104 protein-coding genes and 5 pseudogenes (1 of these 109 running past the window's edge) are annotated in these 112,700 nt (G+C 70.9%); 68 read left to right on the top strand and 41 right to left on the bottom strand.

Going from position 1 to position 112,700, the window contains the following annotated elements; translation table 11 throughout:
* Together ACIPFH_RS10195 and ACIPFH_RS10190 are read right to left on the bottom strand one after the other, a co-directional pair.
* A protein-coding gene (locus ACIPFH_RS10195) for a DUF4389 domain-containing protein (RefSeq protein ID WP_401824783.1) crosses the window boundary here: on the bottom strand, window positions 1-450 show its 5' portion. The gene continues 255 nt to the left of window position 1, outside the view; 450 of the gene's 705 nt are visible here — the first part of the coding sequence; it begins with the start codon at window positions 448-450; its stop codon lies beyond the left edge, outside the window.
* Between the two features lie 144 nt (window positions 451-594).
* A complete protein-coding gene (locus ACIPFH_RS10190) occupies window positions 595-804 on the bottom strand; it encodes a hypothetical protein (RefSeq protein ID WP_401825168.1) in 210 nt (69 codons plus the stop codon).
* Between ACIPFH_RS10190 and ACIPFH_RS10185 the strand changes: the two are divergent.
* Both ACIPFH_RS10185 and ACIPFH_RS10180 read left to right on the top strand, forming a co-directional pair.
* Window positions 730-1,645 (top strand): annotated as a pseudogene (locus tag ACIPFH_RS10185) (enolase C-terminal domain-like protein); the annotation flags it as partial. The gene ACIPFH_RS10190 and the pseudogene ACIPFH_RS10185 sit on opposite strands and share 75 nt — an antisense overlap.
* A gap of 233 nt (window positions 1,646-1,878) precedes the next feature.
* Window positions 1,879-2,331: a DUF5707 domain-containing protein gene (locus ACIPFH_RS10180; RefSeq protein ID WP_401824782.1), complete on the top strand. Its 453-nt coding sequence runs from the start codon at window positions 1,879-1,881 to the stop codon at window positions 2,329-2,331.
* A gap of 273 nt (window positions 2,332-2,604) precedes the next feature.
* On the opposite strand, the gene ACIPFH_RS10175 is transcribed toward ACIPFH_RS10180, so the two are convergent.
* The 3 genes from ACIPFH_RS10175 to ACIPFH_RS10165 all read right to left on the bottom strand — a co-directional run bounded on the left by ACIPFH_RS10175 (window position 2,605) and on the right by ACIPFH_RS10165 (window position 5,788).
* Window positions 2,605-3,717: an AI-2E family transporter gene (locus tag ACIPFH_RS10175; protein ID WP_356249008.1), complete on the bottom strand. Its 1,113-nt coding sequence runs from the start codon at window positions 3,715-3,717 to the stop codon at window positions 2,605-2,607.
* Between the two features lie 196 nt (window positions 3,718-3,913).
* Complete coding sequence (gene msrA, locus ACIPFH_RS10170; protein WP_401824780.1) at window positions 3,914-4,588, bottom strand: peptide-methionine (S)-S-oxide reductase MsrA; 675 nt, start codon at window positions 4,586-4,588, stop codon at window positions 3,914-3,916.
* 81 nt (window positions 4,589-4,669) lie between these two features.
* Window positions 4,670-5,788: a hypothetical protein gene (locus ACIPFH_RS10165; RefSeq protein ID WP_401824778.1), complete on the bottom strand. Its 1,119-nt coding sequence runs from the start codon at window positions 5,786-5,788 to the stop codon at window positions 4,670-4,672.
* A gap of 143 nt (window positions 5,789-5,931) precedes the next feature.
* On the opposite strand from ACIPFH_RS10165, the gene ACIPFH_RS10160 reads away from it, so the two are divergent.
* A complete protein-coding gene (locus ACIPFH_RS10160; RefSeq protein WP_401824776.1) occupies window positions 5,932-7,086 on the top strand; it encodes a cystathionine gamma-synthase in 1,155 nt (384 codons plus the stop codon).
* Between the two features lie 28 nt (window positions 7,087-7,114).
* Here ACIPFH_RS10160 and ACIPFH_RS10155 read toward each other — a convergent pair whose 3' ends face one another.
* From ACIPFH_RS10155 to ACIPFH_RS10145, 3 genes are all read right to left on the bottom strand, one after another.
* Window positions 7,115-7,363 (bottom strand): hypothetical protein, encoded by a 249-nt coding sequence (locus ACIPFH_RS10155; RefSeq protein ID WP_356249000.1) that lies wholly within the window; start codon window positions 7,361-7,363, stop codon window positions 7,115-7,117.
* Complete coding sequence (locus tag ACIPFH_RS10150; protein ID WP_401824775.1) at window positions 7,360-7,872, bottom strand: sigma factor-like helix-turn-helix DNA-binding protein; 513 nt, start codon at window positions 7,870-7,872, stop codon at window positions 7,360-7,362. The genes ACIPFH_RS10155 and ACIPFH_RS10150 overlap by 4 nt, the downstream gene beginning before the upstream one ends.
* Window positions 7,873-8,005: 133 nt before the next feature.
* The gene (locus ACIPFH_RS10145) at window positions 8,006-8,515 is read right to left on the bottom strand and encodes a MarR family transcriptional regulator (protein ID WP_356248996.1); all 510 of its coding nucleotides are present in this window, start codon (window positions 8,513-8,515) and stop codon (window positions 8,006-8,008) included.
* Window positions 8,516-8,678: 163 nt separating this feature from the next.
* On the opposite strand from ACIPFH_RS10145, the gene ilvA reads away from it, so the two are divergent.
* The 3 genes from ilvA (at window position 8,679) to ACIPFH_RS10130 (ending at window position 11,963) form a co-directional block, all read left to right on the top strand.
* Window positions 8,679-9,908 carry a threonine ammonia-lyase gene (ilvA, locus tag ACIPFH_RS10140; protein ID WP_401824773.1) on the top strand — a complete coding sequence of 410 codons (1,230 nt, stop codon included), beginning with the start codon at window positions 8,679-8,681 and terminating at the stop codon, window positions 9,906-9,908.
* Window positions 9,909-10,098: 190 nt separating this feature from the next.
* Complete coding sequence (locus tag ACIPFH_RS10135) at window positions 10,099-11,103, top strand: ATP-binding cassette domain-containing protein (RefSeq protein ID WP_401824772.1); 1,005 nt, start codon at window positions 10,099-10,101, stop codon at window positions 11,101-11,103.
* Complete coding sequence (locus tag ACIPFH_RS10130; protein WP_401824770.1) at window positions 11,100-11,963, top strand: ABC transporter permease; 864 nt, start codon at window positions 11,100-11,102, stop codon at window positions 11,961-11,963. Before ACIPFH_RS10135 ends, ACIPFH_RS10130 begins: the two co-directional genes overlap by 4 nt.
* A 123-nt stretch (window positions 11,964-12,086) precedes the next feature.
* On the opposite strand, the gene greA is transcribed toward ACIPFH_RS10130, so the two are convergent.
* The gene (greA, locus tag ACIPFH_RS10125; protein ID WP_327317513.1) at window positions 12,087-12,587 is read right to left on the bottom strand and encodes a transcription elongation factor GreA; all 501 of its coding nucleotides are present in this window, start codon (window positions 12,585-12,587) and stop codon (window positions 12,087-12,089) included.
* Window positions 12,588-12,779: 192 nt separating this feature from the next.
* On the bottom strand, window positions 12,780-13,181 hold the full coding sequence (locus ACIPFH_RS10120; protein ID WP_401824768.1) for a DUF4307 domain-containing protein: 402 nt from the start codon (window positions 13,179-13,181) through the stop codon (window positions 12,780-12,782).
* A 104-nt stretch (window positions 13,182-13,285) separates the two neighbouring features.
* Here ACIPFH_RS10120 and mca point away from each other — a divergent pair, with 104 nt between their 5' ends.
* The gene (mca, locus tag ACIPFH_RS10115; protein ID WP_356248987.1) at window positions 13,286-14,167 is read left to right on the top strand and encodes a mycothiol conjugate amidase Mca; all 882 of its coding nucleotides are present in this window, start codon (window positions 13,286-13,288) and stop codon (window positions 14,165-14,167) included.
* Window positions 14,160-14,435, top strand: a complete 276-nt coding sequence (locus tag ACIPFH_RS10110) for a hypothetical protein (RefSeq protein ID WP_356248985.1) — start codon at window positions 14,160-14,162, stop codon at window positions 14,433-14,435. The genes mca and ACIPFH_RS10110 overlap by 8 nt, the downstream gene beginning before the upstream one ends.
* A gap of 205 nt (window positions 14,436-14,640) precedes the next feature.
* Here ACIPFH_RS10110 and ACIPFH_RS10105 read toward each other — a convergent pair whose 3' ends face one another.
* Complete coding sequence (locus ACIPFH_RS10105) at window positions 14,641-17,841, bottom strand: tetratricopeptide repeat protein (protein ID WP_401824767.1); 3,201 nt, start codon at window positions 17,839-17,841, stop codon at window positions 14,641-14,643.
* A 175-nt stretch (window positions 17,842-18,016) separates the two neighbouring features.
* Here ACIPFH_RS10105 and ACIPFH_RS10100 point away from each other — a divergent pair, with 175 nt between their 5' ends.
* Window positions 18,017-20,062 carry a thioredoxin domain-containing protein gene (locus ACIPFH_RS10100; protein WP_401824766.1) on the top strand — a complete coding sequence of 682 codons (2,046 nt, stop codon included), beginning with the start codon at window positions 18,017-18,019 and terminating at the stop codon, window positions 20,060-20,062.
* Window positions 20,063-20,100: 38 nt separating this feature from the next.
* On the opposite strand, the gene ACIPFH_RS10095 is transcribed toward ACIPFH_RS10100, so the two are convergent.
* From ACIPFH_RS10095 to ACIPFH_RS10080, 4 genes are all read right to left on the bottom strand, one after another.
* Window positions 20,101-20,826, bottom strand: a complete 726-nt coding sequence (locus ACIPFH_RS10095; RefSeq protein ID WP_401824765.1) for a Mut7-C RNAse domain-containing protein — start codon at window positions 20,824-20,826, stop codon at window positions 20,101-20,103.
* 34 nt (window positions 20,827-20,860) lie between these two features.
* Complete coding sequence (locus tag ACIPFH_RS10090) at window positions 20,861-21,499, bottom strand: TetR/AcrR family transcriptional regulator (RefSeq protein ID WP_401824764.1); 639 nt, start codon at window positions 21,497-21,499, stop codon at window positions 20,861-20,863.
* Window positions 21,496-23,082, bottom strand: coding sequence for a DHA2 family efflux MFS transporter permease subunit (locus ACIPFH_RS10085; protein ID WP_401824762.1), 1,587 nt, complete (start codon window positions 23,080-23,082; stop codon window positions 21,496-21,498). Before ACIPFH_RS10085 ends, ACIPFH_RS10090 begins: the two co-directional genes overlap by 4 nt.
* A 117-nt stretch (window positions 23,083-23,199) precedes the next feature.
* Entirely contained in the window at window positions 23,200-23,913 is a 714-nt protein-coding gene (locus ACIPFH_RS10080; RefSeq protein ID WP_356248973.1) for a hemolysin III family protein, read from the bottom strand.
* Window positions 23,914-24,247: 334 nt separating this feature from the next.
* On the opposite strand from ACIPFH_RS10080, the gene ACIPFH_RS10075 reads away from it, so the two are divergent.
* Window positions 24,248-26,071: a phosphoenolpyruvate carboxykinase (GTP) gene (locus ACIPFH_RS10075; RefSeq protein ID WP_401824760.1), complete on the top strand. Its 1,824-nt coding sequence runs from the start codon at window positions 24,248-24,250 to the stop codon at window positions 26,069-26,071.
* Window positions 26,072-26,766: 695 nt separating this feature from the next.
* On the opposite strand, the gene ACIPFH_RS10070 is transcribed toward ACIPFH_RS10075, so the two are convergent.
* Together ACIPFH_RS10070 and ACIPFH_RS10065 are read right to left on the bottom strand one after the other, a co-directional pair.
* Window positions 26,767-27,207 (bottom strand): hypothetical protein, encoded by a 441-nt coding sequence (locus tag ACIPFH_RS10070; protein ID WP_356248961.1) that lies wholly within the window; start codon window positions 27,205-27,207, stop codon window positions 26,767-26,769.
* Between the two features lie 78 nt (window positions 27,208-27,285).
* Window positions 27,286-28,497, bottom strand: coding sequence for a pyridoxal phosphate-dependent aminotransferase (locus ACIPFH_RS10065; protein ID WP_356248959.1), 1,212 nt, complete (start codon window positions 28,495-28,497; stop codon window positions 27,286-27,288).
* Between the two features lie 125 nt (window positions 28,498-28,622).
* Here ACIPFH_RS10065 and ACIPFH_RS10060 point away from each other — a divergent pair, with 125 nt between their 5' ends.
* Window positions 28,623-29,246, top strand: coding sequence for a hypothetical protein (locus ACIPFH_RS10060; RefSeq protein WP_401824759.1), 624 nt, complete (start codon window positions 28,623-28,625; stop codon window positions 29,244-29,246).
* Window positions 29,247-29,388: 142 nt separating this feature from the next.
* On the top strand, window positions 29,389-30,291 hold the full coding sequence (locus ACIPFH_RS10055) for a serine protease (protein ID WP_401824757.1): 903 nt from the start codon (window positions 29,389-29,391) through the stop codon (window positions 30,289-30,291).
* A 22-nt stretch (window positions 30,292-30,313) separates the two neighbouring features.
* On the opposite strand, the gene ACIPFH_RS10050 is transcribed toward ACIPFH_RS10055, so the two are convergent.
* Entirely contained in the window at window positions 30,314-31,939 is a 1,626-nt protein-coding gene (locus ACIPFH_RS10050) for an amidohydrolase family protein (RefSeq protein ID WP_401824756.1), read from the bottom strand.
* 32 nt (window positions 31,940-31,971) lie between these two features.
* On the bottom strand, window positions 31,972-33,246 hold the full coding sequence (locus ACIPFH_RS10045; RefSeq protein WP_356248951.1) for an amino acid deaminase: 1,275 nt from the start codon (window positions 33,244-33,246) through the stop codon (window positions 31,972-31,974).
* A 173-nt stretch (window positions 33,247-33,419) separates the two neighbouring features.
* Between ACIPFH_RS10045 and ACIPFH_RS10040 the strand changes: the two genes are divergently transcribed.
* From ACIPFH_RS10040 to ACIPFH_RS10020, 5 genes are all read left to right on the top strand, one after another.
* Window positions 33,420-34,463: a sugar kinase gene (locus ACIPFH_RS10040; RefSeq protein ID WP_401824754.1), complete on the top strand. Its 1,044-nt coding sequence runs from the start codon at window positions 33,420-33,422 to the stop codon at window positions 34,461-34,463.
* Window positions 34,460-35,233 carry an IclR family transcriptional regulator gene (locus tag ACIPFH_RS10035; RefSeq protein ID WP_401824752.1) on the top strand — a complete coding sequence of 258 codons (774 nt, stop codon included), beginning with the start codon at window positions 34,460-34,462 and terminating at the stop codon, window positions 35,231-35,233. The genes ACIPFH_RS10040 and ACIPFH_RS10035 overlap by 4 nt, the downstream gene beginning before the upstream one ends.
* Entirely contained in the window at window positions 35,230-35,640 is a 411-nt protein-coding gene (locus tag ACIPFH_RS10030) for a RidA family protein (RefSeq protein WP_401824750.1), read from the top strand. Before ACIPFH_RS10035 ends, ACIPFH_RS10030 begins: the two co-directional genes overlap by 4 nt.
* 276 nt (window positions 35,641-35,916) lie before the next feature.
* Entirely contained in the window at window positions 35,917-37,395 is a 1,479-nt protein-coding gene (locus tag ACIPFH_RS10025) for a GntP family permease (RefSeq protein WP_401824749.1), read from the top strand.
* Window positions 37,396-37,460: 65 nt separating this feature from the next.
* Window positions 37,461-38,114, top strand: coding sequence for a hypothetical protein (locus ACIPFH_RS10020; protein ID WP_401824747.1), 654 nt, complete (start codon window positions 37,461-37,463; stop codon window positions 38,112-38,114).
* On the opposite strand, the gene ACIPFH_RS10015 is transcribed toward ACIPFH_RS10020, so the two are convergent.
* Window positions 38,111-39,481 carry a M14 family metallopeptidase gene (locus ACIPFH_RS10015; protein WP_401824745.1) on the bottom strand — a complete coding sequence of 457 codons (1,371 nt, stop codon included), beginning with the start codon at window positions 39,479-39,481 and terminating at the stop codon, window positions 38,111-38,113. The two genes, ACIPFH_RS10020 and ACIPFH_RS10015, sit on opposite strands and share 4 nt — an antisense overlap.
* Window positions 39,482-39,749: 268 nt before the next feature.
* On the opposite strand from ACIPFH_RS10015, the gene ACIPFH_RS10010 reads away from it, so the two are divergent.
* Window positions 39,750-41,090: an Nramp family divalent metal transporter gene (locus ACIPFH_RS10010; RefSeq protein WP_356256614.1), complete on the top strand. Its 1,341-nt coding sequence runs from the start codon at window positions 39,750-39,752 to the stop codon at window positions 41,088-41,090.
* 122 nt (window positions 41,091-41,212) lie between these two features.
* Window positions 41,213-41,803 (top strand): isochorismatase family protein, encoded by a 591-nt coding sequence (locus tag ACIPFH_RS10005; RefSeq protein ID WP_401824743.1) that lies wholly within the window; start codon window positions 41,213-41,215, stop codon window positions 41,801-41,803.
* 34 nt (window positions 41,804-41,837) lie between these two features.
* Here the strand turns inward: ACIPFH_RS10005 and ACIPFH_RS10000 are convergent, their stop codons facing one another.
* Entirely contained in the window at window positions 41,838-43,091 is a 1,254-nt protein-coding gene (locus tag ACIPFH_RS10000; RefSeq protein WP_401824742.1) for a hypothetical protein, read from the bottom strand.
* 87 nt (window positions 43,092-43,178) lie between these two features.
* Window positions 43,179-43,691, bottom strand: a complete 513-nt coding sequence (locus ACIPFH_RS09995) for a SigE family RNA polymerase sigma factor (RefSeq protein WP_356256623.1) — start codon at window positions 43,689-43,691, stop codon at window positions 43,179-43,181.
* A 121-nt stretch (window positions 43,692-43,812) separates the two neighbouring features.
* On the opposite strand from ACIPFH_RS09995, the gene ACIPFH_RS09990 reads away from it, so the two are divergent.
* On the top strand, window positions 43,813-44,181 hold the full coding sequence (locus ACIPFH_RS09990) for a hypothetical protein (protein ID WP_401824740.1): 369 nt from the start codon (window positions 43,813-43,815) through the stop codon (window positions 44,179-44,181).
* Window positions 44,182-44,365: 184 nt separating this feature from the next.
* Here the strand turns inward: ACIPFH_RS09990 and ACIPFH_RS09985 are convergent, their stop codons facing one another.
* On the bottom strand, window positions 44,366-46,063 hold the full coding sequence (locus ACIPFH_RS09985; protein ID WP_401824738.1) for a chitinase: 1,698 nt from the start codon (window positions 46,061-46,063) through the stop codon (window positions 44,366-44,368).
* Window positions 46,064-46,313: 250 nt separating this feature from the next.
* Between ACIPFH_RS09985 and ACIPFH_RS09980 the strand changes: the two genes are divergently transcribed.
* From ACIPFH_RS09980 to ACIPFH_RS09915, 14 genes and pseudogenes are all read left to right on the top strand, one after another.
* Window positions 46,314-47,186 (top strand): hypothetical protein, encoded by an 873-nt coding sequence (locus tag ACIPFH_RS09980; protein ID WP_401824736.1) that lies wholly within the window; start codon window positions 46,314-46,316, stop codon window positions 47,184-47,186.
* A gap of 65 nt (window positions 47,187-47,251) precedes the next feature.
* Window positions 47,252-47,959 (top strand): Flp pilus assembly protein CpaB, encoded by a 708-nt coding sequence (gene cpaB, locus ACIPFH_RS09975; protein ID WP_356256635.1) that lies wholly within the window; start codon window positions 47,252-47,254, stop codon window positions 47,957-47,959.
* A 13-nt stretch (window positions 47,960-47,972) separates the two neighbouring features.
* Window positions 47,973-49,229, top strand: a complete 1,257-nt coding sequence (locus tag ACIPFH_RS09970; RefSeq protein ID WP_401824734.1) for a CpaE family protein — start codon at window positions 47,973-47,975, stop codon at window positions 49,227-49,229.
* 5 nt (window positions 49,230-49,234) lie between these two features.
* Window positions 49,235-49,615 carry a TadE/TadG family type IV pilus assembly protein gene (locus ACIPFH_RS09965; RefSeq protein ID WP_401824733.1) on the top strand — a complete coding sequence of 127 codons (381 nt, stop codon included), beginning with the start codon at window positions 49,235-49,237 and terminating at the stop codon, window positions 49,613-49,615.
* A gap of 115 nt (window positions 49,616-49,730) precedes the next feature.
* A complete protein-coding gene (locus ACIPFH_RS09960; protein ID WP_356256644.1) occupies window positions 49,731-50,048 on the top strand; it encodes a TadE/TadG family type IV pilus assembly protein in 318 nt (105 codons plus the stop codon).
* Between the two features lie 58 nt (window positions 50,049-50,106).
* A complete protein-coding gene (locus ACIPFH_RS09955) occupies window positions 50,107-51,444 on the top strand; it encodes a CpaF family protein (RefSeq protein ID WP_401824731.1) in 1,338 nt (445 codons plus the stop codon).
* Between the two features lie 5 nt (window positions 51,445-51,449).
* Window positions 51,450-52,394: a type II secretion system F family protein gene (locus tag ACIPFH_RS09950; RefSeq protein WP_401824729.1), complete on the top strand. Its 945-nt coding sequence runs from the start codon at window positions 51,450-51,452 to the stop codon at window positions 52,392-52,394.
* A 19-nt stretch (window positions 52,395-52,413) separates the two neighbouring features.
* Window positions 52,414-53,301 carry a DUF5936 domain-containing protein gene (locus ACIPFH_RS09945; protein ID WP_356256652.1) on the top strand — a complete coding sequence of 296 codons (888 nt, stop codon included), beginning with the start codon at window positions 52,414-52,416 and terminating at the stop codon, window positions 53,299-53,301.
* Between the two features lie 18 nt (window positions 53,302-53,319).
* On the top strand, window positions 53,320-54,951 hold the full coding sequence (locus ACIPFH_RS09940) for a histidine kinase (RefSeq protein ID WP_401825130.1): 1,632 nt from the start codon (window positions 53,320-53,322) through the stop codon (window positions 54,949-54,951).
* A gap of 29 nt (window positions 54,952-54,980) precedes the next feature.
* Window positions 54,981-55,772 carry a response regulator gene (locus ACIPFH_RS09935; protein WP_401824727.1) on the top strand — a complete coding sequence of 264 codons (792 nt, stop codon included), beginning with the start codon at window positions 54,981-54,983 and terminating at the stop codon, window positions 55,770-55,772.
* 108 nt (window positions 55,773-55,880) lie between these two features.
* Window positions 55,881-56,117 carry a Flp family type IVb pilin gene (locus ACIPFH_RS09930; protein ID WP_401824726.1) on the top strand — a complete coding sequence of 79 codons (237 nt, stop codon included), beginning with the start codon at window positions 55,881-55,883 and terminating at the stop codon, window positions 56,115-56,117.
* Window positions 56,118-56,176: 59 nt separating this feature from the next.
* Window positions 56,177-56,278: pseudogene (locus tag ACIPFH_RS09925) on the top strand (pilus assembly protein TadG-related protein); the annotation flags it as partial.
* 592 nt (window positions 56,279-56,870) lie between these two features.
* The gene (locus tag ACIPFH_RS09920) at window positions 56,871-57,452 is read left to right on the top strand and encodes a hypothetical protein (protein ID WP_401824724.1); all 582 of its coding nucleotides are present in this window, start codon (window positions 56,871-56,873) and stop codon (window positions 57,450-57,452) included.
* An 8-nt stretch (window positions 57,453-57,460) separates the two neighbouring features.
* Window positions 57,461-58,078 carry an OmpA family protein gene (locus tag ACIPFH_RS09915; RefSeq protein ID WP_356256667.1) on the top strand — a complete coding sequence of 206 codons (618 nt, stop codon included), beginning with the start codon at window positions 57,461-57,463 and terminating at the stop codon, window positions 58,076-58,078.
* Between the two features lie 52 nt (window positions 58,079-58,130).
* Here the strand turns inward: ACIPFH_RS09915 and ACIPFH_RS09910 are convergent, their stop codons facing one another.
* The gene (locus ACIPFH_RS09910; protein WP_401824722.1) at window positions 58,131-58,739 is read right to left on the bottom strand and encodes a dihydrofolate reductase family protein; all 609 of its coding nucleotides are present in this window, start codon (window positions 58,737-58,739) and stop codon (window positions 58,131-58,133) included.
* A gap of 82 nt (window positions 58,740-58,821) precedes the next feature.
* Between ACIPFH_RS09910 and ACIPFH_RS09905 the strand changes: the two genes are divergently transcribed.
* The 10 genes from ACIPFH_RS09905 (at window position 58,822) to ACIPFH_RS09860 (ending at window position 68,888) form a co-directional block, all read left to right on the top strand.
* The gene (locus tag ACIPFH_RS09905; protein WP_401824720.1) at window positions 58,822-59,211 is read left to right on the top strand and encodes a DUF192 domain-containing protein; all 390 of its coding nucleotides are present in this window, start codon (window positions 58,822-58,824) and stop codon (window positions 59,209-59,211) included.
* 215 nt (window positions 59,212-59,426) lie between these two features.
* Window positions 59,427-60,221, top strand: coding sequence for a class I SAM-dependent methyltransferase (locus ACIPFH_RS09900; protein WP_401824719.1), 795 nt, complete (start codon window positions 59,427-59,429; stop codon window positions 60,219-60,221).
* Between the two features lie 693 nt (window positions 60,222-60,914).
* The gene (locus ACIPFH_RS09895) at window positions 60,915-61,688 is read left to right on the top strand and encodes an isoprenyl transferase (RefSeq protein ID WP_401824717.1); all 774 of its coding nucleotides are present in this window, start codon (window positions 60,915-60,917) and stop codon (window positions 61,686-61,688) included.
* Window positions 61,689-62,024: 336 nt separating this feature from the next.
* Window positions 62,025-63,350 carry a PhoH family protein gene (locus ACIPFH_RS09890; RefSeq protein WP_028806556.1) on the top strand — a complete coding sequence of 442 codons (1,326 nt, stop codon included), beginning with the start codon at window positions 62,025-62,027 and terminating at the stop codon, window positions 63,348-63,350.
* A 421-nt stretch (window positions 63,351-63,771) separates the two neighbouring features.
* The gene (locus ACIPFH_RS09885) at window positions 63,772-64,446 is read left to right on the top strand and encodes a transglycosylase SLT domain-containing protein (RefSeq protein ID WP_356256206.1); all 675 of its coding nucleotides are present in this window, start codon (window positions 63,772-63,774) and stop codon (window positions 64,444-64,446) included.
* A gap of 58 nt (window positions 64,447-64,504) precedes the next feature.
* On the top strand, window positions 64,505-65,227 hold the full coding sequence (locus ACIPFH_RS09880) for a transglycosylase SLT domain-containing protein (RefSeq protein WP_401824715.1): 723 nt from the start codon (window positions 64,505-64,507) through the stop codon (window positions 65,225-65,227).
* A 142-nt stretch (window positions 65,228-65,369) separates the two neighbouring features.
* Window positions 65,370-66,767: an AI-2E family transporter gene (locus ACIPFH_RS09875; RefSeq protein ID WP_401824713.1), complete on the top strand. Its 1,398-nt coding sequence runs from the start codon at window positions 65,370-65,372 to the stop codon at window positions 66,765-66,767.
* A gap of 187 nt (window positions 66,768-66,954) precedes the next feature.
* Window positions 66,955-67,839: a MarR family transcriptional regulator gene (locus ACIPFH_RS09870; RefSeq protein ID WP_401824711.1), complete on the top strand. Its 885-nt coding sequence runs from the start codon at window positions 66,955-66,957 to the stop codon at window positions 67,837-67,839.
* Between the two features lie 166 nt (window positions 67,840-68,005).
* Window positions 68,006-68,455, top strand: a complete 450-nt coding sequence (locus tag ACIPFH_RS09865) for a roadblock/LC7 domain-containing protein (protein ID WP_401824710.1) — start codon at window positions 68,006-68,008, stop codon at window positions 68,453-68,455.
* Between the two features lie 4 nt (window positions 68,456-68,459).
* Window positions 68,460-68,888 carry a hypothetical protein gene (locus tag ACIPFH_RS09860; protein ID WP_142265984.1) on the top strand — a complete coding sequence of 143 codons (429 nt, stop codon included), beginning with the start codon at window positions 68,460-68,462 and terminating at the stop codon, window positions 68,886-68,888.
* A gap of 98 nt (window positions 68,889-68,986) precedes the next feature.
* On the opposite strand, the gene ACIPFH_RS09855 is transcribed toward ACIPFH_RS09860, so the two are convergent.
* The 5 genes from ACIPFH_RS09855 to ACIPFH_RS09835 form a co-directional block, all read right to left on the bottom strand.
* Window positions 68,987-71,332: an ABC transporter permease gene (locus tag ACIPFH_RS09855; protein ID WP_401824708.1), complete on the bottom strand. Its 2,346-nt coding sequence runs from the start codon at window positions 71,330-71,332 to the stop codon at window positions 68,987-68,989.
* Window positions 71,329-72,018: an ABC transporter ATP-binding protein gene (locus ACIPFH_RS09850; RefSeq protein ID WP_356256190.1), complete on the bottom strand. Its 690-nt coding sequence runs from the start codon at window positions 72,016-72,018 to the stop codon at window positions 71,329-71,331. The genes ACIPFH_RS09855 and ACIPFH_RS09850 overlap by 4 nt, the downstream gene beginning before the upstream one ends.
* On the bottom strand, window positions 72,015-72,539 hold the full coding sequence (locus ACIPFH_RS09845) for a PadR family transcriptional regulator (RefSeq protein ID WP_401824706.1): 525 nt from the start codon (window positions 72,537-72,539) through the stop codon (window positions 72,015-72,017). The genes ACIPFH_RS09850 and ACIPFH_RS09845 overlap by 4 nt, the downstream gene beginning before the upstream one ends.
* Window positions 72,540-72,713: 174 nt before the next feature.
* Window positions 72,714-72,971, bottom strand: a complete 258-nt coding sequence (locus tag ACIPFH_RS09840) for a hypothetical protein (protein ID WP_356256185.1) — start codon at window positions 72,969-72,971, stop codon at window positions 72,714-72,716.
* The gene (locus ACIPFH_RS09835; protein ID WP_401824704.1) at window positions 72,968-73,924 is read right to left on the bottom strand and encodes an SPFH domain-containing protein; all 957 of its coding nucleotides are present in this window, start codon (window positions 73,922-73,924) and stop codon (window positions 72,968-72,970) included. The genes ACIPFH_RS09840 and ACIPFH_RS09835 overlap by 4 nt, the downstream gene beginning before the upstream one ends.
* Window positions 73,925-74,203: 279 nt before the next feature.
* On the opposite strand from ACIPFH_RS09835, the gene ACIPFH_RS09830 reads away from it, so the two are divergent.
* Window positions 74,204-76,660 (top strand): transglycosylase domain-containing protein, encoded by a 2,457-nt coding sequence (locus ACIPFH_RS09830; RefSeq protein ID WP_401824702.1) that lies wholly within the window; start codon window positions 74,204-74,206, stop codon window positions 76,658-76,660.
* Between the two features lie 77 nt (window positions 76,661-76,737).
* On the opposite strand, the gene ACIPFH_RS09825 is transcribed toward ACIPFH_RS09830, so the two are convergent.
* The 4 genes from ACIPFH_RS09825 to ACIPFH_RS09810 form a co-directional block, all read right to left on the bottom strand.
* Window positions 76,738-78,888 (bottom strand): SpoIIE family protein phosphatase, encoded by a 2,151-nt coding sequence (locus tag ACIPFH_RS09825; protein WP_401824700.1) that lies wholly within the window; start codon window positions 78,886-78,888, stop codon window positions 76,738-76,740.
* A gap of 313 nt (window positions 78,889-79,201) precedes the next feature.
* The gene (locus tag ACIPFH_RS09820; RefSeq protein WP_401824699.1) at window positions 79,202-79,894 is read right to left on the bottom strand and encodes a DUF402 domain-containing protein; all 693 of its coding nucleotides are present in this window, start codon (window positions 79,892-79,894) and stop codon (window positions 79,202-79,204) included.
* A gap of 84 nt (window positions 79,895-79,978) precedes the next feature.
* On the bottom strand, window positions 79,979-81,364 hold the full coding sequence (locus ACIPFH_RS09815) for a class II fumarate hydratase (protein WP_401824697.1): 1,386 nt from the start codon (window positions 81,362-81,364) through the stop codon (window positions 79,979-79,981).
* A gap of 302 nt (window positions 81,365-81,666) precedes the next feature.
* Complete coding sequence (locus ACIPFH_RS09810) at window positions 81,667-83,334, bottom strand: fumarate hydratase (protein ID WP_401824695.1); 1,668 nt, start codon at window positions 83,332-83,334, stop codon at window positions 81,667-81,669.
* A gap of 222 nt (window positions 83,335-83,556) precedes the next feature.
* On the opposite strand from ACIPFH_RS09810, the gene ACIPFH_RS09805 reads away from it, so the two are divergent.
* Complete coding sequence (locus tag ACIPFH_RS09805) at window positions 83,557-84,243, top strand: DUF1707 domain-containing protein (RefSeq protein WP_401824693.1); 687 nt, start codon at window positions 83,557-83,559, stop codon at window positions 84,241-84,243.
* A 151-nt stretch (window positions 84,244-84,394) separates the two neighbouring features.
* The gene (locus tag ACIPFH_RS09800; RefSeq protein ID WP_356256163.1) at window positions 84,395-84,772 is read left to right on the top strand and encodes a WhiB family transcriptional regulator; all 378 of its coding nucleotides are present in this window, start codon (window positions 84,395-84,397) and stop codon (window positions 84,770-84,772) included.
* 103 nt (window positions 84,773-84,875) lie between these two features.
* Here the strand turns inward: ACIPFH_RS09800 and glpX are convergent, their stop codons facing one another.
* The gene (glpX, locus tag ACIPFH_RS09795; protein WP_356256160.1) at window positions 84,876-85,910 is read right to left on the bottom strand and encodes a class II fructose-bisphosphatase; all 1,035 of its coding nucleotides are present in this window, start codon (window positions 85,908-85,910) and stop codon (window positions 84,876-84,878) included.
* Window positions 85,911-86,036: 126 nt separating this feature from the next.
* Between glpX and ACIPFH_RS09790 the strand changes: the two genes are divergently transcribed.
* Window positions 86,037-86,561, top strand: a complete 525-nt coding sequence (locus ACIPFH_RS09790) for a DUF4245 domain-containing protein (RefSeq protein ID WP_401824691.1) — start codon at window positions 86,037-86,039, stop codon at window positions 86,559-86,561.
* Window positions 86,562-86,710: 149 nt separating this feature from the next.
* Here ACIPFH_RS09790 and ACIPFH_RS09785 read toward each other — a convergent pair whose 3' ends face one another.
* The 3 genes from ACIPFH_RS09785 to xseA form a co-directional block, all read right to left on the bottom strand.
* Entirely contained in the window at window positions 86,711-87,301 is a 591-nt protein-coding gene (locus ACIPFH_RS09785; protein ID WP_401824689.1) for a malonic semialdehyde reductase, read from the bottom strand.
* 227 nt (window positions 87,302-87,528) lie between these two features.
* Window positions 87,529-87,753: an exodeoxyribonuclease VII small subunit gene (locus tag ACIPFH_RS09780; RefSeq protein ID WP_401824687.1), complete on the bottom strand. Its 225-nt coding sequence runs from the start codon at window positions 87,751-87,753 to the stop codon at window positions 87,529-87,531.
* A 67-nt stretch (window positions 87,754-87,820) separates the two neighbouring features.
* Entirely contained in the window at window positions 87,821-89,053 is a 1,233-nt protein-coding gene (gene xseA / locus ACIPFH_RS09775; RefSeq protein WP_359128374.1) for an exodeoxyribonuclease VII large subunit, read from the bottom strand.
* Between the two features lie 288 nt (window positions 89,054-89,341).
* Between xseA and ACIPFH_RS09770 the strand changes: the two genes are divergently transcribed.
* On the top strand, window positions 89,342-90,397 hold the full coding sequence (locus ACIPFH_RS09770) for a 4-hydroxy-3-methylbut-2-enyl diphosphate reductase (RefSeq protein WP_401824686.1): 1,056 nt from the start codon (window positions 89,342-89,344) through the stop codon (window positions 90,395-90,397).
* A 50-nt stretch (window positions 90,398-90,447) separates the two neighbouring features.
* On the top strand, window positions 90,448-91,194 hold the full coding sequence (ppgK, locus tag ACIPFH_RS09765; RefSeq protein WP_401824684.1) for a polyphosphate--glucose phosphotransferase: 747 nt from the start codon (window positions 90,448-90,450) through the stop codon (window positions 91,192-91,194).
* A 25-nt stretch (window positions 91,195-91,219) separates the two neighbouring features.
* On the opposite strand, the gene ACIPFH_RS09760 is transcribed toward ppgK, so the two are convergent.
* Window positions 91,220-91,609: a DUF6542 domain-containing protein gene (locus ACIPFH_RS09760; protein WP_401824683.1), complete on the bottom strand. Its 390-nt coding sequence runs from the start codon at window positions 91,607-91,609 to the stop codon at window positions 91,220-91,222.
* Window positions 91,610-92,045: 436 nt separating this feature from the next.
* Here ACIPFH_RS09760 and ychF point away from each other — a divergent pair, with 436 nt between their 5' ends.
* From ychF to ACIPFH_RS09730, 6 genes and pseudogenes are all read left to right on the top strand, one after another.
* Entirely contained in the window at window positions 92,046-93,134 is a 1,089-nt protein-coding gene (ychF, locus tag ACIPFH_RS09755; RefSeq protein WP_401824681.1) for a redox-regulated ATPase YchF, read from the top strand.
* 513 nt (window positions 93,135-93,647) lie between these two features.
* Window positions 93,648-94,535 carry a helix-turn-helix transcriptional regulator gene (locus tag ACIPFH_RS09750; RefSeq protein WP_401824679.1) on the top strand — a complete coding sequence of 296 codons (888 nt, stop codon included), beginning with the start codon at window positions 93,648-93,650 and terminating at the stop codon, window positions 94,533-94,535.
* Window positions 94,536-94,749: 214 nt separating this feature from the next.
* A pseudogene (locus ACIPFH_RS09745) lies at window positions 94,750-95,052 on the top strand (aldo/keto reductase); the annotation flags it as partial.
* A gap of 22 nt (window positions 95,053-95,074) precedes the next feature.
* A pseudogene (locus ACIPFH_RS09740) lies at window positions 95,075-95,233 on the top strand (carboxymuconolactone decarboxylase family protein); the annotation flags it as partial.
* Window positions 95,234-95,323: 90 nt separating this feature from the next.
* Complete coding sequence (locus ACIPFH_RS09735) at window positions 95,324-96,304, top strand: aldo/keto reductase (protein WP_401824677.1); 981 nt, start codon at window positions 95,324-95,326, stop codon at window positions 96,302-96,304.
* A gap of 86 nt (window positions 96,305-96,390) precedes the next feature.
* Window positions 96,391-97,404, top strand: a complete 1,014-nt coding sequence (locus ACIPFH_RS09730) for a hypothetical protein (protein ID WP_401824675.1) — start codon at window positions 96,391-96,393, stop codon at window positions 97,402-97,404.
* Between the two features lie 67 nt (window positions 97,405-97,471).
* Here ACIPFH_RS09730 and ACIPFH_RS09725 read toward each other — a convergent pair whose 3' ends face one another.
* The 3 genes and pseudogenes from ACIPFH_RS09725 to ACIPFH_RS09715 all read right to left on the bottom strand — a co-directional run.
* Window positions 97,472-97,879 carry a DNA-binding protein gene (locus ACIPFH_RS09725; RefSeq protein WP_401824673.1) on the bottom strand — a complete coding sequence of 136 codons (408 nt, stop codon included), beginning with the start codon at window positions 97,877-97,879 and terminating at the stop codon, window positions 97,472-97,474.
* Window positions 97,876-98,151 (bottom strand): hypothetical protein, encoded by a 276-nt coding sequence (locus ACIPFH_RS09720; RefSeq protein ID WP_401824672.1) that lies wholly within the window; start codon window positions 98,149-98,151, stop codon window positions 97,876-97,878. The genes ACIPFH_RS09725 and ACIPFH_RS09720 overlap by 4 nt, the downstream gene beginning before the upstream one ends.
* 401 nt (window positions 98,152-98,552) lie before the next feature.
* A pseudogene (locus ACIPFH_RS09715) lies at window positions 98,553-98,632 on the bottom strand (type II toxin-antitoxin system RelE/ParE family toxin); the annotation flags it as partial.
* A gap of 73 nt (window positions 98,633-98,705) precedes the next feature.
* On the opposite strand from ACIPFH_RS09715, the gene ACIPFH_RS09710 reads away from it, so the two are divergent.
* From ACIPFH_RS09710 to ACIPFH_RS09655, 12 genes are all read left to right on the top strand, one after another.
* On the top strand, window positions 98,706-98,987 hold the full coding sequence (locus ACIPFH_RS09710; RefSeq protein WP_401824671.1) for a type II toxin-antitoxin system Phd/YefM family antitoxin: 282 nt from the start codon (window positions 98,706-98,708) through the stop codon (window positions 98,985-98,987).
* Window positions 98,984-99,238, top strand: coding sequence for a Txe/YoeB family addiction module toxin (locus ACIPFH_RS09705; protein WP_401824669.1), 255 nt, complete (start codon window positions 98,984-98,986; stop codon window positions 99,236-99,238). The genes ACIPFH_RS09710 and ACIPFH_RS09705 overlap by 4 nt, the downstream gene beginning before the upstream one ends.
* Before the next feature lie 633 nt (window positions 99,239-99,871).
* Window positions 99,872-100,084: a hypothetical protein gene (locus tag ACIPFH_RS09700; RefSeq protein WP_401824668.1), complete on the top strand. Its 213-nt coding sequence runs from the start codon at window positions 99,872-99,874 to the stop codon at window positions 100,082-100,084.
* A gap of 28 nt (window positions 100,085-100,112) precedes the next feature.
* On the top strand, window positions 100,113-100,406 hold the full coding sequence (locus ACIPFH_RS09695) for a hypothetical protein (protein ID WP_356258748.1): 294 nt from the start codon (window positions 100,113-100,115) through the stop codon (window positions 100,404-100,406).
* A gap of 82 nt (window positions 100,407-100,488) precedes the next feature.
* Entirely contained in the window at window positions 100,489-101,577 is a 1,089-nt protein-coding gene (locus ACIPFH_RS09690; RefSeq protein WP_401824666.1) for a ParB/RepB/Spo0J family partition protein, read from the top strand.
* A 72-nt stretch (window positions 101,578-101,649) separates the two neighbouring features.
* A complete protein-coding gene (locus tag ACIPFH_RS09685) occupies window positions 101,650-102,762 on the top strand; it encodes a DUF6421 family protein (protein ID WP_401824665.1) in 1,113 nt (370 codons plus the stop codon).
* A gap of 222 nt (window positions 102,763-102,984) precedes the next feature.
* Window positions 102,985-105,141, top strand: coding sequence for a SidA/IucD/PvdA family monooxygenase (locus ACIPFH_RS09680; protein ID WP_401824663.1), 2,157 nt, complete (start codon window positions 102,985-102,987; stop codon window positions 105,139-105,141).
* Entirely contained in the window at window positions 105,134-105,352 is a 219-nt protein-coding gene (locus ACIPFH_RS09675) for an MbtH family NRPS accessory protein (RefSeq protein WP_356264800.1), read from the top strand. The genes ACIPFH_RS09680 and ACIPFH_RS09675 overlap by 8 nt, the downstream gene beginning before the upstream one ends.
* Window positions 105,345-106,163, top strand: coding sequence for a putative 2OG-Fe(II) oxygenase (locus ACIPFH_RS09670; protein ID WP_401824661.1), 819 nt, complete (start codon window positions 105,345-105,347; stop codon window positions 106,161-106,163). The genes ACIPFH_RS09675 and ACIPFH_RS09670 overlap by 8 nt, the downstream gene beginning before the upstream one ends.
* Before the next feature lie 32 nt (window positions 106,164-106,195).
* Entirely contained in the window at window positions 106,196-107,008 is an 813-nt protein-coding gene (locus ACIPFH_RS09665; protein ID WP_401824659.1) for a phytanoyl-CoA dioxygenase family protein, read from the top strand.
* Complete coding sequence (locus ACIPFH_RS09660) at window positions 107,005-108,108, top strand: zinc-binding dehydrogenase (protein ID WP_401824658.1); 1,104 nt, start codon at window positions 107,005-107,007, stop codon at window positions 108,106-108,108. Before ACIPFH_RS09665 ends, ACIPFH_RS09660 begins: the two co-directional genes overlap by 4 nt.
* A gap of 90 nt (window positions 108,109-108,198) precedes the next feature.
* Window positions 108,199-112,065 (top strand): amino acid adenylation domain-containing protein, encoded by a 3,867-nt coding sequence (locus ACIPFH_RS09655; protein ID WP_401824656.1) that lies wholly within the window; start codon window positions 108,199-108,201, stop codon window positions 112,063-112,065.
* Window positions 112,066-112,700 lie beyond the last annotated feature (635 nt).

The raw sequence follows: 112,700 nt of genomic DNA, 5'->3' as shown, positions 1-112,700 counted from the left end.
CGACTCTCCCCAGCCCCACCCCCAGTCGCCGACGAACATCCCCACGACGATGTACTGCGGAATGGCCAGCAGCCACCACTTCACCAGGACCAGGCCGCGGGACAGGCGCTCGGGGTAGGCGACGTCGAAGTGGGCCGGGTAGTCGGCCACTTCGGCGAGGGTGAACGGCGGGTACCGGTCGGTGCCGAGCGCGGTGTGGGCGTAGTAACCGACGCGCCAGTTCCAGCGCAGCACGCCGACACTGAAGTCGAAGAGCGACCGGGGGTACCGGCCGGTGAACAGGATGGCGAAGAACGCGACCACGGTCACGAAGAAGAACGCGATCCACAGGAAGAACAGCACGATGTAGTGCGGGATGGCGAGGAGCCACTTCACCAGCCACAGCCATCTGGACAACCGAGGATCGAGAAACGCCTCGAGCCGGACGGGTGACCCGGCGACCGGATTCATGTGGATCAGCTCCTTTCGAGCGCCCCCGCCCCGGCGGCCACCGACCGTGTCCTGGCCCGAACGGGCCGACGGCCAGGTGGTTTCCTGATCATGAACTCAGGCTCGCACAGGAAGAGGCAGGCTGCGACCGGGCCCCGGCTCGCCTCAGAGCAGCAGCGGAAGGCTCACGAGCGCCGCGCCGCCGGCGCCGAGCGCCGCCAGGAGCGATCCGGGCCAGTTGCCCGACTGGGCGTAGGTCAGCAGCCCTGCCAGCAGTCCCGCCACCACCGCGGCCAGGGGGACGGCGTGACCGGCCTCGGCGACGCCACACTGAACGGCCGGGAACTGGCCGTGCAGGCCTATCTGGACAGCCATGTCGTCCCCCTCATCCTCGGAAGCGACGCCTCGCGCATCGAGGACACCTGGCGGTACCTCTACCTCGGTGTACGGGGTGGCCGCCTCCGGCGCGGGGGGTGGAGAACGCTACGACTACGAGCCCGCGCGCCGCGCCGCCACCGGCGGGCGGCCCCTCCCGGCGGTGGAGACCTGGGACACGCGTGCGTATCTGCGGCACATGCCGTCCGTCTTCGAGGCCGTCCGGGCGGAGTTCGGTCCCGAACTGCCGCTGCTGCACGACGGTCACCACCGGATGACGCCGATCCAGGCCGCTCAGCTGGGCAAGGCGCTGGAACCGTACGACCTGCTCTGGCTGGAGGACGCGACGCCCGCGGAGGACCAGGCGGCGCTGCGCCTGATCCGGCAGCACACGACGACACCGTTGGCGATCGGCGAGGTCTTCAACTCGGTGTACGACTACACCACGTTGCTGAGCGAGCGGCTGATCGACTACGTGCGCTCCGCCGTCACCCCCACCGGTGGTGTCACCGCCATGAAGAAGCTGCTCGATCTCGCGGACGTCTACGGCGTCAGGTCCGGGATGCACGGCCCGACCGACATCTCCCCGGTGGGCATGGCCGCGGCGCTCCATCTGGATCTGGCCGTCCACAACTTCGGCATCCAGGAGTACATGCAGCACTCCGAGCGGACGCTGGAGGTCTTCCAGAGCTCCTTCCGGTTCGAGAACGGACTGCTGCACCCGTCCGACACCCCGGGCCTGGGAGTCGAACTCGACACCGAGGCGGCCCGTCACTTCCCGTACGAGCAGGCGTACCTGCCGGTCAACAGGCTGTTGGACGGAACCGTGCACGACTGGTGAACCGACGCCAGTCCCGAACGGCCCGACATCCCCGGCGGCCTGCCCGACCCCGACGGGGATCTGCCTGTCCGCGCCTTCCGGGACGGGCGCGGGGTTCTCGTCCGGTGGGCCTACTCAGGCCGTGTTGAGTAGGTGGGCTCATGCCCGACGGGCCTTGCGCGGCGAGTATCGGTGAAGCGGCGCAGACGTGAAGCGCCGGCCCGATCCAGCTGAAGACAGTTGCGGAGAATCTCATGTCCCGACGTATTGCTCTGTCCGTGGCCGCCGGTGTCGTTGTCCTCGGCGGTGCCGGCGCCTTCGCCCTCGCCCACGCCGGGGAGCAGCCTCCGGCGCTGACGGACAGCGCTGCCCGCTACACCGCTCCCGTCGGCGAACGCGACGGCTCGTTGACCTTCGTCACCGACGTCACGGCGTCTTCCGGAGTGAAGAGCGTGAAGGTGCTGGCGTGGCCGGAGAGCTCGTCCTTCGCCAAGAAGGAACTGACCGCGAAGGACATGGCCCACGTGGAGTCGGCCGTCTGCAAGCCTTCCGGCGCCGACACCGTGCGCTGCGCCTACACCGTCAAGGTCACCGGTTCCGATGCCGAGTCGTCGCCGCGCGGTGTCTGGCACGTCGCTGTCCTGGCCACCGCGCAGGACGGCACCACGACACTGGACCGCGAGGCGACCGACTTCACCGTCGGCTAGCAGGGTCGGCCGGTCGAGGAACACCGGCCGGGTGAGCAGGTGATCGCCTGCCCGCCGTACACCGATCACGACGCCCGAAGCCGTCGGCCCGCCGCCCACCGGAGACGGCGACAGAGCCGTACACACGTGGACCTGGGGCCTTTCGTTCGGATCAGGACGGCAAGGGACGGTGCCAGGCACGCGAGCCCGGCCTGATCCGAACGAGAGGCCCTCACCCCTTTCAAGGACCGCTCAAGGCGTGTCGCCCGTCACGAACGTCCCGGGACAGCACACCTAGGACGGGACGGCGGCGCCGGCGTCCGACTCGTCGGCCCCCGGAGGCGACGGCTCCAGGAGCTGCTCGCGCACGTAGTTCCAGACGACCGCGATCAGCGCGGCGATCGGTACTGCGAGCAGACTGCCCACGATGCCGGCCAGACTGCCGCCCAACGTCACCGCCAGCAGGACCACTGCCGCGTGAAGGCCGAGCCCACGACTTTGGATCATGGGCTGGAACACGTTGCCCTCGAGCTGCTGCACCACGACGATGATGGCCAGCACGATCAGCGCGTCCGTCAGGCCGTTGGAGACCAGGGCGATGAGAACCGCGACGAAACCGGCGAACAGGGCGCCGATGATCGGCACGAACGCGGAGACGAAGGTCAGCACCGCCAGCGGGAGCACCAGCGGTACCCCCAGGATCCACAGGCCCAGGCCGATCAGGACGGCGTCGAGCAGGCCGACAACCGCCTGGGAACGCACGAACGCCCCCAGGGTGTCCCAGCCGCGCGCGGCCACGACCGGGACGTCGGTGGCGAGCCGCCCGGGCAGCTGACGGGCGAGCCACGGCAGGAACCGCGGGCCGTCCTTGAGGAAGAAGAACATCAGGAAGAGGGCCAGAACGGCAGTGACCAGGCCGTTCACCACGGTGCTCACTCCCGTGACGACCGTGCCGACCATGCTGCCGAGGCCGTCCTGCGCGCGGGAGACCGCGGTGTCGAAGGCCTTGTTGATCTGGGCCTCACCGATGTTCAACGGCGGTCCCGCGGCCCACTCGCGCAACTTCTGGATGCCATCGACCACGCCGTCGGTCAACTCGCCGGACTGGGATGCCACCGGTACCGCGATCAGTGCCACGACACCCAGGGCGACGAGGAGGAACAGCACCGTCACGACCGACGCGGCGAGGGCGGGTTTCCACCCGCGGCGACGCAGGAAACGGGTCGGTGGCCAGGTCAGTGTGGTCAGGAGCAGCCCCACCACGAGCGGCCAGACGACCGACCACATCCGGCCCAGGATCCACAAGGCCACCGCGAGCATCAGGAATATGAGCAGCAACTCCGCGGAGGCACGCGCCGTCGTGCGAAGCGCGGCGCGGGCTCTCGTGGAACTCAACGTGGCAGTCACGGATGCACCCTATGGGTACTCAAGTCATACCGGAATCGCTGCTCACGGTGCCGTGCCGTACCAGCTCGGTCAGTGCCCGAACAGCGCCAGGATCACGGCGAGCAGGAGGCGGCGTACCGGGCCGAGCGCTCCGCGACCGAGAAACCCTCGAAGTCGCCGGTCGGCGCGGAGGCGTGTGTGGATGTGGTCTCGCTGCTCATCCGTCGGCCTTCGCCACGCCGATCGGGCAGGACACGCCGGTCCCGCCCAGCCCGCAGTACCCGCCCGGGTTCTTGGCGTCCGACAGGTACTGCTGGTGGTAGCCCTCGGCTGCGTAGAACGGGCGCTCCTGTGCCGGGAGGATCTCTGTGGTGATCGTGTCGTAGCCCGAGGCCGTCAAGCGCTGTTGGTAGGACGCGCGGGAGATTTCGGCTGTCGTGGTCCGGGCCGGGGAGTGGGTGTAGATCGCGGAGCGGTACTGGGAGCCCACGTCGTTGCCCTGGCGGAAGCCCTGGGTGGGGTTGTGGGACTCCCAGAACGTCTTCAGGAGGCTCTCGTAGGAGATCACCGCCGGGTCGAAGACCACGCGGACGACCTCCGTGTGGCCGGTCAGGCCCGAGCAGACCTCCTCGTAGGTGGGGTGCTCGGTGTGGCCGCCCTGGTAGCCAACCAGGGTCGTCCACACGCCTGCCGGGAGCTGCCAGAACCTGCGCTCCGCTCCCCAGAAGCAGCCCAGGCCGAAGTCGGCGACCTCCAGGCCCTCCGGGTAGGGGCCGAGGAGCGGGTTGCCGAGGACGGTGTGCCGGTCGGGCACGGAGTACACCGGCTTCGGACGGCCCTGCAGAGCCTGCTCGGGCGTCGGGAGCTGGGGCGTACGGCTGTGCAGGAACATGCGGTCTCCAGGGAGTCGGGGTCCGTGCGTGACAACGGGCACGGGGAGCGGCGCATTCCGCGCCGCCCCGGCTCCCCGGGGTCAGTGCGGCAGGGTCGCCGGGCTGCCGCCGTTCGCCTCGTAGCCCGCCACCGCCAGCGCACGGTAGACCGCGAACTCGCCGGCCGGGTCGGGGGAGAGGGTCCACGGGAGGGCCCCCACATGGCCGTCCACGTGGATGAGCTGGTTCATCGCCTCCGACCAGCGTTCGGAGCGGACCAGGAAGAAGATCAGCAGGTGGCGGACGTGCGCCAGCATCGGGTCGTCGTGGCGGGCCGCGTGCACCGCGAACAGCGCGCCGTGCATCGCCTTCGTCACGACCTCGCTCTGGTAGAAGCCGCTGACCAGGTTCACCTCGGGAAGGTGCTCGAAGACCGCGAACAGGGGCATCGCCGCGAGGAGGGAGCCCCGGGGCGCCCTCGCCGCTGCCGCCTCCGCGAACGAGTACGCCAGTTCGCGCGAGCCGTGCCACTTCTCGCACCAGTAGTGCAGGGCCGCCAGATGCGCCCCCATGTGCGCCGGAGCGTGGTCAAGGATCTTCAGCCAGAGCTGTTCGAACTCCTTCTGCGAGTACTCGAGTCCGCGGGCCACCGACAACTCGACGATGTACGGGACCGGATCACCGGGGGCGAGGAGCGCCGCCTGACCGCAGGCGTCCTTCGCCTCCTCCATGATGATCCGGAAGTCGTCCGTGCCCCGGGTCGACGTCCGCCACGCCTGCTGCACCAGGAACTCGGCGTGCACCGCCGCACCGCCCGCGTCCTTCGGCGCCTCCGTGCGCCACACCCGCAGCCACTGCCCGCCCGGCAGCTCACCGACACCGCCCGGCCGCTGCTGGAGCTCCAGCGCCGCCGCGCCCGCGAAGGCCTGCACGCGCTGCCAGCGCAGCTCGCCCGCCGCCTCCGTGCCGGCCAGAAGTTGCTGCGCGGCCCGGTAGTCCTGTGTGTGCTGCACCACGTCCAGGACGTCCAGCAGGTCCTGGTCGAGGCCGGGCATACGGATGTCCAGTTCCTCCGTGCGCACGAACCCGTAGGTCGCCGGGTCCGCGGCGTCCGGGTGGCCTGCCGGGACCTGCTCGATCATGCCTCGCCTGCGCCGCAGGAACGGCAGCAGCACGAAGCCGACCATGAGCAGCGCCATCAGGACGAACAGAATCTCCATGCCACAAGCGAACCAGACCGCGCGGACAATTGGCCAACCCGCCCCCGCACCCTGTGGAAAACCTCCGGGGAGGACCGTCCGCCCCGGCCTGCGCGCTCCCGCCGCCCCGCACCACGCCCGCGAGCGGACTACGCTCGGTGCCCATGAGCGACAGGCACATCAGTCAGCACTTCGAGACCCTCGCGATCCACGCGGGCAACACCGCCGATCCCCTCACCGGCGCGGTGGTCCCGCCGATCTACCAGGTCTCGACCTACAAGCAGGACGGCGTCGGCGGGCTGCGCGGCGGCTACGAGTACAGCCGCAGCGCCAACCCGACCAGGACCGCCCTGGAGGAGAACCTCGCCGCCCTCGAAGGCGGCCGCCGAGGTCTCGCGTTCGCTTCCGGACTGGCGGCCGAGGACTGCCTGTTGCGTACGCTGCTCAGCCCCGGCGACCACGTGGTCATCCCGAACGACGCCTACGGCGGCACCTTCCGGCTCTTCGCGAAGGTCGTCGCGCGCTGGGGCGTGGAGTGGTCGGTCGCCGACACCAGCGACCCCTCCGCCGTACGGGCAGCGATCACCCCGAAGACCAAGGCGGTCTGGGTGGAGACCCCCTCCAACCCGCTCCTCGGCATCACCGACATCGCCGCCGTCGCCCAGATCGCCCGGGAGGCGGGCGCCCGCCTCGTCGTCGACAACACCTTCGCCACGCCGTACCTCCAGCAGCCCCTGGCGCTCGGCGCGGACGTCGTCGTGCACTCCCTGACCAAGTACATGGGCGGCCACTCGGACGTCGTCGGCGGCGCGCTGGTCACCGCCGACGCGGAGCTGGGCGAGGAACTGGCCTACCACCAGAACGCGATGGGCGCGGTCTCCGGGCCCTTCGACTCCTGGCTGGTGCTGCGCGGCACCAAGACGCTCTCGGTGCGCATGGACCGGCACAGCGAGAACGCCACCAGGGTCGCCGACATGCTGACCCGGCACGCGCGGGTGACGAACGTGCTGTACCCGGGTCTGCCGGAGCACCCCGGTCACGAGGTCGCGGCCAAGCAGATGCGGGCGTTCGGCGGCATGATCTCCTTCCAGGTCGCCGGCGGCGAGGAGGCGGCCGTCGAGGTCTGCAACCGCGCCAAGGTTTTCACCCTCGGCGAGTCGCTGGGCGGCGTCGAGTCCCTCATCGAGCACCCGGGGCGCATGACGCACGCGTCCGTGGCCGGCTCGGCGCTGGAGGTCCCCGGTGACCTCGTCCGGCTCTCCGTCGGCATCGAGAACATCGACGATCTCCTCGAGGACCTTCAGCAGGCTCTCGGCTAGACGGCCGGCGGCCGGCGGCCCGTGGGAGTCACCAGCCGGTGAGCGGTGGAGTCGTCTGTGACGGCGGCTCCACCCACGGCTGGGCCACCACCGCCCAGACCACGAACGCCACCGTCGCCGCGCACAGCAGCAGCCACAGCAGCCGCCGTGCGAGCGTCCGGCGGCGCAGAATGCGGCTGCCCCGGCGTACGACGTCGGCGTGGAGCTCGGTCGGCACGTGCGGCGCCGTCCGCTCCATGATCCGGCGGACGGCTGCCTCCCGCTCGGGCCGGTTCACGAGGCCGCCGCCTTCGCCCGGCGCACCGCGGGCGCCGGGTCCCGCGGCGGATGCAGAAGCGTCGCCGTCGCCCGGTCGCAGACCGTCCGGACGCGTTCCACGGGCAGGCCGAGCAGGGCCGCCACCTGTTCCTCGGCGACGCCCTCGTAGAGCCGCAGGACCACGATGAGGCGTTCCTGAGGGGTGAGCCCTGCCAGCGGGCCGACCGCGGAGTGCGGGCGGACACGGCCGAGGGACCGGGCGCCGTATTGGTGCCAGGCCCCGTGCGCGAAACGGGTGGCCAGATATTCGCGGGCCCGGTTGTAGGGGTCCTCGCCGTGCAGCCGGTCCCAGCACGCGTACGTGTGCGCGAGGGCGAGCGTCAGCAGCCGTCGCGCGCGCGGGTTGGCCTCCGCGGCCTCGGCCGTGAGCAGGGTCGCGGCGTGCAGCAGCCGCCCGCCGGCTCCGGCGACGAACGCCTCGAACTCCCGTGCCCGGCGGGTTTCCTGGGCCGCACGCCTCTCTCGCACACCGAGCCTCCCGCCTGACGGCGTCCCCCTGGAGGGCCATACGCCCCGGTCTCATATGAGGCCAGGGGCGGGCTTTCGGTCAAGAGCCGCGCACGCCCGCCGGAAAGTCGCCGCACGCGCGCGTGCCCCTGGTTCAGGAAGCGGCCGACGACGGCTCCGCGCCCGGTAGGCCCTGGGCCGCCATCCGGGAGGACAGCGCGGTGTTGAAGCGGGTGAGGAGCGAGCAGAAGGCCTCGCGCTCCTCCGGTGCCCAGTCCTCCGTCAATTCGGCCATCAACTGACGCCGGGAGGAACGTACTTCTTCCAGACGGGACTGTCCGCGCGGGGACAGCTGAAGCACCACGGCGCGGCCGTCCTCGGGGTGCGAGGTCCGCTTGACCAGGCCGGTGTCGACGAGCGGGGCCACCTGCCGGGTGACGGTGGACGAGTCGATGCCCATGCTCGCGGCGAGCGCCTTGACGCCCATCGGGCCTTCCTTGTCGAGGCGGTTGAGCAGCAGGTACGCGGCGCGGTCCATGGAGTTGCGCACCTGTCCGACGCCGCCGAGCCGGGTCTGTTCGGCACGGCGGGCGAACACCGCGACCTCGTGTTGCAGCGTGTCGAGAAGACCGCTGTCACCGACGGTCGTCATGTCCATCGACATTTCAGGTGTTGTGGGCATGGCCGGGGGCTCACTTCATGAAGGGGCTGCTGGAATGGGGGACAGAGTACGCGGCTGGAAGGCGGGTCGTACCGGCGCTGCGGAAACCGGTCTCGGAGGTTGGTCACAGCGGTTGTTCCCGCCTGTGAACTGCGATGCTGGTGTCATGAGCTACCGCATGGCTGACTCCTTGCGCCCCGTCACCCTCGACGATGTGCGAGGAGCCCAGAAGATGCTCTCGGGCGTGGCGCGGACGACCGCGATGGAGGGCAGCAGGCACCTGTCCCAGCTGGTCGGCGCGCCGGTGCACTTCAAGTGCGAGAACCTCCAGCGGACGGGATCGTTCAAGCTGCGCGGCGCGTACGTCCGGATCGCGGGGCTGCTGCCGGAGGAGCGGGCCGCCGGGGTCGTGGCGGCGAGCGCGGGCAACCACGCGCAGGGTGTGGCGCTGGCATCGACCGTGCTGGGCGTGCGTTCCACGGTGTTCATGCCCCAGGGCGCCCCGTTGCCGAAGATCAGCGCCACCCGCGAGTACGGTGCCGAGGTGCGCCTGCATGGTCAGGTGGTCGACGAGACGCTGGCCGCGGCGCAGGAGTACGCGGCCGGGACGGGCGCGGTGTTCATCCACCCCTTCGACCACCCGGACGTCATCGCCGGGCAGGGCACGGTCGGCCTGGAGATCCTGGAGCAGTGCCCGGAGGTGCGCACGATCGTCGTCGGGATCGGCGGCGGGGGCCTGGCGGCGGGCATCGCGGTCGCCGTGAAGGCGCTGCGGCCGGACGTGCGGATCGTCGGGGTGCAGGCGGCGGGGGCCGCGGCGTACCCGCCCTCGTTGGCGGCCGGGCACCCGGTGTCCATCCGCAACCCGGCCACGATGGCCGACGGCATCAAGGTCGGCCGGCCCGGCGACGTGCCGTTCGCCCTCGTCGGCGACCTGGTGGACGAGGTGCGCACGGTGACGGAGGACGAGTTGGCCGCGGCGCTGCTGCTGTGCCTGGAGCGGGCCAAGCTGGTCGTCGAGCCGGCCGGGGCGAGCCCGGTGGCCGCCCTGCTCAGCGCGCCCGACGCCTTCGAGGGCCCGGTCGTCGCGGTGCTGTCCGGCGGCAACGTCGACCCGGTGCTGATGGAGCGCGTCCTGCGGCACGGAATGGCGGCGCAAGGCCGCTACCTGGCCGTACGTCTGCGGCTGACGGACCGGCCGGGCGCTCTCGCCGCACTTCTGGGGACGTTGTCAGTGGTGGACGCTAACGTCTTGGACGTGAGCCATCTGCGGACCGACCCCCGGCTCGGGCTGACCGAGGCGGAGGTCGAACTGCACCTGGAGACGAAGGGGCCGGCGCACTGCGCCGAGGTCGGTCGAGCGCTGCGCGACGCCGGCTACACCGTCATCGACTGAGGTCGTCCGGGAGCTTCAGACGCCCTGTCCGAGGTCGGGGCGCCCTTCGTCACTCGTTCGAGAAAGACCGTTGTGAGACGCGATACATCGCGTTATGGTGTGTGTCACGCCGCTCCCTCGCGTGCTGTCGGGCGGAACGAAAAGTACAAACCTAGGCTTCCGAAGAATCCTCAACGACGTGGAGACTGATATGCCAGGTGCCATCTACGCCGAAGGCCTGGTGAAGACCTTCGGCGATGTAAAGGCTCTGGACGGCGTGGACCTGGACGTCCCCGAGGGCACGGTGCTGGGCCTGCTCGGACCGAACGGCGCGGGCAAGACCACCACGGTCCGCTGTCTGACCACACTCCTGCGCCCCGACCGCGGCCGGGCCGTGGTCGCCGGCCTCGACGTGCTCAAGCACCCCAACGAGGTGCGCCGCTCCATCGGCCTGTCGGGCCAGTTCGCGGCGGTCGACGAATACCTCACCGGCCGCGAGAACCTCCAGATGGTCGGCCGGCTCTACCAGATGAAGGCCGGCGCGGCGAAGGCCCGGGCCACCGAGCTCCTCGACCAGTTCGACCTCGCGGACGCCGCCGACCGCACCGCCAAGACCTACTCCGGAGGCATGCGCCGCCGCCTCGACCTGGCGGCGGCACTGGTCGTCTCGCCGCCCGTGATGTTCATGGACGAGCCGACGACCGGCCTCGACCCGCGCAACCGCCAGATGCTGTGGGAGGTGATCAAGCGCCTCGTCTCCGGCGGCACGACGCTGCTGCTCACCACGCAGTACCTCGAAGAGGCCGACCATCTCGCGCACGACATCGCGGTCGTCGACCACGGCCGGGTCATCGCCCGCGGCACCTCCGACCAGCTCAAGGCCCGCACGGGCGGAGAGCGCGTGGAGGTCGTGGTGCACGACCGCGAGCACATCGCCACGGCCGCCGAGGTGCTGACCGGCTTCGGCAAGGGCGAGACCACCGTCGAGCAGCACACCCGCAAGCTCACCGTGCCCGTCGCCGGCGGCGCCAAGCTCCTCGCCGAGGTCATCCGCGAGCTGGACACCCGCGGCATCGAGATCGACGACATCGGCCTGCGCCGCCCCACCCTCGACGACGTCTTCCTTTCGCTCACGGGACACGTGGCCGAGCTGAAGGCCGAGGAGAACGAAGAGAACCGCCGCAACGGACAGACCGAGAGGGAGACCGCCGAATGAGTGCCGTCACCGACGCCGCACGCGGCGCGGCGCCCAAGCCCGCCCATCCCCTCGGACAGTCCGTCCGTGACTCGCTGGTCATCGCGAAGCGCAACCTGATCCGGATGTCCCGCATCCCGGAGATGGTCATCTTCGGGCTCATCCAGCCGATCATGTTCGTGGTGCTGTTCACCTACGTGTTCGGCGGGTCCATGCAGATCGGCGGCAGCACCAGCGCCGCCGACTACACGAACTTCCTGATGGCGGGCATCTTCGCGCAGACGGTCACCTTCGCCACCGCCGGCGCCGGCGCGGGCATCGCCGACGACATGCACAAGGGCCTCATCGACCGCTTCCGCTCGCTGCCCATGGCGCGCGGCGCGGTGCTCACCGGCCGTACCCTCGCGGACCTCGTGCAGACGGCGCTCACGCTGCTGGTGCTGGCGGTGGTCGCCGTCCTGGTCGGCTGGCGGGTCGGCTCCGACGGCGACACCAACGCCGCCCGGGTGCTGGCCGCCTTCGGGCTGCTGCTCCTGCTCGGCTACGCGTTCACCTGGATCGGCGCCCTGATCGGCCTGAGCGTCCGCACCCCCGAGGCGGCCACCTCCGGCGGACTGATCTGGCTCTTCCCGGTGACCTTCATTTCCAACGCGTTCGTGGACACCAGCAACATGACGCCCTGGCTGCGACACATCGCCGAGTGGAACCCGTTCAGCGCCACCGTCCAGGCCTGCCGGGTGCTCTTCGCCAACCCCGGCCAGTCGCCGTCCGACGCCTGGCCCATGCAGCACCCGGTCTGGGCCTCACTGATCTACTCGGTGCTGATCATCGTGATCTTCCGGACGCTGGCGGTCCGCAAGTACCGCTCGGCAACAGCGTGAGAGGTGCGGGCCTGTCGACGCCCGGGCCTGACGACGCCCCCGCTTGAGGGATCCGGGCAGGACGAAGCCCCCGGCGGCGGGCGCCGGGGGCCGGTCATGGCAGGCGTGACGGACAGTGGCCGGTCAGCCGCTGTAGGGCTCGGCCTTGAGAATGCGCACGGAGGCCTTCTTGCCGTTGGGCAGCTCGTACTCCGCGTCCTCGCCGACCTTGTGGCCGATCACGCCGGTGCCCAGCGGGGACTGCGGCGAGTAGGTCTCGATGTCGGAGCTCGCGTACTCGCGCGAGGCGAGCAGGAACGTCGTGGTGTCGTCCTCGTCGCCGTCGAAGGCGATCGTCACGACCATGCCGGGCGCCACCGCGCCGTCCGTGGAAGCCGGAGCCTCACCGACCTTGGCGTTCTCGAGAAGCTGGGTCAGCTGGCGCACACGGAGCTCCTGCTTGCCCTGCTCCTCCTTGGCCGCGTGGTACCCACCGTTCTCGCGCAGGTCCCCCTCCTCGCGCGCGGCGGCGATCTTGGTGGCGATCTCCGTGCGCGCAGGACCAGTAAGGTACTCAAGCTCGACCTTGAGCTTGTTGTACGCCTCCTGGGTCAGCCAGGTGACGGACTCGCTGGTCTGGGTCACAGGTGCTCCTCGTCGGTACTGGGAATACAAAGCATCGCCCACCCACAAGCATGTTCCTCAGGTGATGGGCGAAACCACGAGCCTAACAATTCGGTGGCCGAAGGGGGAGGACATAAGGCATCAGAATTACGTCGACGCAGGTCAGCCTGCACCTATTGCGGAGGATGCCCCCCGTGCCCGGGCGCCCCGGCGTCAGTCGGCGTGGCAGCCGAGCAGCTCCGCCGTCGTGCCCTTCGCCGTCGTACGCAGCGTGACCGTCCGGTCGATGCGCGTGTCCGAACCGGAGAAGCGGAAGTCCGCCCGGCCCACCTCGGTGCCGTTGGCCGCCTGTGAGCGCACCGTGCAGTAGCCGCTCGCGCCCGAGTCCTTGCGGACCTCCAGGTGGAGCTCCACCGCCTCGTCCGAGGTCGCCTTGAAGGTGATCACCTCGGCGCTGATCTTGTTCTGGCCGACGTAGTGGTAGGCGAAGTAGCCGATCAGAACGAGCAGGAACGCGCCCAGCACGGCGCCGGTGATCTTGAGCTTGTGGTCGGCCCGCTCGTCCGAGGAACGGCCGTAGCGGCCCTCGGGCAGTCGCGTGCTCGCCGTACTCATGATCGTCCTCCCGGCGCGGAATTATTCGCCCCCCGATTCGGTCACTATAGAAGCCTGCGATCGCGCCGGTGCACACCGGGCGCCGACTTACCGAGGATTGAGTCTTGACTGACCAGCTGCGACTGATGGCCGTTCACGCGCACCCCGACGACGAGTCGAGCAAGGGCGCGGCCACCATGGCGAAGTACGTGTCCGAGGGGGTGGACGTGCTGGTGGTGACCTGCACGGGCGGGGAGCGCGGCTCCATCCTCAATCCCAAGCTTCAGGGCGACAAGTACATCGAGGAGCACATCCACGAAGTACGCAAGAAGGAGATGGACGAGGCTCGCGAGATCCTCGGCGTCAAGCAGGAGTGGCTCGGCTTCATCGACTCGGGCCTGCCCGAGGGCGACCCGCTGCCGCCGCTGCCCGAGGGCTGCTTCGCGCTGGAGGACGTCGACCGGGCGGCCGGCGAACTGGTGAGGCAGATCCGCGCCTTCCGTCCCCAGGTGATCACCACCTACGACGAGAACGGCGGCTATCCGCACCCCGACCACATCATGACCCACAAGATCTCGATGGTGGCCTTCGAGGGCGCGGACGACACCGAGAAGTACCCCGAGGGCGAGTTCGGGCCCGCCTATCGGCCGCTGAAGCTGTATTACAACCAGGGCTTCAACCGGCCCCGCACCGAGGCGCTGCACCAGGCGATGCTCGACCGCGGCCTGGAGTCCCCCTACGGGGAGTGGCTCAAGCGCTGGGAGGAGTTCGGCCAGAAGGAGCGCACGCTCACCACGCACGTCCCGTGCGCCGACTTCTACGAGATCCGCGACAAGGCGCTGATCGCCCACGCCACGCAGATCGACCCCGACGGCGGCTGGTTCCGGGTTCCGATGGAGATCCAGAAGGATGTCTGGCCCACGGAGGAGTACGAGCTCGCGAAGGCCCGCGTGGATACTTCCCTCCCCGAGGCCGACCTCTTTGCGGGCATCCGCGACAATGCCTGACATGAGCGCAAGCGTGAGCCTGGCAATGACGCACCTCGTCCCCCTGGCCAAGGAGGTCGACGAGAACAAGGTCACTCCCGGCGTCCTCGGCTTCATCGTCTTCGCGGCGATGGCGGTGGCGGTGTGGGGCCTGATGAAGTCCATGAGCAAGCACATGGGCAAGGTCGACTTCAAGGAGCCGGCGGACTCGGAGAAGACCTCCGCCACCGGCGCGGCGACGTCCGCGACGTCCGCCACGACGACGGGGAAGCCCTCCTCGACGTCATGAGGCGAGCGCGCGGCGCCACGGGTGCGTGACGTGCGGGCGTTGCGGTTTCGGCGGGGCGCGGAGCGGGTGCGGGCGCCCCGCCCCGCGCCCCGCTGCGCTACCCCGACCGCCCGGCGAGGGCTCCCCGCACCCGAACGCACCGAACCCACAGTCGCGTCCCCGGCGTTTTCGCCTCCCCACGCCCGTCCGCATCGCCGGCCGCTGTCTACTCGGTGCCCACCGCTACGCCCATGACCTCTCGTCCGTGTCTGCCCGGTACCAGGCCCAGGCGCCAGGCCTGCCAGCCCGACTCCAGGCGGATGCCGCGTTCCAGCAGCAGGCCGTAGGCCTCCAGGCATTCGCTCAGCCTGGCGTCACGCAAGGGGTGGGCCTCGTGGCTCAGCCGGGCCAGCTCCTCCTGGGCCACCGCCGTGCCGACCTCGACGCCGCCCGGGGCCGCATACGGCAGCAGGGTGCAGCGCAGGAAGCGCGCCCAGTCCTCGCCGCGCCGGTCGCCGTACGACGCGAACAGGCCCGTCGCCTCCTCGCACAGGGCCAGGGCCGCCTGCGTACGGGCGTTGCCCGCGTCGACGATCGCGAGCTCCAGGCAGGTCCAGGCCTCGCCGTGGGCGACGCCGATGCGCTGGAAGTCGGCGCGGGCGTCGACCAGAAGCTGCCGGGCGAAGCCGGAGTTGCGCAGGGAACCGGTCTGGGCGGCGCGCTGGTCGCGGGTCACCCGGGCCGAGTGGTGCCGGGCGCAGGCGAGGCCGTAGACGTCCCGCATGCGGGAGAAGAGGGAACGGGAGCGTTCCAGTTCGCGGACGGCGTGGTCCAGGTCGCCCGTCTCCTCCAGGGCCAGGCCCAGGTAGTAGACCGTCCAGGCCTCGCCGCGGGCGTCCTCGTTGTCCCGGTGCCGGGCGGACGCCCGACGCAGGTCCTCGGCCGCCGGGCCGGGGTCCCCGGCGATGAGACGGGCCCGGGCCAGCTGGGTCAGGGCCCAGGCCTCGCCGCGGGCGTCGCGGGTGCGGCCGTAGAGATCGAGGGCCCTGCGCAGATCGTCCTCCGCCCGCGGGACGTCGCCGCGGCGCAGGTTCAGCTGGCCCAGCTGGAAGTGCGCCCATGCCTCACCGTGCACGGAGCCGCCCTCGCGGTGCAGGACCAGGGAGCGGGTGAGCAGGTCGAGGGCCTCGGCCAGGTGCGCCCTGTCCCGTTCCACCGCCGCGAGCGCGTGCATTGTCCAGGCCCGGTCCGTGGCCAGCTCGGGCGCGGCCTGGAGGTCCATCGCCTCCCGCAGCTTCGCGGACGCCTCCGTCAGCTGACCCTGGTGGTGCAGGGTGATGCCCAGCGAGCACAGGGCACGCGCCGCACCCGCGTCGTGGTGGGCCTGGAGATAGAGGTCGACGACCGAGCTGAGCGTCGTACGGGCCTTGTCGAGCTCTCCCAGTTGACGGGCCGCGATGCCCGTACGCCACTGTACGGACCGGACCAGCAGGTCCTGGCCGACCGACTGGGCCAGCTCGCTGATCTCACCGAGCCGGTAGAGGTCGCCGCGCAGCAGGCAGTAGTCGCACAGCGCGCCCAGCAGGCTCAGTACGGCGTTCTGGTCCACGCCCTCCGAGTGCCGCAGTGCGGCCGTGATGAAGCTCGACTCGTCGTCCAGCCAGCGCAGCGCCTCGTCCAGGGAGGTGAAGCCGTGCGGGGTGAAGCGGTCCGAGCGGGTCGACATGTTGCCGTCGACCAGCCGCAGGACGGAGTCGGCGAGCTCGGCGTAGCTGACGATCAGGCGTTCCTGGGCGGCCGACCGCTCGGTCTGCTCCTCCTCGTCGAGGAGACGGGCCTGGGCGAAGGCGCGGACCAGGTCGTGCAGCCGGTAGCGGTCGCCGCGGACGTGGTCGACCAGGCCGGCGTCGGCGAGGGCCGTGAGGTGGCGGGTGGCCTCCGCGCGGTCCGTGGCGAGGAGCGCGGCCGCCGCGGCGGCCCCCAGCGAGGCGCGCCCGGCCAGCGCGAGCCGGCGCAGCAGACGGCGCGTCGCGTCCGGCTGGTCGCTGTAGCGCAGCCACAGGGCGCGCTCGACCGGCTCCACCGGGCCGTACGCCCCCAGGTCGGCCGCCAGCGCGCGCGGTGAGCGCGGGCCGAGGGAGGAGCCGACGACGCGCAGCGCCAGTGGCAGCCCGCCGCACAACTGCGTTATCCGGTCGGCGGATTCGGCGTCGTAGGGACCCGAGGAGTCCTGAGCGGCCGCGCCCAGGAGTTCCTCCGCGCCCGCCGCGTCCAGGGGCCGCACCGCGAGCTCGTGCACCCAAGCGGACAGCTCGGCGGGCAGCGCGGGCGGGGTCCGGGTGGTGACCAGGACCAGGCTGTCGGAACGTTCCGGGACGAGTGCGCGGACCTGTTCGGGGTCCGAGGCGTCGTCCAGGAAGACCGTGACCGGGAGGCCGGTCAGGTGCTGCTGGTACAGCTCGCTGAGCCGCTTGACCTGCTGGTCCGGGGAGGAGCGCTCACGGAAGAGGAGCTGCTCGCGGGGCGCGCCGAGCCGGTTCAGCAGGTGCAGCAGGGCGTCCCGGGTGGGCAGCGGTGTCTCCTCCGCGCTGTCGCCGCGCAGGTCCACCACACAGGCGCCGCGGAACTGGTCCCGCAGATCGTGCGCGGCCCGCACCGCCAGGGTGGTCCGGCCGCTGCCGGGGGGTCCGTGCAGCACGACGACCGTCGGCCGGGTCTGTGTGCTGGCCCGGGCCGCCTGCACCCACTGCCGGATCTGCGCGAGTTCCGTCCGGCGTCCGGCGAACGGGCCCGCTGGTTCCGGCAGTTGGGCGAACGACTGCGCGAGCACCGTCCGCCCGCGCGCCGCCGCGCTCTTGTCCGTGCCGCGCAGTTGCGGTCCGGGCGCCTTCTTCGGCCCGGTGGTCGCACTCAGCATCCGTTGCTGATCCAGGAACGGCCGGATGCCCCGCACCTCCAGTGCGGTGAGCCACTGCAACCGCAGTTGTTCGGCGCCCCCGGGCTGCCCCGCCTCGCCGGCCCGGTGATGGGCGGCCGGCAGATGGGAGCCCGCCACCTTCACGACGGTCGCCGCGGCGCCGACGACCCCCACGGTCACCCCGGCCCCGAGAGCCGTACCCGGCCCGGTGCCCAGAGCGAGGTCGGCGACCGCCGCCGTGACGGCGGCAACGCCCGCCACCAGCAGGGGAGTCCGCCCGCCCTCACGCGCGTACCGCTGCCCGAAACTGACCTGCCGGGCCTCGGTCTCCTCCAGGGCGCGCGCGTACGCCTCGTACTCCTCGGCTGCCGTCTGCGCCATGACGTCCAGCGCGCCGCGCGCCCGCGTCATCAGCACCTGCCGGTCGCTGCGCCCGCCGGACCGCCGCACTTCCTCCTCCACGGCCCGCGCCAACAACCGCTCGGCTTCCGCCCTATGGCCGTCCCGCATGTCCCGTCCCCCTCCGGAGGTCACAGCTTTCCTTGGTCAAGTGTGCGGCGGGCGGCCCCGCGACGACAGGGGGCGGAGGGCGGCGGCGGACCTCCGGCCGTCTCGCGGAGCAGGGCGTCGCCACGCGCCGGCGCCTGACGCCTCGTGGACGGGGTACTGCGGCAGGATGGACCCCATGCCGAACCGACTGGCCCATGAGACGTCCCCGTACCTCCTCCAGCACGCCGACAACCCCGTCGACTGGTGGCCCTGGTCGACGGAGGCTTTCGAGGAGGCGCGCAGGCGGGGCGTGCCGGTGCTGCTGAGCGTCGGGTATTCGAGCTGCCACTGGTGCCATGTGATGGCGCACGAGTCCTTCGAGGACCAGGAGACCGCCGACCACCTCAACGAGCATTTCGTCAGCGTCAAGGTCGACCGCGAGGAGCGTCCCGATGTGGACGCCGTCTACATGGAGGCCGTCCAGGCGGCCACCGGGCAGGGCGGCTGGCCCATGACCGTGTTCCTGACGCCCGAGGCCGAGCCCTTCTACTTCGGTACGTATTTTCCGCCCGCGCCCCGGCAGGGCATGCCCTCCTTCCGGCAGGTGCTGGAGGGGGTGCGGCAGGCCTGGACCGAGCGGCGGGACGAGGTCGCCGAGGTCGCCGGGAAGATCGTGCGGGATCTGGCGGGGCGGGAGATCTCCTACGGGGACAGCCGGGCTCCCGGCGAGCAGGAGCTTTCCCAGGCGCTGCTCGGGCTGACCCGGGAGTACGACCCGCAGCGCGGCGGGTTCGGCGGCGCACCGAAGTTCCCGCCGTCGATGGTGATCGAGTTCCTGCTGCGCCACCATGCGCGGACCGGAGCCGAGGGCGCGCTCCAGATGGCGCGGGACACCTGCGAACGGATGGCCAGGGGCGGCATCTACGACCAGCTGGGCGGCGGGTTCGCCCGGTACTCCGTCGACCGCGACTGGATCGTGCCGCATTTCGAGAAGATGCTGTACGACAATGCGCTGCTCTGTCGCGTCTACGCCCACCTGTGGCGGTCCACGGGCTCGGAGCTCGCCCGTCGGGTCGCTCTCGAGACCGCCGACTTCATGGTGCGCGAACTCCGGACCGAGCAGGGCGGGTTCGCCTCCGCGCTCGACGCCGACAGCGACGACGGGAGCGGGAAGCACGTCGAGGGCGTGTACTACGTCTGGACGCCCGAGCAGCTCACCGAGGTGCTCGGGCCGCAGGACGCCGAGCTCGCCGTCCGCTTCTTCGGCGTCACCGACGAGGGCACCTTCGAGCACGGCTCCTCGGTCCTCCAGCTCCCGCAGCAGGAAGAGGTGTTCGACGCCGAGAGGATCGCCGGGATCAAGGAACGGCTGCTGACCGAGCGCGGCGGACGTCCCGCCCCGGGCCGGGACGACAAGGTCGTGGCCGCCTGGAACGGGCTCGCGATCGCCGCGCTCGCCGAGACGGGCGCCTACTTCGACCGGCCGGATCTGGTCGAGGCCGCGGTCGGCGCCGCCGATCTGCTCGTCCGGCTGCATCTCGACGACCAGGCCCGTATCTCCCGCACCAGCAAGGACGGGCAGGTCGGAGCCAACGCCGGTGTCCTCGAGGACTACGCCGACGTCGCCGAGGGGTTCCTCGCCCTCGCCTCCGTCACCGGGGAGGGTGTCTGGCTGGAGTTCGCCGGATTCCTGCTCGACCACGTCCTCGCCCGGTTCGTCGACGGCGGGTCCGGTTCGCTGTTCGACACCGCGGCCGACGCCGAGCAGCTGATCCGGCGTCCGCAGGATCCGACCGACAACGCCGTTCCCTCCGGCTGGACCGCCGCCGCCGGTGCGCTGCTCAGCTATGCCGCGCACACCGGATCGGACCCCCATCGCACCGCGGCGGAGCGGGCGTTGGGCGTGGTGAAGGCGCTCGGACCGCGCGTGCCCCGGTTCATCGGATGGGGACTCGCCACCGCCGAGGCGCTGCTCGACGGGCCGCGCGAGGTCGCCGTGGTCGTGCCCGCCACGGCTGATCCGGCCTCGGAACCACTGCACCGTACGGCGCTTCTGGGTACCGCTCCGGGAGCCGTCGTCGCGTTCGGCACCACGGGGAGTGACGAGTTCCCGTTGCTCGCCGACCGCCCGCTGACCAACGGTGAACCGACCGCGTACGTGTGCCGCAACTTCACGTGTGACGCCCCGACCACCGACCCCGAGCGGCTGCGCTCGGCCTTGACCACCGTGGTCACCGGCTGAAATGCCGACAAACAGAGCCTGCGCCTGAGCCGACCGGGTCAGCTCGCGAACTCCGCCAGGGCGCGCTCCACGATGGCCACCAGCTGCTCGTGGTGCGCGCCCTTCCAGTACGCCCGCCCGCAGGACAGGCACTGCGCGAACACGTCGTACGACTGCTGGGTGCCCTGGCGCAGCTGGTCGGCGACCTCCTCCTTGGTGGCCTGCCTCAGCAGGCCGTTGCAGGCCGTGCACCGCGTCCAGGGAAGCAGCTGCGGCGCGAACCGGTCGAGGACGTCGCGGAGCTGCTCCTCGGGGTCGGTGCTGTAGACGTAGGCGCCAGCCCACAGCTCACGGCGGCGCAGCAGCCCCCGGTCGCGGCTGAGCATCACGCGCTGTTCGGCCGCCGAGCGGGCGGCGAGCGCCGGGTCGCCGATGTCCGTCGACTCGTACGCCGTGTCCACGCCGAGCAGACGCATCCTGCGGGCCAGGGTGCCGAGGTGGACGTCGAGGAGGAAGCGCAGGGGGGCGCCCGTGATCGGCTGGGGGCGGGCGACCGGGCGGACGGCCACCGACTCGCCGGCGGCCGGGATGTGCGAGACCGGTACCGCGCGGCCGTCGACGAGCAGGGTGCCGACCTCCGTGAGGGGCACCCCCAGGGACTCGACGACATGGCCGAGGGTGGAGACGCCGTCGACGGCGAGCGCGGTGGCGCCGGCGCGCCGGGCGTGCGGGACGAAGAGTGCCAGCTCGGGGGCGACTTCGACGCGGATCTCGAATGCGTTCACCCGGTCAGGATGGCACGGGGGAGCGGCGCCGGTCTCAGGGTTTGCGCTGGGGCAGGCCGTGTTCCAGGACGTCCAGACTGCGCACGAGCAGGTCCTCGAAGTCGTCCTGGTGGCCGTGCTCGGCCCAGTACATGGACGTCTGCATCAGGCCGCCCATGAGGGACATCGTGTGGACGCGGACCTCCAGGCTGTCGGGGTCGAGGCCGGTGCGCTCGCCGATCGCGGTGCTGAACATCCGGCCGGTGACCGACATGCCCTCCATCATCCGCGAGCGCACCGCGGGGATTTGGACCATCAGGTGGGTACGCAGCCGCGCCACCTCCAGATCGTCCTTGATGCCCATGCGGGCGGCCTTCAGCATCACGTACCTGACGGTCTGCGACCACGGCTCGTCCGCCGGCCGGGTCTTCAGTTCCCGCACGAGGACCAAGTCCCACTCGTCGGTGAGGACGATGTCCTCCTTGGTCGGGAAGTAGCGGAAGACGGTCGACGGCGACACCTCGGCGCGTTCGGCGATCTGGTCGATCGTCGTGGCGTCGTACCCCTGCTCCCTGACCAGCGCGTAGGTCGCGGTGCGGATCGCCTCGCGGGTCTTGATCTTCTTGCGCTCACGAAGGCCCGGCTGGGGGTGCTCGGCGGGAGGGTTGGTGTGTGCGGCCGTCATGGGGCTCATTGTCGGGCATCGGCCGAGGGGCCGACCAAGCCGGGACCGGCGTTCTCGGGCTCCGGGCCCGTGGCACCGACGTCTTCGGCGCGCGTGGTTCCCGGCAGGAACGCCGCAGCCAGCAGCGCCGAGACCAGGGCGGCGAGGCCGCACACCAGCAGGACCAGGCCCATGCCGTGGACGTAGGCGGCGTTCGCGGAGGCGGCGAGATCCGGCAGGTGCGTCCTCCCGGCGATCACGTGGGCCGCGACCACCGAGTCCCCGGCGGTGTCGGCGGTCCCGGCGGGCAGGCCGGTCACGTCGAGGCGGTCGCGGAAGGTGCTCGCGAGCAGGCTGCCGAGCAGGGCGATGCCGATGGCCCCGCCGACCTGGCGCAGGGTCATCAGCAGGCCGGAACCGCTGCCGGCGCGGTCGGTGGGCAGGGTGCCCAGGGCGCCGGCCATCGCGGGCACGATCGAGAAGCCGAAGCCGAACCCGACGATCGACAGCCACAGCGCGGTGAAGCCGTATCCGGAGTCGACCGTCGTACGGCTGCCCAGGAGGGCGGCGAAGGCCAGCACCACCAGGCCCGCGCTCACCACGGCCCGCGACCCGAACCGGGCCACGACGGGCTGCGCGGCCCGCGCGGCGACGATCAGACCGCCCATCATCGGCAGCAGCCGCACACCGGTGCCGAGGGCGTCGTTGCCGAGGACGGCCTGGAGGTACTGCGGCAGGACGAACAGCAGGCCGGACAGCACGAACATGAGGAGGGTCGCCGCGAGCGTGTTGAACAGGAAGCCGCGGTGGGAGAGCAGCCCCATGTCGAGCATCGGCCGCACGGCCCGGCGCTCGCGCAGCACCAGCGCGGTGATCAGTACGACGGCCGCCGCGTCCATCGCCAGGACCAGCGGGTCGCCCCAGCCCCGGGTGGGCGCCTCGATGATCGCGTAGATGAGGGCGCCGAGACCGGCCGCGGTGAGCGCGGTGGAGACGACGTCGACCTTGGGGGAGGCCGGGTCGCGGGTCTCGGGCAGCAGGAAGACGCAGGCGGCGATGCCGATCGCGGCCATCGGGATGTTGATGAGGAAGACCGAGCCCCACCAGAAGTGGTTGAGCAGCCAGCCGCCGATGATCGGTCCGAGCGGCAGCCCGAGCGTCGAACCGGCGGAGACGATCCCGACGGCCTTGGTGCGCTCCTCGGGCGTGAACAGCGAGGGCAGTACCGACAGGGCGAGCGGCGTGACCAGCGCGGCTCCGACGCCCATCACGGCGCGGGCGGCGATCACCGCGTTCACGTCCCCGGCCAGGGTGCCGACCAGCGAGCCGACGAGGAAGACGCCGAGCCCGGTGATCAGCATTCTCCGCCGGCCGAAGCGGTCGCCCAGGAGACCGGCCGGGAGCATCAGGGCCGCGAAGACGACGACGTAGGCGTCCGCCATCCACTGCTGCTGTCCCGTGCCGGCGCCGAGCTGCTCCGCCATCGTCGGCAGAGCCACGTTGAGGATCGTCGTGTCGAAACCGAGCGTGAGCATGCTGGCGACCAGGGCGCCGAGGGCCCACCAGCGGCGGGGGTCGGACCCCGCCGCGGCGGAGTTCGTGAGAGTAACCATGAAATGAGAGTAGCTCTCAAAAGATAGTTGGTGTCAATATTCATCGTGCTCCGGGCACAAAAAAAGGCCACGGCTCGAAAGCCGTGGCCGAGGTGGCGCGAAAGGGACGCCGGCACGCTATCCGTGCTGGTACGCCACCAGTGAGATGCCGACGTAGTGCACGACGAACGCGGCGACCGTGAGCGCGTGGAACACCTCGTGGAAGCCGAACCAGCGAGGTGACGGGTTCGGTCGCTTGATGCCGTAGATCACGCCGCCCGCGCTGTAGAGGAGCCCGCCGATGACCACCAGGACCATGACGGCGATACCGCCCGCCCGCATGAAGTCCGGCAGGAAGAAGACGGCCGCCCACCCCATCGCGATGTAGCAGGGGGTGTAGAGCCAGCGCGGGGCGCCCACCCAGAAGACGCGGAAGAGGATGCCGGCCACCGCCGCGGCCCAGACGCCCCACAGCAGCCACCGGCCCTTGTCGTCCGGCAGGAGCAGCATGGCCAGCGGCGTGTACGTGCCCGCGATGATCAGGAAGATGTTGGCGTGGTCGAGGCGGCGCAGGACGCCGTCCATGCGCGCGCTCCAGTCGCCTCGGTGGTAGAGCGCGCTGACGCCGAACAGCAGGGACGCGGTGAGGGTGAAGATGCCGCAGGCCATCCGGCCACGGGTGGAGTCGGCGAGGGCGGTGAGCACGAGGCCCGCGATGAGGGCGGCCGGGAACATGCCCAGATGCAGCCAGCCGCGGAGCTTGGGCTTGACCGGATGCGGCAGGGAGAGCGCGACGGGACCGCGGCCGGCGGGCGGCGTGTCCGTTGGCGCGTCGGGGACGGACGCAGTCATGCGCCGAATCGTACCTACGGAACCGTAGGTAGCGGATCGGTCCGGCGTGCCGAAGGGTGAAGAGTGGCCATCGTCTCACGTGAGTTGTGTCAAGAACCGTGAGTTGTGCCAAAGGGCCTTCGGTCGAACGTCACGTGAACGCAAAACGTCGCCCCTACACGTGGCCATCCTCACTCCGCTCACCTGTGAGGCCCTCTGGACATATGGGCGGTACCATCGGATGATCAAATGAGTGCGGTCGACACCGGATGAGCGCCAAGGTCATCATCCGAAGCATCCGGGTCGCAGCCCCCACGGGGCCTCCAAACAAAAAATCCCTCATTTAGGAGCAATCGTGGCGCGCGACATCGCGGCTCCCCCCGTCATCCCCACCCACCACCAGGAACTCGTCTCCTGGGTGAACGAGATCGCCGAACTGACGCAGCCGGACAACGTGGTCTGGTGTGACGGATCCGAGGCCGAGTACGAGCGACTGTGCGGAGAGCTCGTCGAGAAGGGCACCTTCAAGAGGCTCGACCCGGTCCAGCGCCCGAACTCCTACTACGCCGCCTCCGACCCCACCGACGTCGCCCGCGTCGAGGACCGCACCTTCATCTGCTCCGAGCAGGAGAAGGACGCCGGCCCGACCAACCACTGGAAGGCGCCCGCCGAGATGCGGGAGATCTTCGCCGGTGAGAAGGGCCTGTTCCGCGGCTCGATGCGCGGCCGCACCATGTACGTCGTCCCCTTCTGCATGGGCCCGCTGGGCTCCGACCTCTCCGCGATCGGCGTCGAGATCACCGACTCCGCCTACGTCGCCGTCTCCATGCGCACCATGACCCGCATGGGACAGCCGGTGCTGGACGAACTCGGCTCCGACGGATTCTTCGTGCGTGCCGTGCACACGCTCGGAGCGCCGCTGGCCGAGGGCGAGGCGGACGTCCCATGGCCCTGCAACCGGACCAAGTACATCTCGCACTTCCCCGAGAGCCGCGAGATCTGGTCCTACGGCTCCGGCTACGGCGGCAACGCCCTGCTCGGCAAGAAGTGCTACGCCCTGCGCATCGCGTCGGTGATGGCACGCGACGAGGGCTGGCTCGCCGAGCACATGCTGATCCTCAAGCTGACCCCGCCGCAGGGTGAGTCCAAGTACGTCGCCGCCGCGTTCCCGAGCGCCTGCGGCAAGACCAACCTCGCCATGCTGGAACCCACCGTCTCCGGCTGGACCGTCGAGACGATCGGCGACGACATCGCCTGGATGCGCTTCGGCGAGGACGGCCGCCTGTACGCCATCAACCCCGAGGCCGGCTTCTTCGGCGTCGCGCCCGGCACCGGTGAGCACACCAACGCCAACGCGATGAAGACGCTGTGGGGCAACTCGGTCTTCACCAACGTCGCCCTCACCGACGACAACGACATCTGGTGGGAGGGCATGACGGAGGAGACCCCGGCCCACCTCACCGACTGGAAGGGCAACGACTGGACTCCGGCGTCCGGGACCCCGGCCGCCCACCCCAACGCCCGCTTCACCGTCCCCGCCGCGCAGTGCCCGATCATCGCGCCGGAGTGGGAGGACCCCAAGGGCGTGCCGATCTCGGCGATCCTCTTCGGCGGCCGGCGCGCGTCCGCGGTCCCGCTGGTGACGGAGTCCTTCGACTGGAACCACGGCGTCTTCCTCGGCGCCAACGTGGCCTCCGAGAAGACCGCCGCCGCCGAGGGCAAGGTCGGCGAACTGCGCCGCGACCCGTTCGCCATGCTGCCGTTCTGCGGCTACAACATGGGCGACTACATGGGCCACTGGGTCGACGTCGCCAAGGGCAAGGACCAGGCGAAACTCCCGAAGATCTACTACGTCAACTGGTTCCGCAAGAACGAGGCGGGCAAGTTCGTGTGGCCCGGCTTCGGCGAGAACAGCCGCGTGCTGAAGTGGATCGTGGAGCGCCTGGAGGGCAAGGCCGACGGCGTCGAGACCCCGATCGGCATCCTGCCGACGAAGGACGCCCTCGACACCAAGGGCCTCGAACTCGACGACAAGGACCTCGACTTCCTCCTCACCGTCGACAAGGAGGTCTGGCGCGAGGAGGCCGCACTGGTCCCCGAGCACCTCAACACCTTCGGCGACCACACCCCGAAGGAACTGTGGGACGAGTACCGCGCGCTGGTGCAGCGCCTGGGCTGACGCCCGCCCCGAAAAGACTCCGCGGCCGGCACCGGGTGCCTCCCACGCCTTCAGGGCAGTGGGGGAGCCCCGACCAGTGATCGTCACGGCCGGCCGCGGTGGAATCGGCGAGCCGCGTACAACGGCGTACGTGGCCATGGCCTGTCGTCACTCCCCGTCCGCCCCGACGAGGAGACGACGACAGGCCTTCGCCTATGAGGGGCGCTGGTCGGGCGAGCGCTCCTGCAAGTACCGCGTATGCGTCTCCTGCCGCCGCGCCTCGGTGTCCCTCAGGCCCGCCGCCAGCCGCTCGGCCTCCTCCTGGAGGAGCGTCAGCTGGCGTTCCAGGTGTCGCTCCGGTGGCTCCTGACTCCGCCTTCTCCGACCCGATCACCATCCGCACGGTCTTCGTTGCCGTGTCCTCATCGCTGCGGCCCGCGACGACGGCGACCACCACACCCGCCATCAGCAGCGCCGCGAGGACGATTCCTGCGATTCGTCCCACAGGGGGAGCCTGCTCGCGGAACCCCACATTCCCGGGTGGTCCGGGTGAACGGGGGGTGAAGGGGGTGACCCGGAACGCAACAGGAAGGGGAGGTTCCGACCCAGGGCGAAAAAATATGGCGCCCGGTCCGCGCGTCGCTGCGGGTGCACGCGGACCGGGGCCGTTCACGGTCCCCCGGTGGGGAGCCCCTGGCAGGGGCCCGGGAGGGGGTTCAGCCGGCGGTGCTCAGTTCCTTGGTCTCCGCGAGTGCGGCGGCGTGCGCGTCCATGCGCCGGGCCGCCAGGATCGCCGCCGCCGTGTCCGCGCGGGACGCGGCGACGAGCAGGGCGCGGCCCGCCAGGGCGTGCGCGCGCTCGTGCAGGGTCGCGAGGTGCGGGCCCGCCGGGCCGGCGGCGAGGGTCGAGCGGACCGGCGTCCGCCCTCCCCGCAACCGGGTCACCTGGTGCGCGAGCCGTGTGGCCGCGGTGTCCAGGTCGGCGGACGGCGCCGCCGCGCGCAGCTCGTCGGTGACGGCGAGCAGCGCCGCGAGATGAGCTGCGAGCTGGATGTCCAGCTCCTCCTCGCGGGAGCGGTGGGGGTAGTCCGAGGGCGTGCCGGCCATCGTGGTGTGGACAGACCCACGGGAAGAAGGGGTGCGGATCGGTTCGTACATGAGGATGGCCTCCTGTGCTGTCAGGAAACCATCCTAGCTTAGATCTCGTCTAAAGTTGCGGCGTTCATGAAACCCCTGCTAGGGCTGGCTGTAGCCGTCCAGGAAGCGGGCGATCCGGCCCACCGCGTCCCGCAGATCCGTCGCCGTCGGCAGGGTGACCACCCGGAAGTGGTCCGGCTCCGGCCAGTTGAAGCCGGTGCCCTGGACGACCATGATCTTCTCCTGGCGCAGCAGGTCCAGGACCATCTGCCGGTCGTCCTTGATCTTGAAGACGGCGGGGTCCAGGCGCGGGAAGAGATACAGCGCCCCCTTCGGGCGGACGCACGTGACGCCCGGGATCTGCGTCAGCAGCTCGTAGGCCGTGTCCACCTGTTCCTTGAGCCGCCCGCCCGGCAGCACCAGATCCTTGATCGTCTGGCGTCCGCTGAGCGCGGCCACCACACCGTGCTGCCCCGGCATGTTCGCGCACAGGCGCATGTTCGCCAGGATCGTCAGACCCTCGATGTAGGAGTCGGCGTGCGCGCGCGGGCCGGAGATCGACATCCAGCCGACCCGGTAGCCGGCCACCCGGTACGCCTTCGACATGCCGTTGAAGGTGAGGGTGAGCAGGTCCGGGGCGACCTTGGCGGTCGGGGTGTGCGTGGCGCCGTCGTAGAGGATCTTGTCGTAGATCTCGTCCGAGCAGACCAGGAGGTTGTGCCGGCGCGCGATGTCCGTGAGCCCCCGGATCATCGCCTCGTCGTACACGGCGCCCGTCGGGTTGTTCGGGTTGATGATGACGATCGCCTTGGTGCGGTCGGTGACCTTGCGCTCGACATCCGCGAGGTCGGGCATCCAGTCGGCCTGCTCGTCGCACCGGTAGTGCACGGCCGTGCCGCCGGAGAGCGAGACGGCGGCGGTCCACAGCGGGTAGTCGGGGGCCGGGACCAGGACCTCGTCCCCGTCGTCCAGCAGCCCCTGCATCGCCATCACGATCAGCTCGGAGACGCCGTTGCCGATGAAGACGTGCTCGACGTCCGTCTCGATGCCGAGTGTCTGGTTGTGCATCACGACGGCCCTGCGCGCGGCCAGCAGACCCTTGGCGTCGCCGTAGCCGTGCGCGGTCGAGACGTTGCGGAGGATGTCCTCCAGGATCTCCGGCGGGCAGTCGAAACCGAAGGCCGCCGGGTTGCCGGTGTTCAGCTTGAGGATGCGGTGACCAGCCGCTTCCAGGCGCATCGCCTCCTCGAGAACCGGACCCCGGATCTCGTAACAGACGTTGGCGAGCTTGGTCGACTGGATCACCTGCATGTCTGGGAGCTTACGGCCCGGTAACGCGTCAAGGGGCGTGTTTTCCGCCACGTGAGACGGGTGATTTGGATGGGTATCGCCGGCGACTGTCCCAGGAGCCCCGCCTGTCCCTACAATCCGCGGCCATGTCCAGGCCAGCTGAAGGCGGCACGCCCCGGGTGCAGCCGATCGTGTACCACCCGTACGCCGAGACCGACCCGTCCTCGTACGACCGGTACGCCGATCCGGCGGCGGCCCACGGGTGGGAGAACGCGTACGACGAGACGGCCGAGCTGCCTCGCGTTCCCTCCGCCGAGGGAGCGGCCGGCGGTCGCGCGGACCGTCGGCGCGCCGCGCGCCGGACGGGCGGGTGGCGTTCCCGCCGGGTGATGGCGGCGGGGGCGGTGGGGGCGGTGGCACTGGCCGCGGTGGTGGCGGGAGTCTCCTTCTCCGGTGATCCGGCCCAGAGCCCGGACGGAAAGCAGGGCGGGCGGTCGGGTGTGCGCTCGGCGCCGGGCGACGCGGCGACTTCCCCCGTCGCGCCGGTCCCGTCCGCGAGTGGCTCCGCCGGTTCCGCGGCGCCGGCTCCGTCCGCTTCGGCCGGTGCGGTGGCGTCCTCCGGGGTGGCGACGTCCGGGGCGCCCTCCGCCGTGTCGTCGGCCGGTGCCGCCGCGAGCGGGCCCGCGGACGTCGCGTCTTCCGCCTCGCCGTCCCGGTCCGGGAAGGGCAACCCGGGGAAGGGGCGGGGGTCGGGCAAAAGGGGCGGGTAGCCCAGCGTGTCCGATGAGCACCGGCCCCCGCGGCTGAAAAGCGACCCTTGTTCTCTCCTCTTCGCGCACTAACAATGCGCATGACAAAACAACGGGCGGCCGGAAGATCTCCGGTCGCCCTGTCGTAAGAGGGGACCCCCACATGAGAAAGCCTCTCGTTGCCGCGCTTTTCGCCCTGGCCATCGCCGGGGCGGGGGCGGCACCCGCGGTCGCCGCGCCGGTGAGCGCGAAGCCCGCGACCTCGGCTTCCGCGACCTCGGCTTCCGCGATCGCGGTCAAGGCGGACACCAAGGCGGCCGCGCCGACGCTCCAGGCCGTCAACCTCGCCGGGACCGTCGCGCTCAGCAACTGTTCCGGCTCGGTCGTCCGCTTCCCGAACTCCCTGGACACCGACCCGGCGCTGGTGCTCTCCAACGGCCACTGCCTGTCGACCGGCTTCCCGGAGCCGGGCGAGGTGCTCGTCAACCAGGCCTCCAGCCGTACCTTCGGCCTGCTCAACTCCGCCGGCACCCGGGTCGCGACCCTGCGCGCCAGCAAGCTGGCCTACGGGACGATGACCGACACGGACGTCTCGATCTACCAGCTCACCAGCACCTACGCCACGATCAAGAACTCGTACGGGATCTCCGCGCTGACGGTGCAGAACACCCACCCGACCGCCGGCACCGCCATCACCGTGGCGTCCGGCTACTGGAAGCGGCTCTACAGCTGCAACATCGACGGGTTCGTGTACCGCCTGAAGGAGGGCGACTGGACCTGGAAGGACTCGGTCCGCTACACCTCCGCCTGCCAGACCATCGGCGGCACCTCCGGCTCGCCGGTGATCGACCAGTCCACCGGCAAGGTCGTCGCCGTCAACAACACCGGCAACGAGGACGGCGCGCGCTGCACCGAGAACAACCCCTGTGAGGTCGACGCGAGCGGCAACGTCACGGTCCGCCAGGGCATCAACTACGCCCAGGAGACCTACCTGATCCCGGCCTGCTTCACGACCGGCAACCAGCTCAACCTGAGCGCGAGCGGGTGCACCCTGCCGAAGCCGTAGGGCGCGGCGGAGGGGCGGTCCGTCACACGGGACTGCGACGGACCGCCCGCCCCGCCAGTACGTCCGTCCGGCGGCCGTCCTCGATGACGAAGCGGCCGTCGACGAGGACGTGCGGGATGCCGGTGGGCAGGGTGCGGGGGGCTTCGTAGGTGGAGCCCGCCGCCACCGTCCTGGGGTCGAAGAGCACCAGGTCGGCGCGGTGGCCCTCGCGGATCAGACCCCGGTCCGGCAGGCGCAGGCGGGCCGCCGGGCGGCCGGTCAGATGGGCCACGCACTCCTCCAGGGACAGGATCCCCGTCTCCCTCACGTAGTGGCCGAGATAGCGCGGGAACGTGCCGTAGGCGCGCGGGTGCGGCTTCGCGCCCGTCAGGACGCCGTCCGAGCCGCCCGTGTGGACGCGGTGACGCATGATCGTGCGGACGTTCTCCTCGTGGCCGACGTGCTGGAGGATGGTCGGGGCCAGCCGGTCCTCGAGGAGGAGGCGGCGGGCCGTCGTCCAGGGTTCCTCGCCGCGCAGCAGCGCCGAAGCGTGGACCGTGCGGCCCACGTGGTCCGCCAGCCGCTCGTCGCCCACGCCCGAGATCTCGATCGTGTCCCAGTCCACCGGCACCCCGTGGCAGCCGTCCGCGCCGGTCACCTCCAGGTCGTGGCGGATGCGGGCGCACGTGTCGTCGTCCGCGAGGCGGCGCAGGATCTCCCGCGGTCCGCCCTCGCTCGCCCAACTGGGCAGCAGAGCGGCGAGAGTGGTGCAGCCGGGGGTGTAGGGATAGGTGTCCAGGGTGATGTCGGCGCCGGAGTCCAGGGCCTGGTCCAGGAGGGTCAAGAGCTCCGGGGCTCGGCCCTCGTTCACGCCGAAGTTCATGGTGGCGTGGGCGAGATGCAGCGGGCAGCCCGCCTCGCGGGTCAGCTCGACCATCTCCGCGTACGCCCGAAGGGCGCCGGCGCCGTAACTGCGGTGGTGGGGGCAGTAGTAGCCGCCGTGGCGCGCCACCACCCGGCACAGTTCGGTCAGTTCGGCGCCCCGGGCGTACATGCCGGGTGTGTACGTCAGTCCGGAGGACAGGCCGACGGCGCCCTGCTCCAGCCCCTCCGCGACCAGCCGACGCATCCGGTCCAGTTCCCGGTCGGTGGCCGGGCGGTCCTCCCAGCCGACGACGAGGGCGCGGACCGTGCCCTGCGGGACGAGGTACGCCGCGTTGACGGCGATGCCCCGGCCCCCGAAGCCGTGGTCGAGGCGGTCCAGGTACTCGCCCACCGAACGCCAGTCGAAGTCGAGGTCGTCGCCGTACCCGTTCCAGCCGGTGATGGCCCGGCGGACCCCTTCGAGGGTCCGGTCGTCGACCGGGGCGTACGACAGCCCGTCCTGGCCCAGGACCTCGAGGGTGACGCCCTGCGCGGCCTTGGCGCTGTGGTCGGGGTCGCGCAGCAGGGCGAGGTCGCTGTGGGCGTGCATGTCGATGAATCCGGGGGAGAGGACGAGACCCTCCGCGTCCAGCTCCCGTACCGCCCTGGGGCGCTGGCAGCCGGCGGCCGCCGCCTCCTTCACGATCGAGACGATCCTGCCGTCGTCGATCAGCACGTCCGCGCGGTAGGAGTCCGCGCCGGTGCCGTCGACGACGTCCGCGTCCCGGATGACGAGGTCTTCCATGCCGTACCTCCTGCCAGGTCTCTCGCCGGTGTCTAGAAGAACGTGCGGATGTAGTCGACGACCGTGCCGTCCGCCTCGGCCAGCGGGATCAGCGGCCACTTGTCGAAGGACGTGCAGGGGTGCGACAGGCCCAGGCCGACCCAGTCGCCGACCTCGACGTCCGCCTCGGCCGTGGTGCGCAGCCAGGCGTGCTGGTCGGAGAGCGCGGTCACCGAGACCCCGGTGGCGGGGCGTTCCGTGCCCTCGCGGCGGATCACCTGGGCGAAGGGCAGGTCCAGGTCGTACGCCGCGTCCCGCTTGCCCGCGTTGACGAACGCCTGGTCGGGGGAGGGCCGGGAGACGACCTGCGTCCACAGCCGGAACGCGGGCTCGAGCGCGCCCTCCCCGGGAACCCGGTTGAACGGGGTCAGCCTGCGGTAGTGGCCGTCGTCGTGCGAGACGTACGCGCCCGAGCGCAGCAGCTTCAGTACCGGGAGGGAGAGCCCGGGGATCTCGGCGAAGACGTCGGCGACCGCGTCGAACCAGGCGCTGCCGCCCGCGCTGACCACGATCTCCTCGGCGTCCGCGAACCGTCCCGCCCTGTCGAGGTCGACGGCGAGGGCGACCAGGCGGCGCAGCCAGGCGTGCACCCGCTCCGGGTCGGCCCGCGGGACCTCGCCCTCGTAGCCCGCGACGCCGACGAGTCGCAGGGCCGGCGCGGCGGCCACCGCGTCCGCGACCGCCGCGCACTCGGCCTCCGTGCGGACCCCGGTGCGGGCTCCCTCGCCGGCGGCCAGTTCGACGACGACGTCCAGGGGGCGCCCGGCGCCGCGCAGGGCGGCGTCCATCAGCTCGACCCCGCGCACCGAGTCGACGTAGCAGACGAGGCGGAACCCGGGGTCGGCGTCGAGCCGGGCGGAGATCCAGCGCAGGGCCGCCGGGTCCACGAGTTCGTTGGCGAGGAAGATCCGCTGTACTCCGTACGCCACGGCCACCCGCACCTGGTGGGGGACCGCGAGGGTGATGCCCCAGGCGCCGCGGTCGATCTGACGCCGGAAGAGCTGCGGGGCCATGGACGTCTTGCCGTGCGGGGCGAAGGCGAGTCCGTGGCGGGTCGCGTAGGTCTCCATGAGGGCGAGGTTGTGTTCGAGGCGCTCGGCGGAGAGGGCCAGCACGGGGGTCGCGAAGCCGTCGGTGAAGAGGTTGCGGCGCTGGGCGGCCAGCTCACCGACGGTCAGGCCGTCGGCGTCCGGCGGGAGGCCCTTGAAGCGGTGGTCGACGCGTTCCCCGGCCAGTCCGGCGAGCGCCTCGAGTGCCTCGGTACCCATGGAACCTCCCGATCAGGTGCGTTGCAGAATGTGCAACGTCCATTGCGTGTATCGCTTACGGCTGTCTAACATCTCGCCCAACGCGGGGTCAACGGATCCTCCCCCAGCCTTCGGCCGGGGCGGACCCCCATCTCGCTTCACTCACCCGCACCAGCACGGGAGCCACGACGATCGTGACCGCCACCGGACCCTGCAACGCCCCCGACGTCGTCGACGTCGTCGCGCTCGGCGAGTCCATGGTCGCCCTCCTGCCCTCCCGGCCGGGCCGCCTCGCCGACGTGCCGTCCTTCGACCGTGGCATCGGCGGCGCCGAGTCCAACGTGGCCTGCGCGCTGGCGGCGGCCGGACACACGGTGCGCTGGGTCAGCCGGGTGGGGACGGACGGGTTCGGCGACCACCTCGTCGAGACCGTCGGCTCCTACGGGGTCGACGTGACCTCCGTACGACGCGATCCCGCCCGCCCGACCGGCGTCTACTTCCGCACCGCCGGCGACCGGGCCACCGAGGCGCACGAGGTCGCCTACTACCGGGCCGGGTCGGCGGCCTCCGCGATGTCCGTCGACACGGTCGGCCTCGACGCCGTACGGGCAGGCCGGGTGCTGCACCTCACCGGGATCACCGCGGCCCTCTCCGCCGACTGTCTCGGCCTGCTGCGGGAGCTGACGGCCCCCGGGCCCGGCCGGCCCCTCGTCTCCTTCGACGTCAACCACCGGCCCCGGCTGTGGACGGACGGCAACAGCCCCCAGGTCCTCCTCGAACTGGCCCGCGGCGCCGACCTGGTGTTCGTGGGCGAGGACGAGGCGGCCGAGGTGTGGGGTCTGGACGGCGTCGACGCCGTACGGACCGCGTTCCCCGATCCCGAGGTGCTGGTCGTCAAACAGGGGGCGCTCGGGGCGACCGTCTTCGACAGGGGGCGCGTCCTGCACGTTCCCGCCCCGCGGGTCGACGTCGTCGCCGCCGTCGGCGCCGGGGACGCCTTCGCCGCCGGGTTCCTCTCCGCCACCCTGCGGGGACTGCCCCTGCGCGACCGCCTCCGGCACGGACACCTGATGGCCGCCGCCGCCCTCACCGTCCCCGGCGACCTCGCGGTGCCCCCGGCGCGCGCACACGCCGACCGCCTGGCGGCCCTCGACCCGCAGGCGTGGGGGAGACTTCGACTCGGCCCCGGCTGGACGCACACCGAAGACCGGGCCGACGAGGAGGTACGCACCCCATGAGCCAGACCGTCGACCGAGCCCTGAGCATCCTGCCGTTGCTCGCCGAGGGCCCCGCCGACCTCGGACAGGTCGCCGATCGCCTCGGCGTGCACAAGTCGACGGCCCTGCGGCTGCTGCGCACCCTGCACGAGCACGGCCTCGTCTACCGCCAGTCCGACCAGCGCTACCGCCTGGGCGCCCGTCTCTTCGCCCTCGCCCAGGAGGCGATGGAGAACCTCGACATCCGCGAGATCGCCCATCCGCACCTCGCCCGCCTGAACGAGACCTGCGGGCACACCGTGCACCTCGCCGTGTACGAGGAGGGCGAGGTCCTCTACATCGACAAGGTGGAGAGCCGCTACCCGGTGCGCATGTACTCGCGGATCGGCAAGCCCGTCGCCATCACGGTCGCCGCCGTCGCCAAGCTGCTCCTCGCCGACCTGCCCGAGCCCGAGCGGCGGGTGATCGCGGAGAAGCTCGACTACCCCCTGTACACGGCCCGATCGACCCCCAACGCGCCCGCTTTCCTGCGCGAGTTGGAGAAGGTCCGCGAACAGGGCTGGGCCACCGACCTCGGTGGCCACGAGGAGTCCATCAACTGTGTCGCCGCGCCGATCAGGGGCACCGACGGCCGGGTGGTCGCCGCGATGTCGGTCTCCGCGCCGAACGTCGTCGTCACCGCCGACGAACTCCTCACCCTGCTCCCGCTGGTGCGCCGCGCGGCGGACGCCATCAGCGGCGAGTACTCCGGCAGGACGCCCGTATCAGCTCCAGACAGGGACAACGCATGACCGAGAAGACCGCCCTCACCCCCAAGACCCACACCACCCCGCCCGCGAAGTTCTCGCACGGTGTGCGCAAGGGCAACATCCTCCAGGTCGCGGGTCAGGTCGGCTTCCTGCCCGCCGAGGAGGGCAGGCCGCCGACGCCCGCGGGTCCCACCCTGCGTGAGCAGACCCTCCAGACCCTCACCAACGTCAAGGCGATCCTGGAGGAGGGCGGCGCGAGCTGGGACGACGTGATGATGATCCGTGTCTACCTGACGGACACGGGACACTTCGCCGAGTTCAACGAGCTCTACAACGCGTACTTCGAGGAGCAGCCCCTCACCGCCCCGCCCGCGGCCCGCACGACGGTCTACGTCGGCCTCCCCGCCGGGCTCCTGGTCGAGATCGACGCCCTCGCCGTCCTCGGCTGACGGACCCGCCGTCCTCGGCTGACACGCTCGCGCTCCTCGGCCACGCACCGGACCTACGCGTCGGACCTACGCACCGGACCGACGCGCGGACCTGCGCACCCGACCTACGCGCCGGACCGACGCGTCCGACCGCCGCTCGCGGCCGACGCGCCGACAGCCTCCGACAACTCCCGCACGCCGTGACGCCGCACGGCACGGCACCCCCGTCCACAAGGGGCGCCGTGCCGCGACACCCCCTGCCCGAAAGCTCCGTGAACCCCAGCAGAGGACCCCCAATTGTCCTATCCGCTCGCCGCACCCGCGCCCGCCGAGGCCCCGCCCCACACCGGCGGACTGCTGCTCCTGATCGACGGCACCGCAGGCCTCCTGACCGTCGCCGCCCTCGGCATCGCCCTCCTCCTCTTCCTGATCATCAGGGTCAGACTCCAGCCCTTCGTGGCCCTCCTGGCCGTCTCCATAGCCGTCGGCCTGCTGGCCGGCCTCTCCGTGACCGAACTGTTCGGCACCGTCCAGCGTTCGGACGCCGTCTCCACCATCGAGTCCGGCATGGGCGGCATCCTCGGGCATGTCGCGATCATCATCGGCCTGGGCACGATGCTCGGCGCGATCCTCGAAGTCAGCGGCGGAGCCGAGGTGTTGGCCTCCCGGCTGCTCGGCGTCTTCGGCGAGCGGCGAGCGCCCCTCGCGATGGGTCTGACCGGCCTGATCTTCGGTATCCCGGTCTTCTTCGACGTCGGCATCTTCGTGCTGGCCCCGATCGTCTACGCGGCCGCCAAGCGGGGCGGCAGATCGATCCTGCTGTACTGCCTTCCGCTGCTCGCGGGCCTGTCGATGACCCACGCCTTCCTGCCCCCGCACCCCGGCCCGGTCGCGGCCGCCGGTCTGCTGCACGTCGACCTCGGCTGGGTCATCCTCATGGGCGTCGTCTGCGGCGTCCCGGCGGTGCTGACGGCCTGGGTGTTCTCGGCGTGGATCGGCCGCCGCATTTTCGTCGCCGTACCGCAGGACATGGTCGAGGCGGCGGCGGAGGCGAAGCAGGCGGTCGTCGAGGAGCAGCGGGCGCAGGGCGTGGTCCCGCGCGAGGACCCGGTGCCGCTGGGCACGGTCGTCGGGATCATCGGCACGCCGCTGGTGCTGATCCTCGCCGCCACGTTCTCCTCGATCGCCCTGGGCCCTTCCACGGGCCGCTCGGTGATCGAGTTCTTCGGCAGCCCGTTCGTGGCGCTGACCATCGCCCTGCTCCTCGCCTACTACCTGCTCGGCATCCGGCGCGGCTGGTCCCGCAAGTCGCTGGAGACGGTCTCGACGGCCTCGCTGAAGCCGGTCGGCAACATCCTGCTGGTGGTCGGCGCGGGCGGGATCTTCGGGGCCGTCCTGAAGGCGAGCGGGGTGGCACAGGCCCTGTCGGACACCTTCAACGACGTGGGCCTGCCGGTGATCGTCCTCTCCTACCTGATCTCGGTGGTGCTGCGGGTCGCCCAGGGCTCCGCGACGGTGGCGATCGTGACGACGGCGGGCATCGTGGCGCCGCTGCTCGCCGAGGGCGACCACTCGCAGGCCTTCGTGGCGCTCGTCATCATGGCCATCTCGGCGGGCTCGATCTTCGCCTCGCACGTCAACGACGGCGGTTTCTGGATGGTGGCCAAGTACTTCGGCATCAGCGAGCGCGACACCCTGAGGACGTGGACCGTGCTGGAGTCGGTGCTGTCGTTGGCCGGCTTCGTGATGGCGGCCGGATTGAGCCTCTTCGTGTAGGTCTCCCGTAACGAAGTCAGGGGCTGACTGTGTCCGGCACAGGATCTTCGACCATACTGCCCGCTGTGGAGCAGCGCATAGGTTCGAGCAGCCAGCCCCTGGAGGGCGCCGGGTTCGACCCGGCATTCATCCCCGGGCTCACGTCGCCCGTGACCGCGGAGCCGGAGGACGCGAGTCCGGCCGAGGACGACGGCGTCGACGCCGTCGAGCCCGAGGACCGGAAGGGGGAGCCGGCGTCGTCGGAGGAGCCGGAAGCGTCGGACGAGCCCGTGGAGGGGCCCGTCTTCGAGGCCTCCGACCGCCGGGCGCGGATCGCCGCCGACGCCAAGGGTGTCCGGCTCCGCCTCGACGAGGAGTCCTGCGAGTTCCGCTGGGACGAGATCGGCGCGATCGAGACGGAGTCGCCACGCTTCGGCAAGCGGTTCACCATCACGGTGCACACGCCTGACCGCCGCTGGTACCCGATCGAGATCGAGGCGACGGCCAGGGCCCGCTTCAAGGAGTGGGAGGAGCAGCTGGACGCCGTCCTCGACGCCTACTTCGAAGAAGGGGAAGCGGACGCCGAGGACGAGTCCGTCGAGGCCGAGGAGGCCGACGCCAAGGACATCGAGGCCGAGGACGCCGAGACCGGGGCTTCCGACGTCAAGGGCGCCGAGGCCAAGGACACCGACGTCAAGGACACCGACGCCAAAGCCGCCGACGCCAAAGCCGCCGACTAGACGCAGTACTGACTCTGCTTCCCGATGGACCGGTACATGCAGTCCGCGTTCTCGAGAAGCTGGAGCACCGCGTCCCGGTTACGGGAGGTCTCCCGCTCGATGATCTCGTCGGGCGGGTAGAACCCGCCTCCGGAGGCGGACGAGGGATACATCTCGAAGGTGTACGAGAAGATCTTCTGCGTACCCCAGAGATAGTCGTCGATCGACCCGTCCGTGATGTACAGGTCGCTGGACTGCTCGGCGGTGTACCCGTTGCTCGCGGCCATCTGCTGCCCGACGGCCTTGAACGCGGCGTTGTCGTCCGCGGTCATCCCGGTCGCCGTGTCCGCGGTGGTGTAGCCGAACGGCCAGAGCACCAGCTGGCTGTACGTGTGGAAGTCGATCCCGGCGGTGATCTGCTGTTTCCCGCCCACGATCCGGCTGCGCACGAAGTCGGCGACGACCTTCACCTCGGGCGCGGACTCGGCGGACGCGCCCCGGTAGGTCTCGGAGGACGTGGACCCCGAAGAGCCGCCGCAGCAGCCGAACTTGTAGTTCCAGTTCCGGTTGAGGTCCGTACCGACGTACGAGGAACCGGAGTTGGGCTGCCGGTTCTTGCGCCACGAGCGGTAGGAACCGGTCGCCACGTCGTACTCGCCGCCGTCCGGGTTGAGGTCGGGGACGATCCAGATCTCGCGGCCGTTGACCATGTTGGTGACCCGGGAGTCGGAGCCGTAGCCGGCGCCCAGCTCGCGGATCAGGTACAGCGCCATCTCCACGGTGAGGTGCTCGCGGGCGTGCTGGTGGTGGGTGAACAGCACCTCCGGCTCGGCCTCGTCGGTGGCGACGTTGTCGCTGATCTTGACGGCCACGATGTCCCGGCCCTGGTACGACTTGCCGATGACCCGCTTGCTCATGATGCCCGGGTAGGCGGCGATGCGCTGGTCGATCTCCGCCGTCATCTCGGCGTAATTGTGGTACTTGGAGTCGGCGGACGGGAAGTCGTAGAGCCGCACCTCGTCCTCGGCGACCCGGTCCGGGGCCGAGCCGAGCAGGGACACCTCGTACCCCTGCGAGCGGAGCTTTCGGATCTGGTCCGCGCGGCCGGAGACCACGACGGTCTCCTCGTCGGCCTCGTCGACGCTCACCCCGGAGCGGGCGATCGCGGTGCGCGTCTCGGGGGTGCTGTGGCGGACGTGGATCTCGTACTGACGGATGTCGTCGGCGGAGGGCGCCGCCTTGGGAGCGCTGCCCGCCGCCGCGTCGGTGACCGTCGCCGAGACGGGTGCGGCGAGAGCGAGGGTGAGCAGTGCGGCGAGGACGGCGGTCCGTCTGCCGCCGCGGGCGCTTGTGGCGCCGGCGCCTGAGCCGCGAATGCGAAGTCGCATGAACTCTCCTTGTGGGGAGCCGGATTGTGGGGGGCTGTGTGCGGCGGTGCGGTGCCGACATCGTCGAGGCGTGGCATGAGCAGGTCAAGAGACGACAAGGGGCCGCTGGCCGGAATCGTGCGGAAACCGGCCGACGACCGGCCGCGCAGTGTATCCGCGCCCGCGCCGACCACCCGGTATTCGTGGTTTTGACGGTGTGTGAGCACATCGGGTGGAGATGACGCACGCCCCCTTGCCGGACCGGCCGCTTTGGGCTTTCTTGACCTTCATGGCGGACACCACGGGACCCCCCAAGGGAAACTCCACGCACACCGAGGCCTCATCCGACATCGACGGCGACACCTCCCCCCGCAAGTCCAGTTGGAAGTACATCGGCCCGGGCATCGTGGTCGCGGCGACGGGAGTCGGCGCCGGCGACCTGGTGGCCACACTCATCGCCGGCAGCAACTTCGGCTACACCCTGCTCTGGGCGGCGGTCGTCGGCTGCCTGGTCAAGATCTCCCTCGCCGAGGCGGCCGGCCGCTGGCACCTCTCCACCGGTCGCACCCTCTTCGACGGCTGGGCGAGCCTGGGCCGGTGGACGACGTGGTTCTTCGTCGTCTACGTGGTCGTCTGGGGCTTCGTCTACGGCGCGGCGGCGATGTCGTCGAGCGCGCTGCCGCTCCAGGCGCTGTTCCCGGACGTGATGGACCTCAAGGCGTGGGCCGTCGCCTGCGGTCTGGTGGGCCTGGTGTTCGTCTGGTTCAACAAGTACGCCGTCTTCGAGAAGGTCATGACGGTCCTGGTGGGCGTCATGTTCGTGGTCACGGTGTACCTGGCGATCAGGGTCACGCCCAACCTCGGCGACGCCTTCGCGGGCCTCCTCCCGGTCCTGCCGGACGAGAAGGACTCCGTCCTGAACACCCTCGGCCTCATCGGCGGCGTCGGCGGCACCATCACCCTGGCCGCGTACGGCTACTGGGTCAACGCCAAGGGCTGGACGAACACGGGCTGGATGAAGGTGATGCGGCTCGACAACCGGGTCGCGTACGTCACGACGGGCATCTTCGTCGTCGCCATGCTCTTCGTCGGCGCGGAACTGCTGCACTCCGCGAACGTGGCGATCGCGAGCGGCGACAAGGGGCTCGTCCAGCTGAGCGACATCCTGGAGGCGGAGTACGGCACGGCGACCGCCAAGTTCTTCCTGATCGGCTTCTTCGCCACCTCCTTCACCTCCCTGATCGGCGTCTGGCACGGCGTCAGCCTGATGTTCGCCGACTTCGTGGCCCGCTACCGCGGCCACGGCGACGCCAACGGGACGGAGGTCGCCTCGGGCGCGCGGGAACGCTCCTGGCCCTTCCGCGCGTATCTGCTGTGGCTGACCTTCCCGCCGATCGTGCTGCTCTTCCAGGGTCAGCCGTTCCGCCTGGTCATCCTGTACGGCGTGCTGGGCGCGGCCTTCCTGCCGTTCCTCGCGGGGACGCTGCTGTGGCTGCTCAACTCCTCCCGCACACCCCGGGAGTGGCGCAACGGATCGCTGAGCAACGCGATGCTGGCGCTGGCGGGGCTGCTGTTCCTGGTGCTGTGCGTGAAGCAGGTCTGGGACCAGCCCTGGTCGGAGTTCTTCTGACCTGCCCGCTCCGTGCGGAACCGCCCGTGCCGGCACCACGGGCGGTTGGTTGAGTTTGGCAAGCTTGAGTTGGGCAAGCATCTCTTCTAGGCTGCTGATCCCCTGGGAGAGGTGCCCTCGCCGTGGCTGTGACCGTGCTGGACGACAAGACCGCGCTCGTGCTGATCGACCTCCAGGCCGGCACGCTCGCCGCCCCCACCGAGCCGTACCCGGCGGCGGACGTGGTGGCCCGGGCCGCCGAACTCGCCGACGCCTTCCGTGCCGCGGGCGCTCCCGTCCTCCTGGTCCGCATGTCCACCTCACCCGACGGCGCCGACGCGGTGCCCGGCCGCAGCGAGGCGGTACGGCTGGCCGGCGGCCGCTCGCGTCCCTACGACCTCGGTCCCGTCGCCGAACCGCTGGCCGGCCACGACGGGGACATCCTGGTCACGAAGCGGAACTGGGGCGCGTTCCACGGCACCGACCTCGACATCCAGCTGCGCAGGCGGGGGGTCACCCAGATCGTCCTGGCCGGCATCGCGACCAGCCTCGGCGTCGAGTCGACCGCCCGCGCCGCCCACGAGCACGGCTACCACGTCACGTTCGCGGTCGACGCGATGACCGACATCGACGCGGAAGCGCACCGGCACAGCGTGTCGTACCTCTTCCCGCTGATCGGCGAGCCGGGCACGACGCGCGAGATCCTCGACCTGCTGGCCGGCGTCCGAGCCTGAGCCCGAGGGCCAGTCCATCCGCGGTCCCCGGCCGTCAGTCCTCGGTGGCCTGCCACCGGGGGCTGAGCGCGATGGCCCGCAGCTGCTCGATCGTGAGGGCGGGCTTCGCACGGGTCGCGGCCTTGTCCTGCTCGGCGGCGTTGAAGGCGCTGACGACCACCCGCATACCGTCCTTGCGCATGGTGTCGACGGTCCACATCACGACGCCCGCACCACCCTTCTCGCCCGGCCCCTGCTTCGTCGCGACGCGCGTCCCGTCGGAGAGGGTCTCGGCGTCGGAACCGTACAGCTCGTCGGCGACATCGGACATGTCCGGCTGCACGTTGACCTGGACGAGGCTCGCACCCTTGCCGTCGTCGACGACGAGGTAGCCGTACCCGGTCTCCTGGCTGCCGTTCCTGACCGTCTCCAGGCCCTTGGGCAGCAGGAGGGTGAGCTTGCGCAGGATGAGCCAGCCGGCCATCTCCGCGGGGCGGGCGGACGAGCCCGACGGGGAGACCGGCTTCTTCCCCTCCGCGGGGATGGCGTCGGCGATCCGGCGCCACTCCGAGGCCGCGGCCAGCGTCTTCAACTGGCCCGTAGTCAGCGGTGGTTCGGGGCGGGTGACCGGCTTTCCCTTCTCCGCCGCGGCGTTCCACTCGCTGACGCTCACATGCTGCCCGGCCGGGGTGACCAGGTCGGCGCCCCACGACTTGAGGTTCTCGCGGCGGTCCGGGTACTCGTAGCCCTGGTAGACGGTGAGCGCGGACCCGTCGGACAGGAGCTCGGTCCTGCAGCTGTCGAGGACCGTCTGCTCTCCCTCCGGGCAGGGCATCACGGCGGTGGACGGATCGATCTCACCCGCGTCCGCCGGGATCCGGCCCAGGCCCACGGAGACGGATCCCTCGCCCTTGCCGTCGTCGAACACGCCCGCCACCAGCGGTGGCAGCTTGTCGCCCGTGCCACGCACCTCCGTGCTCCTGAACTCGCCCTCGGGAAGCAGCTGCTGGAGGGTGTCGACCATGTCGTCGCGGGAGTGGACCGGCTTGGCGCTGCCGGACGCGGCGACGGAGGAGGGCGCGGGCGTCGGCTTGCCGCCCCAGGGCACGAGCAGTGCCCCGCCCACCCCCACCAGGGCGAGGCCCGCCGCTCCCCCCGCGATCGCGGTCCTGCGCCGCAGCCGCATGCGGTCGCCCCGGGCCCGACCGGCGGCGACGAGCGCGGCGGGGCTGTCGAAGGTGCCGCCGGCCGCGCGCAGGGCGGTGGAGAGCTGCTCCTCGAAGGGGTCGCTGTACTGGTGGACGGGCATGGTGAACCACCGCTTTCGGCGAGGTGAGTCGGCGAGATGAGTCGGAAGAACGCGAGTGTGCGGGTGAGGTGCGCGGGGCCGGGCGGTTCAGGGGCGGGCGTATGTGCCGATGTCTTCGCCCAGCAGGTCCCGCAGGCGTCCGAGGGCCCGTGAGCACCGCGTCCGCACGGCCGACGAGCTGGCGTTCAGCGCGTCGGCGGTCTCCTCGATCGAGCGGTCCTCCCAGTACCGCAGGACCACGACCGCCCGGTCCTTGGCGGGCAGCCGCCCGAGGGCCTGCATCAGCGTCAGCCGGAGCGGTGTGTCGGTGCCTCTGCCGTCGGCCACGTCCGGGAAGGTCTCCACCGCCCGCTCGCTGCTGCTGCGCCGTCTCTGGTGGGCGAGGAAGGTGCGGGTCAGGACGGTCTGCGCGTACCCGGCCGGGTTGTCGACCCGGGACACCCGCGCCCAGCGGACGTACAGCCTGCCGAGGGTCTCCTGAACCAGATCCTCGGCGAGGTGGGTGTCGCCGGCGGTGAGCAGACACGCCGAGCGGTACAGATGCCCGGCACGCGCCGCCGCGAACTCGGCGTACTCGTCCGCACGGGCCGTCTGCCTCATGGATGTTCCCCCTGCGTCGGTTGCCTTGCTGTCCTCACCTCACTAATGCGGTGGGGCGCGGGAAATGTTTCAGGGAAGCCCGGAAGTGGGCGCACAGGGAACGCGGAGGTACGTTTCCGCTGTGACAGACCAGCCGCCGCCGTACCCTCCGCCGGGCTTCGGCCCGCCCCCGCCGCAGTACGCCCCGCAGCCGAGCCCGCCGCCGTCCGGGCCGGAGTTCCTCGCGGTCGACAAGCACAACTCGGTCGTCGTCGACGCGTCGGGCGTGGCCTTCGAGATGTACGACATCACGGTCGACTTCCCCTGGCCCGAGATCCGCAGCGTCCACTACCGGACGAGCCCCAACGGCAAGGCGCTCATGGTCGCCGTCGTCCACGTGGACAGCAGGGTCTACGAGTGCGTGGTGACGGCGAAGCCGAGGGAACGGATGCGGGGCTGGTTCGCCCAGCTGGCATGGGTGCTCGGGTACTACCGGCCGACGGGCCACTGACCGACGGGCCACTGGGCGGCGGGCATGGGCGGCGGAGCACTGAACGACGGGCCACTGGAGGGCGGGGCACTGGGGGACGGGGTACTGAGGACGGCGGAACGCGCCGAAGGGCGCCGCTCACGGTCGTCCCGTGAGGCGGCGCCCTCCGTCACCCGTCACCGGCTGCGCGGGATCCCGCGCAGCCCTACGGCAGTCCGTGCACGTGCGGCCCCACGGATGCCGACCACGCGTTGCCCGCCGCCGCGTCCCAGTTCGTCGACCAGGTCATCGCGCCCCGCAGGTCGGGGTAGGTCTTCGAGGGTTTGAAGGAACCGCAGTTCGTGCCCTTGGCCAGGCAGTCCAGGGCGTTGTTGACCACGGTCGGCGACACGTAGCCGCTGCCCGCGCCGCTCGTGGAGGCCGGCAGGCCCAGGCCCACCTGGGACGGGGAGAGGCCGCCCTGCAACTGGATGCAGGCCAGCGCCGTCAGGAAGTCCACCGAGCCCTGCGAGTAGACCTTGCCGTCACAGCCGAGCATCGAACCGCTGTTGTAGTACTGCATGTTGACGACGGTGAGGATGTCCTTCACGTTCAGCGCCGTCTGGAAGTACCCGTTCGACGTCGACTGCATGTCGATCGTCTGCGGGGCCATCGTCAGGATCAGCCCCGACCCCGCCTTCGACGAGAGCGACCGCAGCGCCTGCGACATGTAGGTCGCGTTCAGGCCGTTCTCCAGGTCGATGTCGACGCCGTCGAAGCCGTACGTCTGCATCAGGGTGTACACCGAGTTCGCGAAGTTCGTCGCGGACGTCGGGTCGCTCACCGACACGGTGCCGTTCTGGCCGCCCACCGAGACGATGACCTTCTTGCCGGCCGCCTGCTTCGCCCTGATGTCCGCCTTGAACTGGTCCACGGTGTAGCCGCCCAGGCCGGCCGAGTCCAGGTTGAAGGTCACGGCGCCCGGCGTCGTCGTCGCGTCCGCGAAGGCCACGGCGATGATGTCGTACTGGGAGGAGACTCCGGAGATCCGCTGGACGGTCGCGCCGTTGTTGAAGTTCTGCCAGTAGCCGGTCACGGCGTGCCTGGGCAGTGTTCCGCCCCCGGTGTTGCCCGTCGAGGTCGTCGCGCTCACCGCCGTCGACTTCGCCGACTCGCCCGCCGCGTTGGTCGCGGTGACCTGGAAGCTGTAGGACGTCGAGGCCGCCAGGCCGGTCACGGTCGCCGAAGTCCCCGTCACCGCCGTCACCTTCGTGCCGCCGCGGTAGACGGAGTACCCCGTCGCGCCGGACACCGCGTTCCAGGACAGGGACACGGACGACGACGTCGTACCGGAGACGGCGAGGCCGCCCGGCGCGCCCGGAACCGTCGGGGCCGGGTCGCCGCCTCCGCCGCCGTCGGGGCCGTACACCGACACGTCGTCCGCGTAGTACGCCGCCTGGCCGTACCAGCCGTGCGTGTACGCCGTCACCGAGGTGGTCGACGCGCCCGTGGTGAAGGTGGTCGACAGCTGCTTCCATGCCGACGAGTCCGGCGTCCAGGTCGAGACGTCCGTCGTGCCCGTGCCGGTCACGCCCAGGTACGTGTAGCCGCCCTGGACCCAGGCGCTCAGCGTGTACGTCGAGTTGGGCTTCACGGCCACGGTCTGGGAGCACCGGGCGTTGTCCTGTCCGGCCGGTGTCGCCTTCAGCGAGGCGGCGCCGGTGTGCGCCGGGGACGAGACCGTCGTGCCGCTGCCCGCCGAACAGGTCCAGTTGGCGATGCCGGACTCGAAGCCGGCGTTCTTGGCGTTGTTCAGGTCCGCGGCGGACGCCTGAGCCGCGCCCGTCATGGACAGGGCGAGGGCGGCGGCCATGACGCCCGCGGCTCCCGACCAGAGTCGTGTCGTTCGTTTGAGTGGGGACATGACAGTAAGTTGGTCCAGACCAATTCTGTTGTCAAGAGGTCCAGCTGTGCAGGGGCGGTGGAGGCGGGCATGCCTAACCTGCCCCGATTTGCCGTGACTTGCGCGAAGAAGAGTTGCTTGCCAGTCACGGAAAGCTGTTCTCCGGCCACAGGGGCGTGGATACAGTGCTGAGGTAGTCACGCAATGAAGTCACCCCGGTGCACCGGAGTAACGCCGGTGGGCCGGGACCGCGGGAATCGGGGAGCTGCGCGTGCCAACAGCCATTGCCGTGACCGGAACCGACCTGGCGCTGCCGCCGCAGGACGAGCGCACGCTGCCCGCCGCCGTTCTCGCCGGCCTCGACCAGCAGCCGCTGGAGCGCGCCCTCGCCGCCGTCCAGGCCCTCGTCGACCAGTACGGACACGTGATCGTCCTCTACTCGCGGGCCGCGCCCGCCGCAGTGGAGCAGCGACTGCACACCATCCGCTCCCTCCTCGAGAGCGACCGCATCGCGCTCTTCCGCCCCGACCTTCCGCCGCTCGCGGTGGCCGTCCTCGCCCGCCAGCTGCGCCAGCTGGCCTCCTGCGACCTCGGCCCCGGCGTCCTCGCCTCCGCGGGCCGGCTGCTCACCCACTACCTCCACGCGGGCGCGCTCCTCGGCTCGGTCGCCCGCCTCGACCGGGTGCCCGTGGTCGGCCTGAAGTCGCATGCCAGGTCATGGGTCCCGGGCAGTCAGTTCGGCGTGCTCGCTCACCCGCAGCCGGAACTGGTCAAGGCCACCCCGGAAACGGCCCTGCCCGGACCGGAGTTCGGCACCTGGCTGCTCGTCGCCCGTGGGCAGTTCCAGTCCGACTGGGTCACCGACGTCCTCGCCCCCGCCTGGAAGGTGCAGGGACTGCGCGAGACGCGACTGCCCGCCGAGTCCGCCGACTGGTGGGGCACCGGCAAGGCGATCGAGTTCTGCGCCTACCTGCCCGACCTGTCCGTCCTGTACCAGCTGGTCACGTCCGTGCGGCAGAGCGTCTGCCACTGGTGCGGCATCGACGTCATCGGCGACCGCTGCGTCTTCTGCTCCGCGACCCCGCCGCCCGCCGCCGACCTCACCGCCCGCCCCGCCGCCCGCGCGCTCACCGCGGGCGGCTGAAGCAGCTCGACCCGCACGCCTGTTCCCGTCCGCTCGACCCGACCCCCAACGAGGTTGTAGGGCCAATGAACTCCCGTCAGCGCCGCGGCGTGATTCTCCTGCTCCTGTCGGTGGTGTGCGCCCTCGGCGCGTTCGCCGGCGTCCTGTCCGTCATCAACGACGTGAAGTCCAAGGTCGGCCCCGAGGTCACCGCGTACGAGCTGCGTTCCGACGTCGCGCCCTACACCACCCTGAGCGCGGGCCAGTTCAGGAAGATCGAGATGCCGGAGCGCTGGCTGTCGGAGAACGCCGTCACCGACCTGGCCGCCATCCGCGGCAAGATCGCCGTGACGACGCTGAAGAAGGGCTCCCTGCTCCAGAGCGACATGATCGTCGAGCAGCCCGCGCTCCAGCCGGGCCAGCAGGAGGTCGCCATCATGATCGACGCGGCCACCGGCGTGGCCGGCAAGATCACCCCGGGTTCGTCCGTCAACGTCTACGCCACCTTCGAGGGCGCCCGCGCCAGCGATCCCGACCAGTCGAAGATCATCGTCACCAACGCCCGGGTCCTCGACGTCGGCGAACTGACCGCCCTGGAGCCGGACGAGAAGGACCGCAGCCAGTCGCCCACCGACGCGGTCCCCATCACCTTCGCGCTGTCCACCCTCGACGCCCAGCGCATCACGTACGCCGAGTCCTTCGCCAAGCGCGTCCGCCTCGCCCTCGTCGCACCCGGCGGCGACACCACGGTCCCCGACCAGGACCGTACCTACGAACTCGTCACGGACAAGTGAGAGGCCGCCGCCCATGCCCACGAGGATCCTCCCGGCCGTCGGCGACGCGGACGCGGTCCGTTCCCTCACCACCCTGCTCAGCCAGCTGCCGGACGCCGAGCCGGTCGCCCCGGTGTCCGACTCCACACAGCTCGTGGACACCCTCGCCCGGCTCGCGGCCGAGTCGGTCGACGAACTGCCCGAGGTCGTCGTCGTCCACGAACGCATCGGCCCCGTACCGGCACTGGAACTGGTCCGCGAGGTCGCCCTGCGCTTCCCCGCCGTCGGCGTCGTCCTCGTCACCACCGACGCGGGCCCCGGCCTCTTCGCCGCCGCCATGGACGCCGGCGCCCGCGGCCTGGTCACCCTCCCGCTGAGCTACGAGGATCTGGCGAACCGCGTCCAGGCCGTCGCCCAGTGGTCGGTCGGCGTACGACGCCATCTCGGCCACGGCGCCGAGGTGTTCACCGGCGTCGGCGGCACCGTCGTCACGGTCAGTGGCGCGAAGGGAGGCGTGGGAGCCACCCTCACGGCCGTCCAGCTCGCGCTGGCCGCCCAGGCGTCCGGCCGCACCACCGCCCTCGTCGACCTCGACCTCCAGTCCGGCGACGTCGCCTCCTACCTGGACGTCCAGTTCCGCCGCTCGGTCGTCGACCTGGCCGCCATCACCGACATCTCGCCCCGCATCCTCGCCGAGGCCGTCTTCCGCCACGACTCGGGAGTGGCCCTCCTCCTCGCCCCCGGCGAGGGCGAACGCGGCGAGGAGGTCACCGACCGCGCCGCCCGCCAGATCATCGGCGTCCTGCGCTCCCGCTACGAGGTCGTCGTCGTCGACTGCGGCGCCCAGCTGAGCGGCGCGGGCGCGGCCGTCGTCGAACTGGCCGAGCGGGCGTTGCTCGTCACCACCCCCGACGTCGTCGCCGTCCGCGCCGCCAAACGCACCGTGCGCATGTGGGACCGGCTCCAGATCCGCAAGGCCGAGGAGACGACCGTCGTCGTCAACCGCCACACCCGCGGTACGGAGATCCAGCCGCCGCTCATCCAGAAGATCACCGGCACGGCGATCGCCGCGACCACGGTCCCCGCCAACTTCCGGGAACTCCAGGCCGCGGTGGACGCCGGCCGCGTCCACGCCCTCGACGCGAAGGGCGCCGTCCGGCAGGCCCTGTGGGCGCTCGCGGGGGAGCTGGGGCTGGTCAAGGCACCGGAGACCGCCCTCGTGCGCAGGGCCGGCGGACGGGCCCGCGGCGGGGACCGGGGCGCGGCCGGGTTCCGGCGGCGGAGGGAGTGAACGGGATGCGGCGACATCGGGCGGGCGACCGGGGCCAGGTCACCATCGAGTTCCTCGGCATGACACCACTGATCATCGTGACCTTGGTGGTGGTGTGGCAGTTCGTCCTCGTGGGGTACACGTTCACGCTCGCGGGGAATGCTGCCGACGAGGCGGTGCGGGCCGGTACGGCGGCGCACCGGGGGGAGCGGCAGGCAGTGTGCGAACAGGCGGGGCTGGACAAGCTGTCGGACGCGTGGCGGTCCGGGGCCACGGTGAGCTGCTCGTCCTCGGGGTACGTGACGGCGGACGTCTCCCTCAAGGTCCCGGTCCTCTTCCCCGGCACCATCAACTTCCCGTTAACCGTGCACGGTCACGCGGGCGCGGTCGAGGAAGAGGACGACTGAGATGTCCTGTCGAAGGCGCGGGAGCGAGAGCAGGGGCAGGTGCCCCGGCAGGGACAGGGCCGGGCGCGGGGCCGGACGCGGGGGTGGGCGCCGGGGTGGCGGCGACCGGGGCCAGGTGGCCCTGGAGTACCTCGGGTTCCTTCCGCTCCTCCTCCTCGTGGCCCTGGCCGCCGTACAGCTCGGTCTGATCGCGTACGCGGCGCAGCAGGCGGGGACGGCGGCGCGCGCCGGAGCGCGCAGCGCGTCGCTCCGCGAGGACTTCGCCGGGGACTGCGCGCAGGCCGCCAGCAGCTGGCTGAACGCGAGCTGCTCGTCGGCGTACCTCGGCGACGAGGTGCGGGTCACCTCCACCGTCACCATCCCCTCCGTGATCCCCGGCATCGGGGACTTCGGCGAGGCGCACAAGACGGCCACGATGCCCGTCGACCACTGAAGTCCACGCGCTCCGGACAGTCCACACAGTCCACGCAGTCCACGAGGAGGCACCGGAGATGAGCCTGCGGGCACGCATCACCTCGCCCGAGGAGAACGGCGGCCGGGGCGAGGACGGCCACCTGGTCTCCTCCTACCGCGCCAAGCTGCTGGAGGAGATCGACCTCGCCGAGATGAGTTCGCTGGCGGCGGCCGAGCGCCGGGCGCGGCTTGAGCGGGTGCTGGGGCACATCATCAGCCGCGAGGGCCCCGTCCTGTCGACGACGGAACGCTCACAGCTGATCCGCCGGGTCGTCGACGAGGCACTCGGCCTGGGCATCCTGGAGCCCCTCCTCGAAGACGCCTCGATCACCGAGATCATGGTGAACGGCCCCGACGCGATCTTCGTCGAGAGGAGCGGCAGGGTGGAACAACTCCCCATCCGCTTCGCGTCGAACGACCAGCTGATGCAGACGATCGAACGCATCGTCTCCACCGTCAACCGCCGGGTCGACGAGACCAACCCGATGGTCGACGCGCGGCTGCCGTCGGGTGAACGGGTCAACGTCATCATCCCGCCCCTGTCGCTGACCGGCCCCACCCTCACCATCCGCCGCTTCCCGCGTTCCTTCACCCTCCACGAACTGATCGGCTTCGGCTCGCTGGACGAGCAGATGCTGTACCTGCTGGCGGGCCTGGTGCAGGCCAAGTTCAACGTGATCGTCTCGGGCGCGACCGGCACCGGCAAGACGACCTTGCTGAACGCGCTCTCCGGCCTGATCCCGGACGGCGAACGCATCATCACCATCGAGGACTCGGCGGAACTGCAGCTCCAGCAGTCGCACGTGATCCGCCTGGAGTCACGGCCCCCGAACGTCGAGGGCAACGGCCGCATCACCATCCGCGACCTGGTCCGCAACTCCCTGCGGATGCGCCCGGACCGGATCGTGGTCGGCGAGGTCCGCGGCGGCGAGTCGCTCGACATGCTCCAGGCGATGTCGACGGGCCACGACGGCTCCCTGGCCACCGTCCACGCCAACAGCGCGGAGGACGCCCTGATGCGCCTCCAGACCCTCGCCTCGATGTCGGACGTCGAGATCCCCTTCGTCGCGCTGCACGACCAGATCAACAGCGCGGTGGACGTCGTCGTCCAGCTCACCCGTTTCGCCGACGGCGCCCGCCGCATCACCGAGATAGCCCTCCTCGACAGCCACGGCGGAGAGCCGTACCGGCTGGCGACGATCGCCCGCTTCAACGCCCGGCCGATGTCCGCCGACGGCCGGGTCCACGGCGCCTTCGAGTACTTCCCCCTCCCACGCCGCACCGCGGACCGCCTGTACATGGCGAGCCAGCCGATCCCGCAGGCGTTCGGGGTCGCCCACGCGGCACACGAACTGACGACAAGGGAAGCCCGGTAACGCTGATGGACCTCGACACCCTGATCGCCCTCACCACCGGTGGGACCCTGCTGACCTGCGCGCTGGCCGTCGCGGGCCTGCACGCCTACGGGCAGGGCCGGGCCCGGCGGGCGGAGCTGGTGGAACGCCTCTCCTACACCGGCGGGCTGTCCGGCACCGGCCGCCGGCGCCGGTTCCGCGGCCTGGACCGCCGACTGCGCCGCACGGAGCCGGGCCGCAGGCTGGAACGCAAACTGGCGGCGACCGGACTCGACGTGACGCCGGGTGAGTTCTTCGTCTCCATGCTGGCGACGGTGACCGGCCTGTGGCTGATCGGCCAGGCCACCCTGGCCCCCTTCTTCGGGCCGATCGCCGGCCTCCTGGGCGTCTGGGCGGCCTGGCAGTTCCTCAACTGGCAACGCCAGAAACGCATCGAGAAGTTCATCAACCAACTCCCCGAACTGGCCCGCATCCTGGCCAACGCCACCCACGCGGGCCTGGCGCTGCGCACCGCGATCGGCATGGCGGCGGAGGAGCTGGAGGCCCCGGCGGGCGAGGAACTGGCCAAGGTGGCCAACCAGTTGGCGGTGGGCCACTCCATGGACGACGCCCTGGGTGAACTCGCCGACCGGCTTCCCTCCCGCGAACTGGTCGTCCTCGTCACCACCCTGGTCCTCTCCAACCGCGCGGGCGGCCAGGTCGTCGGGGCCCTGCGGAACCTGACCGAGACCCTGGAGGAACGCAAGGAGACCCGGCGCGAGGTGCGGACCCAGTTGTCGCAGGTGCACATGACGTCCTACGCGGTGCCGGCGCTCGGGGTCGGGGCGTTGTTCCTCATGAACAGCGTCGAGGACGGAACGCTGGACCGCATGACCGGATCGGCCGTCGGCCAGGCCTGCGTGATCATCGCGTTCGGCCTCTACGCGGTCGGCTTCGTCCTCATCCGCCGCATGTCCCGTATCGACGTCTGAGCAGGAGGTGGCGTAGGGGATGGAACTTCTGCTCGCACTCGCCGTGGGCCTCAGCGTCTGGGGCATGTTCGCCGGCATCCGCATGTACCGGGCCGACGTGAAGCTGCCCACCGACCTCGCGCTGGCCCTGGAGGTCGGCTCGACCCGCACCGGCGCCGTGGGCTCGCTCGTCGACCGCATGGGCATGCGGTACGCGCCCGCCGTCCTGCGTCTGATGGGCCCCAAGCAGGTCACCCGGTACCGGCGCAGGATCGACCTCGCGGGCAACCCGGGCGGCCTCACGATCGACCGCTACGCCGCCCGGCGCGCGGTCTACGGCGCGATCGGCGCCCTCGGCGCGTTCGCCGCGCTGCTCCAGGGCAGCTTCTTCATCGCGGTGCTGATGCTCGCCTTCGGCGTGTTCTGGTCCGAGGTCGGCATCTGGTCCGCGATCAGGGTCCGCAAGGACGCCATCGAACGGACCCTGCCGGACTTCCTCGACGTACTCGCCGTGGTCGTGAGCGCGGGCCTCGGCTTCCGGCAGGCCCTCGACCGGGTGGCGTCCAGGTACGAGGGCCCGTGGGCGGACGAGATCCGCATCACGCTGCGCCAGATGGACCTCGGCGTGAGCCGCCGCGAGGCCTTCCAGGAACTGCGCCGTCGCAATGACTCCGAGCAGGTCGCCATGTTCGTCACGGCGCTCCAACAGGGCGAGGAACTCGGCGCGCCGATCGTCGACACACTCGTCTCGATCGCCAAGGACATGCGCCGGACGGACGCGCAGAACGCCCGCCGCAAGGCGGCCCGAGCGGTCCCCAAGGCCACGCTGATGATCACGACGTTCATGGTCCCGGCGACGATGCTCCTCCTCGGCGCCGGGATGCTGCTCGGCTCCGGCACGGACTTCAGCTCGATCACGGGCGAGTAGGCGGACGACATGACAGCCATGACGACGGCGACGACACGGACACGCGGCGGAGTACTGAGGCGCGGCCGCCCGAACCCGGCGGAGACCAAGACCCCGGCGGAGACCAAGGCCCCGGCGGAGACCAAGGCCCCGGCGAGCGGCGGCCCGGTGGGCACCGACTCGGTGACCACGGGGGCGATGGCCACGGCCTCGGTGAGCACGGCGGCGACGGCTACCGGCTCGGTGGCCACCGGGGCGGTGAGCGGCGGGTCGGTGACCAACGGCTCGGCGGCCACCGGGCCGGTGAGCGGCGGACCGGCGGCCAACGGCTCGGCGGCCACCGGACCGGTGAGTGGCGGGTCGGTGAGCGGCGGGCCCGCGGCCACCGGGGCGGTGAGCGTCCCGGTGGGTGACGCTGCCGCCGGGGTGCCGATACAGGAGGACGTGTCACTCCAGGTCAACGCCCTGCAGGCGATGTGCCGCCAGGTCTTCGGCTTCCGGCTGGCGATGATCGCGCTCGCCGCCCCCGCTGCGCTCCTGAACGCCGCCCCGGGCCTGGGCACCCGCCTGGTCGGCGCGGCCGTGGTCGTCACCTTCATGGGCTCGTACGTTCTCTTCCGCGACTGGGAACGCTTCGGCCCCCTCCTTCTGCGCCACCCCTCCCTGCTGGCCGTGGACACCCTGTTCGGCACCCTGCTGCTGATCTCGGCGGGGCCGGACACCACGCTCGCCTACGTCAGTGTCTGCACCCCGCTGCTGGCCGGCATCGTCTACGGCTGGCGGGGCGCCGCCTGCTTCGCGTCACTCCAGTCCCTGATCCTGCTGCTCGTCCACGCGACCCTTGTGCGGGAGTTCGGCGTGAGCCCCGCCGAGAGGCTGCTGCTGCCGGGCCTGTGCGTCATCACCGGCGCGATGGGCTCGTCGCTGCGCCACCTCATGCTCCGCTTCGGCGCGGCCACCCAGGCGCTGACCGCCGTCAAGGCCCGCCTGGCCGGCACCGAGGCGGTCGCCGCCGAACGCGCCCGACTGGCCCGCGAGATGCACGACTCGGTGGCCAAGACGCTGCACGGGGTGGCCCTCGCGGCGGACGCCCTGGCCCATTCGGCGGGCTCGCCGGGCATGGACCCGGTCATCGTGCGGCAACACGCCGAACTGGTCGCCCGGGCCGCGCGCCGCGCCGCCGCCGAGTCCCGCGAACTCCTCACCGACCTCCGCGAGGTGCCGGACCCGGCGCAGGTCGTCGACATCCTGCCGGAACTGGCCGCCCGCACCGACGTGTTCGGGGACCGGACGGGCCTGCCGGTCAGCTACCACGCCTCCGGTGACCGCGCCACGCTCCCCGTCCCGCCCGCGGTGGCCCGTCAGCTCCTCACGATCACCTCGGAGGCCATGGAGAACGCCCACCGCCACGCGGCCCCGACCCACGTGGAGGTACGAGCGGCCGTGAACGGAGAACTCCTCACCCTGAGCGTCCGCGACGACGGCCGTGGCCTCCCGCCCGACGCCACCCTCGAACAGCTGCGCCGGACCGGCCACTTCGGCCTGGTCGGCATGGTCGAGCGGGCCGCCTCCGTCGGCGCCCGCATCCGCATCGGCCACGGCCACGACTCCCGGGGCACCGAGGTGCGCCTGGAACTCCCCCTGACCGCGCTCGCTCCACCGACCCCGTGACCCGCCCCACCCAGAGAGGAGGTCGCCTGATGCCGGACCGACCGTTCCCCCGCCCCGGCGTCGAGCAGCCGCTCTTCCCGCCACCACCTCGCCCTACTCCCGTGCGCGTGGTCGTGGCCGACGACAACCCGGTGGTCCGCGCGGGCCTGACCGCCCTGCTCTCCGGCCGGGAGGACATCACGGTCGTCGCGGAGGCGGCGGACGGCCGCGAGGCCTACGAGGCGACGCTCCGGCACCGCCCCGACGTCGTCCTCCTGGACGTCCGGATGCCCGGCGTGGACGGCCTCTCGGCGCTGCCCCACCTGGCCGGGATCGCCCGGGTCGTGATGCTGACGTACAGCCACGAGGCCGAGATCGTCCAGGCGGCCCTGCGCGGCGGCGCCGGGGGCTACCTGGTCCACGGGGAGTTCACCGTGGAGGAGCTGGTGTCGGCGGTGCGGGACGTCACCCGGGGCCGGGCCCACTTCACCCCGACGGCGGCGACAGCCGTACTGGCGCACCTGCGAAGCGATGCGACTGCACACGCCGAAGCGGACTCATCTCCCCTATTTTACGCGAGTTCCCCGGAAGCACTTTCGCAGTTGCAACCAACCGTGAGACAGTCGTCACCGGTATCCAGGGCGAGGTTCGGACTCAGCGCGAGGGAGGCGGAGATCATGGACCTCATCGCGTCGGGCATGAACAACCAGCAGATCGCCGCCACCTGCTTCATCAGCGAGAAGACGGTCAAGAACCACATCAACCGCATCTTCGCCAAGCTGCACAGCAGCAGCCGCTCCGAGGCCGCGGCCAAGTGGCTGGGCACGGCGGTGACCTCATGAGACTCCGACGGACTCCCCCCTGGGCCCGGGATTGGGCCCACGGGCCCTTCTCCGAGGCGGCCGCACGGTCATACGGTGCCGGTCACGCCACCAACGGAGAGGAACGCCATGAGCGACCTGCTGCTGAAGACCGCCGTCGCGGCCAAGGTCCGGGTGAGCGGCTGGACGAACACGACGGCGCGGGCCGTACGACGCCGCGCCGACAACGACAGGGGACAGACCGCCGTCGAGTACCTGGGCATCATCGCGGTGGTGGTGGCGATCGTGGTCCTCATCGCCAACACGAACCTGGGTCAGACGATCGTGGACAAACTCAGGGCCCAGATCACCAAGGTGGCACCCTGACACAACTCCGCAAGCGGACGTACGGCGACGCAGGGCAGGTCTTCCCCATCTACATCACGGTGGTGGCGGGCCTGCTCTTTCTGGCGTTCGCGTACTTCGCGGTGGGCCAGGCAGCGGTGAACCGGAACGGCGCCCAGACCGCGGCGGACGCGGCAGCGCTGGCGGCCGCTCAGGAGACCAGGGACGGCCTCGCCGATCTGTGGGAGGCGGACGTCCGGGACCCGACGAAGTGGCAGGGCATCTTCGAAGGGAACGGCGGGGACGACGCATGCTGGCGGGCGGACCAGCTGGCGGCGCTGAACGATGCGGGCGACGTTCACTGCGTACCGAAAGGCCTTTTGAGTTACGAGGTCACAGTCCAGGCGAACAAGTCTGCGGGTGACTCCGTGATTCCTGTGACGAGCACCACGAAGGCACACGCCTCGGCCACCGCGGTGATCGAGCCCCTGTGCACGTTCGACCCGCCGTCCGACCCGCCGTCCGACCCGCCGTCCGACCCGCCGTCCGACCCGCCGTCCGACCGGCCGTCCGACCCGCCGTCCGACCCGCCGTCCGAGCCGCCGGTCGAGCCGTCGGGTGAACCGCCGGGCGAGGATGCCGAGGACGACGTGCTGCCGACGCTCACCTGCAACGGTGAGGACTGGGAGCTGGACCCGGCCGATCTCACCGATCTGCCCGGACCCGAGGATCTCTTCGACGTCCACCTGGCCACCGACTGATGTGCGATCGACGAGTGCAGAAAGAAGCGGAGTGATGAGCATGCGGTTCACTGCGAAAGCCCGCAGGGGGATGGTCGCGCTCGCGGTGGTGACCGGGCTGGCAGTCGGCTCGACCGCCTGCGGCGGCGGGGGCGACGATGACAAGAAGCCGCAGAGTTCGTCGTCCGCCTCGCAGACCGGTGGATCGCAGCCGAACCCGCAGGAGGGGGAGTCGGCTGATCCGATCGCCGAGCTGAAGGGTCCGAGCGGGCTACTGCTCCAGATCACGTCCGCCGTGCGCGATTCAGGCGGTTTCGTCACTGTCAACGGCGCCCTGAAGAACGACAGCGGGGCCGAAGCGGTGATCCCGTCCGCCCTGAGCGGCAACGAAACCGAGATCATCAACAACGGACTGTCCCTGGGCGGCGCCACCCTCGTCGACTCCAAGAGCAAGAAGCGCTACTACGTCCTCCGCGACACCGAAGGCCGCCCCCTCACGACCACCGGCTTCTCGACCCTCAAGGCCGGCGAATCCATCGACGTCTTCCTCCAGTTCCCCGCGCCTCCCGCAAGCTCGACGGACGTCTCCTTCCAACTCCCGCTGTTCCCCAGCGGGGTCATCAAGATCTCCGGGTGAGGCCGATCATGACCCCACGTCTCGCTCTGGCGGTGGCCGTGGCCACCCTCGTGATCATCGGCACGGCCCCTGCCGCCGAAGCCGACACCACCCCCAGCGTCCCGCCCGGCACCGAACCCACCGCCACGGCGCCCGTGGAGGTCGACCCCAACGACCCCGACCTCAAGCTCCCCGAGGGCGGCACCCTCGCCGAGCCCAAGGTGCTCGACATCAAGCAGGTCGTCGAGGACGAGTCGGGTGACGAACGCCGGGAGGACACCAACGCGGACGTGACGTTCGCGCTCCAGGCCGAGGTCCTCTTCGGCAAGGACAGCGCGAAGCTCGGCACCGAGGCGAAGGCCCGTATCGCCACGATCGCCGGGGAGATCAAGAAGCAGAACAACACCACCGTGGTCCGGGTCTTCGGCTTCACGGACAACCTGGGCTCCTCCGCTCACGGCGACGTCCTGTCGAAGCAGCGGGCGGACGCCGTCCAGGCGGAACTCGCCGGCGATCTGAACGACCCGAACATCACCTTCGAGGTCCGCGGCTACGGGGAGCAGTACCCCATCTCCGACAACTCCACCGAAGCCGGCCGCAAGAAGAACCGCCGGGTGGAGGTCACGTTCCCCCGCACGACGAGCTGAGCGGCAGAGACCGACTCACTCGCCGATGGCGAGGTCAGCCGGGATGTCCGGCTCATTCGTGCCTGCCGGCCCCTTCCGTACCGGCCGTCACTTCTTCGCCGGGCGCCCGTCGGTAGTGCAGCAGTACGACCCCGTTGCCGAAGGTGTGGGTCTCGATCAGCTCGAGGAGGGTCGTGGCGTCGGTCTGGGGGAAGAGGGGTGTGCCGCGGCCGATGAGGGCCGGGTGGACGTAGAGGCGGATCTCGTCGACGAGGTCGTGGCGGAGGAAGGCCGCGGCGAGATTGGCCCCGCTGAGGCTCAGGTCGCCGCCCGGCTGCCGCTTGAGCGCGTCGACCTCCTCGGGGACGACCTCGCGGACGATCGTCGTGTTCCAGTCGGCGTGCCGCAGGGTCCGGGAGTACACGTACTTCGGGATGTCCCGCCAGATGCCGGCGAACTCGGCCATGACCGCGGGGGTCTCCGGGTCGGCGTCGGCCGTGGGCCAGAACCCGGCCATGAGCTCGTGGGTGACCCGGCCGGACAGCAGGCCGCCCAGTCCACGGACGAGGTCGTTGAAATGCTGGTGGAGTTCGTCGTCGACGCGATGCCAGGAGATGTCGTGATCGGGGCCCTCGATGTACCCGTCCAGGGACACCGACACGATCAGGACGATCTTGCGCATCACGCACCTCGCAGATTCGGCGTGCGGGCGGACTCACCGGACGTGGGGAAGGGTAGGCCGTGAGGGACGCGAAGGGTGGGACATGAGGCGGTGGCGCGACGGGCGGGGTCGGTTGACGGTGCACGGGGACGGCGGGGCGATCGCGACCGTCCCGCTGGAGGTGGCCACCTCCTACCGGGCCCGCACCAAGGGGCTGCTGGGCCGGGACTCCCTCGACGGCGCGCTGTTGCTGTCCCCCGCCTCCGGTATCCACACCTTCCGTATGCGGATCCCCATCGACGTCGCCTACCTGTCCCGCGACCTCACCGTCCTCGCCGTCCGCACGATGCGCCCCGGCCGCCTGGGCCGACCGCGACTGCGCGCCCGGCACGTCCTGGAGGCGGAGGCGGGGGCCATGGCGGGGTGGGGGGTGCGGGCGGGCACGCGGGTCACGGTCGAGGCGGGTCGAACCGACGCGGTGGCATCAGGGTGAGCGGGCGGCGGTCGACGACGTGCGGTTGAGGGAGGTCGTCGCCGGTTCGCGGCCGCGGACCGGACCGCCCCGGACGGGAGGGTCGTCCTGACCGAAGGCGTCCCAGCCGCACCGTGGCGCAGGCCGCGTACGACCTTCGTACGACGCGTCGGTGACTGTCCGTCCCGCGGGAAAAGCACCGGCGCCCGCCCCCCTGCCTCTGCGACGATCGCCTCATGAAGGACGACGACCACGACCGGCGCCCCACCTTCGAAGAACTCCTCGCCGAAGGCGCAGCCGTTCCCACCGAAGGGTGGGACTTCTCCTGGTTCGAGGGGCGGGCCACCGAGGCAAGGACCTCCTGGGGGTACGCGATGTCGCTGGCCGGGCGGCTGGCGGGCGCGAACGCCGCGCTCGACGTGCAGACCGGGGGCGGCGAGGTCCTGGACTTCGCGCTCGGCCGGGTGGCTCCCAAGGCCCCCGTCCTCACTGTCGCCACGGAGGGCTGGCCGGCGAACGTCGCCAAGGCCACCGAGCTGCTGCGCCCGAGCGGCATCGCGGTCGTCGCGTCCCCGGAGGACGCCCCGCTGCCCTTCGCGGACGCCACCTTCGACCTGGTCGCCAGCAGGCATCCGGTGCGACCCCTGTGGGGCGAGATCGCCCGCGTGCTCCAGCCCGGCGGGACCTATTTCGCCCAGCACGTGGGCCCGCGCAGCGTCTTCGAGCTCGTCGAGTACTTCCTCGGGCCGCAGCCGGAGGAGGTGAGCAGCTCCCGGCATCCCGAGTGTGAGCGGGCCGGGGCGGAGGCGGCGGGGCTGGAGATCGTCGGCCTGCGGACGGAACGGCTCCGCGTCGAGTTCCACGACATCGCCGCGGTGGTCCACTTCCTGCGCAAGGTGGTGTGGATGGTCCCGGGCTTCACCGTGGAGGCCTACCGGCCCCGACTCCGCGCTTTGCACGATCAGATCGAGGCAGACGGCCCCTTCGTCGCGCACAGCACCCGACACCTCTTCGAGGCCCGCCGCCCGTAGCGCGGCCACCGCGCACACGCCGAGCCCGGTAGTGCCGAACGCGGTCGTGCCGAGCCGGGTCGTGCGGAGCCGGGTCGTGCGGAGCCCGGTCGTGCCGAGTGCGGCCTCGCCGAGCCCGGTCGTGCCGACGTTTCGGCGCGCCGTGGACGGTCCGTCAGCGAATTGGCCGGGAACCGCTCACGGCCTCCCCGCACCCGACCCCCGCCTCCCGGAGTCCCGGCATCGGGGGGCCACGATGCGCTACCCGCGTCAAGCGGACGTTCGTCGGCGAGTAGCCCGTCGGAGGGATGGAGGGACAAGTGGCCGACCGTGGCTCAAGCCGCTCCAAAACCTCTACTTCCCACGGCAATCGGGCCCATTCTCCTAAGAATCCGCTGTGTTCCGGCCATGAACACCCACGAACAACGCCTTCCTTGGCCACCGGCGCGTCGCCGGGCGACTTCGGAGAGTAGTTGTGGCGCGCCGATGCACGCAGCATCACTTACGAAGGGTTATGGTGGAAACCCCCCCTCGGGCCGGTCCGTCTCCCCCCCACGGACCGGCCCGTTTTTTTTGTCCCCGGTCCGGTCGCCGCGCTCGTCGGTACGGTCCCGGGACGGGGGCCCCGCCTCCCACCCCAGTCAACGCTCCGGGCCCCGCAGGGGTAGGCTGCGCCCCGCGGGGACCGCACCGTACGGAGGGGCTGACAATCACGTGAACCTGCGCGACAAGCTGCGCGGCCTTCTGGTCAGGCTGTACGCACGCCGGGTGGAAGGTCACCTGGACCACGCTCAGGTGCCGAAGCACATCGGCGTCATCATGGACGGCAACCGACGCTGGGCGAAGGCCTCGGGTTCCACCACCGAGCACGGCCACCGCGCCGGCGCGGAGAAGATCGAGGAGTTCCTCGGCTGGTGCACGGAGACGGACGTCGAGGTCGTCACCCTCTGGCTGCTGTCGACGGACAACCTCGACCGCCCCGATGACGAACTCGTCCCGCTCCTCGGCATCATCGAGGACGTCGTGCGCACCCTCGCCGCCGACGGCCGCTGGCGTGTCCATCACGTCGGCACCCCCGACATCCTCCCCTCCCATGTGCAGACCGCGTTGAAGGTGGCCGAGGAGTCCACGGCGCACGTCGACGGGATACTGGTCAACGTCGCCATCGGGTACGGGGGTCGCCAGGAGATCGCCGACGCCGTGCGTTCGATGATCGTGGACGCGGCGGACCGGGGCACCTCGATGGAGGACCTCGCGGACTCCGTCAGCGTCGACCTGATCGGCCGCCACCTCTACACCGGCGCCCAGCCCGACCCCGACCTGGTGATCCGCACCAGCGGCGAGCAGCGGTTGTCCGGATTCATGCTGTGGCAGACGGCCCATGCGGAGTACTACTTCTGCGAGGTCTTCTGGCCGGCCTTCCGCAAGGTGGACTTCCTGCGTGCCCTACGGGACTACGCCGCGCGCCACCGCCGTTACGGCGGCTGAGGCACAGGCCGGCGGACGCTCTTCGAGGGCGTCCCGTGTACCCCGTTCGGGGCGGATGTAACAAGGAGTTCACCGGCACGCCGTCATATGCCGTGGCATGGCGGCGCATGTTCGAGGGCATAAGCCAAGCAGGTCGACGCCCGAACCACGGGTGTCGGATCTCAGCGGACGGCACGGGGCCGTCCGCCCGGGAGGCCCTTTGCACCAGCCCGACCGTGCGGTCACGGCACGGAAGAAGCAGCGGGGGGCCGGTTCTCGGCCCGTGCGAAGCGGCCGACGACCGGTCCAGCTCCACTCCGTCGCTCCCCGACCTCATCCGAGGGGGTACGTCCTTCCGTGGTGACCAGCACAAAGCGCCGTATGCCAGACCGGCGCACCTATGTTCTCGACACCAGCGTCCTGCTGGCCGACCCGAACGCCCTGACCCGCTTCGACGAGCACGAGGTGGTGCTCCCCATCGTCGTGGTCACGGAACTGGAGGCCAAGCGGCACCATCCGGAACTCGGCTACTTCGCCCGGCAGGCACTGCGCCTGCTGGACGACTACCGGGTGAAGTTCGGTCGCCTCGACGCCCCCATCCCGATCGGGGAACTCGGCGGCACCGTCCGTGTCGAGCTCAACCACTCGGACCCCAGCGTGCTGCCTTCCGGCTACCGCCTGGGTGACAACGACTCCCGCATCCTCGCGGTCGCCCGCAATCTCCAGGCCGAGGGTTTCGACGTCACGGTCGTGTCGAAGGACCTCCCGCTCAGGATCAAGGCGTCCTCGGTCGGCCTCCTCGCGGAGGAGTACCGCGCCGAACTCGCCATCACGGGCTCCTCCGGCTGGACCGGAATGTCCGAACTGACCCTGTCCGGTGAGCAGGTGGACATCCTCTTCGAGGAGGGGCACATCCACGTGCCCGAGGTCGCCGACCTTCCCGTGCACACCGGTCTGACCATCCAGTCGGAGCGGGGCAAGGCCCTGGGCCGGGTCACCGCCGACGGAAACGTCCGTCTGGTGCGCGGCGACCGGGAGGCGTTCGGGATCAAGGGCCGCAGCGCGGAGCAGCGCATCGCGCTCGATCTGCTGCTCGACCCGGACGTGGGAATCCTGTCGATGGGCGGCCGGGCCGGCACCGGCAAGTCCGCGCTCGCGCTCTGCGCGGGTCTGGAGGCGGTCCTGGAGCGCCGCCAGCACCAGAAGGTGATGGTCTTCCGGCCGCTGTACGCGGTGGGCGGACAGGAACTGGGCTATCTGCCCGGGTCCGAGGCCGACAAGATGGGTCCCTGGGCGCAGGCGGTCTTCGACACGCTGTCCGCGGTCACCAGCCGCGAGGTCATCGAAGAGGTCACCGCGCGCGGGATGCTGGAGGTCCTGCCCCTGACCCACATCCGGGGCCGCTCCCTTCACGACGCCTTCGTGATCGTCGACGAGGCACAATCCCTCGAGCGGAATGTGCTTCTCACCGTTCTGTCCCGAATCGGCGCGAATTCCCGGGTGGTTCTGACCCACGATGTCGCGCAGCGGGACAATCTCCGGGTCGGGCGTTACGACGGTGTGGTCGCCGTCGTCGAGAAACTGAAGGGGCATCCGCTCTTCGCACACGTCACGCTGAACCGGTCCGAGAGGTCCCAGATCGCGGCGCTTGTGACCGAAATGCTGGAGGATGGGCAGATCTGAATGACCCGCCCCAATTGACGGGGGCCAAGCGGTAGTTGGCGCCGTCCGACAAAGGCTGTGAGCCTAGTCGGGCGGCGCCGGCGTTTGTGGGGGTTTCGCGAAATCCCAGGGGTCCCCACAGGTGTGAGCTTTCACACGCAACTCGGAATTGCCTTGCGCAGTCTGGTTACGGCAAAGTCTCAGTCCTGTCAGGCCCCGCATGCGACACATCTGTGCCCCCAGCAGTACGGCACCGCTTGAGCATCACCTTCAACTCCATACCGACCGTCGCATGCCGCCCGTGCATCACGTGGCTCTCCCTCACCGGGAGTCGCCCACCGGGCCCGTGTCTCCTGTGACCCCGCAGTGCGGAGACCAGCGTCAGGGGCACGATTGCGTCCGCCAGGGTCACCGAAGCGGGCGATGCTGGAAGGAAAACCGTGTGAGCCGGATCTCGGTCCGGGGATTCGCAGTGGCCTCGGCCACGGCGGTCACCGCTGTCGGAAGCGTCGTCGGCGTTGCCTCGGGCAGTGTCGCGCAGCCCAACGACGCAGAAGCGACGGCAAGCGACGCGACGCTCCTCGCCGACATACCCGTGGGCCAGCAGGCCCAGGTGCAGACGGCGTCCCTCACGCAGCAGGCCAACGTACAGGCCATCGCCGCGGACGAGGGCGCGAAGAAGGATGCCGAGGCAGCGGCCCGAAAGGCCGCCGCCAAGTCCGCGATCGCGAAGAAGGAGGCCGCCGAGAAGGCTGCCAAGGACCGCGCGGAGGCCAAGGCCAAGGCCAGCCGTAGCGCGGGCGACTTCCCGATCCAGGGCTCCTACTCCATCGCGCAGATCCAGGCGATGGCGGCGCAGATGGTGCCCAGCGGCCAGTTCCAGTGCTTCAGCAACATCGTGGACCACGAGTCCAGCTGGAACTACCACGCCGTGAACGCCTCGTCGGGTGCCTATGGACTCTTCCAGGCCCTGCCCGCCGGCAAGTACGCGTCCGCCGGCTCCGACTGGCAGTCCAATCCGGCCACCCAGATCAAGTGGGGCCTGAACTACATGGACAGCCGGTACGGCAGCCCCTGTGAGGCGTGGTCCTTCTGGCAGGCCAACCACTGGTACTGAGCCCGTGCGGCCCTGGTCGCCCAGTACTCCACCCGTCGGCACGACAGAAGGAAACCGCGTGAGCCGGATATCGGCCCGGGGATTCGCCGTGGCCTCGGCCACGGCGGTCACCACTGTGGGCGCTGTCATGGGAGTCGCCCAGGGCAGCGTGGCCCAGCCGGGCGACGACGCCGAGGCGACGGCGGGCGATTCGACCCTCCTCTCGGACTTACCCGTAGGCCAGCAGGCCCAGGTACAGACGGCCTCGCTGACGCACCAGGCCGACGTCCAGGCCATCGCCGCCGACACCACCGCCAGGAAGACGGCGGAGGAATCCGCCCGTAAGCAGGCGGCCAAGGACGCGGTGGCCAAGCAGCAGGCCGCCGTGGACAAGGCGAAAGCCGTCCAGGCCGCCAAGGACAAGAAGGACAAGGCGGCCGCGGCGACCAAGGCGAGCACCGACCTCGCCGCGACCTCGTCGGCCGGCGACTTCCCGCAGCAGGCGTCGTACACCGTCGCCGAGGTCCAGGCGATCGCACGCGGGATGGTGCCCAGCGGTCAGTTCCAGTGCTTCAGCAACATCGTGGACCACGAGTCCACCTGGAACTACCGGGCGGTCAACCCCTCGTCCGGCGCCTACGGTCTCGTCCAGGCCTACCCCGGCTCGAAGATGTCGTCCGCCGGCGCCGACTGGCGGACCAACCCGGCCACCCAGATCAAGTGGGGCCTGAACTACATGAACGACCGCTACGGCAGTCCCTGTGACGCCTGGAACTTCTGGCTGGCCAACGGCTCTTACTGAGCCGGAGCCGCCACGGCCGCTCAACCCCGCACAGCCCCTCCCCGTCATAGGGGGAGGGGCTTTCGCCCTGTACGGTCGGTACGGCCGGGGACCGACGACTCCAGGGGGAGTGGTGGGGGAAGACGGGGGAAGAGGACGGATCATGTCGCGAGTTCCAGGGTGGCTCGGACGGCTCGGTGCCGGTCTGAGCGAGATGGGTGAGCGGCTCGACGAACGGCGCGCCGAGGTCGAGCGGGAGGGACGCGAGGGCACCGCCGAGCCGGAACCGAAGCCGCTCGACGTCGCCGCACCGTCCCCCGAGGCGTACCCGGAGGAACCCCCGCCCCTCGCCTCGCGTCCCGATCCCGCGCAGGCCGTGCCGTGGGGGGTCCGGGTCGCCGCCGAGGCCGGCTGGCGGCTGCTGGTCCTCGCGGGGACCGTCTGGGTCCTCATGAAGGTCATCAGCGCGGTCCAACTCGTCGTCATGGCCTTCGTGGTCGCTCTGCTCCTCACCGCGCTGCTCGAGCCCACCGTGGCCCGGCTGAAGAGGGCGGGGGTTCCCGGGGGCGCCGCCACCGCGCTGACGGCGATCCTCGGGTTCGTCGTCATCGGCCTGATGGGCTGGTTCGTGACCTGGCAGGTCATGGCGAACATCGACAACCTCTCCGACCAGGTCCAGGACGGCATCGACGACCTGCGCCGCTGGCTGCTCAACAGCCCCTTCCACGTCACCGACAAGCAGATCAACGGCATCGCCAAGAACCTGCGCGACGCCATCGGCGACAACACGGACTCGATCACCTCGGCGGGCCTGGAGGGCGTCACCGTCGTGGTCGAGGGGCTGACCGGCATCCTCCTGGCGTTCTTCTCGACCATCTTCCTGCTCTACGACGGGAAGCGGATCTGGGAGTGGTCGCTCAAGCTGGTGCCGGCCGCGGCCCGGCCCGGTGTGGCCGGCGCGGGCCCGCGGGCCTGGGCGACGCTCACCGCGTATGTGCGCGGCACGGTGATCGTCGCGTTGATCGACGCGATCTTCATCGGGCTCGGCATCTACTTCCTCGACGTGCCGATGGCCGTCCCGCTCGCCGTCTTCATCTTCCTGTTCTCCTTCATCCCGCTCGTCGGCGCGGTCGCCTCCGGCGCGCTGGCGGTCGTGGTCGCGCTGGTCACGCAGGGCGTGTTCACCGCGGTGATGACCCTGGCGGTCGTGCTCGCCGTCCAGCAGATCGAGGGCCACATCCTCCAGCCGTTCATCCTCGGCCGCGCGGTACGGGTCCACCCGCTGGCGGTGGTCCTGACGGTCGCCGCGGGCGGCATGGTGGCGGGCATCGGCGGTGCGATCGTCGCGGTGCCCCTGGTGGCCGTGACGAACACGGTGGTGGGCTATCTGCACAGCTACTCCCGCGAGCAGACCCTCCGGAACGCGCCACGGCCCAGGGGCGCGACAGCGGCGGACGTGGCGCCGGTGGCGGCCCCCGCGGCCTTGGCGGCGGCTTCCCCGAAGGCGTCCCCGGCGCCCTCTCAGGCGCCCTCTCCGACGCCCGAGGACGAGGCGCACTGAGGAAAACGGGCGTCCTCCAATCGGTCAAATGGGCTCTCGACAAAGCGAATTGAGCCCATCGGCGGAGCAACTTCCGTCAGCTGAGGGCAGGTCGGAAATCCCTCCCGGGAATATGCGCCCGGACTGATACACATTCCCTCCTCAGCGCTACGCGTCAGGCGTATGTGCGAGAGGCCCTGGGGGAGTGATGTCGGGCTACGAGCTGCTGGCACGCGACCTTGCCGCGTGCGGCCGGGACGGCTTCACCGGGGAAGTGCGCGTCTTCGGTTCGCCCGGCGGCACCTTCCATCTGCACGGCGGGCTGGTCGTCGCGGTCGAGTCGCCGGGCGCGCCCGCGCCCGAGGCGCTGCTGCTGCGTTCCGGCCGGATCGGCGGCGAGGAGTGGGCCGGGCTGGTACGTGAGTCGGGCGGCGCGCGCTGGCCGGCCGCCGGGCTGATCGCCCACGGCTACGCGGGGGCCGCACAGCTCCGGGTGGTCTGCGCGATGGCTCTCCAGGACGCCGCGTTCGCGGTCGTCGCGGGCAGCGTCGACGGCTGCGAACGCGGCCCGGTGGCCGGGCCGCCGCCCGCTCCGGTCGTGGTGGGCGAGCCGCCCACCCGGCTGCTCCAGACGGCGTCCCGCAAGCTCGGCGCGCTGCTGGAGCTGCCGTACCCGGTGCGCCCGGACCGGGAGCGGCCCGTGCCCGCCTCCCTGTCCTACGCGGCGGCCCGGCTCGGCGTGCTGCAACGCGAGCTGCTCGCCCACGCCGACGGTCGGCGCACCGCCCGCGACCTCGCCTTCCGTACCGGGCGCGGGGTCTACACCGTCACCGTCGAGGTGGCCCGGATGCTGGGCGAGGGGCTCCTGGAGTGCGGTGAAGCGCCCCGGCCGATCCCGGTCCGGCTGCCGTCCGACGGATCCGGCATCCGCCCCCGCGAACCGGCCCCGCCCCCACCGCCGCCGGTGCCGGAGGCGACGGGCCTGCCCCGCCGCAGTCCCGGCGCCAGCGGCATCAACGAGGCCCTCACCCCGGAACGGAACGGCACCGGCTGGAAGGAGTTCTTCCGCCTGCGGAATCCGACGGCGAGATGACAGCCCGCGAGATGACAGCCCCCCGCAGGAGACAAGCAGCAGACCCACGCGGAGAACAGCAGCGGAAACCCAGCGGAAGACCCCACGTAGAGCAGCACCTGAACCCCCACGTAGGCCCCACAGAAACAGACGGCCACACGCGATCAGAAATAGGGGAGTTGCATATATGGATCACTCAGCCCTCGCGCGGGAGATGCGCGGCCTGCGGGAGCAGGTGACCGGCATCACCGACACGGCGCTGGCGGCGTCGGACGGACTGCTCATCGCCGCCGACACCGCCGACTCCATCGACCCGGAGGGCCTCGCCGCCCTGGCCGCCGCCGGCCTGGGGCTCGCCCGCCGCACCGCCGAGGCGACCGCCCGCGGCGCCCTGCACCGCACGGTGGCCTACGGCAGCCACGGCTGCGCCGCGTTCTACGCGGTCGGCGACACCGCGCTGATGGTCGTCCTCGGCGACGAGGGCATGGACGTGGAGCGCCTGCACCGGGCGACCCAGCCCGCCCTGCGCCGCATCGATCTGATCCTCACCGGCAGGACCGACAGGACCGAGAGGGCCGAGAGGGCCGGCAGTGCCGGCTGGACCGAGACGACTGTGAAGACCGCCGAAGGAGTCTGAAGGGATGGCGACGAAGCGTATGACCCCCGGTTTCTCCGATCAGGTGATGGGCCTGGTCAAATCACTGCGTACGGATGCCCCCGACTGCGTCGCCTCCGGCGTCGTCGACATGGCCACCGGCATGCTGCTCTCCTACGAGACCGTCGACAACCATCCGCCCGAGGTCCTGGACCTGCTGGCGGGCGCGACGCTCGACCTGTTCCAGGGCCGTACGGTCGTGATGATCGAGGACGTCTTCAAGGAGCGGCGCGGGGTCCAGAGCGAGAACCACTTCTTCCAGGAGATCCTCGTCAACAGCGAGAACCTCACTCACCTGTTCGTGCGGATGACCGAGCAGCAGGACGTCGTCGCGGTGGTCGTCTGCCGTAAGTCCGTCAACGTCGGAATGCTGTTCGCGCAGGTGCGGAGGGTGGTGCGGGAGTACCAGCTGTGAACGCGGAACGGTCCCTCCCCGAGCGGGGAGGGACCGTTGGCTCGTCCCGGGCTCAGCCCGGGCGCGTTCTCGTGCTCACGCCGAGCTCCGTGACGCGGTCACTCGGTGCGCAGCCCGTCCGGCCGCAGCAGTCGGACCAGCGGCGGCAGGCTCAGCAGCGTCACCACCAGGACGACCGCAGCGCCGACGCCGGTCATCGCCAGCACGCTCGCCCAGTCCACGCCCACCGGCGTGTCCGTCATCCGAAGCAGCACCGCGCCCAGGCTGATCCCCACCAGCGAGGCCAGCAGCAGTCCCAGCACGATCGGGATCGCCGTCTGCCACAGCACCGACAGGCCCAGCGTGCGGCGCCGGGTGCCGAAGGCGACCAGGGACGACAGCAGCTTGCGGCGCTCGCGCAGCTGCTCCAGCTGGGAGACCAGCAGGCTCGCCCCGATCAGCGCCAGCACGGCGGCGGCGCCGACGAGCAGCCCGGTGCGGATGGAGGTGAACTTGACGTCCTGCTGGGTGGCCGACCAGTTCATCGGGCGGGCCAGCGGATCCACCTGGAAGGCCGTGTTACGGGCGTACTCGTACGCGTCGGGCACGGACTCGTCGATCGACAGGTAGATCTCACCGGTGACCAGCTCCGCGGCCGCCTCGGGCAGCGCGCTCGGCGTCATCAGGAAGCCGCCGCGCTCGTAGTCGGTCAGGCCCTTCATCGACTGGGCCTGCGTGACGCCCGGGGGGACGGTCCAGAAGGTCTCCTTGCTGCCCTCGGGGGTGGACCGCTCGAGGTACAGCTTCTTGCCGGGCTGGTTCAGCTTCGGCCCGTCGTCGGAGTACTCGTCGCCGTCGAGGACGAATACGTCGCCGTCCTTGCACGTGGGCAGCTTCGCCACCTCGCGCAGGGCCGAGCAGTCGCCGACGGTCAGCTGGGCGAGCTGGTTCGGACCGTCCTCGGTCTTCCATGAGGTGTCGCCCAGGTAGCCCTCCCACAGGGCGGTGACCTTGCGGACGGCCTTGGTGTCGGCGAACTTCTGGGCGGTCGGGGCCAGCGGGGCGCCGTCCGGTACGTCGACCTGCATCTGCGCCCGGGTGACGTCCTTGCCGGTGGCCTTGGTGTACTCACCGTCCACGCCGGCGAACAGCATCTGGAGCGCGATCGCCCCGGCCACCGCCACCGCGATGCCGTTGACCATCCGGGCGGCGGTGCCGCTGCTCAACTGAAGTCGTCGTACGGCCAGTTGCCAGGCCACGCCACCGGAGCCGAGTCGGGCGACGACCGTCTCCACGAGCCACGGGAGCAGCGCGGTGATGCCGACGAGGATCAGGACGACGCCACCGCTCACCAGGTACTGGTTGAAGTCGCCGTTGGCGTGGCCCTGCCCGATCATCGGGTAGAGCATCGCGACGCCGCCCAGGGGCAGCAGCAGCCGCCACCACAGCCGTCGGCGTGCGGGTTTGGCCGTGCGCACCACACCGAGCGGTTCGATCACCACACCGCGCAGCGCGAAGAGAGTGACCAGCACGGCGGCCGTCGGCACCGCCAGGGCGACCAGCGCGGCCAGCGCGGGGGAGGGGTCGAGGTAGCTCGGCCACACGCTTATGCCCATCACCTCGACGGAACCCGCCACCTGGCGGCCGATGAGGAAGAACACCGTGCCGAGGACCAGGCCCAGCAGCGCGCCGGCCATGGCCTCGCCCGCCGCGATGCGCCGGGTCATCCGGCCGTCGGAACCGATCAGCCTGAGGGCCGCGAGCCTGCGGTCGCGCCGCTCGCCGCCGAACCGCACGGCCGCGGCGATGAACACGGCGACGGGCATCAGCAGCACCACGATGACCACGAGGATCAGCAGGAGCAGCACCGGGTCGGTCTGCTCGTCCGACGGTTCCGGGTCGGGGTTCCCGAACTCCTTCAGCCGGGTCACCCCTCCGCCGTTGACGTGCGGAGCGAGTCCGGAGGCGCCCGAGTAGAAGGCGAGTTCCCGGGACCCGACCAGCCCGCTCTCACCGATGGTCCCGACGACGCGGTACGGCAGCCGTTCTCGCAGCAGCGCCGAACCGTCGGCGGCGAGCAGCTTCTTCAACGCGGGCGAGACCATCATGTCGCCCTCGGCCGGGAACCGGCTCAGGCCGGGCGGCAGTGGGGCGCGCGTTCCTTCCGGCTCCACCAAGCGGCCGCGTACGTCCTTGTCACGGAACGTGGTGTCGACATCCGTGATCAGCAGGGTGTCGTCGGCCTTGGTGGGCTGCTTCTCGCCGAACGGCCAGTCCAGCCGGGCCTGTTCGCGGTCGTGGCGTACCTCGAGCGCGGCCGGCACCGCCGTCGTCAGCAGCAGCACGGCCACTCCGAGCCCGACGCCCACGGCCGTCAGGACGGCCCGGATCCACCCCTCCCGTCCGCCGCTGAAGGCGAAACGGACTCCGAGGCCCAGGTCCCGGGCCCACTGACGCAGGCTCATACGACGCGCTCCATGTCCCGCGACTTCCCGTCCCGTACGACGATCTCGCGGTCGGAGTAGGCGGCCACCCGTGCCTCGTGCGTGACGAGGACGACGGCCGTGTTGGCCGACCGGGCCGCCTCGGTGAGCAGCTCCATCACGCGTTCGCCGTTGAGCGAGTCCAGCGCGCCGGTCGGCTCGTCGGCGAACACCACGCGCGGGCTGGTGACGAGCGAGCGCGCCACGGCCACCCGCTGCCCCTGACCGCCGGACACCTCACCGGGCCGCTTCTTGGCCAGGTCGTCGACCTCCAGGCGCTCCATCCAGCCCAGGGCGGTGCGCTCGGCCTGCTTGCGCGGGGCGCCGTTCAGCCGCAGCGGCAGCGCCACGTTCTCCACGCAGGTCAGTTCCGGCACGAGCTGCCCGAACTGGAACACGAACCCGAACTCGGAGCGCCGCAGCTGGCTGCGCTGGGCGTCGCTCATCGTCGCGAGCTCACGACCGTCGTACATGATCGAACCCGAGTCGGGCGTCACTATCCCGGCGAGGCAGTGCAGCAGCGTCGACTTGCCGGACCCGGACGGGCCCATGACGGCGACGACCTCGCCGGGATGGATGGAGAACTCGGCGCCGGCCAGCGCCAGCGTCGGCCCGTAGGCCTTGTGCAGGTTCTCGGCGGCGAGCAGGGATCCCCCGGGGGCGTTCACGCGATCACCGCGTCCTTCAGTTTGCCGAGGCGCGCGGCGGCGAGCTCAAGCCAGCGCAGGTCGGCCTCGAGGTGGAACAGGGCGTGGTCACAGATCAGCTGGTCGGCGAAGTCGCCGTTCCGCTTGCGGTCGGTGAGGATGCGCATGCTGCGCAGGTGCTCGGACCGCTGGGTGTCGAGGATGTCGGCCGCGTCCCGGTGGGTCAGCAGCGCGAGGACGACCTTGGTGTACAGCGTCGACTGGAGGTACGGCTCGGGCTTCTCGGGCGTCGCGAGCCACTGCTCGACGTCGGTGATCCCGGCGTCGGTGATCGCGTACCGCTTGCGCTCGGGACCGCCGCCGGCCTCGATGCCGTCGACCTCGACGAGCCCGTTCTTCAGCAGGCGCGACATCGTCGAGTAGACCTGGCCGTAGTGCAGCGGCCGGTCGTGACCGAACTTCTCGTCGAAGGCCCGCTTGAGGTCGTAACCGTGGCGGGGCCCGGACTCCAGGAGTCCCAGGAGGGTGTGACCGATGGACATGGGAAGGACTGTACATGCGGTGTATACCCGGTGTGTATACGCGGCGTGCATGGGTGGCCGCAGGGGGTACGAGTGCCCAGGTGAGGGCCGATTGTCACCGTTCTGCTACGGGCGGGGCCGGTGTTTCGGCCCGTCCCGGGAATGCCCCTTCGGGGAGTTCGAGGACGCGGCCGTTCAGGCCGACGGGGGACCGGGGGCGGAGCCGCCTGGCGGGCGCCCGCGACGGGGCAGTGGCCCCGCGTCTCCCGGCAGCCGCCCCGCCTCCTTCAGCGCCTTGCGGAGCAGGAACTCGATCTGCGCGTTCGCCGAACGCAGTTCGTCCGAGGCCCAGCGGGCCAACGCGTCGTGCACCAGCGGATCCAGCCGCAGCAGCACCTGCTTGCGCTGCTGCGGCCGACGCTGGGGGGTCGCACCCCCGGCGGGATCACTCACTGGTAGAGGGTTCCGGTGTTCAGCACCGGCTGGGGCGCCCGGTCCCCGCACAGCACCACCATCAGGTTGGACACCATCGCCGCCTTCCGCTCCTCGTCCAGTTCCACGATGCCCTGCTCGGCGATGCGCTGGAGCGCCGCCTCCACCATCCCCACGGCCCCGTCCACGATCTCCCGGCGCGCCGCGACCACGGCGCCCGCCTGCTGGCGCTGGAGCATCGCCGAGGCGATCTCGGGAGCGTACGCGAGGTGGGTGAAGCGGGACTCGATGATCCGGACGCCGGCCGCCTCCACGCGCGCGTGCAGCTCTATGGCGAGCTTCTCGGTGATCTCCTCGGCGTTGCCGCGCAGTGAGAGGCCGTCCTCGTCGTGCGAGTCGTAGGGGTACTCGATGGCGATGTGCCGGACGGCCGCCTCGGTCTGGGTGGCGACGAACTCCAGGAAGTCGTCCACCTCGAAGCTGGCCTGCGCGGTGTCCCGCACGTTCCACACCACGACCGCGGCGAGCTCGATCGGGTTGCCGTAGGCGTCGTTGACCTTCAGTACGGCCGTCTCGTGGTTGCGGACCCGGGTGGAGATCTTCTCGCGGGAGGTGAAGGGGTTCACCCAGCGCAGTCCGTCCTCGCGGATGGTCCCCCGGTAGCGGCCGAAGAGCTGCACCACGCGGGCCTCGCCCGGCGACACGGTGTTCAGTCCGCACATCGCGAGGAACGCGGCGAGGGCGACCACGATGCCGAGGGTGATCAGCGCGGCCTTGGGGCCGGTCGCGTCCACCTGGGCTCCGAAGGCGATCATCCCGGCGCCGGCCAGCAGTCCGGCCAGGCCGAGCAGCAGCGCGAGTCCGCCGGCCACGCTGTGCGCGGGGAACTCCTTCACGCGCGGGGCGGGCATGTCGGGTGTGTCGACGGTGTCGGTGGCGACTTCGGCGGTGGCCGAGGGGTCGGGTGCGGACATGGCGGATCCCCGTTTCTCAAGACCGGCTGTTCTGCTAACAGCCTTCTAGCTAAGTGATATCACTTTAGCGTCTCATGGCAACCCTGTGCCACTCTCGTACGTCGGATTCGGTGGGAAGGTTCGGTCGGTTCCCTCGCTCGGGGTGCTGATTCTCACCCCCCGCGGAGGCCGGGCCGAGGCCCCTGCGTCATAGACAGCGGTGTTAGCTTTCTGAGCTGACCTGCCCCTGCCCCCGGGCACTGGTGTGACTGCCGAGTAGGAAGCGGAGCGAGCGGACTCATGGGACGAGCGGACGAGAGACGAGCTCGACAGCGCGGTGGGCGCCGCGCCGCGCCCAGGGGCCGTTCGACGGAGACGGAGTCGGCCCCCACGAGGTCGGCGCCACCCAGGTCGGAGTCCACGAGGTCGGAGTCCGCGGCACCCGCCGAGACCGGTCCCGCGGTCGGCGGCCGCGCGGCCGCGCGCAGGGGCGCGAAGAAGGGCGGCAAGGGCGCCGCGGGCAAGGCCGGCAAGAAGGACAAGAGCTTCATACGCCGGCTCTTCACCTGGAAGAAGATCCTCGGCACCTTCCTCGGCCTGGTCGTGGTCGTCGTCGGCGCCTTCCTCTGGCTGTACATCAGCACGCCGATCCCCAAGGGCAATCCCGACGCCGACCTCCAGAGCAACGTCTACAAGTACGGCAACGGCGCGATCCTCGCCCGTGACGGTGAGATCAACCGCGAGAACGTCGACCTCTCGAAGATCCCCAAGCCGGTCCAGCACACCTTCGTCGCCGCCGAGAACAAGACCTTCTACACCGACGCCGGCGTCGACCTCAGGGGCACCGCCCGCGGTGTCCTCAACACCCTCATGGGCAAGGGTGCGCAGGGTGGTTCGACGATCACCCAGCAGTACGTCAAGAACTACTACCTGACCCAGGAACAGACCGTCACGCGCAAGCTGAAGGAACTGGTCATCTCCCTGAAGCTGGACCGGGAGGAGTCCAAGGAGTACATCCTGGCCGGTTACATCAACACCAGCTACTACGGCCGCGGCGCCTACGGCATCCAGGCGGCCGCCCAGGCCTACTACCGCGTCGACGCCGACAAGCTCAGCGTCGAACAGGGCGCCTACCTGGCCGCGCTGCTCCAGGCGCCCAGCCAGTACGACTGGGCCGTCGCCTCGGACACCGGCAAGCGCCTGGTCACGGCCCGCTGGAACTACGTCCTCGACAACATGGTCGAGCAGGACTGGCTGGACAAGGCCGACCGCCAGGCCATGAAGTTCCCGGAGCCCAAGGAGCCCAAGGCCGCACCCGGCAAGGAGGGCCAGATCGGCTACCTGGTCGACGCGGCCAACGCAGAGCTGGCCAGGCAGCTCGTCGCCACCAAGGTCGCCGACGACTACGAGGCGGCCGCCGCTCTGGTCAGCAAGGGCGGCTGGAACATCGAGCTCAACATCGACAAGAAGAAGCAGAAGGCGCTGGAGACCGCGGTCAAGGATCAGCTGACCAGCAAGCTGAACAAGAAGAAGCGCCCGGTCGACGGCGACGTCCAGGCCGGCGCGGTGTCGGTGAACCCGAAGACGGGCGCCGTCGAGGCGATGTACGGCGGCACGAGCTACACCGACCACTACCTCAACAACGCGACCCGCACCGACTACCAGCCCGCCTCCACCTTCAAGCCGGTCATCCTCGCCGCGGCCTTCGACGAGGACGCCAAGACGCAGGACGGCGACCAGATCACCGCCGACACGATCTACGACGGCACCAGCAAACGCCCGGTCGTCGGCAGCGACATCGGTTTCGCCCCGGAGAACGAGGACGACCAGGACTACGGCGACGTCACCGTCCAGACGGCGCTGAACAAGTCCATCAACTCCGTCTTCGCGCAGATGGGCGTCGACGTCGGCATGCCCGAGGTGCTGAAGGTCGCGAGCAACCTCGGCATGGACACCGCGGATCTCAAGGCCGTGCCCGCCCAGACCCTGGGCACCATGGGCGCCAGCCCCCTGCAGATGGCCGGCGTCTACGCCACCCTCGACAACCACGGCAAGCAGGTCACCCCGGCGCTGATCAAGTCGGCCGAGAACAGCGCCCACCCGTCGTTCAAGCACACCGACCCCATCGGGGAGCAGGTCGTCAGCCGCGAGGCCGCCGACTCGGTCACCTCGGTGCTCACCGGCGTGGTCGACGACGGCACGGCGAAGAAGTCGGTGCGGGACAACCCGCTGCGCAAGGGCCAGAAGGTCGCGGGCAAGACGGGTACCTCCGACAACAACAAGTCGGCCTGGTTCACCGGCTACACCCCGGACCTGGTCACCTCGGTGGGCCTGTTCGGCGAGTCCGCGAAGGCCCCGCACCCCCAGGTTCCGCTCACCGGTGCGACGAACGGCCTGACCTCGGACGCGGGCCGCGTCAACGGTGGCGGCTTCCCTGCGCAGATCTGGGCGGCGTACACCTTCGGCGTCTCGACCAAGGTCACCAAGTTCGACCTGGACACCGACCAGGGCGCGGCGGTCCAGACCGCGTCGCCGTCCGCGTCCGCCTCGCCGTCGACGAGTTCGTCCCCGTCCGCCTCGCCGTCGACGAGTTCGTCCCCGTCCTCGTCCCCGTCGACGAGTTCGTCCCCGTCCTCGTCCCCGTCGACGAGTTCGTCCCCGTCCAGCTCGCCGACGGGTGACACGTCGACGGAACCGAGCACGGACGACCCTTCGACCGGGTCGGACGAGCCGGGGGATCCGCTCTTCGGCCAGTAGCGAGGACCGGCGGCGGAACAGAAGGGAGGGTGCCCGGAGATCTCCGGGCACCCTCCCTTCGCGCTTCTTCGCCTCGCTCAGCTCCGGTTCAACTCGAACCAGACCACCTTGCCGGTGCTGAGCCGGGTGGCCCCCCAGCGCCGGGCCAGCCGGTTCACGAGGTACAGCCCACGGCCGCCCTCGTCGGTGGCCCGGGCCTGCCGCAGCCGAGGCAGCTGCGGCACGTCGTCGCCGACCTCACAGCGCAGCACGTCGGTCCGCAGCAACCGCAGGGACACCGGCCGTGTGGCGTACCGCACCGCGTTCGTGACGACCTCACTGACCAGCAGCTCGACGGAGTCGGTCATGTCCTCCAGCCCCCAGCGGGACAACGCCTGCCGGGCCAGCCGACGGGCCCGGCCGGGAGCCGCGTCCTCCGGTTCCAGCAGCCAGTAGGCCACATCGCTGGGCGCGATCCCGTCGAACCGGGCGGCGAGCAGCGCGATGTCGTCGTCGCGGTCGCCCGGGCCGAGCATGTCGAGCACCTCGTCGCACAGGGCTTCGAGCGGCGGCGGATGATCCGGGCCGGTCAGCTGGGCCGTCGCGGCGAGCTTCTCCCGCAGTTGCTCTATCCCGGTCGCCACGTCCCGCAGCCGGGACTCGACCAGCCCGTCGGTGTACAGCAGCAGCGTCGCCCCGGCCGGGGCGTCGAGCTCCACCGCCTCGAAGTCGACCCCGCCGACGCCGATCGGCGCGCCCGGCGGCACCCGCAGCACCTCGGCCCGGCCGCCCAGATGCAGCAGGATGGGCGGCGGATGCCCCGCGTTGGCAATGGTGATGCGATGCGCCACCGGGTCGTAGACCGCGTAGAGGCAGGTCGCCATCCGGTCGGTGCCCAACCGCTGGGCCTGCTCGTCGAGATGGTGCAGGACCTCCTGTGGGGGCAGGTCGAGGCCGGCCAGGGTCTGGGCCGTCGTCCGAAGCTGCCCCATGATGGCCGCCGACGTCATGGAGTGCCCCATGACGTCGCCCACCACGAGCGCCACCCGGCTGCCCGGCAGCGGGATGGCGTCGTACCAGTCTCCGCCGACCCGCGCGGTCTCGGCCGCGGGCAGGTACCGGGACGCGAGCCGCACGCCCGTGGGGCGCGGCAGGGTCTCCGGCAGCATGGTGCGCTGCAACTCGTCGGCGATGTAGGCCTCGCGGTCGTACAGCACCGCCTTGTCGATGCCCAGGGCGCTGTGCGTGGCGAGCTGGGCGGCCACCAGCAGGTCGTCGTTCTCGAACGGGATCCGTTCCGGACGGCGCAGGAACACCGCCGCGCCGATCACCCGGCGGCGGCCGCGCAACGGGGCCAGGACGGCCCGCTGGCCGCTCGGGATGGCCAAGGTGCTGTCCTCGCCCAGCAGTTCGGGCAGCGCGGCGCGTGCGGCCGGATGGTCCGCGAACACCGGGCGCACCCCGCGCAGTACCTCCGCGAGCGCTCCGCCCGGCCGCACCTCGCACATGTCCCCGACCGAGGCCGACAACTCGGCGGTGAGCTCCGCCGGCTCCGGGGGCGGCAGGGCCAGGGCCGCGAAGCCGGTCTCGGTGTCCCGCTCCTCCGGGATGCGGTCGGTGCGCCGCAGCCGCAGCATGATGCGGTCCGCCGCGGGCCGCTCGTCGCCCACGGGCAGGGGGTCGCGCAGATAGACGAGGATCGCGTCGGAGAAGGTCGGCACGGTGGCCCGGCACAGCCCCATCACGATCTCGTCGAGGTCCAGGCCACGGGCGATCCGCCGGGTCGCGGCGCCCACGAAGCGCAGCCGGTCGCCGTCCCGCCGCATCGGCGTCGGCCGGCCGGGCGGCAGCGCCCCTCCGGCACGCCGGTCCTGCCCGTCGGGACCACGCTCCGGGCGGACGTCGGCGCCCGGCTGGGCCGGGATGGACTCGGGCGCGGGACGCGGCCGGTGGTCCCCGACGTTCGGCTTCGCCCGCGCGGGGGGTGTCCCCAACGCCTCGTCGGACGCCGACGGCTGGGAGTGCTCGGTGCCGGAACCGGCCTCCGAACCGGCCGCATCCATTCCCGTGGCTCCCTGGCCGCCCATGCCGCCCTTTCCGCCGTTGCCGCGCGGCGTCGTCGTACCCGAGGCATCGGGCGGTAAGGCGGACGGGCCCGGCGCCGGCGCCTGATTATGCAGCAGTGCCCCACGGGGGTCCGTGGGGTCGACGCCCTGGGGGCGTTCGTAGGAGGTGGGCTGCTCCGTCACGCGTGTCGAATCCGTCCGTCCGGGGCTGCGCGCCGCGCGCGCAGTTGGTCCCGCAGGAAACCCGATACCCGGAATACGTGCCCCCGGAACGGAATTCCCGCGTGGTCAGAGGTTGTTCCTGTGTCACCGGTGGACCGCGCGCGGCCCTGGGGGCCGACGAACGTCCCGCCGGTCCTGCCCTCGTACCCCTCGCTCACGTCCTGCCGCCCCTCGGTGACGTTCGGTCAGACCCGGCGTCTGCTCCGGGAGTTACTGCCAGCGTGCCTTGCGGAGGACGATCCTACGTTTGTTGCCCGGGGGCGCATCAAGGGTCTCATGTGGACATGTGCGCGGGCGTACGGTCCCAGTCCTCCGGCAGCAACGGTACGGCCCAGGACGGATCCGGGCGCCAGTGCTGCCAGCCCTCGTTGAACGGAGGCCCCCAAGCACGGATCACCTCCACCGCCCTGTGACCCGCCTCCCGCACCTGTTCGGCCGCCGCCGCGTCCATCAGCCCGTCCTGCTGGGCCTGCGCGAACTCGTCCTCGTCACGCAGGTCCCAACTACGGTCCGGGTAGACACAGATGTCCAGGAAGTGGTCCTCGGAGTCCACCCCGCCGTCCCAACGGACCAGCGGCTCCTCCAGGTTGACGTACCAGTTCTTGAACTGCCAGCCCTGATCCCAGAACAGCCACACCGACCACGGCTCGCCGGGCCGGACCACCTTCAGCACACCCGTGCCGAGCCAGCGTCCGCGCTGAACGGTACGCGGCTTGGTGTACCGGGTGGCCAGCGGCTCCTGGTGCAGCGGAGTGCCGTCCGAGAGCACCGGCTTGACGCAACTCGTACCCGGGGCCAGCCACACGGCGAGCAGCTCCTCGTCGTCGCGCACGACGGTGACCGGCCGGGCGATGTGAAAACGCGCCCCGCCGTTCTCCCGGTAGCGCCACAGGATCCGGCTCCCGGGCTCCCAGAAGGGTGCCGCACCACCCGTTCCCACACGTCTCACCACTCCACCGTCTGCCATGCACAGATATTAGGTGCCATAGGCATACGACGCTGCGGCGCGCGTCACGGTTCTCACGCCGGGGGCGCGAATGGGCACGAGGGTTTACGGGTGCGTCATCCGCAGGACATCCAGGGCCTCGTCGAGCTGTTCGACCGTCAGATCGCCCCGCTCCACGTACCCGCCCTCCAGCACCACCTGGCGGATCGTGCTCCGCTCCGCCAGCGCCCTCTTGGCGACCTTCGCGGCCTCCTCGTACCCGATGTACTTGTTCAGCGGCGTGACCACGGACAGCGAGGACTCGGCGTACTCACGGGCGCGCTCGCGGTGCGCGACGATCCCGTCGACGGTCCGGTCGGCGAGCAGCCGCGACACGTTGGCGAGCAGCCGGATCGACTCCAGCACGTTCTTGGCGATCACCGGCAGCATGACGTTGAGCTCGAAGTTGCCCGCCGCGCCCGCCGTGGCGACGGTCGCGTCGTTCCCGACGACCTGCGCGGCGACCATCAGCACGGCCTCCGGGATCACCGGGTTGACCTTGCCGGGCATGATCGAGGAGCCGGGCTGGAGGTCGGGAAGGCTGATCTCGGCGAGGCCGGTACGTGGCCCCGAGGCCATCCACCGCAGATCGTTGGCGATCTTCGTGAGACCCACCGCGATGGTCCGCAGCTGTCCGCTGGTCTCGACGACCCCGTCCCGCGCGCCCTGCGCCTCGAAGTGGTCGCGCGCCTCGGTCAGCGGCAGCCCGGTGGCGCGGGCGATCTCCTCGATGACGGCGGCGGAGAAGCCGGGGGGCGTGTTGATGCCGGTGCCGACCGCCGTACCGCCCAGGGGCAGCTCGGCGAGCCGGGGGAGCGAGGAGTTCAGCCGCTCCACGCCGTACCTCACCTGGGCGGCGTACCCGCCGAACTCCTGGCCCAGGGTCACGGGCGTGGCGTCCATCAGATGCGTCCGCCCCGCCTTCACCACGTCGGCGAACTCCGCGGACTTGCGCTCCAGGGATGCCGCCAGATGCTCCAGGGCCGGGATCAGATCACGGGTGACGGCGGCGGTGGCCGCGATGTGCAGGGACGAGGGGAAGACGTCGTTCGAGGACTGCGAGGCGTTGACATGGTCGTTGGGATGCACGGCCCGGCCCAGGCGCTCGGAGGCGAGGGTGGCGACGACCTCGTTGGTGTTCATGTTGGACGACGTCCCGGACCCGGTCTGGAACACGTCGACGGGGAAGTGCTCGTCCCACCGGCCCTCGGCGACCTCGGCGGCCGCTTCCCGGATGGCGTCGGCGATGTCCTTGTCGACCACCCCGAGCCGCGCGTTCACCTTCGCGGCGGCCCCCTTGATCCGCGCCAGCGCCTCGATGTGCGCACGCTCGATGCGCTGCCCCGAGACGGGGAAGTTCTCGACCGCCCGCTGCGTCTGGGCCCGCCACTTGGCATCCGCCGGGACGCGTACCTCGCCCATGGAGTCGTGCTCGATCCGGTATTCGCTCATGTCCCGTACAGCGATCGGGGCGGCCGGGATGTTCCGGGGACTGGGCCGTCCGGATGGCGTCCGGCATGTGACCCGGATCTCGTCGGGGCGGTGCGGCAGACCCGGGCCGTCCATGTCGAGGAGGAGTGACACGAAGGGAGGAGCCGTGGAGACGGACTTCCAGGAATTCGTGGCATCGCCCCCACCATCTGTGGCGACCGACCGACCGACCGACCGACCAACCGGCCAGATCTGACCCGACATGACACGACGTCCGCCCCTGCGCCGAGCAGGGGCGGACGTCCGTCACAGGATCACGTCGATCACACCAGACCGGGCCCCCGCACCGGGATGCTGGTGAACGTCGGCGCGGGCGCCGGGTTTTGGAAGAAGTCGTTGCCCTTGTCGTCGACGACGACGAACGCCGGGAAGTCCTCGACCTCGATCTTCCAGACGGCCTCCATGCCGAGCTCCTCGTACTCGACGACCTCGACCTTCTTGATGCAGTCCTGGGCGAGCCGGGCGGCCGGACCGCCGATCGAGCCGAGGTAGAAGCCGCCGTGCGTGCCGCACGCGTCCGTGACCTGCTTGCTGCGGTTGCCCTTGGCGAGCATGACCCTGGAACCGCCGGCCGCCTGGAACTGCTCGACGTAGGAGTCCATCCGGCCGGCCGTCGTCGGGCCGAAGGAGCCGGACGCGTAACCCTCGGGCGTCTTGGCCGGACCCGCGTAGTACACCGGGTGGTCCTTCAGGTACTGCGGCATCTCCTCGCCCGCGTCGAGGCGTTCCTTGATCTTGGCGTGGGCGATGTCGCGGGCCACGACCAGCGGACCGGTCAGCGAGAGCCGGGTCTTGACCGGGTACTTCGTCAGCTCGGCGAGGATCTCGTCCATCGGCTGGTTCAGGTCGATCCGGACCACGTCGGACGCCTCGTCGAGGTGCTCGTCCGTGGTCTCCGGCAGGAAGCGCGCCGGGTCGGTCTCGAGCTGTTCCAGGAAGACGCCCTCGGCGGTGATCTTCGCGACGGCCTGACGGTCGGCGGAGCAGGAGACGGCGATGGCGACGGGGCAGGACGCGCCGTGTCGCGGGAGACGCACCACGCGCACGTCGTGGCAGAAGTACTTGCCGCCGAACTGAGCGCCGATGCCGATCTTCTGGGTCAGCTCGAAGACCTTCTCCTCGAGCTCCTTGTCCCGGAAGCCGTGGCCCAGCTCGGATCCCTCGGCCGGGATCTCGTCCAGGTAGTGCGCGGAGGCGTACTTCGCGGTCTTCAGCGCGTACTCGGCCGACGTGCCGCCGACGACGATCGCCAGGTGGTACGGCGGGCAGGCGGCCGTACCGAGCGAACGGATCTTCTCCTCCAGGAACTTCATCATGGAGGCCTCGTTCAGGACGGCCTTCGTCTCCTGGTAGAGGAAGCTCTTGTTGGCCGAACCGCCGCCCTTGGCCATGAACAGGAACTTGTACGCGCCGCCGTCGGCCGCGTACAGCTCGATCTGGGCCGGCAGGTTCGAGCCGGTGTTCTTTTCGTCCCACATGGTCAGCGGGGCCATCTGCGAGTAGCGCAGGTTGAGGTTGAGGTACGCGTCGTAGATGCCGCGGCTCAGGGCCGCCTCGTCGCCGCCCTCGGTGAGCACGTTCTGTCCGCGCTTGCCCATGACGATCGCGGTGCCGGTGTCCTGGCACATGGGGAGCACGCCGGCGGCCGCGATGTTCGCGTTCTTCAGCAGGTCCAGCGCGACGAACTTGTCGTTGCCGGAAGCCTCCGGATCGTCGATGATGCGGCGGAGCTGCGCGAGGTGGGCCGGACGCAGATAGTGCTGGATGTCGTGGATGGCCTCCTCGGCGAGCTTGCGCAGCGCCTCGGGCTCCACCTTGAGGAACGTCCGCCCGTCGGCTTCGAAGGTGGAGACACCCTCGGCGGTCACCAGCCGGTAGGGGGTGGTGTCCTCTCCCATGGGGAGCAGATCGGTGTACGCGAACTCAGGCATCTCGCCCATTCCTCACTCGACAGACAGCGGCCGCCTCCATCGGCGGGCGCCCACCAGCGTAGAACCTGCCGCTGACGGCGAGCCTGTGAGGTAAGGCTCAGTTCGAGGGCCGCGCGGATGACGGGCGTTCGGGGGCGAGGACGGCACGCGTCCGGGGGTGAGGGCGACACGCCTTCCCGGGTGGGGCTATCGCGATCTATCGTGTTTCGGTACGCTCCTCTCGTGGACCTTCAGAAGCAGAGCGCCGCACCCGCGCCGGCCGCCGAGTTGCGCGCCTCGGACGCCGACCGTGACCGTATCGCCGACATGCTCCGCGAGGCCCTCGCGGAGGGCCGGCTGACCGCCGACGAGCACGCCGAGCGCGTCGAGGGCGTACTGGCCGCCAAGACGGTCGGCGAGTTGGAGGCGTTCGTCCGGGACCTGCCCGCCGCGCACGAGCGCCGGGCGACCCCGTCCTCCGCCCCCAGTCGGCCCACCGTCGGCGCGATCCCCGCCGATCCCGACGACAACGTGGTCGCGGTCTTCAGCAGCGCCGTCCGCAGGGGCCGCTGGCGCGCGGGGCGCCGTATCCACGCGTACGCGGTCTTCGGCACCGTCGAGATCGACCTCACCGAGGCGCTCTTCGAGTACCAGCAGGTCGTGATCAAGGCGTTCTCGGTCTTCGGCAACGTCGAGGTCCGCGTCCCGGAGAACGTCTCGCTGCGCGGCACCGGCGGCGCGGTGCTCGGCAACTTCGAGGTGGACGCGCTCGATTCGCCCCAGTCCGACGCCCCGGTGGTCTATGTCGACGGCTGGGCGGTGCTGGGCAACATCGAGGGCCGGCCGAAGCGGGGCAAGCTCGTCGCGGACATTCTCGATCGGGTTCAGGACAAGGTCGACAGGAGTTTGCGCAAACACCTGGACCGTTGACGGCCGTGAACCTCAGCGCAGGACCGCCGGGGCGGTGCGGGCGGCCGCCCGGGGGGCGCGGCGGTCGGGAACTCAGTGCATAGGCGCGCGCACAGCGGGTAGGCCTGCTGCATCGTCTCTCGCTCGCGAAGCCGTCGTCAGGAGTAGACCCGTGCTGCAACCGCCGCATTCGTCCCTGCAGGTCGCCGCTGTCCCGGCCCAGCGGGTACCAGCGCGCGACAGGGACCAAGACGCCCCCTGGCATACCGAGGCGGTGTGCCGGCGGGACGAGGCGGGCCTGTTCTTCGCTCCCTCCAAGGAGCCCACGGCCGCCCGGCTCTCCCGCGAGGAGGCCGCGAAGCGGGTCTGTGCGCGTTGTCCCGTCATGGTGGAGTGCCGCGAGCACGCGCTCCTGCAACCCGAGCCCTACGGCGTCTGGGGCGGCCTCACCGCCGCCGAACGCCGGGTGGCTCTCGCCCGGCGCCGTCGCCGCGACGTGGAACTGAAGAAGGCGGCGCAGACGTCGGGCCGCATAGCGGCGGCAGGCTAGGACGTACGGAGACCCTCGGGGCACCCGCGGGCCCCTCGGGGGCACGCGAAAGGGGCACCCCCACCGCACCGGGGGTGCCCCTCTCACGCCGTGCGTGACGGACCTACTTGGCCCGGTCGAAGTCGACGGCGCTGTAGGCCCGCAGCTTGCTCAGGCGGTGCTCGGAGTCGATCCGCCGGACTGTCCCGGACTTCGACCGCATCACGATCGAGTCGGTGGTCGCGGTCTCCGACCGGTACCGGACTCCCCGCAGCAGCTCACCATCAGTGATACCGGTGGCGACGAAGAACACGTTCTCGCCGGTCACCAGGTCCTCGGTGGTCAGCACGCGGTCGAGGTCGTGCCCCGCGTCGAGCGCCCGCTGCCGCTCCTCGTCGTCCTTGGGCCACAGCTTGCCCTGGATGACACCGCCCAGACACTTCACGGCGCAGGCCGAGATGATGCCCTCCGGCGTGCCGCCGATGCCGAGCAGCAGGTCGACGCCGGTGCCCTCGCGCAGGGCCAGGATCGAGCCGGCCACGTCACCGTCGGAGATCAGCTTGATGCGCGCACCGGTCTCCCGGATCTCCTCGATGATGCCCTCGTGCCGCGGGCGGTCCAGGATGACGACGGTGACGTCCTCGGGCGTGGCCCGCTTGGCCTTGGCGACCCGCCGGATGTTCACGGCCACGGGTGCGTCGATGTCGACGAAGTCCGCGGCCTCGGGGCCGGTGACGAGCTTGTCCATGTAGAACACGGCGGACGGGTCGAACATCGCGCCCCGCTCGGTGGCGGCGAGGACGGCGATCGCGTTCGGCATGCCCTTGGCCGTCAGCGTGGTGCCGTCGATCGGGTCGACCGCGATGTCGACCTCGGGCCCGGTCCCGTCACCGACGCGCTCGCCGTTGAAGAGCATCGGGGCCTCGTCCTTCTCGCCCTCGCCGATGACGACCACGCCGTTCATCGACACGGTGGAGACGAGGGTCCGCATGGCGCGCACCGCGGCACCGTCGGCGCCGTTCTTGTCGCCGCGTCCCACCCAGCGGCCCGCGGCCATGGCGGCGGCTTCGGTCACCCGGACGAGTTCGAGGGCGAGGTTGCGGTCGGGGGCCTCGGAGGGGACATCGAGTTCGGACGGCAAGTGATGATGCTCGGTCATCGGAGCGCACCTTTCTGATACGACGACGGCCGGATGAGGGTTCGAACCCGACTCTATCGTCAGTCCGACAAAATGAGCAGGGGACCCCACGGATGAGCGCATCGGGCACCTGCGACGATAGGGGGCGTGGCAGGTTCGAACGGCAAGCAGAAGACGGCCCGCGACATGATCCTCTCGCTCGGAGTGATCATGATCGCGGCGTGGGTCATATACCTCTTCGTCCCGCACGACGATCGCCCCCGCGACGTCCAGCAGGTCGACTACCGCGTGGAGCTCCTCACGGCGCGCCGCGCCGCCTCGTACCCGGTGGCCGCGCCCGAGGGCCTGCCCGACACCTGGAAGGCGACCTCGGTGCGTTTCCAGGGCGACGACTTCGACGCCTGGCACCTCGGTTTCCACGCTCCCGACGGTGAGTACGTGACCATCGAGCAGTCCACTCAGCAGCGCCCGGAGTTCATCGAGGAAGCGAGCCAGGGCTCGACCGCGACCAAGGTCACCGAGCAGATCGCCGGCCGTACCTGGACCCACTACACCGGTGGCCGCTACGACGCACTCGTTCTCCAGGGCGCGGCGGGCTCCACCACCGTGGTGGCGGGCACGGGCGGCTTCTCGCAGCTGTCGATGATGGCCGAGGCGCTGAAACTGGCGTGAGCGCCCCCTGGCCCGCCCGAGTCGGTGCCCCTGAGGCCCGCCCGAGCCGGCGCGGCGCCCTGAGGGCCGCCGCAGCCCCTGAAGCGTGAAGAGGCCCCCGGCCGTGTGCCGGGGGCCTCTTCACGCTTCACCGCTGCGAAACGGTGCTGTCAGACGGTGGTGACGACCTCGTCGTACGCCCGGCGCGGGGAACGCGGGTAGGAGGCGCCCTCGCCCGGCTTGCCGATGTTGACGACCATCAGCGGGGTGTGGTCGCCGTCCAGGAACTCCTTGCGGATGCCCTCGAGATCCGCGCCGGTCATCGGGCCGGCGGCCAGACCGGCGGCGCGGACGCCGATGATGAAGTACGCGGCCTGCAGGGCGGCGTTCAGCGAGGCGGAGCCCTCACGGGCCGGACGCTCGCCGAAGAACAGCTCCTTGGCCTGCGGGAAGGCCGGGAACAGGGACGGCAGCTCCTCGTGGAACTCGTTGTCCGCGGAGAGGATCGCGACCAGCGGGGCGGTGGCGGTCTTGGCCTGGTTGCCCTCGGCCATGTGCCGCACCAGGCGCTCGCGGGCCTCGGCCGAGCGGACCAGGGTGATGCGCAGCGGGGTCTGGTTGAACGCCGTCGGTCCGTACTTGACCAGGTCGTAGATCGCCTGGATCTGCTCGTCGGTCACCGGCTCGTCGGTGAAGGTGTTCGCGGTGTGGGCCTCGCGGAACAGCAGGTCCTGGGCGGCGGCGTCAAGAGCGAAAGACATGGGGGGACTTCCTCGGGAGTGGCGTCCGGATCCGAGTACCGGACCGTGGTCCGGATCGGCTGACGGCACTGACCGTACGCGAGGGAAGGTTCAAAGTTCAACAAGTACTGGGAGTGCGTGATCCACTTCACAGGAACGGGGAGAGCCGGGGGCGCCGATCCCGCCGTACGGAACCCGAGCCGGGGCGATCCGTAGCGCTGATCCGCTTCGCGGCCGGCCCGGCCCGGTCATTCCTCCCCTTCCGCTTCCCCCTCCTCGGCCAGCGCCGCGTCCAGCCGGGCCCGCGCACCCTCCAGCCAGCGCCGGCACACCCTGGCCAGCTCCTCACCGCGTTCCCAGAGGGCGAGGGACTCCTCCAGCGTCGTACCCCCCGCCTCCAGCCGTCGTACGACCTCGATCAGCTCGTCGCGGGCCTGCTCGTACCCGAGCGCCTCGTCCGTCTTGCTCGTCATGCACCCATTCCCGGTGGTCTCGTCCCGTCCATGCCTGTTGTCGCCGTGGTCCTACGCGTCGCCGTGGCTACGCGTCGGCGCCGTCCTGGTGGTCGGCGCCGGCCCGCACGGTGAACTCGCCCTCGGCGACCCGTGCGCGCAGCGTCTCGTCGGCCGTCACCTCGGCCGGATCCCGGATCACATGTCCGTCGGCCTTCTGCAGCACCGCGTACCCCCGCTTCAGCGTCGCGGCCGGCGAGAGCGCCACCACGCGCGCGTGCGTGTGCGTCAGTTCCGAGTCGGCGCGGTCCAGGAGATGCCCGAGCGTGCGACGTGACCGGTCGACGAGCGAGGAGACGTGGTCGGCCCGCTCGTCGATCATCCGGTGCGGATCCTGTATCGCGGGCCGCGCGAGGGCGTGGGCGAGCCCGCGCTCCTCGCGCTCCAGGAACGCCTCGGCGCATCGCCGGGCCCGCCCGCGCAGCATCCGCACCCGCTCCAGTTCCTCGCCGACGTCCGGTACGACCTTCTTCGCGGCGTCGGTCGGGGTCGAGGCGCGCAGGTCGGCCACATGATCGAGCAGCGGGTTGTCCGGCTCGTGCCCGATCGCCGACACGACCGGCGTACGGCAGGCCGCGACCGCCCGGACCAGCTGCTCGTCGGAGAAGGGCAACAGGTCCTCCACGCTTCCACCGCCCCGCGCGACGATGATCACGTCCACCTCGTCCAGGCCGTCCAGTTCCTTCACCGCCTGGACGACCTGCGTCACCGCGTGCACCCCCTGGACGGCGACGTTGCGCACCTCGAAGCGGACGGCCGGCCAGCGGTGCCGGGCGTTCTCCAGGACGTCCCGCTCGGCGGCGGACGCCCGCCCGCACACCAGCCCGACGAGCTGCGGCAGGAAGGGCAGCGGCTTCTTCCGCGCGGGGGCGAAGAGCCCCTCCGCGGCCAGGGCCTTCTTCAGCTGCTCCAGCCGCGCCAGCAGCTCACCGACCCCCACCGGCCTTATCTCGACGGCCCGCAGCGACAGCTGGCCGCGCGGCGCGTACCACTCCGGCTTCGCGTGGACGACGACCCGCGCGCCCTCGCCGACGACGTCCGCGACCGCGTCGAAGACCTGCCGGTAACAGGTCACGCCCACCGAGATGTCGTGCGAGGGGTCCCGCAGCGTCAGGAACACCACGCCGGCACCCGGGCGTCGCGACAACTGGGTGATCTGTCCCTCGACCCATACAGCGCCGAGGCGGTCGATCCAGCTTCCGATGAGCCGCGAGACCTCGCCGACGGGCAACGGGGCGTCCGCGGACGTGTTCACAGCCATGCGCTCGAGAGTATCGGCCACCACCGACAACCCCGGTCAGCTCCCTTCGAGACACCGGGCGCGGCAGAACAGCCCGTCATGCGCGGCACGCGCGGTACGCGCGTCATATCTGTCATGTCTGTCATGCCTGTCATGGGGCCCTCCCGCTCGAGCGAAGCCGCGAGCGATGCCGAGAGCGGGGTGCCCGGACACGAGACCCGTCCAGGGCCTACGCGGGGGTGCGGGGGTGCGGGGGCGGCAGCCCCAGGTACGCCGGGGGTGGCCGGACGCGGCCTTACGATGGGACACATGACTGCTTCGCCTGGCCGCCGCCGTGTCCTGCTCGCCGCTCCCCGGGGCTACTGCGCGGGCGTCGACCGTGCCGTGATCGCCGTCGAGAAGGCCCTGGAGCAGTACGGGGCGCCGGTGTACGTCCGGCACGAGATCGTCCACAACAAGTACGTCGTGCAGACCCTGGAGCGTAAGGGCGCCGTGTTCGTCGAGCGGACCGAGGAGGTCCCGCCGGGCAACATCGTCATGTTCTCCGCGCACGGAGTCGCCCCGGTCGTCCACGAGGAGGCCGCGCGCGGGCGGCTGGCCACCATCGACGCGACCTGCCCCCTGGTCACCAAGGTCCACAAGGAAGCCGTCCGCTTCGCGAGCGAGGACTACGACATCCTCCTGATCGGGCACGAGGGCCACGAGGAGGTCATCGGCACCTCCGGCGAGGCGCCCGAGCACATCCAGCTCGTCGACGGCCCCGAGGACGTCGCCAAGGTCGAGGTCCGGGATCCGTCGAAGATCGTGTGGCTCTCGCAGACCACCCTCTCGGTCGACGAGACCATGGAGACGGTCGACGCGCTGAAGGAGAAGTTCCCGCAGCTCATCTCCCCGCCCAGCGACGACATCTGCTACGCCACGCAGAACCGTCAGCTCGCGGTGAAGCAGATGGGCGCGGAGGCGGAACTGGTGATCGTGGTCGGCTCGCGCAACTCCTCCAACTCCAAGCGGCTCGTCGAGGTCGCCAAGCTCGCCGGCTCCCGCGAGGCCTACCTGGTGGACTTCGCGAGCGAGATCGACGAGGCCTGGCTGGAGGGCGTGACCACGGTGGGCGTCACCTCCGGCGCCTCCGTCCCGGAGGTCCTCGTCGAGGAGGTCCTGGCCTGGCTCACCGAGCGTGGCTACGGGGACGTCGAACTCGTCAAGGCGGCCGAGGAGCACATCACCTTCTCGCTGCCCAAGGAACTCCGCCGTGACCTGCGCGACGAGGCGGCGGCACTGGCGGCCGCGCGCGGCGGCAGCGGCGCGGAATCCGACGCGGAGGCTTCCGGCACAGTGTCCGGTGCGGCGGCGGACGGGAGCTGACCCGGCACCTCGGCGGAGTGACGGTCGGTCGACCGTCGTAACGTAGGGCCATGCAGATCTTCGGCGTGGACATCGGCGGATCCGGGATCAAGGGCGCCCCTGTGGACCTGGACAAGGGTGACCTGGCCCAAGAGCGTCACAAAGTGCTCACCCCGCACCCGGCCACGCCCGAGGGCGTGGCCGACGGAGTGCGGGAGGTCGTCGAGCACTTCGGGTGGACGGGACCGGTGGGCCTGACCTTCCCGGGCGTGGTCACCGGCGGCGCCACGATCCGCACGGCGGCCAACGTCGACAAGAGCTGGATCGACACGGACGCGCGCGCCCTGTTCAGCGAGCGGCTGGGCGGCCTGCCGGTGACGGTGGTCAACGACGCGGACGCGGCGGGCGTCGCGGAGATCTCCTTCGGCGCCGGCCGCGACCGCAGCGGCACGGTCATCCTGCTGACGTTCGGCACGGGCATCGGCAGCGCCCTCTTCGTCGACGGGGTGCTCGTCCCCAACACCGAGCTCGGCCACCTGGAACTGCACGGGCACGACGCCGAGAAGCGCGCCTCCAGCAAGGCCAGGGAGGACGGCGAGCTGACCTGGGAGCACTGGGCGCGCCGGGTCACGAAGTACCTCGCCCACGTCGAGATGCTCTTCTCGCCCGAGCTGTTCATCATCGGCGGCGGCGTCAGCCGCAAGGCCGACAAGTTCCTGCACCTCATCGAGGACATCAGGGCGGAGATCGTGCCGGCCCAGCTGCAGAACAACGCGGGAATCGTGGGAGCGGCGATGCGGGCGGCGAAGGGGGAGTAGCGGCGGCCGGCGGTGCTAGCGGCGGCTAGCGACGGTTCGCGCTCTGTCGGCGGGCAGCCGCCCTGCGCAGTCCGCGCGCCAGGATGGTCGCTCCCGCCACGATGGTCCCGCCGTACAGCCAGCCGACCTGCGTGGCCAGCGCTGTCACCAGCCCCATCAGACGCGCCCCGATGCCGTTCCCGCCCTCGGACACGGGCAGGAGCCCCACGGCGAAGGCGATCGGCGCGACCACCGGCGCGGACAGCAGGTCGCTTCCGCGCACCCACAGGGCGGTCAGCAGGCACACCGGCAGGAACAGCACGCTGTACACCGTCAGTGAGGCATCGAACAGCAGCTCGTCCAGGCACCCGACCGCGAACATCAGCACCGCGCTGAACAGCCCGCCGCCCAGCCCGGTGAGCCGGGGGTTCGGCATCCGGCGCACCGTCCGCGCCGTCCGCACCAGGGGCGGCGCGGGCCGTCGCCCGGCGGGGGAGGGACGACGTCCGTCGGAGCGCGGGGCGGCGGACCGGGCATCCCCGCGGCCGGCGCCCCCGCCCGCCGGGCGCGGCGGCCTGCGGCTCGCTTCCCCGCCCGCCTGCGGCGGCAGCGGTGGCAGGGGCGGGACGTCGCGGCGGGTGCCTTGGGGCCGGGGGCGTGTCCTGTGTTGCTCCACTGCACCAACTTAGGTCGTTTTATGTGTCGAATCGGGTATCGGACACGCCGTGGGGCGGAGCTTGGCCATGCGTTCGACCGGCCAGCCGGGCCGGCGCCGGGCACGCCGTAAACTGGTGGACCGGTCAGCTCTCTGGCCCCCGGCCCTTTCACTTCGGGACTGGCCCTCCGGCCCTCTCACCACGGGAAGTCGCAACGTGTCGCTCACGATCGGAATCGTCGGTCTGCCGAATGTCGGCAAGTCGACCCTGTTCAACGCCCTGACCAAGAACGACGTGCTGGCGGCCAACTACCCGTTCGCCACGATCGAGCCGAACGTCGGCGTGGTCGGCGTCCCGGACGCCCGTCTCACGAAGCTGGCCGAGATCTTCTCCTCGCAGCGGATCATCCCGGCGACGGTGGACTTCGTCGACATCGCCGGCATCGTGAAGGGCGCTTCGGAGGGCGAGGGTCTCGGCAACAAGTTCCTCGCGAACATCCGCGAGTCCGACGCGATCTGCCAGGTCATCCGCGCCTTCAAGGACGAGAACGTCGTCCATGTCGACGGCAAGGTCTCGCCCAAGGACGACATCGAGACGATCAACACCGAGCTGATCCTCGCGGACCTCCAGACGATCGAGAAGGTCCTGCCGCGTCTCCAGAAGGAGTCGCGGATCAAGAAGGAAGTGGCGGCGAAGGTCGCGGCGGTCGAGGGGGCGAAGGAGATCCTGGAGAAGGGCGACACCCTCTTCTCCGCGGGCATCGTCCAGGGCTCCGGCAACGAGGAGCTGCTGCACGACCTGCACCTGCTCACCACCAAGCCCTTCCTCTACGTCTTCAACGTCGACGAGGACGAGCTGGTCGACGAGGACTTCAAGGCCGAGCAGCGCGCCCTGGTCGCCCCCGCCGAGGCGATCTTCCTCAACGCCAAGCTGGAGCAGGACCTCGCCGAGCTGGACGAGGACGACGCGATGGAGCTGCTGGAGTCGGTCGGCGCCGAGGAGCCCGGCCTCGCCACCCTCGCCCGCGTCGGCTTCAACACCCTCGGCCTCCAGACCTACCTGACGGCCGGCCCCAAGGAGTCCCGGGCCTGGACCATCAAGAAGGGCGCCACCGCGCCCGAGGCCGCCGGCGTCATCCACACCGACTTCCAGAAGGGCTTCATCAAGGCGGAGGTCATCTCCTTCGCCGACCTGGTGGAGACCGGCTCCGTGGCCGAGGCCCGCGCCAAGGGCAAGGCCCGCATGGAGGGCAAGGACTACGTCATGCAGGACGGGGACGTGGTGGAGTTCCGCTTCAACGTGTAGCGGGTGGCATAACACCACTTCGCTGATCTAGCAAACATGCACGTCAGAAGGGGTCCGACTCTTCGGGGGCGGGCCCCTTGTTCTTCGGGTGCAGTAAACGGTGCTCACGTCGGCGAGCTGGGGAACCTCCTCGCGGCGCAGCCCCGGGGACGCGGCGCTCACCGCCGAAGACCGTCACGCCGGCCTCCTCGGGGCTGATCCGGCCTGGAGCCTGTTGGTTGGTCGGCTGCCTCAGGCACCGCTGTTGCTGGTCGGCTTCCAGGGGGTTTGATGTCCGGAACCGGGCGGATGGCATCCCTCTGCACTGTGGTGGCGACTCGTCCGGAAGGTCCGTCGGCTTGCGCGGTCCCTTCCCGTGATCCGCATCCCGCCCGGGGGCGGGGAGGCAACCAGCGGCGAACCCCTCTGACCTGCGACTCCGCGCTACCGGAAGGGGCTGGCGCTGGGGGTTACTGCTGTGAGGGGTAATGACAGGGTCTCTCAGTTGGTGTGCGGCGAACCTACCCTGACCTCATGGACAACCGCGCCGAAATCAGTGCGTTTCTGAAGTCTCGCCGTGACAAGATCACGCCCGAGCAGGCCGGTCTGCCCGTGTACGGACAACGCCGGGTGGCCGGGCTCCGCAGGAACGAGGTCGCGACGCTCGCCGGGGTCAGCGTCGAGTACTACACGCGTCTGGAGCGCGGCAATCTCAGCGGTGTCTCCGACAGCGTCCTGGAGGCGCTGGCCCAGGCTCTGCGGCTCGACGACACGGAGCGCACGCACTTGTACGACCTGGCCCGAGCGGCGAACACGACGCCCGCCCGTGTGCGGCGCCGGACTGTCCGGCCGGCTGTGCGGCCCAGCGTGCAGCGCATCGTTGACGGGATGCCGGGCATGCCGGCGTTCGTGAAGAACCACCGATTCGACGTTCTGGTCGCCAACCCGCTCGGTCGCGCACTGTTCTCGGAGATGTACGCCGATCCGGTCTGTGGGGCGAACACCGTGCGGTTCGTGTTCCTCAGCCCCGCGGCCCGGCGGTTCTACGTCGACTGGGAACGCATCGCCAGGGGCGCTGTGGGTGCGCTGCGGGTCGAGGCGGGCAAGAACCCGTACGACCGCGAGTTGTCGAACCTGATCGGTGAGCTGTCGACCCGCAGCGACGCCTTCCGCGTGATGTGGGGCGCCCACGATGTACACGTCTTCCATGACGGGACGAAACGCCTCCGGCATCCGGTCGTCGGCGAGCTGGAGCTCAGCTTCGAATCGATGAACCTGCCGGACGGCTCGGGGCTGGTCGTGGCGTTGTACAACGCGGCCCCCGGCTCCGCGGCCGCGGACGCGCTGAACCTGTTGGCGAGCTGGTCCGCCACGGCCGAGGCCGCGGCTGTGCAGGCCGCCGAGGCGGACTCCGAGAACTGAACCGACGTCCACAGCCCCGCCTTCTCCGGCTGCCGCCGGCAGTAAGGGCGGGGCTTTGGCCTGCGCATATGCCGCTGGGGGTCCCTGCTGTTACCCCTCACAGCGGAGACTCCCTCATCGTGTCCGTTCCCGGTTGCATGGTCAGTGCCCCGTTGTGGGGCCGACCGGTGTCGAACCTCGTATCGGTCCGTCCCCGCTCATGCGAGGAACCACCATGACTGGCAAGAGCACGATGATCACGCTGAACAACGGCGTGCGGATGCCCGCGCTCGGCCTCGGCGTCTTCCAGAACCCACTGGAGGAGACCGCCACCGCGGTCACGACCGCGCTCCAGCACGGCTACCGACTGATCGACACCGCCGCCGTCTACGGCAACGAGAAGGAGGTCGGCGAGGGCATCGTCGCCTCCGGCGTCGACCGCGGCGAGGTCTTCGTGACCACCAAGCTGTGGCTCTCGGACTTCGGCCGCGACGCGACCCTGCGTGCCTTCGACACCAGCCTGGGCAGGCTGGGCCTGGCGTCGACGGCGGCCGTCTCGTCGGCTTGCCTTCCACCTGCCGAAGGCGCTGGAGAACGGGGTGACGAAGGACGAGCTGGTCGAGGCCATCACCCACATCGCGTTCTACGCCGGCTGGCCCAATGCGATGTCCGCGATCACCCAGCTGAAGAACATCGTCGAGGGCGCCGACGCGAGCTGACCCCGCGCCGACCCGTCTACCTCACGACCATCAGGACCTACAGCGGCCAGGGCGTTGTCGTCGCTCGTGGCCAATCGAAAGGAGAACGAAATGAAGAAGCGTGTACTGGGAAACAGCGGGCTCGAAGTGTCGTCGATCGGGCTCGGCTGCATGGGAATGACCTTCGGCTACGGCCAGGCCGCGGACACGGGTGAGGCCATCAGGCTGATCCGGGCGGCCGCCGAGCGCGGTGTGACGCTCTTCGACACCGCGGAGGGGTACGGAGAGGCGAACGAAAGGCTGGTGGGCGAGGCCCTGGCGCCGGTGCGCGACCAGGTCTCCATCGCCACGAAGTTCGGGTTCAAGGACGGCAACCCCACGGCGGGGCTGGACAGTCGGCCGGAGCGGATCCGGCTGGTCGCCGAGCAGTCCCTGCAGCGTCTGCAGACCGACCGCATCGATCTGTTCTACCAGCACCGGGTGGACCCCGACGTGCCGATCGAAGAGGTCGCCGGCACGGTCAGGGATCTCATCCAGGAAGGCAAGGTCAAGTACTTCGGCCTGTCCGAAGCGGGTGAGGACGTCATCCGCAGGGCCCACGCGGTCCAGCCGGTCACGGCCTTGCAGAGCGAGTACTCGCTGTGGTGGCGCGAGCCCGAGGAGACCATCCTGCCGACCCTGGAAGAACTGGGCATCGGCTTCGTGCCGTTCAGCCCGCTCGGCAAGGGCTTCCTCACCGGCGCGATCAGTCAGGACACGAAGTTCGAGGCCAACGACATCCGTAACGTGCTGCCGCGCTTCGAGGAAGAGGCGCGTGAGGCCAACCTCGCGCTGATCGCGCTGCTGGGTGAGATCGCGGACGCCAAGCAGGCGACCCGGGCTCAGACCGCCATCGCGTGGCTGCTGGCGCAGAAGCCGTGGATCGCACCGATCCCGGGCACGACGAAGCTGCACCGTCTCGAAGAGAACATCGGCGCCGACAACGTGGAACTGACCTCCGAGGACCTCAGGCGTATCGAAGAAGCCGTTGCCCAGGTGCAGATCAAGGGCGAGCGGTACACCGCAGCGCAGCAGAAGACCATCAACCGGTAAGTCACCAGCCTCCATCGGCCCGTTCCTGACGGAGCGTCGTTCAAGGCGCTTCGTCAGGAAGGCCCTGCCCACCAGGAGAAGTTCACATGCAATCGCAGGCACTCAGGGGGCGGATCGCCATGAAGAAGCCGTTCAAGCTCGCGGCGATCTCCGCGACCGCAGCCGTCATCCTCTCGGCACCGTACGCGTCCGCCGCGACCGGACACGCGGACGCGCAGCCCGCCGTCACCCACGTGAAGACCGTGGCCGCCTTCGACTTCGCCACCGGCGACGTGCCCGAGAACATCACCGTCGCCCCGGACAATTCACTGACCGTCTCGATGGTGGGCACGCCCGCGGGCGAACGGCCGGCACTGGTGCGGATCGCACCGTCCGGGCACCGCGCGGTGCTGGTCACCGGGCAGAAGGGCGACGGCATCACCGGCAACACTCGCGGCCACGACGGCACCGTCTACTACAACATGTGGTCCTCCGACGCCTCCCGGAACGGGGTGTGGAAGCTGCCGCCCGGCGGCACTCCTCACCGCATCGCGGCATTGCCCGCAGGCGGAGTCCCCAACGGTCTGGCCATCGATCCGGCCGGGCGCACCTTGTACGTCGCCGACAGCCGGCTGGGCACCGTCTGGGCCGTCCCGGTCTCCGGCGGTCCCGCGACCGCGTGGCTGGTCGACCCCGCCCTCGCGATCAAGGCGTCCGCACCCGTGCCGTACGGTGCGAACGGACTCCGTTTCCACAACGGCGCCGTATGGGTCTCCAACCTCAGCCAGGGCACCCTGCTGCGGATCCCCGTCACAACCACCGGAGCTCCGGGCCGGGTTCACACCGTCACCAGCGGCCTCACTGGCATCGATGACTTCAACTTCCTCAGCGACCACTCCAACTTCGTGTTCGCCGCGCTGAACACACAGAACAAGATCGCGGTCGTCTACCCGAACGGCACCACCAGGACCGTACTGACCGCCTCGGACGGCCTCGCCTCGCCCACCGCCACCGCGGTGCGCGGGAAGCGGCTGTACATCACCGACGGCGGACTCAACGAGCCCCATGACGCGCAAGTGCAGAGCGGGAAGATCGACCTCGGCGCGCTGCTCTCACACTGAGCGTCCGGCAGGTCCCAGTGGTGCAAAGGGCGTGGCCTGCAGGGGGCCACCGCACCCGCACGCTCGGTCAGACGTCCTTGATCTGTACGCGATCGCCGCACAGTTTCGACCAGTCGTCGCGGTCCGAGGTCAGTACGAGGACGGGTGCCGGGGAGCGGAGTGCCATCGCGGTGACCAGGGCGTCGATGGCGTACTTGTGGCCGTGCAGGCCGCCGGCGTCGCTCAGCAGCTGTACCGCGGTGAGGCTGTCCGCCTGGGTGACGTCCTGGACCTGGAGGCGGGAGAGCACCCAGTGCAGCCGGGCGGTATCCGTCTTCCCGTAGACGGCCTCCACCACCGTCAGGGCCGACACGAGGACCGGCACGCCTACGCGCCGAGCGGCTTCGATGCGGGTGATCATTTGGCGATCGTTGCGCAGGAGCAGCGACAGTGCCTGGGAGTCGAGCACCAGGGACCTGGCCGCGGGCTCCTTCATGCGGCGCTGTCGTCAGACGCGTAGGACGCCGGTGCGTCACCGAACAGTTCGCGCTGCGCGGCCTGAACTTCGGCCTCGCTCAGCGGCTCGTGCTCGGCTTCGTAGGCGGCCACGATTTCGGCGAGGCCGTCCATGGCGAGCTGATGCCGAACCGCCGCCGTCACGTAGGCGGACACGCCGCGCTTGCCGGTACGGGTGCGCAGCGCGCCGAGGAGTTCCGAGGGCATCGAGACGGAGATGTTCTCCGTGCCGCCGGGGCGGGGTGACTTCATGAGGGTCAGTCTAGTACAGGAACTATTACAGTGCTGGGGGTGCTGTGCAGCCTGCATCGGTGGCGCATAGTCCGGGCGTCCCGGATCTTCTTGTACTTTGTCGCCGCTCCCGTGCTGGGACGGTGCTGGGACGCGCCCACATACCTGCAGGTCAAAGCCCTGTGGGGGAGTTCCGCTTCAACGTGTAGCTGTCCCGTTGCCGCACGTCGGACAGCTTCGACAAATATGCAGGTCGGAAAGGGTCGGGCTCTGATGAGTCCGACCCCTTCCGCGTTTCCGTGCTGACGGCCTGCCGGCTTTTCTGGTCTGGCATCACTCACCGGCACCCCACGTCACCTCTCTTCAGTTCGTGCTGGGAGGAGATGGGTTGGCGGCGGCTCGTGTCGAGCCATGGCCAGATCTCACGTGTCGTAGACCGTGGAGCGGTGTCCGACGTGAACGACCCACACGACCCGTTCGCCTTGTCGATGGTGCGGCTGACGTCCGCGGCTCGCACCTCTGGGCGGCTGGGAGTGGTACGTTATTCGGTACTACTTGAAAGAGGGAGTCGGCTCATGTCCATAACCGCGAGCGAAGCCCGCAAGGCTCTCTTCCCGCTGATCAAGAAGGTCAACGACGATCACGAGGCCATCGAGATCGTCTCCAAGCACGGCAATGCCGTGCTCGTCTCAGCCGAGGATTATGCGGCGCTGCGCGAGGGCTCGTACCTGCTCCGCTCCCCGGCGAACGCACGGCGACTGCTCAAGGCGTACGAGAACGCTCTGAGCAACGTCAACGTGTCGGAGCGCGAGCTGATCGATCCGGATGCGGCGGATCCCGCTGCGGGTGCTGTGTGAGGCTTGTCTTTGAGGATCAGGGCTGGGAGGACTACACGTCCTGGCTCAGGAACGACCGCAAGGTGCTCGCTCGGATCAACAAGCTCATCGAGGACGTCAAGCGTGACCCCTTCACGGGGGTCGGCAAGCCCGAGCCGCTGAAGTACCACTTGCCGGGGGCGTGGTCGCGGCGGATCGACGACGAGCACCGCCTCGTCTACCTGGTTACGGACAAGGAGATCGTCGTCCTCGCCGCCCGCTACCACTACTGATCATCGTGCAGGTCGGAAGCCGGTCGGCCTTTGACGAGTCCGGTCCCTTCCGCGTTCCCGTGCTGACGTGGTGCTGACTGTGGGCGGATGAAGCAACACCACGTGGGTGGCCTGGCAGACGCGCAGGTCGAATGGGGTCGGCTCTTCTCGGAGCCGGCCCCTTGGCGTTTCCCGTGCCGATGGCGACCGGCAGGTGCCGGTGTCGGCGTCGGCGCGGGGGTCGGCCGCGGTCGACGTGTTGGCCGGGGGTCGGCCCGCCTCCTTCGGACCGCCGCTGTCGCCGAGGAGAGTGTGGTGGGAGGCCTGCGACGAGGGGGCAGTCGTGGGGCGGAATGGTCGAGGCCGCCTGGAGGCGTGCTGGAATCCCGCTGGAATGGTGATGGCAGGTTGCTGCATGACCACATGGGGACACCGGGACAACCGGCGAGGTGATGCGGGCGGACGGGAGGGCCGGTGGCGGCCCCAAGGTGCCAGGCACGTTGGTGCAACGCGGCCGGTACAGACACCGCCGTCACCCCCGGGCCATTATTTCATCCAGACGCAGAAACACCGCTCCACATGCGGAAACACCTCCCGCCACCCCATCGGTCCGGCGCGTGATCGCACCGCCCGGCCGTCCTGGAAGGACCACCAGTGAAGACCCCTTCTCTCCTCATGTCCCGCACTCTCCTCGGTGTCACCGCGATCGTCGGCGTCGTCGGCATGGCGCTGCCGGCCGCGGGTTCGGCCGGCGCCTCCGTCCGCTCGGGGGAGCTCTCCTCGGTGGCTGTCGCCGACCTGAGTGCCGGCTCGGCCTCCGCCTCCGCCAACGGCGATGGCGACGGCGACGGGTTCGGCTGGGGCTGAGTGGCTGTTCCCACGACCGGAGGATGTCATGTACGCGGCAATCGTCACGCTGAGCGCGGGCCCCGAACCGAAGCACCGGCGCATCGACGCGGCTGCGCTGACCGACGCGTTCTGGGCGCACACCAGGGAAGCCGACGGGCTCGAACACGTACGAGTCGTCGCCTCGAGCGAAGGCTATTCCGCAGTTCTCTTCATGCAGGGCAGGAACGAGGGCGCGGTCGCCGAATCCGCCCTCGCGCTGAGCGCGCAAATGCTGGTGGTGACCCCTGGCCTGGCCGGTTGTTCCATCGAATCCTGTGCCGTCCGGCTGTCCGACCACTGAACCGCGGGGACCCCGCGTCGCGCCGGGAACCCCGGCGACGGGGCCCTTCCACGCCCACGGCGGCACCGCCCCGGAGGAACCAGTGAAGATCTCCCTCGACCTGCCGGAATCCCGAGCCCACGGCACCGTCGCGTCCACGGATCAGCGCACGGCCGCGGCCGGCGAACCCGTCATCGACGTCCTCGGCCCCGAAGCGCCGCGGCTGGACCACCTGCCGGTCGTCCCCGTCCCCCTCCGTGCGCTGCGCCTCTCCGGCTCACCCCGGACCGGAGGCGTGAACGAGGAGCACTGCCGCGTACTCGCCGCGGCCGGCGACACCCTGCACCCGATCATCGTGCACGGCCCCACGCTGCAGGTCGTCGACGGCAACCACCGGGTGCGCGCCGCCTCCATGGCCGGCCGTGAGGAGATCCCCGCCAGGATGTTCCACGGGTCCGCCGCCGACGCCTTCGTCCTGGCCCTGCGCCTGAACACCCGCCACGGCCGCGGCCTGACGCTGTCCCGCGCCGAGTGCACGGCCGCGGCCGCCCGGCTCGTCTCCTGGCACCCGCACCTGTCGAACCGCATGATCGCCTCGCTCACCGGGCTGTCGGCGGGCACCATCGGCCGTATCCGCAGCTCTCTGTCCGCCGCCGCCGGGGTCACCGGCGCGGTGCGCGTGGGCAAGGACGGCCGGGCCCGTCCGGTGGACGGCTCCACCGGACGCATGCGGGCCTACGAACTGCTCCTGCGCGATCCCCAGGCCTCCATCCGCGAGATCGCCCAGCAGGTCGGCGTCTCGCCGTCGACCGTCCACGACGTCCGTAAACGTGTCCAGGCCGGCGAGGAACCCGTGCCGACGCGCAGACGGGTCCAACCCCCGCAGGACACCGAGCCCGAGCGCAGGCCCGAGCTCGCGCCCCGGCCCGAGCCGGAGCGGGAGGCCCCGGCCGATCCCGCGGCGATCATCGCCGCCCTCACCAAGGACCCCTCGCTGCGCTACAACAACATCGGCCGACGGCTTGTGCGCTGGCTCGACCGGTGCCACCACAGCGTCGCCGCGTGCCCCGAGATCGCCGACCGGGTGCCCTCCCACAACATCGACTCGGTCGCCACCCTGGCCCGCGAATACGCCCACGCCTGGGCGGAGTTCGCCGCCACGCTCGAGGAGCGCCACCGCACCGCCTGCTGAGCCCCGCCCGCAGCACCACGCCTCCCGCGGGTGACCCGTCGTACCGCCCCAACTTCTCCCGGAAGGCAACCCATGGCAGACATGACCGAGGTGTTCGCGGAGGTTGAGACGATCCGCGCGAGCCTCCCCGAGCGTGCGTTCCTGCGTGAGGAGAGCGAACTCAAGGAGCTGTCGCGCCGGATCGGCTGCAGCCGATCCCTGCGCCGCCTCCCCGCGGTCCAGGCGTTCCTCGACGACCTGGACACCTTCCGGCCCGGAGGCCGGCTGGAGGCCACCAAGGCCCACATCAACAACCGGGTGGACCGGCACGTCTTCTCGCTGTTCGACGCCACCTACTTCCCGCGCCTGAACCTGGACTACCTCACCTACGACACCCTGCCCACCGACCCGTACCTGGCCGAGCGTTACGCCAGCAACACCATGCCGGTCAACATCACCGGCAAGACCACCGGCTTCGGCTCCCGCGTCGTCGTCGCGCTCTTCCCCGAGAACCACCTCGACGGCATCCAGCGCCCCGACGACCTCATCTTCTACTTCATCGACAAGTTCGTCGCACGTCACAACAAGGTCACCCGCCTCCTCGTCGACGAGGTGATGGAGCCGGGCAGCTTCCCGCTGATCCAGGGGGCTCCCGACCTCAAGATCGAGCAGGCCTCGTCCTGGTGGGTGCGCCTGCACGAATACCACCACCGCCAGGGCGACATGCCGATCCCCGAGTTCCTGCCGGCCAAGAAGTCGAAGGCGCTGGCCGGCCTGGAGGAGTTGCGCGTCGACGTCTCGGGCATGCTCGTCTGTCTGCACGACGGCGAGCTGCCGGCCGCCGAGGCCCAGGCGGCCTACGAGTTCATCCTGGCCGAGCGGCTGCTGCGGTACGCCGTCGAGGGCATCCCGCGGCCCAACTACGACGCCGTCGCCTCGCAGCTGCTCTTCAACTACCTCGAGAGCCACGGCGGCATCCGCCTCGTCGACGGCCGGATCCGGCTCACCCCCGACCTCCCCTGCGTGCTGCGCGCCTTCCTCTCCGAGATAGAGGCGATCGAGGCACACATCCACCAGGAGCCGGTCGAGGCCGTCAAGGCCCGCCTCCTGGAGTTCACCCACGGATACACCAGCTACGACGCACAGGCTCGTGACTACCGGCACATCCCGTACTTCGCGGACGTCAAGGCGCGCCTCGGCGTGTAGGGGCGCCCGTCCGGCTCCCGGCGGCGCCGTGCCGACGGCGCGGCCGCCACGCCTGCCGGGAGCCCGGCCGGACACCCCCGCCCGGACCGTCGCGCACCGCCCGTGTTCGACCGTGCAGAGCAGTCGATCGGCAGGTCCGGGCGGTACGGCATTGTCTTCGGCACCACCCCGGGCAGCCCGCGTACGCCGCCACGAGCGGACCACAAACCTGGAGGATCTTTCGTGAGAAACGATGGCGAGACGAGCGGCCACGCGTCGCCCGTGGGAACGGCCGCCGACGTCCCGTACGACCTGGTGGGCATCGGTTTCGGGCCGTCGAACCTGGCCCTGGCCGTCTGCGCGCGGGAACAGGAACTGCCGCTGTCCTGCCTTTTCATCGAGCGCAGGCCGGGCGTCGAATGGCATCCGGGCATGCTCATCGACGGCGCCCGCATGCAGATATCGTTCCTCAAGGACCTGGTGTCCCTGCGGAACCCGTCCAGCCCCTACTCCTTCCTCCAGTACACCCGGGCGAAGGGCCGCCTCGAGCGGTTCGTCAACCTCGGGGAGTTCCGCCCCACCCGCATCGAGTACGACGACTACCTCAAGTGGGTCGCCCGGCACTTCACCGACCAGGTGCGCTTCGGCACCCAGGTCGACCGGGTGGTCCCCGAGCGGGTGGCGGGCGCCGACGGCCTCTCCCTGTTCCGGGTGGAGACCGAGGACGTGGCCACCGGCCGCCGTAGCACCGTCTGGGCCCGCAACGTCGTCCACGCGGGCGGGGGCCGTCCGGCACTTCCGTCGGCCCGGATCGCCCGGGTGCCCACCGTCGTGCACTCCAGCGACTTCCTCACCCGCTTCCCGGCCGAGTTCAAGGACCCCGAGCAGAGCCTGAGCTTCGTCGTCGTCGGCGGCGGTCAGAGCGCCGGCGAGATCGCGGAGTATCTGCTGGGCCACTACCGGCGGGCCGAGGTGCACCTGATCGTCTCCGGGTACACCCTCCAGCCCACCGACAACAGCCCCTTCGTCAACGAGCAGTTCTACTCCGACGGCGCCGACTCCTTCTACCGGATGGACCCGGGCAACCGCTCCGTCGTCGCCGGGCAGCTGCGTGACGCCAACTACGGGGTCGTCCGTGAGGACCTGCTCGAACGGCTCTTCCAGGCCGACTACCTCGACGAGGTCAAGGGCCGGCGCCGGCTGCACATCCACCCCTTCTCCCGGCTGACCGCCGTCCACGAGGACGGCGACGGGCTGGTCGCCGCGATCGAGGGACGCCTGGGCAGCCGGCCCGACGAGCGGCTCCCCTGCGACGGCGTGGTCCTGGCCACCGGTTACGACCGCACGCTGGACCCGGCCGTCTTCGACGGGGTGCTGCCCTACCTGGTCATGGAGGAGAACGGGCGGGACGTCTCCCTCGACCGCGACTACCGGGCCCGTACCGTCCCGGACCTCCGGGCCGGGCTCTACCTCCAGGGGTTCGGCGAGTCCCAGTTCGGCCTCGGCGACACCCTGCTGTCGCTGCTGCCCTTCCGGGCCAAGGAGATCGTCGACGGGATAGCCGACCGGCTGCCCGCCCCCGACTTCGGCGGCTGCCCGGCGCTCGGCGGGCAGTACCCCGGCGCAGCCCGGCCGGCCAACGGCACCGGTCACCCGCACGGCACCGGTCACCCGCACGGCACCGGTCACCCGCACGCCACCGGTCGTCCCGCCGACACCGCGGCCTACCCGCCCCGCTGGTACCTGGAGCACGACCAGGACAAGCTCCAGGCCCTCATGGAGCGTTACCGCTTCGCCACGCTGATCTCGGCCGGCGCGGACGGCGAGCCGTTCGCCACCCACCTGCCGCTCGTCCTGGACCCGTCGCGCGGCGCCAAGGGCGTCCTCTTCGGCCACCTCGACCGGGCCAACGAACACGCCGCCCTGCTCGACGGCCGCCGGATGCTGGCCGTCTTCCACGGCCCCAACGCCTACATGCCGCCGACCGTGTTCGCCAGCGACCCGCTGCCCACCTGGAACTCCATGGCCGTGCACGTCCGTGGCCGGGTCCGGGTCATCGAGGACCGCGACGAGCTGGTCCGCGGACTCATCGGGATCGCCGAGCACTCCCAGACCGACAACCGGCTGCGCCCCGAGGACCCCCGCATCGACCGCCTGGTCGGCGGAATCATCGGCTTCGAACTCGAGATCGACGAGCTGGTGGGCCGGTTCAAGCTCTCCCAGGACCGCGACGAGGCCGACCGGCGGTACGCGGCGCTGGCCCTGGCCCGCTCCACGGAGCGCGGCGAGCGGGACTTCATCGCGTACGCGGTGGGCCTGGACCTGGCCGTCGAGGACGGCGCGCGCGAGCTCGCCGCCACCCCCCTGATCCCGATCACCGTAGGAGGCGTCCATGAGTGACGAGACCCTGACCGCCGCGGAACCGTACCTCGTCGTCCGCAACCACGAGGAGCAGTACTCGGTGTGGCGGGCCGACCGCGAGGTTCCGGCCGGCTGGGAGGCCGTCGGCGACCCCGCCCCCAAGGAGGCCTGCCTGACCCGGATCGAGGAGCTGTGGACCGACATGCGCCCGCTGAGCCTGCGCCGCTTCATGGAGGATCGCGATGCCTGACCTGCTCGACGTCAGCACCAACGCCTCACCCATCTTCACCCTCTTCGACGCCGAGAGCGTCGACGAGCTGACCCGCGACCACATCCTGCGGCTGGCCGTCGGGACCCTGGGCGCCGTCCGTGTCCGCGGGTTCTCCACGCCCGAGCAGTGCGCCTCCATCATGGAGGGCCTGGACCAGCGGGAGTTCGGCGCCTACGACGAGAACCTCATCTTCCCGCCCATCGCCAAGATCGGCCCGGCCGCCTACGACTTCTACGGCACGCACACTCTGACCGAGGACTACTGGCGGATCGCCGAAGAGGCGGTCCGACTGCGCGGCCGGCTGCACCACGGCCGCGACCCGCTGGAGCTGGCCGTCGACCGGGTCGCCCGGGCCTGGGGCGGTGACGTGGTCCCCGCCCGCTCCCGAGGCCAGGACATGTTCGCCGGCATGATCCGGGAGATCTCCAGCGGGGCGAAGCTGCACTTCGACGAGATCGTGCGGGAGTTCCCCGGGATCCTCGACGAGACGCCCGTCAGCTTCCTGACCCTCAACTGGTACCTGTCGATGCCCGAGACGGGTGGCGAGACGCGCGTCTACCGGCGCCGCTGGCGGCCGGCCGACGAGGCGTACCGCGACGGGTACGGCTACGACGAGGCGGTCGTGGACGGCGAGCCGGTCGCCACGGTCGCACCGCGGGCCGGGGACGCCGTGCTCTTCGACTCCCGCAACCTCCACGCGGTCAACGCGCCCGGCGGCGACGGCCGTCGCGTCAGCCTCTCGTTCTTTCTGGGCGTGACCGGTCGTGGTCCGCTCGAGATCTGGTCCTGATCTTTCCCTCCGTCTGTGAGCAGAGTGATCACATGCAGCTCAGTCACGAGCAGATAAGCACCTACCGCAGCCAAGGCTTCCTGATCCTCGACAAACTCTTCGACCAGGACGAGATCGACGCCCTGTGCGCCGCCTTCCGCCGGGACAGCGAGATCCCCGGCGAGCAGCGCGTCGTGGAACGCGACAGCGACGAGATCCGCGCCGTGTACGCCTCCCACCTGCGGCAGCCCGAGTTCGCCGGCCTCATCCGCTCCCCGCGCGTCCTCGGCCCGGTCCGGCAGCTCCTCGCCAGCGACGCCTACATCTACCAGTTCAAGATCAACGCCAAGGCCCCGTTCGCGGGCACCGGCTGGTCCTGGCACCAGGACTTCGCCGCCTGGCAGATGGCCGACAACCTCGCCGAGCCCCGGCTCGTCAACGTCGGCGTCTTCTTCGACGACGTCGACGAGTTCAACGGGCCGGTCATCTTCTGCCCCGGATCCCACCGCGACGGGCTCGTCAAGAAGGGCCGCGGCGCCGGTCCGGCCGCCTCCGAGCAGCATGTCGACCCCGAGGACATCGCCCTCACCCCCGGCGACATGAAGACCCTCGTCGACCGCCACGGACTGTTCAGCGCCAAGGGCGCCGCCGGCACGGTGGTCCTGTTCGACCCCGAGATCGTGCACGGGTCGGCGTCCAACATGGCCCCCTTCCCCCGCCGGCTGCTCATCGCCACCTACAACGACACGGCCAACGTGCCGCGCCCGCTCGGCGCACCCCGCCCGGCCTACGTCGTCGGACGGGACACCACCCCGTTGCAGATCGCCGACCAGGACCTCATCGCGGAACTCGAGGGGATGCTGTGAACGCCGTCGCGCGGGCCGTCGTCCTCGCCGAGTTCGGCGAGCCCCTGGAACTCCGGAAGCTGCCCGTCCCGGCCGCACCCGAAGGCGGGCTGATCGTCGCCGCCCGCTACGGCGGCGTGTGCGGCACCGACCTCCACCTCCAGCAGGGCCACCTGGAGGTTCCCACGCCGCTCGTCCTCGGTCACGAGGGCCTCGGCACCGTCCACGAGATCGGCACCCGCGCCGGGACCGACGTCCACGGCACCCGCCTGCGCGTCGGTGACCAGGTCATGTGGGCCTCCTCCATCGCCTGCGGCACCTGCGTGCCCTGCCGCATCCACCGGGAACCCACACTCTGCGAACAGCGCCGCACCTACGGGGTCAACCGCCCCGTGGACCAGGAGCCCGGCCTCTCCGGCTCCTGGGCGGAGTACATCGCGCTGCGGCCCGGCACCACCGTGGTCAAGCTCCCCGACGGCGTCGACCCGGTGGCCGCCATGGCCTTCGCCTGCGCCGGGCCCACCATGGTCCACGCCCTCTTCGAGCGCCGGCCCGTACGGCTCGGCGAGACCGTGGTGGTCCAGGGAAGCGGACCCGTCGGACTGGCCGCCGCCGCCCTCGCCCAGCTGTCGGGAGCCGGCCGGGTGATCATCGCGGGCGGCCCCGGGGCCCGTCTGGAGGCGGCCGCGGCAGCCGGCATCGGCGACCACCACGTCAACGTGGTCGAGACCGCCGACCAGGAGGCGGCGCTGGCCGAGGTCACCGCCCTCACCGGCGGGCGCGGCGCCGACCTCGTCATCGAGGCCACCGGCGTCCCCGGCGCCGTGGGCCAGGGGCTGCGGCTGGCCCGGCGCGGCGGCAGCTACCTGGTCGTCGGCCAGTACACCGACAGCGGGGACACCACCGTCAACCCGCACCAGATCGTGTACCGGCAGCTCGACGTGATCGGCTCCTGGGCCTTCACCGGCGCCCATCTCGTCGAGTACGTCTCCCTGCTGCCCGCGCTCACCGCCCGGTTCGACCTGGCCCGGCTGGTCACCACCTACGCCCTGGAGGACAACGCGCGGGCCCTGGCCGACGTCGCCTCCGGAGCGGTGATGAAGGCCGTGCTCGTCAGCTGACCCGGCGCGCCCCCGTACCGGCTCCGTCCCCTTCGCACAGCATCCCGCCCCGGAGGCCGCGGTGCCGCGGCCGGAACGAGAGAAGACACCATGCCGACCCAGCTGACCGAACAGGCCCCGCCGGCCCCGGCACCCGTCCCGTCCCGCTACGGGGCCCTGGCCGATCTGCCCGAGCACCTCGACCTCCCCGGCCTCGGCGCGCCGGACGCGAGCGGGCGCACCGCCACGGTCGGCTGCCGGCTCGATCCCCGTCTCACCGGAGCGGTCGAACGCCTCGCCGACTCGACCGGCACCGGGCCGGCCACCGTGTTCACCGCCGCCGTGGCCGGCCTGCTGGCCGTCCTGCGCGCCGGCACCGACCTGCCCCTCGGCGCGCCGGTACCCGGCGACCCTCGGGAGGCCGCGGTCCACCGTGTGGCGGCCGACCCCGCCCGGGGACTGCGCACCCTCGTGGCCGCCGCGTTCTCCGCATTGCAGGCCGCGGCCGACCAGGACGGCGTCCCCCACCGGCAGGTGGCGGACGCCGTCAACGCGCTACGCGGTACACCGGGCCGGCCGCTCTTCCGCGTCGGCGCCCGCGTCGACGACACCCCCGACCGGCCGGAGGAACTCTGGTTCACCCTGCGCACCGGGCCCGCGCCGCGCCTGGAACTGACCTACCCGGCGGCCGCGCTCACCCCGGACCGGGCCCAGACGCTCTGTGACCGGCTGGCCCGGTTCCTCACGCGTGCCGTCCGCGAACCAGACACCCCGGTCCTCGGCTTCGACATCCTGCTGCCCGGAGAGGAGGACGGACTGGTCGACCTCGGCCACGCCGGAACGCCCCGCGCCGCCACCCCCGCCCGCTGGTTCGAGGAGGGCGCGGCCCGATGGCCCGACCGGACCGCGGTGGTGGAGGGTGGGGTGTGCCGGTCGTATGGGGAGGTGGATGGTCGGGCGGATCGGGTGGCGTGGTCGTTGGGTGGTTGTGGGGTGGGGGTGGAGTCGGTGGTGGCGGTGTCGTTGCCGCGTTCGGAGTTGGCGGTGACGGCGTTTGTGGGGGTGTTGAAGTCGGGGGGTGTGTATTTGCCGTTGGATCCGGAGTTGCCGGGTGAGCGGGTGCGGTTGATGGTGCGGGATGCGTGTCCGGTGGTGATCGTGACGGATGCGGTGGGTGCGGCGCGGTTCGAGGGGTGGGGTGTGCCGTTGTTGGTTCTGGATGACGAGTTGACGGGGTGTGCGGTGGAGCCGGTGGGCGCGCGGCCTGTGGCGGTGGGTGACGCGGGTGCGTATCTGCTGTACACGTCGGGTTCCACGGGGCGTCCCAAGGGCGTGCTGATGACCGTCGCCGCCCTGCTCAACCTGATGGCCTGGCACCTGGACGAACTGCCCGGCGGGCCCGGCCGGGTCACCGTGCAGTTCACCTCCGTCAGCTTCGACATCTCCATCCAGGAGATGCTCTCCGCCCTGCTGTCGGGCGCGGCGCTCGCCGTCGTCCCGGAGGATGTGCGGCGTGCTCCGCAGGCGTTCGTGCCGTGGTTGGAGGAGCACGGTGTGACCGATCTGTTCGCTCCGAACATCGTGATCGAGCTGTTGTGCCGGGCGGCGCTGGAGCAGGGCCGGACCCTGCCCGCTCTCACGCATGTCGCGCAGGCCGGTGAGGCGCTGGTGCTCAGCGACGCCGTCCGGGAGTTCTTCCGCCGGCGTCCCGGCCGCCGCCTGCACAACCACTACGGACCCACCGAGACCCACGCCGTCACCTCCTGCGTGCTGCCCGAGCGGGAGGACGGATGGCCGCGGACGGCCTCGCTGGGCCTGCCGGTGTGGAACACGCGGATCTATGTGCTGGACGAGGCGTTGCGGCTGGTTCCGGAGGGGGTGGCGGGTGAGCTGTACGCGGCCGGTCCGTGCCTGGCCCGGGGATACGCGGGCCGTCCGGACCTGACCGCGGACCGGTTCCTGCCCGACCCCTACGGTCCGCCCGGCAGCCGTATGTACCGGACCGGGGACCTGGTCCGCCGCCGCTCCGACGGCGGTCTGCACTACCTCGGCCGGACCGACCACCAGGTCAAGATCCGCGGCATGCGCGTCGAACTCGGCGAGATCGAGGCCACCTTGCGCCGCACCCCCGGAGTCCGGGACACCGTCCTGGTCACCGCGGGCGAGGCCGGGCACCGCAGGATCGACGCGTACCTCGTGCCCGACACCGGCGTCGACCCGGCCCTGCTCGGTCCGGCCGTCCGCGAGGAACTGCGGCGCACCCTGCCGCCCGCGATGGTCCCGGCCTCCTTCACCGTCGTCCCTGGCTTCCCCCTCAACTCCAACGGGAAGGTCGACCGCAAGGCGCTGCCCGCACCGGTCTTCGGCGACGCCGATCCGGCGGGCCGGCCGCGCGGCGAGGACGAGGAACGGCTCGCCCGGATCTTCGCCGAGGTGCTCGCCCTGCCCGCGGTCGGCGCCCACGACAGCTTCTACGACATCGGCGGCAACTCCCTGCTCGGCGGCGAGGTGACCGCCCGGGTCCGCAAGGAGTTCCAGGTCGAGCTCAGCCTCGGCGACATGCTGGGCAACCCCACCGTCGCCGAACTGGCCGCGCTGCTGCGCCGCGTGGAGCCCGCCCGTCCGCCGCTGACCGCCCGCGGCGGCGCCGCACCGGCCCCCGCCTCGTTCGCCCAGCAGAGCCTGTGGGTGCTGGACCAGCTCGAGGGCCCCGGCCCTGGCTACAACGAGCCCGTCGCCCTCCGGCTGACCGGCCGGATCGACGTGCCGGCCCTGCGGCGGGCGCTCGCCGACGTGGTGGACCGCCACCATGTGCTGCGCACCGTCCTGCGCATGGAGGACGGCAAGGTTCTCCAGCACGTGCTGGAGGGCGAGGCGGCCGTACCGCGCCTGACCGTGGAGCCGGTACGCGCCGACGCCCTGGCCGACGAGGTCCGCGCGGCCGCGCGGGTTCCGTTCGACCTGGCCGCCGACCTGCCCGTGCGTGCGGTTCTCTTCGCCCCCGCGGCGGATGGCCGCCCCGGTGCGCCGGACCCCGGGACGCAGGAGCACCTGCTGCTCGTCACCACCCACCACATCGCCTGCGACGGGGTGTCCCTGCGGCCCCTGCTGCGTGACCTCTTCGCCGCCTACGACGCCCGCACGGCGGGGGCCGCCCCCGCGTGGCCGCCGCTGCCGGTGCAGTACGCGGACTACGCGCTCTGGCAGCGCGCCCTGCTCGACGGCGCCGGGGCGGCGGACGGACCGCCGCGCAGACACCACCGGTACTGGGCGCAGCGGCTCGCGGGGCTTCCCGGCACGATGCCGCTGCCGCTGGACCGGCCGCGGCCGGCAATCCGCTCCGGCCGGGGCGCGACGGTGCCCTTCGACGTACCGCCGACCGCCCACCACGCCCTGCGGGAGCGGGCGCGCAGGCACCGGACCACCACGTTCACGGTCGTGCACGCCGCACTCGTGGAGCAGCTGGCGCGGCGCGGCGCGGGCGACGACGTCGTGGTGGCGGCGGTGGTCTCCGACCGCGGCGACCCCGCGCTGGACGATCTGGTGGGCTTCTTCGTCCAGACCCTCGTGCTGCGCGTCGACGCGTCGGGCGATCCGGACCCCGCCGAGCTGCTGGACCGGGTCAGGGAGGCCGACCTGAGCGCCTTCGCCCACCAGGACCTGCCGTTCGAGTACGTGGTCGAGCTGGTCAACCCGGCGCGGTCCATGGCGTACCACCCGCTGGCGCAGGTGATGCTGGCCTTCCAGGTGGAGGAGGCGGAGCCGCCGCAGCCCGCGGGTCTCACCGCCCGCTTCGCACCGGTGGAGCTGGGGGTGGCCAAGTTCGACCTCTGCTTCAAGGTCGCCGAGCGGTTCGCGCCCGACGGCTCCCCGGCCGGTATGGCCGGCCTCCTGGAATACGCGACCGACGTGTTCGACCCGTCCACCGCCCAGAGCCTGGCGGAGTCCCTCACCGCCGCCCTCTGCGACCGCTCCTGACAGCACCCACGTCGTCGCCGCCCGCCTCCGTGGCCGGCGGCGACGCCGTCGTTTCCCCCGGATGGCACGGCTCGAACGCCGGAGCACCGGAACGCCGGAGCACGGGAACGCCGGAGCACGGGAACGCCGGAGCACGGGAACGCCGGAGCACCGGAGCACCGGAACGTCGGAGCACGGGAACGCCGGAGCACCGGAACGCCGGAGCACGGGAACGCCGGAGCACGGGAGCACGGGAACGGAGCACGCGAGCGCCGGAACGCCGGAGCACCGGCACAGGGGAGCACCGGCACAGGGGAGCAACGGAGCACCGGAGTACCGGAGCACGGGACGCTCGGCACCCCTGCGCCCAAGCGCCCCTGCACCCCTGCGCCCCTGCACCCCTGCGCCCCGGCACCCCTGCACCCAGGCGCCCAGGCACCCCTGCACCCCGGCACACCAAAGCGCCGGAATGCCGGGACGCTCGGAACACCCAGGCCGACGCCGATGCCGGGCGCCGGAACGCGGAAGCGGGGGGGGGGGGGGGGGGGGGGCCCCCCCCCCCCCCCCCGGCGCGGGGGGCGGGGGGGGGGGGCCCGGGGCGCCCCCCCCCCCCCGCCGCGCCCCCCCGCGGCCGGGGCCCGGGGGGGGGGGCGGGC

The organism is Streptomyces sp. NPDC088157, from assembly GCF_044741545.1.
In the GTDB taxonomy this organism is placed as follows: Bacteria; Actinomycetota; Actinomycetes; order Streptomycetales; family Streptomycetaceae; genus Streptomyces.
Note: the sequence above shows the minus strand (reverse complement) of the source record. Positions and strands in the feature narration are given on the sequence as shown.

Excerpts from the sequence above, each read along its gene's own strand:
- ACIPFH_RS10190 (WP_401825168.1), bottom strand. The coding sequence starts at position 804 with ATGGCTGTCCAGATAGGCCTGCACGGCCAGTTCCCGGCCGTTCAGTGT.
- ACIPFH_RS10180 (WP_401824782.1), top strand. The coding sequence starts at position 1,879 with ATGTCCCGACGTATTGCTCTGTCCGTGGCCGCCGGTGTCGTTGTCCTC.
- msrA (WP_401824780.1), bottom strand. The coding sequence starts at position 4,588 with ATGTTCCTGCACAGCCGTACGCCCCAGCTCCCGACGCCCGAGCAGGCT.
- ACIPFH_RS10165 (WP_401824778.1), bottom strand. The coding sequence starts at position 5,788 with ATGGAGATTCTGTTCGTCCTGATGGCGCTGCTCATGGTCGGCTTCGTG.
- ACIPFH_RS10160 (WP_401824776.1), top strand. The coding sequence starts at position 5,932 with ATGAGCGACAGGCACATCAGTCAGCACTTCGAGACCCTCGCGATCCAC.
- ACIPFH_RS10145 (WP_356248996.1), bottom strand. The coding sequence starts at position 8,515 with ATGTCGATGGACATGACGACCGTCGGTGACAGCGGTCTTCTCGACACG.
- ilvA (WP_401824773.1), top strand. The coding sequence starts at position 8,679 with ATGAGCTACCGCATGGCTGACTCCTTGCGCCCCGTCACCCTCGACGAT.
- ACIPFH_RS10135 (WP_401824772.1), top strand. The coding sequence starts at position 10,099 with ATGCCAGGTGCCATCTACGCCGAAGGCCTGGTGAAGACCTTCGGCGAT.
- ACIPFH_RS10130 (WP_401824770.1), top strand. The coding sequence starts at position 11,100 with ATGAGTGCCGTCACCGACGCCGCACGCGGCGCGGCGCCCAAGCCCGCC.
- ACIPFH_RS10120 (WP_401824768.1), bottom strand. The coding sequence starts at position 13,181 with ATGAGTACGGCGAGCACGCGACTGCCCGAGGGCCGCTACGGCCGTTCC.
- ACIPFH_RS10110 (WP_356248985.1), top strand. The coding sequence starts at position 14,160 with ATGCCTGACATGAGCGCAAGCGTGAGCCTGGCAATGACGCACCTCGTC.
- ACIPFH_RS10105 (WP_401824767.1), bottom strand. The coding sequence starts at position 17,841 with ATGCGGGACGGCCATAGGGCGGAAGCCGAGCGGTTGTTGGCGCGGGCC.
- ACIPFH_RS10100 (WP_401824766.1), top strand. The coding sequence starts at position 18,017 with ATGCCGAACCGACTGGCCCATGAGACGTCCCCGTACCTCCTCCAGCAC.
- ACIPFH_RS10090 (WP_401824764.1), bottom strand. The coding sequence starts at position 21,499 with ATGAGCCCCATGACGGCCGCACACACCAACCCTCCCGCCGAGCACCCC.
- ACIPFH_RS10085 (WP_401824762.1), bottom strand. The coding sequence starts at position 23,082 with ATGGTTACTCTCACGAACTCCGCCGCGGCGGGGTCCGACCCCCGCCGC.
- ACIPFH_RS10080 (WP_356248973.1), bottom strand. The coding sequence starts at position 23,913 with ATGACTGCGTCCGTCCCCGACGCGCCAACGGACACGCCGCCCGCCGGC.
- ACIPFH_RS10070 (WP_356248961.1), bottom strand. The coding sequence starts at position 27,207 with ATGTACGAACCGATCCGCACCCCTTCTTCCCGTGGGTCTGTCCACACC.
- ACIPFH_RS10065 (WP_356248959.1), bottom strand. The coding sequence starts at position 28,497 with ATGCAGGTGATCCAGTCGACCAAGCTCGCCAACGTCTGTTACGAGATC.
- ACIPFH_RS10060 (WP_401824759.1), top strand. The coding sequence starts at position 28,623 with ATGTCCAGGCCAGCTGAAGGCGGCACGCCCCGGGTGCAGCCGATCGTG.
- ACIPFH_RS10055 (WP_401824757.1), top strand. The coding sequence starts at position 29,389 with ATGAGAAAGCCTCTCGTTGCCGCGCTTTTCGCCCTGGCCATCGCCGGG.
- ACIPFH_RS10050 (WP_401824756.1), bottom strand. The coding sequence starts at position 31,939 with ATGGAAGACCTCGTCATCCGGGACGCGGACGTCGTCGACGGCACCGGC.
- ACIPFH_RS10045 (WP_356248951.1), bottom strand. The coding sequence starts at position 33,246 with ATGGGTACCGAGGCACTCGAGGCGCTCGCCGGACTGGCCGGGGAACGC.
- ACIPFH_RS10035 (WP_401824752.1), top strand. The coding sequence starts at position 34,460 with ATGAGCCAGACCGTCGACCGAGCCCTGAGCATCCTGCCGTTGCTCGCC.
- ACIPFH_RS10030 (WP_401824750.1), top strand. The coding sequence starts at position 35,230 with ATGACCGAGAAGACCGCCCTCACCCCCAAGACCCACACCACCCCGCCC.
- ACIPFH_RS10015 (WP_401824745.1), bottom strand. The coding sequence starts at position 39,481 with ATGCGACTTCGCATTCGCGGCTCAGGCGCCGGCGCCACAAGCGCCCGC.
- ACIPFH_RS10010 (WP_356256614.1), top strand. The coding sequence starts at position 39,750 with ATGGCGGACACCACGGGACCCCCCAAGGGAAACTCCACGCACACCGAG.
- ACIPFH_RS10000 (WP_401824742.1), bottom strand. The coding sequence starts at position 43,091 with ATGCCCGTCCACCAGTACAGCGACCCCTTCGAGGAGCAGCTCTCCACC.
- ACIPFH_RS09995 (WP_356256623.1), bottom strand. The coding sequence starts at position 43,691 with ATGAGGCAGACGGCCCGTGCGGACGAGTACGCCGAGTTCGCGGCGGCG.
- ACIPFH_RS09985 (WP_401824738.1), bottom strand. The coding sequence starts at position 46,063 with ATGTCCCCACTCAAACGAACGACACGACTCTGGTCGGGAGCCGCGGGC.
- cpaB (WP_356256635.1), top strand. The coding sequence starts at position 47,252 with ATGAACTCCCGTCAGCGCCGCGGCGTGATTCTCCTGCTCCTGTCGGTG.
- ACIPFH_RS09970 (WP_401824734.1), top strand. The coding sequence starts at position 47,973 with ATGCCCACGAGGATCCTCCCGGCCGTCGGCGACGCGGACGCGGTCCGT.
- ACIPFH_RS09965 (WP_401824733.1), top strand. The coding sequence starts at position 49,235 with ATGCGGCGACATCGGGCGGGCGACCGGGGCCAGGTCACCATCGAGTTC.
- ACIPFH_RS09955 (WP_401824731.1), top strand. The coding sequence starts at position 50,107 with ATGAGCCTGCGGGCACGCATCACCTCGCCCGAGGAGAACGGCGGCCGG.
- ACIPFH_RS09950 (WP_401824729.1), top strand. The coding sequence starts at position 51,450 with ATGGACCTCGACACCCTGATCGCCCTCACCACCGGTGGGACCCTGCTG.
- ACIPFH_RS09945 (WP_356256652.1), top strand. The coding sequence starts at position 52,414 with ATGGAACTTCTGCTCGCACTCGCCGTGGGCCTCAGCGTCTGGGGCATG.
- ACIPFH_RS09940 (WP_401825130.1), top strand. The coding sequence starts at position 53,320 with ATGACGACGGCGACGACACGGACACGCGGCGGAGTACTGAGGCGCGGC.
- ACIPFH_RS09935 (WP_401824727.1), top strand. The coding sequence starts at position 54,981 with ATGCCGGACCGACCGTTCCCCCGCCCCGGCGTCGAGCAGCCGCTCTTC.
- ACIPFH_RS09930 (WP_401824726.1), top strand. The coding sequence starts at position 55,881 with ATGAGCGACCTGCTGCTGAAGACCGCCGTCGCGGCCAAGGTCCGGGTG.
- ACIPFH_RS09920 (WP_401824724.1), top strand. The coding sequence starts at position 56,871 with ATGAGCATGCGGTTCACTGCGAAAGCCCGCAGGGGGATGGTCGCGCTC.
- ACIPFH_RS09915 (WP_356256667.1), top strand. The coding sequence starts at position 57,461 with ATGACCCCACGTCTCGCTCTGGCGGTGGCCGTGGCCACCCTCGTGATC.
- ACIPFH_RS09910 (WP_401824722.1), bottom strand. The coding sequence starts at position 58,739 with ATGCGCAAGATCGTCCTGATCGTGTCGGTGTCCCTGGACGGGTACATC.
- ACIPFH_RS09905 (WP_401824720.1), top strand. The coding sequence starts at position 58,822 with ATGAGGCGGTGGCGCGACGGGCGGGGTCGGTTGACGGTGCACGGGGAC.
- ACIPFH_RS09900 (WP_401824719.1), top strand. The coding sequence starts at position 59,427 with ATGAAGGACGACGACCACGACCGGCGCCCCACCTTCGAAGAACTCCTC.
- ACIPFH_RS09875 (WP_401824713.1), top strand. The coding sequence starts at position 65,370 with ATGTCGCGAGTTCCAGGGTGGCTCGGACGGCTCGGTGCCGGTCTGAGC.
- ACIPFH_RS09870 (WP_401824711.1), top strand. The coding sequence starts at position 66,955 with ATGTCGGGCTACGAGCTGCTGGCACGCGACCTTGCCGCGTGCGGCCGG.
- ACIPFH_RS09865 (WP_401824710.1), top strand. The coding sequence starts at position 68,006 with ATGGATCACTCAGCCCTCGCGCGGGAGATGCGCGGCCTGCGGGAGCAG.
- ACIPFH_RS09860 (WP_142265984.1), top strand. The coding sequence starts at position 68,460 with ATGGCGACGAAGCGTATGACCCCCGGTTTCTCCGATCAGGTGATGGGC.
- ACIPFH_RS09855 (WP_401824708.1), bottom strand. The coding sequence starts at position 71,332 with ATGAGCCTGCGTCAGTGGGCCCGGGACCTGGGCCTCGGAGTCCGTTTC.
- ACIPFH_RS09845 (WP_401824706.1), bottom strand. The coding sequence starts at position 72,539 with ATGTCCATCGGTCACACCCTCCTGGGACTCCTGGAGTCCGGGCCCCGC.
- ACIPFH_RS09835 (WP_401824704.1), bottom strand. The coding sequence starts at position 73,924 with ATGTCCGCACCCGACCCCTCGGCCACCGCCGAAGTCGCCACCGACACC.
- ACIPFH_RS09830 (WP_401824702.1), top strand. The coding sequence starts at position 74,204 with ATGGGACGAGCGGACGAGAGACGAGCTCGACAGCGCGGTGGGCGCCGC.
- ACIPFH_RS09820 (WP_401824699.1), bottom strand. The coding sequence starts at position 79,894 with ATGGCAGACGGTGGAGTGGTGAGACGTGTGGGAACGGGTGGTGCGGCA.
- ACIPFH_RS09815 (WP_401824697.1), bottom strand. The coding sequence starts at position 81,364 with ATGAGCGAATACCGGATCGAGCACGACTCCATGGGCGAGGTACGCGTC.
- ACIPFH_RS09810 (WP_401824695.1), bottom strand. The coding sequence starts at position 83,334 with ATGCCTGAGTTCGCGTACACCGATCTGCTCCCCATGGGAGAGGACACC.
- glpX (WP_356256160.1), bottom strand. The coding sequence starts at position 85,910 with ATGACCGAGCATCATCACTTGCCGTCCGAACTCGATGTCCCCTCCGAG.
- ACIPFH_RS09785 (WP_401824689.1), bottom strand. The coding sequence starts at position 87,301 with ATGTCTTTCGCTCTTGACGCCGCCGCCCAGGACCTGCTGTTCCGCGAG.
- ACIPFH_RS09780 (WP_401824687.1), bottom strand. The coding sequence starts at position 87,753 with ATGACGAGCAAGACGGACGAGGCGCTCGGGTACGAGCAGGCCCGCGAC.
- xseA (WP_359128374.1), bottom strand. The coding sequence starts at position 89,053 with ATGGCTGTGAACACGTCCGCGGACGCCCCGTTGCCCGTCGGCGAGGTC.
- ACIPFH_RS09770 (WP_401824686.1), top strand. The coding sequence starts at position 89,342 with ATGACTGCTTCGCCTGGCCGCCGCCGTGTCCTGCTCGCCGCTCCCCGG.
- ppgK (WP_401824684.1), top strand. The coding sequence starts at position 90,448 with ATGCAGATCTTCGGCGTGGACATCGGCGGATCCGGGATCAAGGGCGCC.
- ACIPFH_RS09760 (WP_401824683.1), bottom strand. The coding sequence starts at position 91,609 with ATGCCGAACCCCCGGCTCACCGGGCTGGGCGGCGGGCTGTTCAGCGCG.
- ACIPFH_RS09750 (WP_401824679.1), top strand. The coding sequence starts at position 93,648 with ATGGACAACCGCGCCGAAATCAGTGCGTTTCTGAAGTCTCGCCGTGAC.
- ACIPFH_RS09735 (WP_401824677.1), top strand. The coding sequence starts at position 95,324 with ATGAAGAAGCGTGTACTGGGAAACAGCGGGCTCGAAGTGTCGTCGATC.
- ACIPFH_RS09730 (WP_401824675.1), top strand. The coding sequence starts at position 96,391 with ATGCAATCGCAGGCACTCAGGGGGCGGATCGCCATGAAGAAGCCGTTC.
- ACIPFH_RS09725 (WP_401824673.1), bottom strand. The coding sequence starts at position 97,879 with ATGAAGGAGCCCGCGGCCAGGTCCCTGGTGCTCGACTCCCAGGCACTG.
- ACIPFH_RS09720 (WP_401824672.1), bottom strand. The coding sequence starts at position 98,151 with ATGAAGTCACCCCGCCCCGGCGGCACGGAGAACATCTCCGTCTCGATG.
- ACIPFH_RS09710 (WP_401824671.1), top strand. The coding sequence starts at position 98,706 with ATGTCCATAACCGCGAGCGAAGCCCGCAAGGCTCTCTTCCCGCTGATC.
- ACIPFH_RS09695 (WP_356258748.1), top strand. The coding sequence starts at position 100,113 with ATGTACGCGGCAATCGTCACGCTGAGCGCGGGCCCCGAACCGAAGCAC.
- ACIPFH_RS09685 (WP_401824665.1), top strand. The coding sequence starts at position 101,650 with ATGGCAGACATGACCGAGGTGTTCGCGGAGGTTGAGACGATCCGCGCG.
- ACIPFH_RS09675 (WP_356264800.1), top strand. The coding sequence starts at position 105,134 with ATGAGTGACGAGACCCTGACCGCCGCGGAACCGTACCTCGTCGTCCGC.
- ACIPFH_RS09670 (WP_401824661.1), top strand. The coding sequence starts at position 105,345 with ATGCCTGACCTGCTCGACGTCAGCACCAACGCCTCACCCATCTTCACC.
- ACIPFH_RS09665 (WP_401824659.1), top strand. The coding sequence starts at position 106,196 with ATGCAGCTCAGTCACGAGCAGATAAGCACCTACCGCAGCCAAGGCTTC.
- ACIPFH_RS09655 (WP_401824656.1), top strand. The coding sequence starts at position 108,199 with ATGCCGACCCAGCTGACCGAACAGGCCCCGCCGGCCCCGGCACCCGTC.